Annotated in this window: 125 protein-coding genes and 5 tRNA genes; 40 read left to right on the top strand and 90 right to left on the bottom strand. The window is 31.9% G+C overall.

What is annotated here, in order from left to right:
* Nucleotides 1–340 precede the first annotated feature (340 nt).
* Nucleotides 341–1453, top strand: coding sequence for a KamA family radical SAM protein (locus XO08_RS05690; RefSeq protein ID WP_075666051.1), 1113 nt, complete (start codon nt 341–343; stop codon nt 1451–1453).
* A 95-nt stretch (nt 1454–1548) separates the two neighbouring features.
* Nucleotides 1549–3090, top strand: a complete 1542-nt coding sequence (locus XO08_RS05685; RefSeq protein ID WP_075666050.1) for an FGGY-family carbohydrate kinase — start codon at nt 1549–1551, stop codon at nt 3088–3090.
* A 41-nt stretch (nt 3091–3131) separates the two neighbouring features.
* Here XO08_RS05685 and XO08_RS05680 read toward each other — a convergent pair whose 3' ends face one another.
* Nucleotides 3132–4694 (bottom strand): DNA-binding protein, encoded by a 1563-nt coding sequence (locus XO08_RS05680; RefSeq protein ID WP_075666049.1) that lies wholly within the window; start codon nt 4692–4694, stop codon nt 3132–3134.
* A 66-nt stretch (nt 4695–4760) separates the two neighbouring features.
* On the opposite strand from XO08_RS05680, the gene XO08_RS05675 reads away from it, so the two are divergent.
* Genes XO08_RS05675 through amrA form a run of 5 tightly spaced genes read left to right on the top strand, consistent with a single transcriptional unit; the run spans nt 4761 to nt 8433 of the window.
* The gene (locus tag XO08_RS05675; RefSeq protein ID WP_075666048.1) at nt 4761–5954 is read left to right on the top strand and encodes a serine dehydratase subunit alpha family protein; all 1194 of its coding nucleotides are present in this window, start codon (nt 4761–4763) and stop codon (nt 5952–5954) included.
* A 13-nt stretch (nt 5955–5967) separates the two neighbouring features.
* Nucleotides 5968–6831 carry an ATP-binding protein gene (locus XO08_RS05670; protein WP_077287561.1) on the top strand — a complete coding sequence of 288 codons (864 nt, stop codon included), beginning with the start codon at nt 5968–5970 and terminating at the stop codon, nt 6829–6831.
* Nucleotides 6832–6836: 5 nt separating this feature from the next.
* Complete coding sequence (locus XO08_RS05665; protein WP_077287559.1) at nt 6837–7412, top strand: DUF4897 domain-containing protein; 576 nt, start codon at nt 6837–6839, stop codon at nt 7410–7412.
* Nucleotides 7409–7918 (top strand): DUF6115 domain-containing protein, encoded by a 510-nt coding sequence (locus XO08_RS05660; protein WP_077287557.1) that lies wholly within the window; start codon nt 7409–7411, stop codon nt 7916–7918. Before XO08_RS05665 ends, XO08_RS05660 begins: the two co-directional genes overlap by 4 nt.
* Nucleotides 7915–8433 (top strand): AmmeMemoRadiSam system protein A, encoded by a 519-nt coding sequence (gene amrA, locus XO08_RS05655; protein ID WP_077287555.1) that lies wholly within the window; start codon nt 7915–7917, stop codon nt 8431–8433. The genes XO08_RS05660 and amrA overlap by 4 nt, the downstream gene beginning before the upstream one ends.
* Here amrA and XO08_RS09400 read toward each other — a convergent pair.
* Genes XO08_RS09400 through XO08_RS05630 form a run of 5 tightly spaced genes read right to left on the bottom strand, consistent with a single transcriptional unit; the run spans nt 8427 to nt 15031 of the window.
* Nucleotides 8427–10109 carry an HD domain-containing phosphohydrolase gene (locus XO08_RS09400; protein WP_233120233.1) on the bottom strand — a complete coding sequence of 561 codons (1683 nt, stop codon included), beginning with the start codon at nt 10107–10109 and terminating at the stop codon, nt 8427–8429. The two genes, amrA and XO08_RS09400, sit on opposite strands and share 7 nt — an antisense overlap.
* The gene (gene mutS / locus XO08_RS05645) at nt 10106–12565 is read right to left on the bottom strand and encodes a DNA mismatch repair protein MutS (protein ID WP_077287609.1); all 2460 of its coding nucleotides are present in this window, start codon (nt 12563–12565) and stop codon (nt 10106–10108) included. The genes XO08_RS09400 and mutS overlap by 4 nt, the downstream gene beginning before the upstream one ends.
* The gene (gene tsaB, locus XO08_RS05640) at nt 12558–13199 is read right to left on the bottom strand and encodes a tRNA (adenosine(37)-N6)-threonylcarbamoyltransferase complex dimerization subunit type 1 TsaB (RefSeq protein ID WP_077198359.1); all 642 of its coding nucleotides are present in this window, start codon (nt 13197–13199) and stop codon (nt 12558–12560) included. The genes mutS and tsaB overlap by 8 nt, the downstream gene beginning before the upstream one ends.
* Before the next feature lie 48 nt (nt 13200–13247).
* Complete coding sequence (locus XO08_RS05635) at nt 13248–13730, bottom strand: DUF5317 family protein (RefSeq protein WP_077287553.1); 483 nt, start codon at nt 13728–13730, stop codon at nt 13248–13250.
* Nucleotides 13730–15031 (bottom strand): HD-GYP domain-containing protein, encoded by a 1302-nt coding sequence (locus XO08_RS05630; RefSeq protein WP_077287551.1) that lies wholly within the window; start codon nt 15029–15031, stop codon nt 13730–13732. The genes XO08_RS05635 and XO08_RS05630 overlap by 1 nt, the downstream gene beginning before the upstream one ends.
* A gap of 407 nt (nt 15032–15438) precedes the next feature.
* On the opposite strand from XO08_RS05630, the gene XO08_RS05625 reads away from it, so the two are divergent.
* Genes XO08_RS05625 through XO08_RS05595 form a run of 7 tightly spaced genes read left to right on the top strand, consistent with a single transcriptional unit; the run spans nt 15439 to nt 23813 of the window.
* Complete coding sequence (locus XO08_RS05625) at nt 15439–16635, top strand: hypothetical protein (protein ID WP_075666041.1); 1197 nt, start codon at nt 15439–15441, stop codon at nt 16633–16635.
* Nucleotides 16632–17489: a hypothetical protein gene (locus tag XO08_RS05620; RefSeq protein WP_075666040.1), complete on the top strand. Its 858-nt coding sequence runs from the start codon at nt 16632–16634 to the stop codon at nt 17487–17489. The genes XO08_RS05625 and XO08_RS05620 overlap by 4 nt, the downstream gene beginning before the upstream one ends.
* Before the next feature lies 1 nt (nt 17490).
* Nucleotides 17491–17883 (top strand): hypothetical protein, encoded by a 393-nt coding sequence (locus tag XO08_RS05615; protein WP_075666039.1) that lies wholly within the window; start codon nt 17491–17493, stop codon nt 17881–17883.
* Nucleotides 17876–19291, top strand: coding sequence for a GT4 family glycosyltransferase PelF (gene pelF, locus XO08_RS05610; RefSeq protein WP_077287549.1), 1416 nt, complete (start codon nt 17876–17878; stop codon nt 19289–19291). The genes XO08_RS05615 and pelF overlap by 8 nt, the downstream gene beginning before the upstream one ends.
* A 1-nt stretch (nt 19292) precedes the next feature.
* Nucleotides 19293–20684: an exopolysaccharide Pel transporter PelG gene (pelG, locus tag XO08_RS05605; protein WP_077287547.1), complete on the top strand. Its 1392-nt coding sequence runs from the start codon at nt 19293–19295 to the stop codon at nt 20682–20684.
* On the top strand, nt 20681–22936 hold the full coding sequence (locus XO08_RS05600) for a DUF2194 domain-containing protein (protein WP_077287545.1): 2256 nt from the start codon (nt 20681–20683) through the stop codon (nt 22934–22936). The genes pelG and XO08_RS05600 overlap by 4 nt, the downstream gene beginning before the upstream one ends.
* A 4-nt stretch (nt 22937–22940) precedes the next feature.
* A complete protein-coding gene (locus tag XO08_RS05595; RefSeq protein ID WP_075666036.1) occupies nt 22941–23813 on the top strand; it encodes an MJ1477/TM1410 family putative glycoside hydrolase in 873 nt (290 codons plus the stop codon).
* Nucleotides 23814–23817: 4 nt separating this feature from the next.
* Here XO08_RS05595 and XO08_RS05590 read toward each other — a convergent pair whose 3' ends face one another.
* The 45 genes from XO08_RS05590 to XO08_RS05370 form a co-directional block, all read right to left on the bottom strand.
* Nucleotides 23818–25137: a glutamine synthetase family protein gene (locus tag XO08_RS05590; RefSeq protein ID WP_077287543.1), complete on the bottom strand. Its 1320-nt coding sequence runs from the start codon at nt 25135–25137 to the stop codon at nt 23818–23820.
* Between the two features lie 97 nt (nt 25138–25234).
* Nucleotides 25235–26092, bottom strand: a complete 858-nt coding sequence (locus tag XO08_RS05585) for an RluA family pseudouridine synthase (RefSeq protein ID WP_233120236.1) — start codon at nt 26090–26092, stop codon at nt 25235–25237.
* Nucleotides 26022–26567, bottom strand: coding sequence for a signal peptidase II (lspA, locus tag XO08_RS09395; protein ID WP_075666721.1), 546 nt, complete (start codon nt 26565–26567; stop codon nt 26022–26024). The genes XO08_RS05585 and lspA overlap by 71 nt, the downstream gene beginning before the upstream one ends.
* A gap of 9 nt (nt 26568–26576) precedes the next feature.
* Complete coding sequence (locus XO08_RS05575; RefSeq protein WP_075666033.1) at nt 26577–27431, bottom strand: protein-glutamate O-methyltransferase CheR; 855 nt, start codon at nt 27429–27431, stop codon at nt 26577–26579.
* On the bottom strand, nt 27370–28092 hold the full coding sequence (locus XO08_RS05570; protein WP_075666032.1) for a hypothetical protein: 723 nt from the start codon (nt 28090–28092) through the stop codon (nt 27370–27372). The genes XO08_RS05575 and XO08_RS05570 overlap by 62 nt, the downstream gene beginning before the upstream one ends.
* A gap of 1 nt (nt 28093) precedes the next feature.
* On the bottom strand, nt 28094–28852 hold the full coding sequence (locus XO08_RS05565; protein ID WP_075666031.1) for a YebC/PmpR family DNA-binding transcriptional regulator: 759 nt from the start codon (nt 28850–28852) through the stop codon (nt 28094–28096).
* 48 nt (nt 28853–28900) lie between these two features.
* Nucleotides 28901–29479, bottom strand: a complete 579-nt coding sequence (gene clpP / locus XO08_RS05560) for an ATP-dependent Clp endopeptidase proteolytic subunit ClpP (protein WP_232218230.1) — start codon at nt 29477–29479, stop codon at nt 28901–28903.
* A 13-nt stretch (nt 29480–29492) separates the two neighbouring features.
* A complete protein-coding gene (locus XO08_RS05555; protein ID WP_075666029.1) occupies nt 29493–30800 on the bottom strand; it encodes a trigger factor in 1308 nt (435 codons plus the stop codon).
* Nucleotides 30801–30840: 40 nt separating this feature from the next.
* Nucleotides 30841–31224 carry a 50S ribosomal protein L17 gene (rplQ, locus tag XO08_RS05550; RefSeq protein WP_075666028.1) on the bottom strand — a complete coding sequence of 128 codons (384 nt, stop codon included), beginning with the start codon at nt 31222–31224 and terminating at the stop codon, nt 30841–30843.
* A gap of 1 nt (nt 31225) precedes the next feature.
* On the bottom strand, nt 31226–32212 hold the full coding sequence (locus XO08_RS05545; RefSeq protein WP_075666027.1) for a DNA-directed RNA polymerase subunit alpha: 987 nt from the start codon (nt 32210–32212) through the stop codon (nt 31226–31228).
* A gap of 6 nt (nt 32213–32218) precedes the next feature.
* Nucleotides 32219–32848: a 30S ribosomal protein S4 gene (gene rpsD, locus XO08_RS05540; RefSeq protein ID WP_075666026.1), complete on the bottom strand. Its 630-nt coding sequence runs from the start codon at nt 32846–32848 to the stop codon at nt 32219–32221.
* A 13-nt stretch (nt 32849–32861) separates the two neighbouring features.
* On the bottom strand, nt 32862–33251 hold the full coding sequence (rpsK, locus tag XO08_RS05535) for a 30S ribosomal protein S11 (protein WP_075666025.1): 390 nt from the start codon (nt 33249–33251) through the stop codon (nt 32862–32864).
* Between the two features lie 12 nt (nt 33252–33263).
* Nucleotides 33264–33632: a 30S ribosomal protein S13 gene (gene rpsM, locus XO08_RS05530; protein ID WP_075666024.1), complete on the bottom strand. Its 369-nt coding sequence runs from the start codon at nt 33630–33632 to the stop codon at nt 33264–33266.
* Nucleotides 33633–33644: 12 nt separating this feature from the next.
* Nucleotides 33645–33761, bottom strand: a complete 117-nt coding sequence (rpmJ, locus tag XO08_RS05525) for a 50S ribosomal protein L36 (RefSeq protein WP_012057198.1) — start codon at nt 33759–33761, stop codon at nt 33645–33647.
* A gap of 18 nt (nt 33762–33779) precedes the next feature.
* On the bottom strand, nt 33780–34004 hold the full coding sequence (gene infA, locus XO08_RS05520; RefSeq protein WP_075666023.1) for a translation initiation factor IF-1: 225 nt from the start codon (nt 34002–34004) through the stop codon (nt 33780–33782).
* A 5-nt stretch (nt 34005–34009) separates the two neighbouring features.
* Nucleotides 34010–34762 carry a type I methionyl aminopeptidase gene (gene map / locus XO08_RS05515; RefSeq protein WP_075666022.1) on the bottom strand — a complete coding sequence of 251 codons (753 nt, stop codon included), beginning with the start codon at nt 34760–34762 and terminating at the stop codon, nt 34010–34012.
* Between the two features lie 5 nt (nt 34763–34767).
* Nucleotides 34768–35412, bottom strand: a complete 645-nt coding sequence (locus XO08_RS05510) for an adenylate kinase (protein WP_075666021.1) — start codon at nt 35410–35412, stop codon at nt 34768–34770.
* A gap of 4 nt (nt 35413–35416) precedes the next feature.
* Nucleotides 35417–36703, bottom strand: coding sequence for a preprotein translocase subunit SecY (secY, locus tag XO08_RS05505; protein WP_075666020.1), 1287 nt, complete (start codon nt 36701–36703; stop codon nt 35417–35419).
* Between the two features lie 2 nt (nt 36704–36705).
* Nucleotides 36706–37149, bottom strand: coding sequence for a 50S ribosomal protein L15 (gene rplO, locus XO08_RS05500; protein ID WP_075666019.1), 444 nt, complete (start codon nt 37147–37149; stop codon nt 36706–36708).
* 15 nt (nt 37150–37164) lie between these two features.
* On the bottom strand, nt 37165–37350 hold the full coding sequence (rpmD, locus tag XO08_RS05495; RefSeq protein WP_075666018.1) for a 50S ribosomal protein L30: 186 nt from the start codon (nt 37348–37350) through the stop codon (nt 37165–37167).
* A gap of 1 nt (nt 37351) precedes the next feature.
* On the bottom strand, nt 37352–37882 hold the full coding sequence (rpsE, locus tag XO08_RS05490; RefSeq protein ID WP_075666017.1) for a 30S ribosomal protein S5: 531 nt from the start codon (nt 37880–37882) through the stop codon (nt 37352–37354).
* 14 nt (nt 37883–37896) lie between these two features.
* Nucleotides 37897–38265: a 50S ribosomal protein L18 gene (gene rplR, locus XO08_RS05485; protein WP_075666016.1), complete on the bottom strand. Its 369-nt coding sequence runs from the start codon at nt 38263–38265 to the stop codon at nt 37897–37899.
* A gap of 15 nt (nt 38266–38280) precedes the next feature.
* On the bottom strand, nt 38281–38835 hold the full coding sequence (rplF, locus tag XO08_RS05480) for a 50S ribosomal protein L6 (protein WP_075666015.1): 555 nt from the start codon (nt 38833–38835) through the stop codon (nt 38281–38283).
* A gap of 13 nt (nt 38836–38848) precedes the next feature.
* The gene (gene rpsH, locus XO08_RS05475; RefSeq protein ID WP_075666014.1) at nt 38849–39253 is read right to left on the bottom strand and encodes a 30S ribosomal protein S8; all 405 of its coding nucleotides are present in this window, start codon (nt 39251–39253) and stop codon (nt 38849–38851) included.
* A gap of 15 nt (nt 39254–39268) precedes the next feature.
* Nucleotides 39269–39454, bottom strand: a complete 186-nt coding sequence (locus XO08_RS05470) for a type Z 30S ribosomal protein S14 (RefSeq protein ID WP_075666013.1) — start codon at nt 39452–39454, stop codon at nt 39269–39271.
* Nucleotides 39455–39466: 12 nt separating this feature from the next.
* Nucleotides 39467–40015 carry a 50S ribosomal protein L5 gene (rplE, locus tag XO08_RS05465; RefSeq protein WP_075666012.1) on the bottom strand — a complete coding sequence of 183 codons (549 nt, stop codon included), beginning with the start codon at nt 40013–40015 and terminating at the stop codon, nt 39467–39469.
* A gap of 13 nt (nt 40016–40028) precedes the next feature.
* Nucleotides 40029–40349 (bottom strand): 50S ribosomal protein L24, encoded by a 321-nt coding sequence (gene rplX / locus XO08_RS05460; protein ID WP_075666011.1) that lies wholly within the window; start codon nt 40347–40349, stop codon nt 40029–40031.
* 13 nt (nt 40350–40362) lie between these two features.
* Entirely contained in the window at nt 40363–40731 is a 369-nt protein-coding gene (rplN, locus tag XO08_RS05455; protein WP_075666010.1) for a 50S ribosomal protein L14, read from the bottom strand.
* Entirely contained in the window at nt 40718–41014 is a 297-nt protein-coding gene (rpsQ, locus tag XO08_RS05450) for a 30S ribosomal protein S17 (RefSeq protein ID WP_075666009.1), read from the bottom strand. Before rpsQ ends, rplN begins: the two co-directional genes overlap by 14 nt.
* 5 nt (nt 41015–41019) lie before the next feature.
* Nucleotides 41020–41220, bottom strand: a complete 201-nt coding sequence (rpmC, locus tag XO08_RS05445; protein WP_075666008.1) for a 50S ribosomal protein L29 — start codon at nt 41218–41220, stop codon at nt 41020–41022.
* Nucleotides 41217–41645 (bottom strand): 50S ribosomal protein L16, encoded by a 429-nt coding sequence (rplP, locus tag XO08_RS05440; RefSeq protein WP_075666007.1) that lies wholly within the window; start codon nt 41643–41645, stop codon nt 41217–41219. Before rplP ends, rpmC begins: the two co-directional genes overlap by 4 nt.
* 22 nt (nt 41646–41667) lie before the next feature.
* Complete coding sequence (rpsC, locus tag XO08_RS05435; RefSeq protein WP_075666006.1) at nt 41668–42297, bottom strand: 30S ribosomal protein S3; 630 nt, start codon at nt 42295–42297, stop codon at nt 41668–41670.
* Nucleotides 42298–42314: 17 nt separating this feature from the next.
* Nucleotides 42315–42764, bottom strand: coding sequence for a 50S ribosomal protein L22 (rplV, locus tag XO08_RS05430; RefSeq protein WP_077198344.1), 450 nt, complete (start codon nt 42762–42764; stop codon nt 42315–42317).
* Between the two features lie 14 nt (nt 42765–42778).
* The gene (gene rpsS, locus XO08_RS05425; protein ID WP_077287541.1) at nt 42779–43066 is read right to left on the bottom strand and encodes a 30S ribosomal protein S19; all 288 of its coding nucleotides are present in this window, start codon (nt 43064–43066) and stop codon (nt 42779–42781) included.
* A 15-nt stretch (nt 43067–43081) separates the two neighbouring features.
* Complete coding sequence (gene rplB, locus XO08_RS05420; RefSeq protein ID WP_077198410.1) at nt 43082–43906, bottom strand: 50S ribosomal protein L2; 825 nt, start codon at nt 43904–43906, stop codon at nt 43082–43084.
* Between the two features lie 15 nt (nt 43907–43921).
* The gene (rplW, locus tag XO08_RS05415; RefSeq protein ID WP_075666004.1) at nt 43922–44227 is read right to left on the bottom strand and encodes a 50S ribosomal protein L23; all 306 of its coding nucleotides are present in this window, start codon (nt 44225–44227) and stop codon (nt 43922–43924) included.
* Nucleotides 44227–44892: a 50S ribosomal protein L4 gene (rplD, locus tag XO08_RS05410; RefSeq protein ID WP_077287539.1), complete on the bottom strand. Its 666-nt coding sequence runs from the start codon at nt 44890–44892 to the stop codon at nt 44227–44229. Before rplD ends, rplW begins: the two co-directional genes overlap by 1 nt.
* A gap of 37 nt (nt 44893–44929) precedes the next feature.
* On the bottom strand, nt 44930–45547 hold the full coding sequence (gene rplC / locus XO08_RS05405; protein ID WP_075666002.1) for a 50S ribosomal protein L3: 618 nt from the start codon (nt 45545–45547) through the stop codon (nt 44930–44932).
* A 22-nt stretch (nt 45548–45569) separates the two neighbouring features.
* Complete coding sequence (gene rpsJ, locus XO08_RS05400; protein WP_012057174.1) at nt 45570–45878, bottom strand: 30S ribosomal protein S10; 309 nt, start codon at nt 45876–45878, stop codon at nt 45570–45572.
* A gap of 64 nt (nt 45879–45942) precedes the next feature.
* Nucleotides 45943–47145 (bottom strand): elongation factor Tu, encoded by a 1203-nt coding sequence (gene tuf, locus XO08_RS05395; protein ID WP_075666001.1) that lies wholly within the window; start codon nt 47143–47145, stop codon nt 45943–45945.
* Nucleotides 47146–47176: 31 nt separating this feature from the next.
* Complete coding sequence (gene fusA, locus XO08_RS05390) at nt 47177–49252, bottom strand: elongation factor G (protein ID WP_077287537.1); 2076 nt, start codon at nt 49250–49252, stop codon at nt 47177–47179.
* 13 nt (nt 49253–49265) lie between these two features.
* Complete coding sequence (gene rpsG / locus XO08_RS05385; protein ID WP_075665999.1) at nt 49266–49733, bottom strand: 30S ribosomal protein S7; 468 nt, start codon at nt 49731–49733, stop codon at nt 49266–49268.
* 18 nt (nt 49734–49751) lie between these two features.
* Entirely contained in the window at nt 49752–50126 is a 375-nt protein-coding gene (gene rpsL, locus XO08_RS05380) for a 30S ribosomal protein S12 (protein ID WP_075665998.1), read from the bottom strand.
* 182 nt (nt 50127–50308) lie between these two features.
* A tRNA-Gln gene (locus XO08_RS05375) sits at nt 50309–50383 on the bottom strand.
* A gap of 16 nt (nt 50384–50399) precedes the next feature.
* Nucleotides 50400–50474: transfer RNA gene (locus XO08_RS05370), tRNA-Val, on the bottom strand.
* 119 nt (nt 50475–50593) lie between these two features.
* Here XO08_RS05370 and XO08_RS05365 point away from each other — a divergent pair.
* The 12 genes from XO08_RS05365 to tmk all read left to right on the top strand — a co-directional run bounded on the left by XO08_RS05365 (nt 50594) and on the right by tmk (nt 58343).
* Nucleotides 50594–51475: an RluA family pseudouridine synthase gene (locus XO08_RS05365; RefSeq protein WP_077287535.1), complete on the top strand. Its 882-nt coding sequence runs from the start codon at nt 50594–50596 to the stop codon at nt 51473–51475.
* A gap of 1 nt (nt 51476) precedes the next feature.
* Nucleotides 51477–52694 (top strand): hypothetical protein, encoded by a 1218-nt coding sequence (locus XO08_RS05360; protein WP_077287534.1) that lies wholly within the window; start codon nt 51477–51479, stop codon nt 52692–52694.
* Complete coding sequence (locus XO08_RS05355; RefSeq protein WP_075665995.1) at nt 52657–53919, top strand: DUF5693 family protein; 1263 nt, start codon at nt 52657–52659, stop codon at nt 53917–53919. The genes XO08_RS05360 and XO08_RS05355 overlap by 38 nt, the downstream gene beginning before the upstream one ends.
* Nucleotides 53876–55288 (top strand): pyruvate kinase, encoded by a 1413-nt coding sequence (gene pyk / locus XO08_RS05350; protein WP_075665994.1) that lies wholly within the window; start codon nt 53876–53878, stop codon nt 55286–55288. Before XO08_RS05355 ends, pyk begins: the two co-directional genes overlap by 44 nt.
* 65 nt (nt 55289–55353) lie before the next feature.
* Nucleotides 55354–55428, top strand: a tRNA-Glu gene (locus XO08_RS05345).
* 3 nt (nt 55429–55431) lie between these two features.
* Nucleotides 55432–55506, top strand: a tRNA-Arg gene (locus XO08_RS05340).
* 8 nt (nt 55507–55514) lie between these two features.
* Nucleotides 55515–55590 (top strand) — tRNA-Lys (locus tag XO08_RS05335).
* A 160-nt stretch (nt 55591–55750) separates the two neighbouring features.
* Complete coding sequence (infC, locus tag XO08_RS05330; RefSeq protein WP_352039431.1) at nt 55751–56245, top strand: translation initiation factor IF-3; 495 nt, start codon at nt 55751–55753, stop codon at nt 56243–56245.
* A gap of 11 nt (nt 56246–56256) precedes the next feature.
* The gene (gene rpmI, locus XO08_RS05325; protein WP_075665992.1) at nt 56257–56460 is read left to right on the top strand and encodes a 50S ribosomal protein L35; all 204 of its coding nucleotides are present in this window, start codon (nt 56257–56259) and stop codon (nt 56458–56460) included.
* Nucleotides 56461–56484: 24 nt separating this feature from the next.
* The gene (rplT, locus tag XO08_RS05320; RefSeq protein ID WP_075665991.1) at nt 56485–56841 is read left to right on the top strand and encodes a 50S ribosomal protein L20; all 357 of its coding nucleotides are present in this window, start codon (nt 56485–56487) and stop codon (nt 56839–56841) included.
* Nucleotides 56842–56937: 96 nt separating this feature from the next.
* Entirely contained in the window at nt 56938–57711 is a 774-nt protein-coding gene (rpsB, locus tag XO08_RS05315) for a 30S ribosomal protein S2 (RefSeq protein WP_077198336.1), read from the top strand.
* Nucleotides 57712–57749: 38 nt separating this feature from the next.
* The gene (tmk, locus tag XO08_RS05310; RefSeq protein ID WP_075665989.1) at nt 57750–58343 is read left to right on the top strand and encodes a dTMP kinase; all 594 of its coding nucleotides are present in this window, start codon (nt 57750–57752) and stop codon (nt 58341–58343) included.
* Here tmk and fliQ read toward each other — a convergent pair.
* The 32 genes from fliQ to XO08_RS05150 all read right to left on the bottom strand — a co-directional run bounded on the left by fliQ (nt 58332) and on the right by XO08_RS05150 (nt 89852).
* Nucleotides 58332–58598: a flagellar biosynthesis protein FliQ gene (gene fliQ, locus XO08_RS05305; RefSeq protein ID WP_075665988.1), complete on the bottom strand. Its 267-nt coding sequence runs from the start codon at nt 58596–58598 to the stop codon at nt 58332–58334. The two genes, tmk and fliQ, sit on opposite strands and share 12 nt — an antisense overlap.
* Nucleotides 58599–58600: 2 nt before the next feature.
* Entirely contained in the window at nt 58601–59356 is a 756-nt protein-coding gene (gene fliP, locus XO08_RS05300) for a flagellar type III secretion system pore protein FliP (protein WP_075665987.1), read from the bottom strand.
* Nucleotides 59353–59556, bottom strand: a complete 204-nt coding sequence (locus XO08_RS05295; RefSeq protein ID WP_231450344.1) for a flagellar biosynthetic protein FliO — start codon at nt 59554–59556, stop codon at nt 59353–59355. Before XO08_RS05295 ends, fliP begins: the two co-directional genes overlap by 4 nt.
* A gap of 126 nt (nt 59557–59682) precedes the next feature.
* A complete protein-coding gene (cheY, locus tag XO08_RS05290; protein ID WP_075665985.1) occupies nt 59683–60045 on the bottom strand; it encodes a chemotaxis protein CheY in 363 nt (120 codons plus the stop codon).
* A gap of 4 nt (nt 60046–60049) precedes the next feature.
* On the bottom strand, nt 60050–60505 hold the full coding sequence (locus XO08_RS05285; RefSeq protein ID WP_075666719.1) for a chemotaxis protein CheW: 456 nt from the start codon (nt 60503–60505) through the stop codon (nt 60050–60052).
* A 10-nt stretch (nt 60506–60515) separates the two neighbouring features.
* Nucleotides 60516–62564 (bottom strand): chemotaxis protein CheA, encoded by a 2049-nt coding sequence (locus tag XO08_RS05280; protein WP_077287528.1) that lies wholly within the window; start codon nt 62562–62564, stop codon nt 60516–60518.
* 12 nt (nt 62565–62576) lie between these two features.
* Nucleotides 62577–63974, bottom strand: a complete 1398-nt coding sequence (locus tag XO08_RS05275; RefSeq protein ID WP_077287526.1) for a hypothetical protein — start codon at nt 63972–63974, stop codon at nt 62577–62579.
* Entirely contained in the window at nt 63971–64750 is a 780-nt protein-coding gene (locus XO08_RS05270) for a TlyA family RNA methyltransferase (RefSeq protein WP_143609934.1), read from the bottom strand. The genes XO08_RS05275 and XO08_RS05270 overlap by 4 nt, the downstream gene beginning before the upstream one ends.
* The gene (locus XO08_RS05265) at nt 64747–66075 is read right to left on the bottom strand and encodes a hypothetical protein (RefSeq protein WP_143609932.1); all 1329 of its coding nucleotides are present in this window, start codon (nt 66073–66075) and stop codon (nt 64747–64749) included. Before XO08_RS05265 ends, XO08_RS05270 begins: the two co-directional genes overlap by 4 nt.
* Complete coding sequence (truA, locus tag XO08_RS05260; RefSeq protein WP_075665980.1) at nt 65970–66704, bottom strand: tRNA pseudouridine(38-40) synthase TruA; 735 nt, start codon at nt 66702–66704, stop codon at nt 65970–65972. The genes XO08_RS05265 and truA overlap by 106 nt, the downstream gene beginning before the upstream one ends.
* On the bottom strand, nt 66701–68260 hold the full coding sequence (locus XO08_RS05255; protein WP_233120232.1) for a diguanylate cyclase domain-containing protein: 1560 nt from the start codon (nt 68258–68260) through the stop codon (nt 66701–66703). The genes truA and XO08_RS05255 overlap by 4 nt, the downstream gene beginning before the upstream one ends.
* Before the next feature lie 251 nt (nt 68261–68511).
* Entirely contained in the window at nt 68512–68721 is a 210-nt protein-coding gene (locus XO08_RS05250) for a hypothetical protein (RefSeq protein WP_077287518.1), read from the bottom strand.
* Between the two features lie 34 nt (nt 68722–68755).
* Nucleotides 68756–69844: an FtsW/RodA/SpoVE family cell cycle protein gene (locus XO08_RS05245; protein WP_077287516.1), complete on the bottom strand. Its 1089-nt coding sequence runs from the start codon at nt 69842–69844 to the stop codon at nt 68756–68758.
* Nucleotides 69834–70961, bottom strand: a complete 1128-nt coding sequence (gene hemW / locus XO08_RS05240) for a radical SAM family heme chaperone HemW (protein WP_077287603.1) — start codon at nt 70959–70961, stop codon at nt 69834–69836. Before hemW ends, XO08_RS05245 begins: the two co-directional genes overlap by 11 nt.
* A complete protein-coding gene (locus XO08_RS05235) occupies nt 70930–71703 on the bottom strand; it encodes a hypothetical protein (RefSeq protein WP_077198323.1) in 774 nt (257 codons plus the stop codon). Before XO08_RS05235 ends, hemW begins: the two co-directional genes overlap by 32 nt.
* Before the next feature lie 4 nt (nt 71704–71707).
* Nucleotides 71708–73138, bottom strand: coding sequence for an Asp-tRNA(Asn)/Glu-tRNA(Gln) amidotransferase subunit GatB (gatB, locus tag XO08_RS05230; RefSeq protein WP_077287513.1), 1431 nt, complete (start codon nt 73136–73138; stop codon nt 71708–71710).
* Nucleotides 73135–74505 (bottom strand): Asp-tRNA(Asn)/Glu-tRNA(Gln) amidotransferase subunit GatA, encoded by a 1371-nt coding sequence (gatA, locus tag XO08_RS05225; RefSeq protein WP_077287511.1) that lies wholly within the window; start codon nt 74503–74505, stop codon nt 73135–73137. Before gatA ends, gatB begins: the two co-directional genes overlap by 4 nt.
* Nucleotides 74506–74603: 98 nt before the next feature.
* Nucleotides 74604–75806, bottom strand: coding sequence for a hypothetical protein (locus tag XO08_RS05220; protein WP_077287509.1), 1203 nt, complete (start codon nt 75804–75806; stop codon nt 74604–74606).
* Complete coding sequence (locus XO08_RS05215) at nt 75803–76894, bottom strand: alanyl-tRNA editing protein (protein ID WP_077287507.1); 1092 nt, start codon at nt 76892–76894, stop codon at nt 75803–75805. The genes XO08_RS05220 and XO08_RS05215 overlap by 4 nt, the downstream gene beginning before the upstream one ends.
* Before the next feature lie 14 nt (nt 76895–76908).
* Entirely contained in the window at nt 76909–79065 is a 2157-nt protein-coding gene (locus tag XO08_RS05210; RefSeq protein WP_075665971.1) for an outer membrane protein assembly factor, read from the bottom strand.
* Nucleotides 79066–79067: 2 nt separating this feature from the next.
* Nucleotides 79068–79598 (bottom strand): ATP-binding protein, encoded by a 531-nt coding sequence (locus XO08_RS05205; protein WP_075665970.1) that lies wholly within the window; start codon nt 79596–79598, stop codon nt 79068–79070.
* Entirely contained in the window at nt 79586–80284 is a 699-nt protein-coding gene (locus XO08_RS05200; RefSeq protein WP_088368914.1) for a PHP-associated domain-containing protein, read from the bottom strand. Before XO08_RS05200 ends, XO08_RS05205 begins: the two co-directional genes overlap by 13 nt.
* On the bottom strand, nt 80281–80610 hold the full coding sequence (locus XO08_RS05195) for a DRTGG domain-containing protein (protein WP_075665969.1): 330 nt from the start codon (nt 80608–80610) through the stop codon (nt 80281–80283). Before XO08_RS05195 ends, XO08_RS05200 begins: the two co-directional genes overlap by 4 nt.
* Nucleotides 80611–80622: 12 nt before the next feature.
* Entirely contained in the window at nt 80623–81102 is a 480-nt protein-coding gene (locus XO08_RS05190) for a hypothetical protein (RefSeq protein ID WP_075665968.1), read from the bottom strand.
* 4 nt (nt 81103–81106) lie between these two features.
* Entirely contained in the window at nt 81107–81676 is a 570-nt protein-coding gene (ruvA, locus tag XO08_RS05185) for a Holliday junction branch migration protein RuvA (protein WP_075665967.1), read from the bottom strand.
* Nucleotides 81673–82425 carry a TatD family hydrolase gene (locus tag XO08_RS05180; protein WP_075665966.1) on the bottom strand — a complete coding sequence of 251 codons (753 nt, stop codon included), beginning with the start codon at nt 82423–82425 and terminating at the stop codon, nt 81673–81675. Before XO08_RS05180 ends, ruvA begins: the two co-directional genes overlap by 4 nt.
* A 64-nt stretch (nt 82426–82489) precedes the next feature.
* Nucleotides 82490–84685 carry a D-ornithine 4,5-aminomutase subunit OraE gene (oraE, locus tag XO08_RS05175; RefSeq protein WP_233120231.1) on the bottom strand — a complete coding sequence of 732 codons (2196 nt, stop codon included), beginning with the start codon at nt 84683–84685 and terminating at the stop codon, nt 82490–82492.
* Nucleotides 84675–85058 carry an ornithine aminomutase subunit alpha gene (locus XO08_RS05170; protein WP_231450338.1) on the bottom strand — a complete coding sequence of 128 codons (384 nt, stop codon included), beginning with the start codon at nt 85056–85058 and terminating at the stop codon, nt 84675–84677. The genes oraE and XO08_RS05170 overlap by 11 nt, the downstream gene beginning before the upstream one ends.
* On the bottom strand, nt 85051–86469 hold the full coding sequence (ortB, locus tag XO08_RS05165; protein WP_075665964.1) for a 2-amino-4-oxopentanoate thiolase subunit OrtB: 1419 nt from the start codon (nt 86467–86469) through the stop codon (nt 85051–85053). Before ortB ends, XO08_RS05170 begins: the two co-directional genes overlap by 8 nt.
* The gene (gene ortA, locus XO08_RS05160) at nt 86462–86770 is read right to left on the bottom strand and encodes a 2-amino-4-oxopentanoate thiolase subunit OrtA (RefSeq protein ID WP_075665963.1); all 309 of its coding nucleotides are present in this window, start codon (nt 86768–86770) and stop codon (nt 86462–86464) included. Before ortA ends, ortB begins: the two co-directional genes overlap by 8 nt.
* A gap of 10 nt (nt 86771–86780) precedes the next feature.
* On the bottom strand, nt 86781–87782 hold the full coding sequence (ord, locus tag XO08_RS05155) for a 2,4-diaminopentanoate dehydrogenase (protein WP_075665962.1): 1002 nt from the start codon (nt 87780–87782) through the stop codon (nt 86781–86783).
* A gap of 177 nt (nt 87783–87959) precedes the next feature.
* Complete coding sequence (locus tag XO08_RS05150; protein WP_075665961.1) at nt 87960–89852, bottom strand: metallophosphoesterase; 1893 nt, start codon at nt 89850–89852, stop codon at nt 87960–87962.
* Nucleotides 89853–89933: 81 nt separating this feature from the next.
* Here XO08_RS05150 and XO08_RS05145 point away from each other — a divergent pair, with 81 nt between their 5' ends.
* Together XO08_RS05145 and XO08_RS05140 are read left to right on the top strand one after the other, a co-directional pair.
* On the top strand, nt 89934–91865 hold the full coding sequence (locus XO08_RS05145; protein WP_075665960.1) for an IGHMBP2 family helicase: 1932 nt from the start codon (nt 89934–89936) through the stop codon (nt 91863–91865).
* A complete protein-coding gene (locus XO08_RS05140) occupies nt 91838–92428 on the top strand; it encodes an HAD family phosphatase (RefSeq protein ID WP_077287505.1) in 591 nt (196 codons plus the stop codon). The genes XO08_RS05145 and XO08_RS05140 overlap by 28 nt, the downstream gene beginning before the upstream one ends.
* Here the strand turns inward: XO08_RS05140 and XO08_RS05135 are convergent.
* The 7 genes from XO08_RS05135 to XO08_RS05105 are packed head-to-tail and all read right to left on the bottom strand — an operon-like array spanning nt 92425 to nt 99616.
* The gene (locus XO08_RS05135) at nt 92425–92862 is read right to left on the bottom strand and encodes a hypothetical protein (RefSeq protein WP_077287503.1); all 438 of its coding nucleotides are present in this window, start codon (nt 92860–92862) and stop codon (nt 92425–92427) included. The genes XO08_RS05140 and XO08_RS05135 overlap by 4 nt on opposite strands.
* Nucleotides 92863–92871: 9 nt before the next feature.
* Entirely contained in the window at nt 92872–93885 is a 1014-nt protein-coding gene (locus tag XO08_RS05130; RefSeq protein ID WP_077198308.1) for a type II secretion system protein, read from the bottom strand.
* Between the two features lie 4 nt (nt 93886–93889).
* Nucleotides 93890–94375 (bottom strand): prepilin-type N-terminal cleavage/methylation domain-containing protein, encoded by a 486-nt coding sequence (locus tag XO08_RS05125; protein ID WP_077198307.1) that lies wholly within the window; start codon nt 94373–94375, stop codon nt 93890–93892.
* Nucleotides 94369–94752, bottom strand: coding sequence for a hypothetical protein (locus XO08_RS05120; RefSeq protein WP_077287501.1), 384 nt, complete (start codon nt 94750–94752; stop codon nt 94369–94371). The genes XO08_RS05125 and XO08_RS05120 overlap by 7 nt, the downstream gene beginning before the upstream one ends.
* A 1-nt stretch (nt 94753) precedes the next feature.
* Nucleotides 94754–96460 (bottom strand): VCBS repeat-containing protein, encoded by a 1707-nt coding sequence (locus tag XO08_RS05115; protein WP_077287601.1) that lies wholly within the window; start codon nt 96458–96460, stop codon nt 94754–94756.
* An 11-nt stretch (nt 96461–96471) separates the two neighbouring features.
* The gene (locus XO08_RS05110; protein WP_077287499.1) at nt 96472–98895 is read right to left on the bottom strand and encodes a hypothetical protein; all 2424 of its coding nucleotides are present in this window, start codon (nt 98893–98895) and stop codon (nt 96472–96474) included.
* Nucleotides 98896–98908: 13 nt separating this feature from the next.
* Nucleotides 98909–99616 carry a SagB/ThcOx family dehydrogenase gene (locus tag XO08_RS05105; RefSeq protein ID WP_075665953.1) on the bottom strand — a complete coding sequence of 236 codons (708 nt, stop codon included), beginning with the start codon at nt 99614–99616 and terminating at the stop codon, nt 98909–98911.
* Nucleotides 99617–99746: 130 nt separating this feature from the next.
* On the opposite strand from XO08_RS05105, the gene XO08_RS05100 reads away from it, so the two are divergent.
* The 12 genes from XO08_RS05100 (at nt 99747) to XO08_RS05045 (ending at nt 115290) form a co-directional block, all read left to right on the top strand.
* The gene (locus XO08_RS05100; protein WP_077287497.1) at nt 99747–100703 is read left to right on the top strand and encodes a D-glycerate dehydrogenase; all 957 of its coding nucleotides are present in this window, start codon (nt 99747–99749) and stop codon (nt 100701–100703) included.
* Nucleotides 100696–101700, top strand: coding sequence for an undecaprenyldiphospho-muramoylpentapeptide beta-N-acetylglucosaminyltransferase (murG, locus tag XO08_RS05095; protein ID WP_077287495.1), 1005 nt, complete (start codon nt 100696–100698; stop codon nt 101698–101700). The genes XO08_RS05100 and murG overlap by 8 nt, the downstream gene beginning before the upstream one ends.
* Nucleotides 101697–102995, top strand: a complete 1299-nt coding sequence (gene murC / locus XO08_RS05090) for a UDP-N-acetylmuramate--L-alanine ligase (RefSeq protein ID WP_077287493.1) — start codon at nt 101697–101699, stop codon at nt 102993–102995. Before murG ends, murC begins: the two co-directional genes overlap by 4 nt.
* Nucleotides 102992–106456 carry a chromosome segregation protein SMC gene (smc, locus tag XO08_RS05085; RefSeq protein ID WP_077287490.1) on the top strand — a complete coding sequence of 1155 codons (3465 nt, stop codon included), beginning with the start codon at nt 102992–102994 and terminating at the stop codon, nt 106454–106456. The genes murC and smc overlap by 4 nt, the downstream gene beginning before the upstream one ends.
* Nucleotides 106453–107688, top strand: a complete 1236-nt coding sequence (locus XO08_RS05080; protein WP_077287488.1) for a PAS domain-containing protein — start codon at nt 106453–106455, stop codon at nt 107686–107688. Before smc ends, XO08_RS05080 begins: the two co-directional genes overlap by 4 nt.
* Nucleotides 107678–108109 (top strand): flagellar export protein FliJ, encoded by a 432-nt coding sequence (fliJ, locus tag XO08_RS05075; protein ID WP_075665948.1) that lies wholly within the window; start codon nt 107678–107680, stop codon nt 108107–108109. Before XO08_RS05080 ends, fliJ begins: the two co-directional genes overlap by 11 nt.
* Nucleotides 108106–108816 carry a YdcF family protein gene (locus tag XO08_RS05070; protein WP_075665947.1) on the top strand — a complete coding sequence of 237 codons (711 nt, stop codon included), beginning with the start codon at nt 108106–108108 and terminating at the stop codon, nt 108814–108816. Before fliJ ends, XO08_RS05070 begins: the two co-directional genes overlap by 4 nt.
* Before the next feature lie 123 nt (nt 108817–108939).
* The gene (locus XO08_RS05065) at nt 108940–109635 is read left to right on the top strand and encodes a rhomboid family intramembrane serine protease (RefSeq protein ID WP_077287486.1); all 696 of its coding nucleotides are present in this window, start codon (nt 108940–108942) and stop codon (nt 109633–109635) included.
* Nucleotides 109632–110636: an asparaginase gene (locus XO08_RS05060; protein WP_077287484.1), complete on the top strand. Its 1005-nt coding sequence runs from the start codon at nt 109632–109634 to the stop codon at nt 110634–110636. Before XO08_RS05065 ends, XO08_RS05060 begins: the two co-directional genes overlap by 4 nt.
* The gene (locus XO08_RS05055; RefSeq protein ID WP_077287482.1) at nt 110626–111630 is read left to right on the top strand and encodes an AI-2E family transporter; all 1005 of its coding nucleotides are present in this window, start codon (nt 110626–110628) and stop codon (nt 111628–111630) included. The genes XO08_RS05060 and XO08_RS05055 overlap by 11 nt, the downstream gene beginning before the upstream one ends.
* Before the next feature lie 19 nt (nt 111631–111649).
* A complete protein-coding gene (locus XO08_RS05050) occupies nt 111650–114121 on the top strand; it encodes a hypothetical protein (protein ID WP_077287480.1) in 2472 nt (823 codons plus the stop codon).
* Between the two features lie 2 nt (nt 114122–114123).
* On the top strand, nt 114124–115290 hold the full coding sequence (locus XO08_RS05045) for a hypothetical protein (protein WP_077287478.1): 1167 nt from the start codon (nt 114124–114126) through the stop codon (nt 115288–115290).
* Nucleotides 115291–115343: the final 53 nt, after the last annotated feature.

Genomic DNA, 115343 nt, shown 5'->3' with positions numbered 1-115343 from the left:
TGCATAATATAATCTACCACTTATTTGTTACAATAAACACACAAAAAATGTTAAAATTATGCGATGCATAAAAATAAATCAACCCATATTCTAAAGTTATTTTATTTAATTAATATTTAATATAAAATACATTTTTTCTAATTACGTAATAAATTCAATTAACAATTGATCTGCATAAACTTATACAACACTTTTAATATATAATATACGTAAATGCAATTATATATTTACTTACTAACAATATTAAATTAACTTATATTTGTTAAAATTAAAATGAGACCAACCAAACTATTCCTTTCTTTCCTGAAAACATACCAATTTTTTACAAAGGAGGGATATTATGCCTGTAAAGTATATTATTGACATTTCAAAAGTCGACCAGCTTACAGATAAAGAAAAAAAAGAATTGAAAAGAGTAACGGAAAAATACAAATTCCGAACTAATGATTATTATTTAAATCTCATAAATTGGGAAGATCCAAATGATCCTATAAGAAAACTTATAATTCCTCAAATAGGAGAACTTGAAGAATGGGGAAGACTAGATGCTTCAAACGAAAAAAGCTATACAATAAGCAAAGGACTACAACACAAATACAGAGACACCGCTCTTTTGTTGGTAAACGATGTATGTGGGGGTTTTTGTAGATTTTGCTTTAGAAAAAGATTATTTATCAACATCGGCGAAGAAGTCGCAAGAGATGTAACAAAAGATTTAGAATATATAAAATCACATAAAGAAATTACAAACGTACTTCTTACTGGAGGAGATCCTCTATTACTTTCTACCAAAAAATTAGAAAAAATAATTTCTCGAATTAGAGAAATAGAACACGTAAAAATCATAAGGATAGGTTCTAAAATGGTTGCTTTCAATCCGTATAGGATAATAGAAGATCCTGAATTAATTGAGCTTATCAAAAAATATTCAACTGATGAAAAGAAAATATACATAATGACACAATTCAACCATCCAAGGGAATTAACAGAACCAGCTATTAAAGCCGTTAATATGCTTTTAAAAGCTGGTGCAATTCTTGCAAACCAAACACCTTTAATCAAAGGGGTAAATGCTAATTGGAAAACCTTAATGGAACTATTCCAAAAATTATCATTTATCGGAATACCACCATATTACGTTTTCCAAGGAAGACCGGTATCCGGTAATAAACCTTTTGCGGTACCAGTTGAAGAAGGATATCAAATATTCTTAAAAGCAATAATGAACGTATCTGGGCTTGCAAAAAGAGCAAGATTTGTTATGTCACATGAAACCGGAAAGATAGAAGTTTCAGCACTTACAGATGAACATATAATATTCAGATATCAAAGAGCTCACAATCCAAAGGATGCTGGGAAAATTATGGTTTTCAAAAGAAATCCAAATGCATACTGGTTTGATGATTACAAAGAACTTGTAACTGAATATATTGTTGAAAATCCCATATATTAAAACAAGCAACCTTTAAAGGTTGCTTGTTTTTTTATATATACCATTTGGAGATATAATATTATATAGAAAAAATTAAAAATTTGGAGTGTGCAAAAATGAACTATGCAATAAGTATTGATTGCGGCACTCAAAGTTTGAGAGCACTTTTATTTGATGAAAACGGAAAACTCCATGATATCGAAAAAATAACATACGTCCCATATTTTTCTACAAAACCGGGGTTAGCGGAACAAGATGTAGAAATTTATTGGAATGCTCTTTCAAGTTCTGTAAAAAGGTTAAAAGAGCGAAATAAAGGAAAATTCTCAAAAGTTCTAGGTGTAAGCATAACAACCCAAAGGGATACTATTGTTTTTGTAGATAAAGAAGGAAAGCCCCTTAGACCAGCAATTATATGGCTTGATCAAAGAAAAGCATCGCAGAAAAATGTGCTAAATTTTATTGAAAATATAGGATTTTCAATTATACGCATGAAAAAAACAGCATTGAGAATTTATAGAAGAAGTAGACCAAATTGGGTAATGGAAAATGAACCAGATGTTTGGAAAAAAACTCATAAAATTCTACTATTATCAGGATATCTCTTGTACAAACTAACGGGAAAATTTATCGATTCAAAAGCATCTCAAATTGGACATATACCATTTGACTATAAAAAACAAGATTGGCCTAAAAGTGACAAAAATTGGCGTTGGCGGTTGTTTGGATTCACAAGAGAACAACTTCCAAAATTAGTTGACCCATGTATCTCCATTGGAAAAATATCAAAAAAAGTTTCACAAGAAATAGGTCTTCCAGAAGGAATAGATATAATAACCTCTGGTTCAGATAAAGGCTGTGAAACTTTGGGAACAGGTTGTATAACCGAAAATTGTGCAAGTCTAAGCTTTGGGACAACTGCAACGGTTCAAGTCACATCTAAAAAATACTTTGAACCTATACCATTTATTCCTCCGTATCCGGCAGTTATCCCAAACATGTACAACCCAGAAATAGAAATATTCAGGGGATATTGGCTAATAAAGTGGTTTATAAGAGAATTTGGAGAAAAAGAAATATCACTCGCAGAAAAATTACAAGTAGCCCCCGAAGTAATATTAAACAAATTTCTCGATAATATTCCCCCAGGATCACACGGACTTATTCTATATCCCATGTGGACTCCAGGACTTGATATGCCAAATGCAAAGGGAGCAATAATTGGTTTTGGAGATATACATACAAAAGGACATATTTATAGAGCGATAATAGAGGGAATAAATTATGCGCTCCGTGATGGATTAGAAAGAATTGAAAAGAAGGGGAAAATTAAAATAAATAGATTAACAGTTTCAGGTGGTGGTGCACAAAGTAATCGCATCTGTCAAATAACCGCAAATATGTTCAACCTTCCCGTATATAAAACAGAAACACATGAAACCTCTGGCCTTGGAGCAGCAATATGTGTATTTGCCGCGTTTTCAGATATAAAAACTGTAGTAAAAAAAATGGTACATTACTCAAATATATTTCAACCCAACGAAAGAGAAGTAGAAATATACGAAAAACTGTATAATAAAGCGTATAAAAAGGTATATTCTTCCCTTAAAAACGTATACAAAGATATTAAGAAAATAACAAACTATCCTGAAGACTAAATAAACAATTGGGAGAAGTACTTCTCCCAATTGTAAAAATTTTACTTTATATTATCATTCTTCAAGTAATTAACTATATTAATAGCAAGTTTTGCATCATCTCCATAATCCCAACCATTGTGTAAAATATCATTTCTATCACCGGTACCATCATCAAAAGGTGAGCTATCACCAATTGCCACTACTTTTCCTTTTCCAAAAGTTGAAACAACTAAAAACGGCTTTTTAAATCTATCTGCTATTAAAACCTTTACCTTATCTGATAAAATTTTTATCGTACTTCCTGCCCATACACCTACTTTTTCTACACCACTTGTTATATAATGTTCATATATATATCTTAAAGGTTCTTCTTGGATATTATCTTCCGAAAATACAAAACCAAACTTTTTAACAAATTGATTAAATATTTTTGGAGAATCCCACCCGTTATGGTTTCTATCTGATCCACCATGGTCAGCTATAAGGAATAACCCTCCACCATTTTCCACAAATTTTACAATTGCCTGTACTTCTGTCTTATCAAATGGTTTGTTAGGTTCTGGAATTACAAGTACCTTGTATAAGCTTAAAAGTTCAAAGGAAAGTTTTTCCTTTGTACCTTTTACATACCCATCTATAGAGTTTGCAAATTTAGAATATGCCCCATTAATTACCCAATCGGCATTCCCCGCTTGTTGACCATGTCCTTCATCGAATAAAACTCTATTTTCAAAAATATCTTTTTTTGGATCAATCGATAATATTTTTGACCCCATTTTATTTCCATTAATATCTCTTATAAATCTTATCATTATCTTTTCAGGTTTTTCAACACCAGCATCCAAAATTATTACTCTGTTGTTAAAGAACATTTCATGTCCTTTAATTTCAACATTTGAAATTCTAACAGTTTTATTATCATTCACACTTGTTGGATCTACAGGTTCATTAAAAACCACATAAACTTTGTTATTCTTCAAAAACACGGATCCTACCTCTGGTGGAAAAACATCTCCAGCTTCTATATCTTCCATTCCCCTTGGCCAAAGCTCAAAAAATGCTTGATATCTTCCAAGTACACCTTTTACCTTCATTTTCATTCCAACTCTAAAATACGAAGTCAATATTCCTGTGTTTTCCCTTATAAAGACCATACCCTTTCCACTACCATCATCAATGTATATCTTTCGCGTATCCCCTTTTTCAATACTCACAACTTTTCCTTCAACTTCAACGAATAGCCCTTGAAGTGATTCATCGTTAATATCAACAGTTTTTATTTTTAATGGCTCTGGCAATTCATTATCACTTGAAATCACCTTAACGCCATTTTTACTCACTACTATCTCCCGATTTAATCTATGTGTCCACAAATAACCTTTAACCTCAACTAAATCCCCACGCTTAACTTTCTCAAAATACCCACCTTTAAGATACACATTAATACCCGCACTCTCATCTTGAACAAATATGATATTAACATCAAATGGGCCTGGTTCTACTGTTACAATTCCCCTAATCAAAACATCTGTCCCATCTGGTAATTTCTTTGCATCTGAAATACTCATGGAAATAGAAATTAAAGAAATTATCAAAAACATCCACACTATAGACTTTTTCATGTTTTCACCTCCTAATTATCATATTATTCTACCATATGGTATAATTCTTTTGAAAGGGGGATTTTTATGCTAAAAGAAATTTTTTTTGACCAAGTTAAACCTGCATATGGTTGCACAGAACCTATAGCAATCGCACTTTCGACAGCAGTTGGAAAAGAGCATTCAACAGGTGAATTAAAAGCAATAGAAATATCTTTGGATAAGAATACGTATAAAAATGGTTTGGTAGTAAATATACCAGGCACAGATATATTTGGGCTTGAACTTGCAGCATCTTTGGGATACATATGTGGAGATGCAAAAAAAGGTTTAGAAGTTTTAAAAAATATAAATCCAAAATGTTTGGAAAGTGCTATGAAAATAAAAAATTTAGTAAAAATCTCTCTTAACGAAAAAAATTACCTTTTTGTGGATACAACTATAATCTCAGATAACAATGTACAGATACTTATTGAGGGAAAACATGATAACATTGCAAAAATAGTGATTGATGGCAAAGTAATTAAAAATGAAAAATTCAATCCTAAAAAAACAAGCATAGAAAAAATTAAAAACTTTTCCATAGATAAGATTTTAGATTACATAGAAAATCCAGATACAGATATCTTAGACTTCGTTGAAAAAGCCATTGAAATGAATCTGGAAATTGCAAAATTTGGAATAAACACAGAAGGAAACTTCTCAAATGCCGCAATAAATGAGTATGTAAAGTATGTAAGTGCAGGTGTAGATGCAAGAATGAGTGGTGCTTTGAAACCTGTAATGACGGTGGCTGGAAGTGGAAATCAAGGTTTGTCCTGTATACTACCACTTGCTTTATATAAAGACAAAGTTTCAAAAGACAAATTATTAAAAGCCACACTATTAAGTATACTAGTTACAATATATATAAAGGCATACACAGGACTTTTAACCCCCATCTGCGGTGCTGGAACCATTTCAGCAGCAGGGGCTGCAGCAGGATTAACTTATATAAACAATGGGAATAAAAAACAAATAAAAAATGCAATAAATGATACTTTAGGTACACTCTTTGGATTAACGTGTGATGGTGCCAAAAGAGGATGTGCACTTAAAGCTATAACTGGTACTCTTACTGCTCTACAAGTAAGCAACTTAGCTTTACACAATATAGACGTTCCATGTGGAAATGGAATAGTTGCAGAAGATGTGGAAGAGACAATAAGAAGAGTGGGAAAACTTACAAATTCTGTTAAACAATTTGACCGTGATGTATTAGATTTCATTGGAAAATGCTAAAGGGAGGTACTTTATGAAATGTCAACATTGTAAGAAAAAAGCTATTTTCAAATCACCAAGACTTTGCGAAGACCATTTTGTGGAATACTTTGAAAGAAAAATAGGAAAATTTTTGAATAAATACAAAATCAAAAATAAAAAATTACTTGTTGCAATTTCAGGTGGAAAGGATTCTGTAGCAGTAAGCTACATTCTTTCAAAATTAAAAGAAAAATTCAATTTAAAAATAGAATACTTTTTTATACGACTTGGAATCCCCGTATTTACCGAAAAATCCGAAGAAATAGCACTAAAAATCACACAGATGACAAATGAAAAGTTAACTATATACGATTTAGAAAAAGAAGAAGGGTTTACAATAATGGATATAAAATATAAACCTTGCTCATACTGTGGAATGATAAGAAGATATATATTAAACAAATACGCATTCGAAAATGATTTTGATTATGTGGTTTTAGGTCATAATTTAGATGATGAGGTCTTTTTCATATTCAACAACATGTTCAACAAAAACATAACACAACTTCAAAGAACAGGTCCCTTAACACCTACAATAAAAGAAAAAAAACTAGTTGGAAGGATTAAACCATTGTACTTTTTAACAGAAGAAGAAATTTTAACATACACAAAACTAAAATCTCTTCCATATATCGGTTGTGCTTGCCCAAACTCTCTAAAAAGCACACAAAAAAAATTCAAAACAAACATAGAGTTTTCTAGGGATCAAAAATTAAACATCGTATACAGCATTTTAGAGATGAAAAAATTCTTACCTGAAGAAAAAATAGAAATAAAATTTTGCGAAAAATGTGGATATCCAACGACTAGTAACATATGTAAATTTTGTAGAACTAAAGAAAGGATAAGGAGGTAATTTTTTTGCAAAACAAAACTTTGTTTTACATATTACTTTTCATGATAGTAGCATTTTTAATATTTGATTTTTTCACAATATTTAATCGAAAACCAAAATTCGATATCACATATTATCAAACTATTATTGAAACTGATTATTCAAACGCTGCAACTATAACAACCATTGCAGGGCTTTCTTTTAACGATCCAAAGGAAATGGAAAACTACAAAGTAAGCTATACACAAAATTCATCTGCTACCTTTCTTGATTATTTTAAAAAGATATCAGAGGAAATCGGAAAAAACATGAGTGTAAAAATGTACAAAAACTCTGCCTCAGAAAGGGCAGGAATCTTAGAAATACAAGAAGTTGCCGTAATAGAAAACCTAGTCACAATAGGCAACAACAAATACACATTAAGTTTAGGTAATATACAAATAAATCCAAATGAAAATTCTTCATTTATAGTATATATCCCAAAAGAAAGTGTTCTGATATCTGCTCAACCTACCCCAACTAGTATAATTAAAAACAAACTCTATTGGTCTGGAAATACACTTAAAAATTTTCCAACGGTAATCTATGGAGGGAAAAAATGAGTTTTGTTGAATGGCTAGTGCTATTATCAACTATCTTTAGTGTTTCATTTGCATGGGGTACATACCTTGTGCATCTGTATTCTACCAAAAATCAACCTGAAAAATTGAAAGAAGATGAAGAACGTCTCATCCAGTTAATGGGGCGGGTAAAAACTTTTGTTGATTCAAAGTTGGAAATATTAGAACAAAAAATGAAAGAAGTCAACGATTTAATTTCTGAAATTAATGACCTTTATTCAAAGGTACTTTTGGATATGTCTCAATTAAAAGAAAAAAATATACAAAAAACACAGGAAAATATAATCAAAGAAGAAAAAATAATTCTAGAAGAAAAAAATGAAATAAAAAAAGAACCAAAAACAGAAAAAACAATGGAAGAAAAAATAATCGAACTTTACAACAACGGTACCAGTGAAGCAGAAATTGCTAAAAAATTTGGTATAGGTATCGGCGAAGTTAGACTTATAATAGATTTATTTCTCCGCTCGAAAGGAGGACAACTATGATTGGAGAACATCCATATGTAAAATGGGCAATAAAGGTAATAGAAAATTATGTTTTATATTCAAAAATAATAAATCCGGACAACTCATTGCCAAAAGAATTATTCGAAAAAAAAGCGGGCTGTTTTGTAACTCTACATACTACAGATGGAAATTTAAGGGGGTGTATAGGAACGTTTAAACCTACTCAAGAAAATCTTGCACTAGAAATAAGAAATAATGCAATCGCTGCTGCAACACAAGACCCAAGGTTTTTACCACTTTCAAAAAAAGAACTTGGTTCAATTATTGTATCTGTAGATGTGCTAAGTGAAATAGAGAAAGTAAACTCAATTAAAGAACTTGATCCAAAAAAATATGGAATAATAGTAAAACAAGGGAACAGAAGAGGGCTTCTACTTCCAGATATAGAAGGTGTTAATTCAACAGATGAACAAATAAGAATTGCAAAACTAAAAGCAGGTATATATTCAGAAAATTTTGAAATATATAAATTCACAGTACAAAGATATCACTGATAAATCTTTTTCCAAAGTTTCTTAATTGTCTTTTCGCACCTTACAAAAACCTCCAACACTTTTGGAGAGAAGTGTTGTGGTTTTGTCCTTTTGTCGCCTTCCATTATTATTTTCATAGCTTCTTCATGCGTAAATGCCCTCTTATACGGCCTTTCCGATCTAAGTGCATCGTAAACATCTACAAGATGAACTATAGCAGCCTCAATAGGAATTTCCTCTCCCTTTAAGCCGTATGGATATCCACTTCCATCCCAGTTTTCGTGATGATATAGTGCTATATTCCTTGCAACTTCAAAATGTGGTTTATCACCAATTAAACGTGCACCGTATATCGTATGTTTTTTCATCTCTTCCCATTCCTCTTCTGTCAATCTTCCATTTTTCGTTAAAATATTTCTATCAACAAAAATCTTGCCAATATCATGCAATGGTGCATAATGTCTTATTTTATAAACCATTTCCCTTGAAAACCCCATCTTTCCTGCTATAAACGCCGACAAAATTCCCACTCTATCTATATGATTCCCTGTATTTTCATCGTATCCTTCTGCAACTTTTGAAAGTTTTATACTAAAATCCAAATATGCCGATTCTAACTCATCATTTACACGTTCTATTTCTTTGTAACTATTTTCTAATTCTTCATTCATGGCAGTTAGTTCTTGAAATGTTGCAGACATTTCTTCTATCATGTATTCATATTCACGTATTAATTCATTAACCTCATCTATTTCACAATCTTCAAAATTATCCACATCAAATATTTTTGTCTTTCTATACTCTCTCATATTGGAAATCAATTTTTCAAAATAACTAGATAATCTTCTAGAAATCTTCTTTGAAAGCTTTATAGAAAACAAAATACCTATTAAAACTGCACCACCAATTATTAACGACATATAAAAAAGGACTTTATATATATACGAAAAGTCAAATGACACACTTAAAAGTAAAGGTCCAAAAACTTCTTTTTCACTTTCAAATTTCCATGGATAATATATTGTATAAATTCCTCTTTGTTTTTTTATATGCAAAATACTATCACTAAAAACTCTTTTTAAGTCCTTTTCACTTAAATCTGTTTTAAGAAATCTTTTTGAAATGGGCATTCCAGAAGAATCACAAACGTTAACTGAAGATATAAATTTAAAATTTTTACTCATATCATTTATCTCACTAAAAGTATCCTTTAGAAACTCAAGTGGCAAACTCATTCTCAAAACATATACCTTATCATTTATCCTAATATACAGATTATTTTTGAAAATTCCATTAACGATATTTTTTTTAATATAATAATCTACAGATTTACTGAGTTTTCCTCTCAACTTTTTATCTAAATCATTAAAATCTAAAATATCCATATATGCATGTTTAAAATAGAAAGGGGCCTTTGAAAATAGTAAAGTTAAAACTCTTTCTCCTTCATCTGGATTCATTTCCAAATATGAAATAGATGATTCTAACTCTTTATCCAAATACCAATTAAAACTCTTTAAAGTTCTTTCAAAAATCTCCATGGTATTTTTGACAAAGGATACGGACATATCTTCAATCTGTTTATTTATACGAAAATTTACAAAAAGATAAAATAAAGAAAGTACTAAAAACAAAATAATCAATCCAAAAACAATGATTTTTATATAACTTTTAAAAAGGAGGTCCTTTAACTTCAACCATTAACACCTCCCTCAAATAGTGAAAGTTGTCCATTTGGTATTTTTTTCTTACTTTTTATTTTCTTTAGTTGTCCTTGTTTTAACACACTTACTTTTTTTTCCAATTCACTTTTCTTTGAAATTACATCTAATATTTCACGTGCTCTCTCTACAACACCTGCAGGAATACCTGCAATTTGTGCTACCTCTATACCGTAACTTCTATCTGCAACTCCTTCAATAACCTTATGTAAAAATATCACACCATTGTTTGTTTCTTTTACTGCTATTGTTAAATTTTTTATTCCTTCATACACATCTGAAAGCTCCGTTAATTCGGTAAAATGTGTTGCAAATATTGTCTTACACCCAATTTCGTTATATATGTATTCACTCATCGCCCAGGCAATACTTATTCCATCAAATGTACTTGTACCTCTCCCCACTTCATCCAAAAGCACTAAACTCTCTCTTGTCGCTTTATCCAAAATCAAAGCTACCTCACTCATTTCAACTAAAAAAGTGCTTTTGCCAGTTGAGATGTCATCTCTTGCACCCATTCTCGTAAATACTCTATCAAAAATGGGAAGTTTAACATTTTCTCCTGGTACAAAACATCCAATTTGAGCCATTATGGCAATTAATCCAACTTGCCTTATATAAGTGCTCTTACCACTCATATTTGGTCCCGTAATAATATACATTCTTCTTTTTTTATCCATGTAAATATCATTGGGAATAAAATCTGAAATGTATCTCTCAACTACAGCATGCCTTGCATTTTTTACACTAAATTCACTATCTGTAAATTCTGGCTTTGTATAACCATACAGTCTAGACACCATTGCGAAATTGCTTACAACATCTAGCTGTGCAAGTTTTTGTGCAAGTACTCTTAAATTTTCCACATAATCTAAAAGTTTCACACGTATTTCTTCAAATAAACTTTTTTCTATAAGCTCTACTTTCTCGCGTGCAGACATTATTTTTTCCTCAAATTCTTTTAATTCCTGCGTTATGTATCTTTCTGAATTTACCAACGTTTGCTTTCTTATATAATCTTCTGGAACGTTCTTTATCTGTCCTTTTGGTACTTCAATATAATATCCAAACACTTGATTAAATCCTACTTTCAACTTTTGAATACCAGTTCTTTGCCTTTCTAATTCTTGAAATTTTTTCAGTCTTTCTTCAGAATGAAACAATAAATTCCTGTAATCATCTAACTCAACAGAATATCCCTCTTTAATTACATTTCCATCACCAGGTGAGTTTGATGGTTCGTCATATAATGCTCTTTCAAGAAACACCACCACTTCCCTAAATTCATCTAAGTTACTTGCAAAATCTTCCAATTTTTTATTTGTGCTCAAAGCTTCTTTAATATGTGGAATCAACAAAAGACTGTTTTTCAAAGATATCAAATCTTTTGGTGAAACCTTTCCATAGCTAAGCCTTGTTAAAATTCTTTCAATATCATAAACTCCGCTTAAATACTCCCTTATCTCATTTAAAAGTAATTGATCATTATAAAAAGCCTCTACTAACCCCTGTCTTTCTAATATTTCATTTTTATCTTTTAAAGGTTGTAAAATCCATTTTTTTAATAATCTTGCACCCATTGAAGTTTTTGTCTGATTCAACACATCAAAAAGATTCTTCCCTTTTTCCCCGGGAATAAGAGATAAATTATCCACTGTTTTTGAATCAAGGACCATATACTTTGTTTTTTCTAATTTCTTGGGTTTTTGTGGTACCTTGCTATCCATTAAAGTGTACTCTAAGTACTTTAAAAGTCCTCCCAAAACCTTCTTTTCAGATTCTAATAATTCAAAATGATCAACAGATGCCAATTTATACGCCTCTTTTATTTTTTCATCATACCCTTGAAAATACCATTCATCCAATTTCTCAACAAAAATATCTGGTAATTCTCTTTTTAAATCTTCATACAACTTTTCATCACAGATTATTTGAGAAATATTTGAAATTTTCACATAATCAATTAATTCATCTAATTTTTCAAAAATTTTTAAAAATAACTCACCTGTAGATACATCAATGAAGGCTGAAACATAATTTTCTTCAAAAATAACCGACATCAAATAATTGTTATCACTTGAGAGAAGTTCGGCCTCAATTATTGTTCCAGGGGTAATAACACGGGTGACTTCTCTTTTAACAATTCCTTTTGCTTGAGATGCATCTTCCATTTGCTCGCAAATAGCCACTTTGTAACCACTTTCCACCAACTTTTTCAAGTAATTTTCAAGTGCATGGTATGGTATTCCCGCCATTGGAGCACTTTGTCTTTTTGTCAACACTATATTTAAAACTTTAGAAATTACCTCAGCGTCCTCAAAAAACGCTTCATAGAAATCTCCAAGTCTAAATAACAATATTGCGTCTTTATACTTTGATTTAATTCCCATATACTGTTTCATCATGGGCGTTAACTTTTCCAAGTCAACCATCCTTTCTGTGTCTTTTCTCAAAATTAATCTCCGCAATAGATTTTTGTATGTAAAGCGGATCAACTTTATCTACAAAATTCCCATTTTCTATTTCTTTTTCCACAAGCATTCCCAATCTCTCAGGTTGGGGATAGTCAAAAAATTCAGGAAATTTTTTCCCGAAAAATTCTGCAGCATCACCTATAACGCTAAAATCTCCATTTAACCTCTCTTTAAATTTTTCAATTTCTTCGACAAACGGAGAAACTTTTACGGATAATTTATCATCGTATATTGCACCATATATATATCCACTTCTTGCCTTACGTACAACTACAATATCTTTACCACAATACAACAGATTTGCCGCTATTATCTTTGTCGATGGAACTGTAACTATCTTTTTATCTATAGAAAGTCCTAAGGCAAATGATATACCAATTCTTAACCCCGTTAAACTTCCCGGACCAATTCCTATACCAACTACATCTAATCCATCAAAATCTATTTCAAATTCTTTGAGTATTTCCATCAAAATACTCAAATTTTTCGTATGTTTATCTTTTGCCATTAAAGTTTGAGTAATAATCCTATTTTCATCTCTATAATACACTACAAGTTGTGGTGTTGATGTATCAATTGCAAAAACTTTCATCAATTATACCTCCTTTTTTTTAATTTTATCATAAAAAAAGCAGGATATTTATCTATCCTGCTTCTTTATCTTTAACAAAAACAAAAAAACACCAATATATACGAAAATATCACCCACACTTATTATATAATATTCTTTCCACGGCAAAATAACAGGTATCCAATCACCGAGAAATATTTTCCAACTAAACGTGTCAACAACCACATGCCTCATACCTATAGGAAGCGCAAATTTTTTTACAAGACTTTTTAAAACTGGCATTTTCCAACCATTTATCATCATAACAAATGAATTTAAAACTGTTCCAATTGTTATCAAAGAAAACCCCGGAATATGTTTGTTTAATAACAAGAGCACTATTAATATAGAAAAAGAAAGTGGCATTAAAATCTCCCTATAATACGGTATAACCTGAAGAACGAAAGGTATTGGAAACAAATAAAAATACCTATACCTTCTCCCTACTACAAATTTTATTCTTTTAGTTAATATAGAAATAAAAAAAGAGATTAAAAAGACATATACTATCATTAATACTCACTCCTTACCAAACTTAAAAATATTTTAACGATTTTCGGATCAAAAATCACTCCCGAATTTTCCTCTATAAATAATATTGCCCTTTCTTTCTCCCATGCCTTTCGATATGGCCTGTCACTTGTAAGTGCATCAAAAACATCACATATAGTTAATATTCTAGAAACAACTGGAATATCTTCTTTTGACAACCCATCTGGGTAACCTTTTCCATCCCATCTTTCGTGATGATGCAACACCCATTTTGCTATAGTATCTTTATACTCTGTTATATTTTTTAATATTTCATATCCCTTTTTAGAATGTTCTTTCATTATTTCGTACTCCTCAAAAGACAACTTATCTGTTTTCAAAAGAATTATATCTGGAATTCCTATTTTTCCCACATCGTGTAATATTCCCGCAATCTCAATTAACTTTAAATCTTTATCGGGAACCCCTAGCTCTTTTGCTACTTTTACGGCAAGTTTTGAAACATTTTCTCCATGTCCAAAAGTATAACTATCCTTTTCTTCTAAACTTTTGGTAAGTACCGTTAAAAAATCAACCTTTGCATTTCTGTATTTTGTAGCATAATAATTTCCAAGCTGTACACTAACAATTGTAAAAAATGTAATAGGAATCGCGGAAACCCCAACCAACCTGTACAAAAAATAAACCACAAAGATATTCAAAGATGTAAAAATACTATTAAAAAACCTTCCTTCACCAAATACTTGTCTTACACAAGCCTTAAATGAACCATTGTAGAAAAAATATAAAAACAAAAATACAAAAGAAAAATTAAAAAAAGTATAAAAAATAGAAAGAACAACAACATAAAGAGAAGATAAAAGGATATTTTTCATGATAAAAGAACCCCAATGAAATAACTTGGATGCAATAAAAATCAAAAGACCAATCATTGAAGTATTAAAAACAAAAAAATGATAATTCTTAGAAAACAAAACCTTTGGTTTTAAAAAAAGAAAAGAAATCAAAGGTAAAAGCATTGCATTTGAAATATTGAGAATACCAGCAGAAATAATAGAAATAATCATTCCAGCACTCAATATCAAATCAAACTTTTTTTCTTTTTCTTCAAATTTTTTCTCAATAAACGTCTGAAGGTTTACAAGCACAAGTTCAAATGCAATATAAAAAGCAATCATTAGGTAAAAATTTATGTCAAAAAGGTCAAAGCCATTTTTTCTTATAGAAAGAAAAAGAAGGAGCGCATATAATGCTCCTAAAAAATATACATATATAAATAACCTATTCTTTTTCAAATCTAAATTCTTCAAAAAATTCCCCATCGTATCACCTGCTTTTTCTCTCTAACTTACTTTCCTCCTTTTGATGGCCAAAGAGTAAGGTTTCCCACAGTAGCAATTACAAATGGCAAAGCAATAAGTGCGAAAACAATAATTTTCTTCCACATCTTCTTCATACCTTCTCCCCTCCTCCTAAATCATTAGATTCAAAACTCAATATTATCATAATATTAAACATTTCTATATTAATTTAAAAAAATTCACATAATCGTCAATAAACTAATGGATTTTTCCAACTATTCCTTTATTTTTGTCGTAATTATTTTAAAATATTTTCTCGAAAAAACATAATCAAATTTGTAATAAAATTAATAGTAAATTCAATCTAAAAAACCGTTTATAACAAACTCTTAAAATTTGTTATAATATAGTAAGGATGGTGAAAAAGGATGAAAAAATACTCCAACTATATAGAAATTATTCTCCTTAATTCTCTTCTTTTTACATTTGATATTATTTTCAAATACTACGGATACGTTTTATCTTATCCAAATCCATATTGCATATTAAACATATATATATCTATAAGACATGGCTTAGACATGTTTTTTTTCTCATCCACATTTAGTTTATTTTTCTATTTTTTATCTTTATACATCCACTACAATATAAATATTTTTACCGTTATCTTTACTTGGCCCGTTCTAAGATTTCCGATAGTACTTCTATCTATGGGGTTCATAACCGGATTTTTTAGAGATAGCTATGTACAAAAAATAAATGAACAAAAAACACAAATTAATCTTTTAAATGAAAAAATAAAAGCACTTGAAAAAACTATAGAAAAATATAAACTTTTGACTAATGACCTTCAAAACAAGCTACTCCTTGAAAATAAAGGAGTTTCTTTGTTTGTGGATAGATTAAAAGAAATAGAATTTAATAATCCTGAAGACATATTTAATGAAGCAGTGGAACTAATATACGACTTTGTAAGCGCCATAACTGTTTCCATATATACTCTAAGTAAGAACAACTTTTTACGATTAAAAGTTAGAAAAGGTCCACAAATCCTTCCAAATTCATTTCCAATAGAAAAATCAAAGATAATTTCAATGGCCAATGATTTAGGATTTGCATCTGTAAGTGTTTTGTACATTTCAGATGAAAATGTAGACTTTTCTATGGAACCTATAATGGCTACAAAAATTTCTCAAAGAAATAAAACAATAGGTTTTGTCCTAATTGAAAACATGGACCCTGAGAAAATAAACAAAAATACGGAAACATATCTTAAACTTTTATCAGATTGGCTATCAAACCTTCTATATGTTTCAATTGAACTTGAAAAGCAGACTATAACTACAGATATAGAAAAATTTAAAGCCGTATTTGAAAAGATAGATGAAAGATTTAAAAGGTTTAAAATTCCATACTCACTTATCGAAGCTTCTATTACTAAAGATTTTGATATTAGCAAGATAAGAAAATATATCAGAGAAACTGATTTTGTTTTTTACAATCCGTTACAAAACAAGCTAAGTATTCTCTTAACTTCTTGCAATTCCCAAGGACTAAATCGCGTGTTAAACAAAATTAAAACCGAAAGGAAACTAAACATACTGGAGGCTTATACAAAAGAATGAAAAAAATAATTATATTTGTATCACTTATTTTTGGAATTCTTTCTTTAATAAAATTAAATATATTCTTCTTCTTTCTATATCTAATACTAAACTTAATAGATCTAAAAGTATCAGATCTTATTGGATCTATTATATTTTTCCCGTATTATCCAATAATAAAAACATTATTAATAACCCAAAAAAAACCAAAATATATCCCTATAGAATTTAAAGAAAAAAACATTGAAACATTCAACCCAAACTTTAAAAGTGTTGATCTTGCACCATTTAACATAATCATAAAACACGGAAGTGTTTCACAAAAAAAGGAAGCTATACGTTTGTTATTCGAACTACTAAAAAAAGAACAAATAGACTTTTTGGAAGGTCTTCGTCTACTTTATTTAGTCATAAAAGTAGAAACAAACCAAGATGTAATTTTATACACAACTGAAGCAATAAACAATATTGAAAATTTACTTTTAGAAAAACTTTCAAAAATCAATAATAAAGTAGAATACGCAAGGTATTCATTCTATTATGCACTTTCTCCATTTCTTACCGAAAATCAAAAAACAGATATACTTATCTCTACAAAAAAAACACTTCTACAATTCTTAGAAAAATATCCTCTTAATATAGAAGCAATCCTTTTGTTATTAGATGTATTACAAGAATTAGGAGAAAATACCTTGATTGAAAAAATATTAGATGAAAAACTAAAAAAACTAAAATTTCAACCTCTATTTGAAAAAGCAATGTTATATTATCTAAAACAACGTAATATCAAAGAGGTAAAAGAACTATTAAACGTTTTCTACTCTTATAACTTTTCATTTAAAAACGAAGCACTAAAAATACTCTTGGAGGGATAACATGGATAAAATCCTTTTTATTATAACTTTCATTTTAATAATTTTAATAATTGTAATAAACTACAATCAAGCGGTGATTGAATCACCGTATGAACTAAAAAAACTGCCTTGGAATAAAAGAAGTTTATACATAAAAATGAACGAAACATTTAACGAATTGTACCATAAAAAAGAACTTGGTATTGAAGACTTATCTAAAGTAGAATACCTCATCTTAATTTCTTCAACACTAAAGGATTTTAACAAATACAAATTTGCCGAAAGTTTAAAATTTAATTTACTAATCAAAGAACTTGAAAAATTAAATTTATCATATACACAAAAAATAGGGCTTTATATAATTAAAAACAATCCATCGGAAAAAAAACTAAAAAAAATCTTGGAAGGTGATTAATCTGAAAGTAGGTCTACTTTTTGAAGGTACTTATCCTTACGTGGTGGGAGGCGTATCAAACTGGGGACATTCTTTAATAAAAAACATGAAAGATATTGAATTTTGCGTTATTCATGTGGGTGATACTCCAAGAGAAAGAAAGCAAAAATACGTGTTTCCCGAAAACGTAACAGATTATTTTGAATTCTACCTCTTTGCAAAATACAAATTTAAAAATAAAAGAAAAGTAACAAAAAAATTTACCAATTCTCTAGGAAAAATTATAACCTATCCATTTAATGAAAATAAAATGGGAAAGGATTTATATTATCTATTTAAGAAAAATCTCAATTTCGACTTTACAAGTTTCCTAAAATCTGAGTTCTATTGGAGTTCAATACTAAAATTCTATGAAAAATACTTGCCTTTTGAGAATTTTCCAAATTACTACTGGACATTATATTCTATGATGATACCCTTTTTAAATTCTATGGCTATTGATCTTCCAAAATGCGATATATACCATACAATCACCACAGGATATGCAGGAATTTCAGCTATTTTAAATGGGTTAAAATACAACAAACCCGTGATTCTTACTGAACATGGTATATATCACAGAGAAAGACAACTTGAAATACTACGTTCGGATTGGATTAAAGAAGAATTCAAAACAGGGTGGATAAAACTTTTTAACACAATAAGCTCAATTGTATACAAAGGTGCAAAGAAAATAACAACATTATTTGAAGACAACCAAAAATTTGAAAAAGAACTCTGCAGTGAACACTCAAAAATGCTTGTAATACCAAATGGTATTGATGTAGAAAGATTCAAAGACATACAATACAGAAAAGAAAAACAACCATTTACCATTGGAATTGTAGGACGAGTTGTAGAAATAAAAGATATAAAGACAGCAATAAAAGCTGCAAGAATAGCAAAAGATGAAATAAAATCTTTCAAGTTATACATAATTGGTCCTACCGATGAGGAACCTGATTACTTTAAAGAATGTTACGAAATGGTAGAAATATTCAACTTAAAAGACACGGTTGAATTTACTGGAATGGTTGACGTAAAAGAATATTACGATAAATTAAATATCCTTCTAATTTCAAGTGTAAGTGAAGGTCAACCACTAGTTATACTTGAAGCATTATCAATAGGTATTCCAGTAGTTGCAACAAACGTTGGGGCATGTAGAGAATTAATATACGGTAGTAAAGAAGACATTATAGGTCCTGCTGGCATTGTCGTAAAGCCCAAAGATTTTAAAGCCATGGCAAATGCAATTATCACTTTGTACAAAGACGATTCTTTTAGAAAAAGAGCATCAGAAATAGGAAAAAAAAGGGTAATGTTAAGATATAGGTTAGATCAAATGGTGGGAAACTACAAAAAACTATACTATTCGGTGGTGGAATAACTTGGCGGGAGTCGGATTTAAATTAAATAAATTATTCTTTCAAAATAGAGTTTCGACAGATGCACTTGCCATACTTTATTCTATATTGACCGCTTCAGGTCCATGGATTATTACCACTTTATCTTTGTGGATAATACTTAACTATTTAAATATATTTAACATTTACTTTAATACTGCGATCATATATGGATTTATTTTTTCTATAATAATATCAGGGATTTTTTCTATGTTTCTTTCAAGGAGAATTTCAGATATTATGTATTTAAAAGAATATGAAAAAATTCTCCCTGAAACATTGGGAATAATTGTAGCAAATGCAACTTTATTAATTATCTTTCTTGTTTTATTTTTTCTATTTAATCCCCAACCATTTAAATTTATTATTTCATTTACCTATCTTACACTCTCATTACTTGTCTTATGGTTAATTTCAATTGCGGCAATTTCCACTGACGAAATTAATTGGTACATTACATCATATGTATTAATGGGTATATCTTCTATTGTTTTTTCCAAATTATTTTCCTACTACAACCTTTCGGAAATATATGGTTATGCATTAGGTATAACTGTGGGTATAATAACAAATTTTATAACAGTATATAACACATTTGGAAATAATAATCAAAAAATTTCCTTCGAATGGGTAAAAGAAATAAAAAAATATTGGCAACTTATGTTAATAGGGTTTTCGTATTATCTTGCTATATGGGTTGATGATTTTATAGTGTGGAATAATCCAAACTTTGGAGAGGAATTAATAGACGGATTTAAATTTTCATTTATATACGATAGTCCCATGTTTTTTTGTTATCTAACTATAATTCCCACAATTACCATGTTTATATTGGTACTTGAAACAAGGTTTTATAAAAAATATAAACATTTTTACACTTCACTAAAGGAAGGATACGTATATTCCGAGATATTAACTATAAAAGATGAAATGGAAAAAGAACTTTTACAAAGTATTTCACTTACCATAAAGATTCAAATATTAATTACCACGTTATTTTTTATACTAAATGAATTAAAACTTCTCCCTATATCAAATGAACTTTCAAAACCTATTTTAAGACTGGGACTAATAGGGGCAATGCTCAACGGTTTTTACCTCATGGTAATATTATTAATTTTATACTTCGATTTTAGAAATTTGGCGTTTAGTTTGAATATAGCAGTATTATTTTTGAATATTTTCTTAAGCTACATTTTAGTCTCAAAGATAGGTTATGCATCCCTTGGTGCAGGATATGCCCTTTCATTTTTAATAGGAACTATGGTTTCATATACATTACTTAAAAAGAAAATAAAAGATATAATTAAAATCGAATTTTTCAGACAAAATCCTTCTCTTCCAGAAGGAAAATTAATTAGAGGAGTGAAAAGATGAAAAAAATATTATTAACAATTTTTCTAATCTTAAGCATCCTATCATTTTCTCAAAAAAAGATCTTACTTCTCTACAAAGGCTCTGAAGAATACGGAGAATACATGCTAAAAGATCACGTAATTCCCCTCCTTGAAAAAAATAACCTAAATTTTGATTTAGCAGACATTGAAAAATTTAATTACTACAACATCTCATCAAAACACTATACTGGGATAATCTCATGGTATTACTCAACAAAACTAAACACTCCCGAAGTATACTTAAGACAACTTTCTAAATTTGTTGAAGAAGGCGGTATATTTTTCTTTTTTAACAATTTAGGAGTTTCAACTGAACAAAGGGAAATCAACAACCTATTGAACAAGATAGGTATACATTATATGTATGGATACAAAGTCTTAAAAAATTTTGAAATTACATATGATAAGGATTTTTTTACAGCAACACCAAGTACATTACCACAACCTGTTGAAAAATACAAAATCTTTGCAAAAGATATAAAAATTATTTTAGATCTAAAATCAAAAGATACAAAATATCCATTAATATTTATCTCTCCAAGAGGTGGATGTGCAATTTTCAATAGCTTTTTAAACAACGAAAAGGTTGTACTCAACATTGAAAAGCTAATAGACGTATTTTTGACAAAACAAGTTGGAATGAAAAACAAAATACTAATCGTAAAAGATACATATGATTCAAACTTTTACACAAAGATTCAATATGACCTAAAAAAAACTTTAGAATACGCAAAAATAAATTTTGATATAACAATAATAGATGACTTTTATAACAAATCATTTATAGATCTTTTACCATATAAATATATAATTTGGTGTACAAATTCAAAGTTCATTTCTTCTGAAAATACAGAGATGTTTCTAAATAACGGAGGTACAATTTTATACATAACAAATATTTATAATACTCCCTGGAAAAACAACATAAAAACTGAAGAACATATCGTCAAAAAAATTTTCTTTAAAAAAGAAATATTTCCTTTAAAAAACACCAAAAACGGCATTGAAATTGAAAGAAGTTTTGAAATTTCTTTCAATGTGGATTTACATAATGAAAAAATTCTATCTTATCTTGTAAGTGATAAAAACATTCCAGTAATTTGGTATAAAAAAGAAAAAAATGGATACCTTGGATACATTTATCCACCAATTATAATAAAAGAAACAAGGGGATTAATTTTACAATGCATCCTTGATATGCAGGATTTTAACATAATGGGATTTTTAAATTCTTTTATATTTTATATAGACGATTTTCCAATTCCGTCGTATGAAATTGTTAAAAAGGGAATAAATGATACAAACTTTTACTATAACATATGGTGGAAAGACATGAAAGATTTTTCAAAAAGCTACAATATAAAATACACAATAGTCACACCTTTAAGTTACAATGGTGCAAGTAATCCACCTTTTGATTTTTCCGAATTTTTAATTTCAGATAAACCCTCAAATGCATTAGTTGAAATCGATAACTCCGAACATGAACTTGGATTACACGGATATAATCATCTTTCACTTTTAAAAAGAAATTGGGAAAATGAAAAAAACCTACAAAAAGGTCTTAAATCGGCCAAAAAGTTTATCCAATTAATTTTAGGACATCCTATTTTTATAAATAGTTATGTAGCTCCAAATAATATAATAGATAAATTTGGTATAAAAAATTTACTAAAGGCACTTCCAGAAATAAAAACAATAGGTACCACTTACACATCTAATGATGATTTTTCAGAATACAAAATTATCGGCAACTTTGCAATTGTAATACCACGATCCACATATGGTTATTATCCACTTAAGAAAATCCTTTTAAATTCCATAAACACCCTTGCAAATTTTGGTTCTTTCCAACACTTTATACACCCAGATGACTTCTTTTCAAATGACAGAAATCCTAAAAACAAAACATGGGAAGAGCTATTGTCTTATTTAAGTACATTCTACTACAAAGTTAAGATAACTTTTCCATGGTTAGAAAATCAAACTGCTTCAGAGGCATATCCTTATTTTTTTGATTTTTTAACACAAAAATACGAATACAATGTCAAAAAAGATAAAATGGAAATAATTATTTCACCATCTGCTTTAAAACCAAAATATTTTCTTTTACGCACAAAAATTCCCATAAGAAGCATACTGGGAGGTGACATAGTGGCATTTTATCCTGAAAACGATATATACATATTAAAAACCACTTCATCAAAAGTAGTTATAACTTTTCTAAGGTGATAATATGAAATATATAACTTTATTCCTGATATTTATGATTTTAATATATACTCTAAGTATTGAAAAGATAAATGTACCGTTTATATATCAACTTCAAAATATAGATTTACAAAAAATCTATACCTTTTATACTCCAAAATTTCTGGTTATAGATGTTTTCTACTTAAATGATAAAGACAAAGTTTATCTAAAAAAACTCCAAAAAGACGGCACAAAAATCCTTGCATACTTAAGCATCGGCGAGGCAGAAAGCTATAGAGATTATTGGAAAGATGCTTGGAAAAAAAATCCACCAAAATGGCTTGGAAAAGAAAACAAATATTGGAAGGGAAATTACAAAGTAAAATATTGGTATAGCGAATGGAAAAATATAGTTTTCAAAACAATAGATAAAATTTTGTCATACAATATAGACGGTCTTTACCTCGATTTAATAGACTCTTATAAATATTGGTCAGAAAATGGCTATGAGATAATATTTACAGCAAATGAAATGATAAGATTTTTAAGCGAAATAAAAGAAAAAGTAAATAACCTTTTAATTGTACCTCAAAATGGAGAAGATATTATAGACTTTGATTTCAATAATTTGTACATAAAATCAATAGATGGAATAGGAATTGAAACTCTATTTTTTTACAAAAATAGAAAACTAAAAAGTGAAAAAAGACTTACGTACATACTCAAAATACAAAACTCTGAAAAATTTGTTCTTGTTACAGATTATATATACCCACCAAATAATGAAAATATCTTAAAAGAATTTATTAATTTATGCGAAAAATATCATTTTTATGGATATCCCGCAAATAAAAATCAACGTTTAAAAGATATATCACTTGGTTTGAAATACTACAAAAAATATGAGGGCAATTAAGCCCTCATATTATTTCATATTTTCTTCTTTCCCATTCACTTACAAATGTGGAATATTCTCTCCATTCTTTTCTTTTCATTTTTATAAATTTGGAAAATATATGCTCACCAAGTGCTTCTTTTATTATTTCGCAACCTTCCATTTCATTTATAGCTTCACTAAGATTTTCCGGCAACAACTTTATCCCAAAAATTCCTTTTTCTTCTTCTTTCATATGATAAATATTTTCCTCAACTGGCATTGGTGGTTCTATTTTTTCCTTTATACCAATAAGCCCCGCTTTAATTAAAACAGTAAAAGCTAAATACGGATTACATGAAGGATCAGGTGCTCTATATTCTAATCTTGTCCCCATTTTTCTTGCCATTGGTACTCTAATAAGTGCAGATCTATTTGCAAGAGACCAAGCGACATTTACAGGCGCTTCATATCCTGGAACTAACCTTTTATAACTATTTACAGTTGGGTTTGTAATCGCCGTTATAGGCCTTGCAAACTTTATTAAACCTCCTATAAAATACTTCATTATATCGGAAATATCATCTTTTTCCTCATCGTAAAACGCATTTTCACTTAAATCACTTGTTAACAAACTCATATGCACATGCATCCCACTACCATTAATTCCAAAAAATGGCTTAGGCATAAATGTCGCATATAAATTATTCTTTACCGCTAACGTCTTTATAACTAACTTTACAGTTTGAACGGCATCAGCAGATGAAAGAGCATTACTATATCTAAAATCTACTTCATGTTGTGATGGAGCAACTTCATGATGCGTAGCTTCAACATCTATCCCCATCTCTTCTAACATTACAGCAACTTCACTTCTTAAGTGTTCTGCAATATCTACAGGCAAAAGATCGAAATATCCACCTTCATCTAAAAATTCAAATACAGGTTTATTATCTTTTCTTGGCAACAAGAAAAATTCAACTTCAGGACCTGTGTGAGGGACAAATCCTAATTCCTTTGCCTCTTCCATAACTTTTCTCAATCTAAACCTAGGATCCCCTTCAAAAGGTGTACCATCATATTTGTAAACATCACAAATTATTCTTGCACTCTTTTGACCTTCAAGTGTCCATGGAAGAATTGCAAAAGTCGCTGGATCTGGCTTTAAATACATATCCGATTCATTAATCCTAACAAACCCTTCAATTGAAGAACCATCAAACATTATCCCCCTTTCAAACGCCCTTTTTAAATCATTCGAAGGAATTTCGACATTTTTTAATATCCCGTTAATGTCGGTAAACTGCAACCTTATAAATTTTATCTTTTCCCTCTCAATAACCTCAAAAATCTCATCTATCCCCATAACAAAACACCCCCTAAAAAGAAATAATAAGGCACATAAGCCTTATTTGTTTTGATTATATCATTTATTTAGCAAAAATCAACTCTTACAAGCTTTTTTATGAAATTTCCGAAAGATTCTTTATCACCCGTTTAAAATCAGAAGGAAGGGGGGCAACAAAAATCATCTTTTTTCCAGTTGTAGGATGAAAAATCGAAAGTCTTAAAGCGTGCAGCATTTGTCGCTTAACTCCAAATATTTCATCCTTTTTTCCTTTTCCATATAGTTCATCTCCAAGGAGAGGATGGCCTATGTATTTCATATGTACTCTTATCTGATGGGTTCTTCCCGTTTTTGGAAAGGCAAGAACAAGTGTAGCAACTTTAAATCTTTTTAAAACTTTATAGTATGTTAAAGCACTTTTTCCCCATTCCAAAGGGGCCATTTTTGTCCTCACAACTGGGTTTCTTCCAAGTGGTACATCAATTGTTCCATAATCTTTTTTTATAACTCCAGAAGTAATTGCAATATAAGTCTTTTCTGTGAGTCTTTCCTTAAATTGACTAGATAAGCTTTGATGAGCTTTATCATTTTTTGCAACAACTATAACTCCACTTGTGTCCTTATCTAATCTATGTACTATCCCGGGTCTTAATTCACCACTTATCCCCTGAAAATCTTTACAATGGTACATCAAAGCGTTAACCAACGTACCAGAAATAAAGGAAGGTGTGGGATGAGTCACCACACCTGGAGCTTTATTTATAACAATTATATCTCTATCTTCATAAATTACATCTATAGGTATATTCTCTGGTACAATTTCCACTTTTTTGGGTTCTTCTGGCAACTCAAAAAAAACCACATCACCTTTTTTTAATTTATAGCTTGGTTTCTTTATCTCATTATTTACTATTATCTCCCCACTCTTGATTGCTTTTTGTATGTACGTCCTTGATATCCAACTTGGAGCTATCTCTTGAACAAACTTGTCCAATCTCCATCCTTTTTCCCGCGCTGTTACTTGAATTTCCAATATCTCTCCTCCACAATGATAATATTGCAATTCCAATACCACCCAAAAGTATAAAGAAATCCGCCAAATTGTATATAGTTGGCCAATAAGGCATAGTTATAAAATCAACTACATATCCAAATCTAATTCTATCCACTATATTTCCCAATGCACCACCAATGATAAATCCTAAAAACATATTCGTTAAAAAATCCAAATTTTTGATCAAAGGTATCAAAGACAAAAAGATGGTAATTGCAAGTGTTAAATAAACAACTATTTCTTTTGAATTTGAAAAAAGACCAAATGCCACACCTTTATTAGTCGCATATGTGAAATAAAATATCCATACCTTAGTTGGATTAAACCTCCAATAATTTGTAGCAATATATTTAGTAATTTGGTCGATAACAAATGCTAACGTTATCCAAAACAAAAAATCACCTCACAACTTTCTGTAAATAAACGGTGATGCAACTTCAAATCCCAACTGCCTGTAATTAAATATTCTCTCAGTGTTCCCTATAAATAACAAACCACCTGGTCTTAAGGACTTTGCAAATTTTTCGTACAACTCCATTTTCGTTTCCAATTCAAAATAAATTACCACGTTTCTACACAAAATCAAATCATATCCTGTTTCAAAACGATCTTGTAATAAATTATGTCTTTTGAATAAAATTCTTTTTTTTACTATATCCTTCACTTTATAAGTCCCTTTGCTTGTTAAATCAAAGTATTTTTTTAAATATTGTGGAGGAGTACTAACAAAGGATCTTTCTTCATACTCACCCATTCTTGCCTTTGTTAAAACACCTATATCTATATCCGTTGCATGAATTTTTGCTGTACTTGGTGCTCTTAATTCTTCAAGTAAAATCGCAAGAGAATACGGTTCTTCTCCTGTAGAACATCCCGCACTCCATGCTTTAAACTTTGTACCACTTTCCTTTAAAAGTTGAGGTAAAAATTTATCCCTTAGTTCCCACCACTTCTCTGGATTTCTAAAGAATTCCGTAACATTTATAGTCATTCTATCAAAAAATTCTTCCTTCTTCTTTTCATCTTTCAAAATCAAATTGTAATAATCTTTATAAGATTTAAGTCTATATTTTTTAATCAACATCTCTATTCTTCTTTTAACTCTATGTGGTTTATAACCTGTCAAATCAAAATTAAATTGCTTTTTTACTTGCTCTAAAAACCATTGAAATTCCTCCATAGAAAATTCTTGTGTATCACCAAATTTTGAACCCGAAAGCAAACTTTCTCTTCTCTTTTTGAAATCTTCCAAAGACATTAATCTCACCCCACTTTACATTCATGTACATTTCTTCTTGCGTTATAAATAAATAATTATTTTTGCTGAAAATAGCCATTCCTAGCAAATTATTTACAGGATTAAAATACAGTCCAAAATACTCGTCTTGAAAATACAACGCCGCTTCTAGCCCGTATTCATCGTAAAAAAAGATCAAATCATCTATTTGAATCCCAAAGATATTCTTTTCTAAAAATTTTTCATAAAAAATTCTGAAATCTTTGTATTTTAGTCCAACATTAATTAAGCCTTCTTTAAAGGATACATCCAAAAAATTTCCAGAAAAATAACAATAATCATTATAAAAACCTGTAAAACCATATCTTACATTCAAACCCATTTCATATGGATTTACAAATACAGAAAATGGAACTTTTCTGTGAAAAAAACCATACTCAACGGAATAGATCTTTGCATTTAAATCAAAAAAAATTTCTGGAACATTTGCTTCAAATACAGGAAAGCCCTGCTCCCAATTAACATTAATATCATATCGAAGCAGGGCTTTAACCTTCCAAAATTCGATGTCTTGAGTAATAGAAAAACCGTACGTATCGAAAAAAGGATCTACCCAAAAATCCAATATTTGGGCAAAGCTTAGAATTTGCAAAAACAAAAACAAAAAAACTATTTTTTTCATTTTATCCTTCAAGTTTGGCCATTATTTCTTCCATTTCTTTGTCATCTATATCAAAATTTGCATAAACTTCTTGCACATCATCATTATCTTCCAAAATACTTATCAATTTCAATACTTTTTCTGCATCTGCACCCGTTACTTTAACGGTATTTTTTGGGATAAAGGTTACCTTTGCTTCTCCCTCAAAACCGTTTTCTGCCAACTTATCTTTTACCTCAGTCATATTTTCTGGAGCTGTAATAACCTGTATAGGATCATCTTCAACAATATCATCTGCTCCTGCATCAATTGCTACCATTGCAAATTCCTCAAAGTCTGCAACTTTTTCTTTCGGAATTTCAATAATTCCTTTCCTTTCAAACAACCACGCAACAGAACCACTCTCTGCAAGAGAACCTCCATGTTTACTCAGAAGATGCCTTAATTCTTGAGCTGTTCTATTTTTATTATCTGTCATAGCATAAATGTACAATGCAACTCCAGCAGGAGCATATGCCTCGTATATTATTTCCTGGTAATCTACACCTTCCAGTTCACCTGTACCCTTTTTTATGGATTTTTCAATTGTATCTTTTGGCATATTTGCCGCTCTTGCTCTTTCTATAACTGCTCTTAATCTTGGATTTGTTTCTGGATCTCCCCCGCCTTCTCTTGCAGCAACTATAATCTCTCTAATCAATTTTGTAAATATTTTAGATCTTTTTGCATCTTGGGCCGCTTTCCTATGTTTAATATTTGCCCATTTGTTGTGACCCGACATTCTTTTACCTCCTTCAAATTATCCTTAACACATTAATTATACCATAAATCATTTTTTCCTATCTTCCGGTTTAATAACCTTGTCTATTAAACCGTATTCAAGCGCTTCTTCAGGTGTCATGAAAAAGTCTCTATCCGTATCTTTTTCCAGCCTCTCAATTGGCTGACCCGTGTGAAAACTTAATATTTCGTTAATCTTATTCTTTATTCTCAAAAGTTCACGCGTCATAATTTCAACATCTTTTGCAGGACCTTCCGCGCCACCTAATGGTTGATGAATCATGATTCTGCTATTAGGCAGCGAAAACCTCTTCCCCTTTGCACCTCCAGCAAGCAAAACAGCACCCATAGATGCTGCTTGCCCTATACATATTGTGACAACATCACATTTAACATATTGCATAGTATCGTATATGGCAAGCCCAGCACTTACAGATCCACCCGGAGAATTTATATACAATTGTATATCTTTATCTGGATCTTCTGCTTCTAAAAAAAGAAGCTGTGCTACTATTAAATTTGCAACATGATCATCTATGGCGCTGCCCAAAAAGATTATTCTATCCTTTAATAATCTGGAATAAATATCATAAGCCCTTTCATATTTTCCGGTATTTTCAACTACCATTGGGACATATTGATCAATTATTTTCTTCACTCTCTTCACCTTCTTTATTCACATCGACAATTTCTCTTTGAACTTTTTCTGCAGCTTTATCAATAACTTTATCCACAAAAATCATATTCTCTATTTCTTCTCTTATCTCTGGTTTTTCTTTCGCTAAAACCTTTGCCCTTTCAACACTAATACCCCAATAAGGTGCCAAAATTTCGGCGTATTTTTCCAATTCTTCATCAGATACTTTTCTTTCAATGTTATACTCTTTTGCAAGCTTTTCAATTGCAGACTCTTTCTTTAATTCAGTTACATAGTAATCTTTTAAAGATTCTAAAGCCTTTTCTTCAGTTTCGTATTTTTTCACGTAATCTTCATATTTATTTTCTTCTTTCATATTGTTGACTATAAGCCTTACAGCATAATCTATAGTTTTCTCAGAAATAAACAATTCAGTCACATCTGGAAGTTGTGCCAAGATCTGTTCCCTTATTGAATGCTTAATTTCATCATCGTAAATTTTTGTACCTTCTTCTCTTATTTTATTCTTAAGTTCTTCCAAAGTTTCTAGATGTAGTTCGGATAAATTATTTTTTACAAATTCATCGGTTAATTCAGGCAAATTTCTTTTATAAACTTCTAGGATTTCCAATTTATAGTGATAAGTAACACTTTCCCCTTCTTTTCCTGCAAATTCTCTATCAAATTCTACTACATCCCCTTTTTTATGTCCTACTACATTTTTAACGGTTGGTCTTTCATCCTCTTTATACAACACGTATTCATCTTCTTTTCCATCTATTAAAACTTTTCCCGTCTCTTTATTAACCACAAAAACTCTAACTCTAACTAGATCATCAAATTCTGCAGGTCCCTCTTTTGGTTCTAAAACAGCATGTTCTTCCTTTAAAGAATTCAATCTCAAATCAAGGTAATTATCTAGTACTTGTTCCTTATTTGCAATTCTAACCTTAATTTTTTCAACTTCAACTTTTGCAACAGGCTTTTTATGGAAATTTACAACTACTCTTCCATTTTCAGAATTTATTTCCTTTTCCACAATTTCTGGAATTAACAAGAGGTTAGTCTCTTCTTTAAAAGATTTATAAACCTCTTCCAACAATTGCTCAAAGACAAAATAGTCATAAAAATCTTTTCCAAATCTCATTTTAAAAACACTAAGAGGGACTTTTCCTTTTCTAAACCCCTCCACAGTATATTTTCTATTCAATTCGTTTAAAGTCCTTCTTTCAGCAGTTTTAATATCTGTACCATCAAATATATATTCCTTAGTCACAATGTTTTTATCAACACCTAGCTCTTTTATTTCCATACTACACCTCCTCAAAGAGTAAAAAAGGGGGACTTCCCCCTTACTCTTCTATTACAAGTTTTATCAATGACATCTCTGCACCATCGCCTCTTCTTGGACCTATTTTATAAATAGCCGTGTATCCACCTGGTCTATCAAGATACTTTGGTGCAATTTCATCAACGAGTTTATTAACTAATTTTCTATCACCTAATGCTTTGAAAATTTCCCTTCTTAAAGCTACTTCTCTTTCTTTTTTATCTGCCTTTTTCGCCTTTATTGCCTTTGTCATTAATTTTTCAAAAAATTCTTGTGCCGCTTTTGCCTTTTTGGTGGTAGTAATTATACTACTATGTTCTATAATTTCCCTTGATAAATTTCTTAGCAAGGATCTTCTATGGCTTCCATATCTTCCAATTCTATGTTTTTTCATTCTGTGTCTCATTTCATTCTTCCTCCCTTCCAAAGCTTATTCCAAACTTTTCCTTCAGCTTTTCTTTTACCTCATCTAGGGATTTTTGTCCGAAGTTTTTAATTTTTAACAATTCATCTTCTCCTCTTTCAAGCAAATCTCCTATTGTCTCTATTTTATCCCTCTTTAAACAATTTAATGCTCTCATGGACAGATCTAGCTCATCTATCTTTCTACTTAAAACATCATCTTCATCTACCATCTCTTCAATCACTTCTGTGTTTGTAGTTTCGATTACAATTGCATTATCTTCCATATCACCAAAACTTTCTTCAATTAACTTAAAGTGATCATTTATTATCTTAACAGATTGTTTTAATGCTTCTATAGGTTTTATATTTTTCTTAGTCCAGATTTCTAAAATCAATTTATCATAGTCAGTCTTTTTACCAACCCTAACATTCTCAACTTTCCAATTAACCTTAAGAACAGGGTTGTATACTCCATCCAAAACAATCCATCCTATATCTGGTTTTTCATTTCTTTCTGCAGCTGGCACAAAACCTTTACCTATCGTTGCATACATCTTTATTTCAATATCCGCATCTTCATTTGCAGTTGCAATGTGCAGATTTGGATTTGCGACTGTTACCCCCGCAGGCACAATAATATCCCCAGCTTTAATTTCTCCTTCTCCTTTGTGCTGAATACTCAACTCTACTGGACTTTCTATGTAACTTTCCATCTTTAGTTGTACTTTCTTTAAATTTAAAAGTATCTCTATTATATCTTCTTTTATCCCTTCTATAGTGTCAAATTCATGGTATTTTTCTGGTCTTACAAACTTTACATCCGTTATCACAAGTGATGGGATGGAAGAAAGCAAAACCCTTCTTAATGTATTCCCTATAGTTGTAGCGTATCCTTTTTCCAGCGGAAAAAGAACAAACCGGGCATAATAATGTTCATCCGCTTCCGAATGATCTTCCATTTTAAGACCTTTAGGCATAATAAAATCCATAATTTATCACCTCGAGTACAATTCGATAATTGCTTGTACGTCAACTGGAAGATCAATAACTTCTTCTAGTTTTGGATGTCTTTCATAAACCCCTTTATAATTATCAAAATCTACTGAAACCCATGGCATTCTATTTTTATCTTTATTCAATTCTATTGCATTTTTAATTGGCAAAATATCCCTACTTTTTTCCCTTACTTCAATCACATCTCCCGGTCTAACTTGATAAGATGGAATCGTTACTTTTCTTCCATTAACCATAAAATGTCCGTGATTTACAAGCTGCCTTGCAGTTGTTCTATTAACTGCAAATCCCAACCTATACACTACGTTATCGAGTCTTCTTTCCACCTGTATAACAAGATTTTCACGGGTATCCCCCGTTTTTTTAGCAGCAGTCTCATAATATCTTCTAAATTGTGCCTCAAGTACCCCATATATCCTTTTCATAGTTTGCTTTGCCCTTAATTGTATACCATATTGCGTTAACTTCTTCTTGTCTCTTCCATGATCACCTGGAGCAAAAGGTCTCCTATCAAATGCACATTTATCAGTAAAGCACCTTTCGCCTTTCAGGTACAACTTCATTCCTTCGCGCCTGCAAAGTTTACATTGTGGACCTGTATATCTAGCCATTTATTTCCCTCCCTTAAACTCTTTTCTTCTTTGGCCTACAGCCATTAAATGGAATAGGTGTAACGTCTTTAATAATCCCAATTTCAAGTCCCGCTGCTTGGAAAGTCCTAATTGCAGCTTCTCTTCCTGAACCTGGTCCTTTAACCAAAATATCAACTTTTTTCATACCAAGTTTTACCGCTTCTTTGGCAACTTGATCTGCTGCAAGTTGTGCTGCATAAGGCGTTCCCTTTCTTGTTCCTTGGAATCCTGCAGTTCCTCCACTTCCCCAGGTGATTACTTTTCCATCTGGATCGGTTAAGGTAATAATAGTGTTGTTGTATGTTGACTTAATATGTACAACGCCACGATCAACAGATATTTTCTTTTTCCTTTTAACAACCCTACGCGTTTTTTTTGCCATTTATGTCCCTCCTTATTTTTTCTTCTTGATTCTACTTGGTCTTGGACCTTTTCTCGTTCTTGCATTAGATTTTGTCTTTTGACCTCTTACTGGTAACCCCAATTTATGCCTTAATCCTCTATAGCATCCTATATCGATTAACCTCTTTATATTTTGCATTACTTCTGATCTTAATTCACCTTCAACTTTAAAGTTCTGTTGAATAAATGTGGCTATTTTACTAATTTCTTCATCATTTAATTCTCTTACTCTTTTATTTGGATCCACATTTGTCGCTTCACATACTAATTTCGCTCTAGTCCTACCAATACCATATATATAAGTAAGAGCAATTTCTACCTTCTTATCATTTGGTATTTCAACACCAACAATACGAGCCATCTATCTCCCTCCTCAACCTTGCTTCTGATTGTGCTTTGGATTCACCTTACAAATAACGTAAACTCTACCTTTTCTTTTTATTATTTTACAATGCTCACATCTTTTCTTCACAGATGATTGTACTTTCATGGCACTCTCTCCTTTCTTCTATGACTTTTTCCTGTAAACTATTCTTCCCTTGGTTAAATCATAAATTGTTAACTCAACTACTACTTTATCTCCTGGCACTAATCTTATAAAATTTCTTCTCATCTTTCCACTAATATGTGCCAAAATCTTATGACCGTTCTCTAATTCTACTCTGAACATAGCATTTGGCAAAGCTTCAACAATGGTACCCTCCATCTTTATAATATCTTCCTTATTTGACAATCTTATCACCCCACCTGGGTTAAAACTTCACATCCGTCTTTTTTTACTAACAAAGTATGTTCAAAATGAGCTGCTCTTTTTCCATCAACTGTAACCACAGTCCATCCATCTTCTAAAACCGCTACGTGCCAGCCGCCTTCAGTAACCATAGGTTCTATTGCAATAGTCATACCCTCTCTTAATATTACACCCGTTCCTTTTTTTCCATAATTTGGAATCTGTGGATCTTCATGGAGCTTCCTTCCAACCCCGTGACCTACAAAATCCCTTACCACATTGAACCCATTAGATTCCACATATTTTTGTATTTCATGAGAAATATCTCCTAGTTTTATACCCGCTCTTAATATTTCAACTGCTATATTCAATGCTTCTCTTGTTGTCTCAACTAACTTTTTCCCAACTTCATCGGTATCACCTATTATATACGTGTATGCACCATCACCATAATACCCATCGTATATTGCACCTACATCTAACGAAACTATATCACCTTTTTTAAATACCTTCTTCTTCAATGGAAATCCATGTATAACTTCATCATTTACAGAAACAGTAGTAATATATGGATAACCGTGATAACCTTTAAACGCTGGAGTACATTTTAACTCTTTCAAAATCTTTTCGGCCAAAACCTCTAAATCCCATGCCGTCGCACCAACTTTTGCAACTTTTTCTGCTTCTTTCAATATTGTAGCCACCGCTTGTGAAGCTACTTTTATCTTTTCAATTTCTTCTTTGTTTTTAATGTAAATCAATTCTTTCACCTTCTGATAATATTTAATACTTCTTTTATTACTGAATCAACATCCATACTACCATCCACTGTAAAAAGTTTGTTAGATTTTCGATAATATTCTATTACAGGAAACGTGTTTTCCATATAAACTTTATATCTTTTTCTTACAACTTCTTCTCTGTCATCTTCTCTTTGATATAACTCCCCACCACAAACATCACACTTTCCATTAACCTTAGGAGGAAGAGTTATTAAGTTATAAATCTTGCCACAATTTTTACAAATTCTTCTATTGCTAATTCTCTCAACAACAACCTCTTCACTTGCTTCAAAATATATTGCATACCCAAGTTCCCTTCCAAGTTTTTTCAATATTTCATCTAAAGCTTTAGCCTGAGCAACTGTTCTTGGAAATCCGTCTAATATAAATCCTTTTTTACAATCGTATTTTGAAAGCCTTTCTTTTACAATTGTATTTGTCAAATCATCTGGTACAAGTTCTCCACGTTTTAATATTTCTTCTACTTTTTTACCTAGATCACTTTTAGAAGCTATCTCTTCTCTAAATATATCTCCAGTTGATATATGCGGAATATTTAATATATTTGCCAATTTTTTTGCATAAGTTCCTTTACCAGCCCCAGGAGGCCCCAGGAAGACAATATTCATATTCTCATCTCCTTCCTGGGAGTTTTCCTTTTTTAACAAATCCTTCGTAATTTCTCATAATAAGGTGCGCTTCCATTTGTTGAGCTATGTCAAGTGCCACACCAACAGCAATCAATGCACTCGTACCACCAAGCCATATGCTAACTCCCGTAACACCTTGAACCAAGTAAGGAACAAGTGCAATTGCAACTAAGAATAATGCCCCAACAAAAGTTATCCTATTCAAAACCCTTGTAATATATTGCTCAGTTGGTTTTCCCGGTCTAATACCTGGTATGTATCCACCATAACTCTTTATATTTTGTGCTATATCTTTTGGATCAAATACAACAACACTGTAGAAATACGTAAAGAAGAAAATCAAAACAGCATAAATAGTTATCACAAGTGGACTAGTCATTGAAAATAATGATTTTAAAGTTTCAGAACTTGTAAATTGTGCTATACCAACTGGTATAGAAACTATTGCCCAACCAAATATAATTGGAATAACTCCACTGTGATTCACCTTGATTGGAATGTGAGTTGAAGTCCCACCATATATTCTTCTTCCAACCATTCTGGATGCGTATTGTACTACTATTCTTCTTTCGGCTTGTTGTACATATATAATACCAATAACCATTAAGAACATTACTCCAAGCAAGAAAATCCATTCAAATATGTTTAATCCGCCAAGTACCGCTGTTCTAAAATATGCTGGATATCTTGCAACAATTCCCGCAAAGATCAAAACACTAATACCATTTCCTATACCTTTTTCCGTTATCCTATCACCAATCCACAATAAGAACATAGTACCAGCTAGCAATGTCATAGTAGATAAAAGTGTAAATGTCCATAAAGGAATAACTAACACATTCTCAAAACTTCTTGCAAGACCAAATGAAACCACAAATCCCTGCAACGCACCAAGTATAACGGTCAAATTTCTAGTAATTCTTTGAAATTTCTTTCTTCCCTCTTCACCTTCTTTTAACAACTCTTTTAAAGAAGGAATAACTGAAGATAGAAGTTGCAAAATAATCGATGCGTTTATATATGGTGTAACACTCATTGCAAATATTGAAAACCTTCTAAATGCTCCACCTGTAAAGACATCATAAAAACTCATCAAACCTCCAGCAGCACCCGTTCCCATTTGAGAAAACGCAACCCCCCATGCCTTCAAGTTCACCCCAGGAACCGGAATGTAAATTCCGAGCCTAAAGACTATAAGCATTAGTAACGTGAAAATTATTCTATCTCTAAGTTCAGGTATTTTAAAAGCGTTTTTTAATGCCTTCCACATTGTTAAATCACCTCTGCCTTGCCGCCAACGGCTTCTATCTTCCTCCTGGCACTTGAACTAAAGGCATGGGCAATTACCGTTAATGGTTTTGTTATTTCACCATTTCCTAGTATTTTTACTCCATCATTAATTTTCTTAATTAAACCTCTTTCCATTAATTTATCAGGTGTTACTTCTTCTCCTGATTCAAAATACTTCTCAAGTTGCTCAACATTTATTACTGTGTAAACCTTTTTGGCAAAGTTTTTAAATCCAAATTTTGGTAATCTTCTGTGCAAAGGTGTCTGACCACCCTCAAACCAAATATGAACTTTTCCTCTTCCCCTTGCTTTTTGACCTTTGTGTCCCTTTCCAGAAGTTTTTCCTTTTCCAGAACCTATTCCTCTACCTACTCTTGTTCTTTTTTTCATAGAACCAGGAGTCGGTTTTATATCGGATAATCTCATATTATATTACCTCCCTTATTCCTCTATTTCTTCAACTTTAACCAAATGTCTTACCTTTCTAATCATACCTCTAATTTGAGGAATATCTTCTTTAATCACCGTCGAATTTAACTTTCTCAACCCAAGTCTTTTAACTGTATCTTTTTGATCATATTTGTATCCAATAGGACTTTTAACCAAGGTTATTTTTAACTTTTTCATATTAACCCTCCTTCTTTACACCATAAATAACTTCTTTTGGAGTTATATCTCTTAATTCAGCTATTTTCTCCAAGGATAGGAGGTTTTTCAAACCATTAACCGTTGCCTGAGCCAAAACAACCGGATTGGTTGAACCACTTGATTTTGTCAATATATTGTGAATACCGGCCAATTCAACAATAGCACGTACTGTTCCATTTGAGATGATACCTGTACCTGGTGCAGCTGGTTTTAACAAAACTTTCGCCGCATCCTGTCTTCCAACAATTTCATGAGGAATCGTGCCATTGTGGATTGATACTTTAAATACGTTTCTTCTTGCAGCTGATAAAGCTTTTCTTATAGCATCTGGTACTTCTCTTGCTTTTCCAACGCCAACTCCTACTTTTCCATTTCTATTTCCAACAACGGCTAACACCCTAAAGGAAAGATTTTTCCCACCCTTTGTAACTTTTGTAGTCCTTCTAATTTCCACTATTCTTTCTTCGAAATCTTCACCCGTTGCCTTTATTTTCTGTGCAATATCTGCCATTCAGTGCACCTCCCTTAAAATTCCAAGCCTGCTTCTCTAGCACCTTCAGCAAGTTCTGCAATTCTTCCGTGGTATCTGTATCCACCTCTATCAAAAACCACTTTCTTGATACCCTTTTCGATTGCTCTCTTACCAATTAACTTCCCAACTTCACGTGCCGCCTCTTTATTCCAAGTCTTTTTCAAAGCTTCTCTCAATTCCTTATCTAAAGTTGATGCCGCTACCAATGTATGCCCTTTATCATCATCTATAACCTGTGCATATATGTGTTTTTCACTTTTATATACACACAACCTTGGCCTTTCAGCTGTACCATGAATTTTTTTCCTTATACTTAAGTGTCTCTTTTTCCTTCTCCAATTTCTATTTTCTCTTTTTATCATCTCAGTGTACCCCCTTTATGCTTTCTTTCCTTCTTTCAATCTTACTACTTCTCCTACGTATCTAATACCCTTTCCTGAATATACGTTAGGTTCTCTCCACCTTCTTATATCCGCTGCCACTTGCCCTACTCTTTGTTTATCAATTCCGCTCACTATAATTTTATTTGGACTTGGGACTTCCACTGTAACATCAGATGGTATTTCCATTTCAACGGGATGCGCATATCCGAGATTCATAACCAATTTTTTCCCTTGCAACTGTGCTCTGTAACCTATTCCAACAATTTCTAATTCCTTTTTAAATCCTTGTGTAACACCAATAATCATGTTATTAAACAATCTCCAGTATGTACCTGTAAACATTTTCATTTTCTTTAAGTCTGACTTTCTTTTCATAAATTCAACGTTTGGTTTTACATTAATTTCATTTTCATTAATCTCGACTTTAACATAAGGTAAAAATTCTTGCGACAACTCACCTTTTGGACCTTTAACCTTAAAAATATTTCCTTCAACCTTAACTTCTACGCCATTTGGTATTACTATAGGTTTATTTGCTATACGGGACATTGAGTACACCTCCTTACCAGATATAGGCGATTACTTCTCCGCCAACTCCAATTTCTCTTGCCATTTTGTCAGTCATAACGCCTTTAGAAGTTGTTAAAATTGCTATTCCTAATCCATTTTTAACCTTTGGAAGATGATCTTTATCCACATAAATCCTTCTTCCTGGCTTTGAAATTCTAACAATTCCGTGAATTACTCTTTCTCTATTTCTCCTTGTACCTTTGTATTTCATTTGAATTCTGATGATTCCTTGTTTCCCATCCTCAATATATGTGTAATCTTTAATAAATCCTTCTGTTTTCAAAATTTCAGCTATTGCTTTCTTTAAATTTGATGCTGGAACATCTACTTGTTCTTTTAATGCAACGTTAGCATTTCTTATTCGAGTGAGCATGTCAGCTATTGGATCGCTCCACATTGTATTCCCCTCCTTTTACCATGTTGCCTTCCTAACTCCCGGGAGTTTTCCCTCGTTGGCCATTTTTCTAAAACAAACCCTACATACACCAAATTCTCTATAAACAGAATGTGCACGTCCACATATCTTACATCTTGTATACTCTCTTGTTTTAAATTTTTTGGGTTTCTTCCATCTTTCTACAAGACCTTTTCTTGCCATATTTAAACCTCCTTATTGTCTTTTAAAAGGAAATCCAAAGAGTTCAAGTAACTTCCTAGCTTCCTCATCGGTTTTTGCTGTTGTGACAATTACAATATCCATACCTTGCACTCTTCTTACCTGATCAGGAGAAATCTCTGGAAATACCAATTGTTCTGTCAAACCGAATGAGTAGTTTCCCCTTCCATCAAAACCATTTGGATTCAATCCCCTAAAGTCTCTAACTTTTGGCAGTACAAGATTAATGAGCTTATACAAAAAGTTGTACATATTGATTCCTCTTAAAGTAACTTTCAATCCTATTGGCATACCTTTTCTTATTTTAAAATTAGATATACTCTTTTTTGCTCTTGTTACCACAGGTTTTTGACCTGCAATTAAAGCTAATTCCTTTGCGTGGATATCTATAACATCTTTATTTCTTGAACCTTCACCAATTCCCATATTTATAACTATCTTTTCCAATCTTGGAACTTGGTGAATGTTTTTATAGCCAAATTCTTTCATCATTGCATTTCTAATTTCTTTTTCATATTTTTCCTTTAATGGTATGTACTGCATGCTCTATGCCTCCTTACTTATCTATGACTTCTCCGCATTTCTTACAGTACCTTACTTTTTTACCGTCTTCTAAGAATTTAAATCCAACTCTTGTAGCATTTCCACAACTTGGACACACTAATGCAACCTTTGAAACATATATAGGAGCCTCTTTCTCAATTATTCCTCCTTGCCTCATCTGTGCATTTGGTCTTTGATGTCTTTTTACAATATTTACCCCTCTGACTATAACCTTATCCTCTTTTGGAATCACTGTAATTACTTCACCTGTTTTTCCCTTGTCCTTTCCAGATAGTACCTTTACCGTATCTCCTTTTCTTATTTTTCTTGCCACTGCACATCACCCCTTAAAATACTTCCGGCGCTAAGGAGACTATTTTCATAAAACCTTTTTCTCTTAATTCCTTTGCCACTGGTCCAAAAACACGTGTCCCCTTAGGCTCGTTATATTTATCAATCACAACAGCAGCATTATCATCAAAACGAATATATGAACCATCAGGTCTTCTTATTTCTTTTTTCGTTCTAACAATAACCGCTTTAACTACATCACCTTTTTTCAAATCTCCATTTGGAACTGCATCTCTTACACTGCAGACAACAATATCTCCAACCGTTCCCCATTTTCTTCTGGAACCACCCATTACCCTAATTACCCTTAAAAGTTTTGCACCTGAGTTATCAGCCACGTTGAGGTAGCTTTCATTGATTATCATTGTTACTACCTCCTTCCGCATCTTCTACTTCTTCTGTAAATACAGACCTTTCAATTATTCTCAACACTTTCCATCTTTTGAGCTTACTCAAAGGTCTTGACTCAATAATTTCAACGGTATCTCCTACTCTGCATTCGTTATTTTCATCATGCGCATAATATTTTTTTGTCCTCTTTATATATTTACCCACTCTCGGGTGTTTTACCAACGTACTAACGGAAACAACAACCGTCTTATCCATCTTATCGCTTACAACTTCACCTACAAGTCTTTTCTTTGGCATGTCAATTACCTCCTTACACCCAATTCTCTTTCCCTGAGAATTGTTTTGATTCTTGCTATATCTTTCCTAGTCTTTGATATCTGACTATAATCGTTTAGTTGACCTAGTACATTCTGGAACCTCAAGTTCATGAGAGTTCTTTTCTTTTCCTCTAACAAATTCATTAATTCTTCATTTGTAAGATTTCTAAGTTCAGCAGCCTTCATACTGCTTCACCACCTATCTCATGTCTTTTTACTATTTTTGTTCTAATTGGAAGTTTTGTTGCAGCGTATTCAAGTGCTTCTCTTGCTAATTCTTCACTTACTCCACCAATCTCAAACATTATCCTTCCAGGTTTCACTACTGCTACCCATCCTTCAACGTTACCTTTTCCCTTTCCAAGCTTACTCTCTGCCGGGTGTTTTGTATACGATTTATCTGGAAAAATCCTAATCCATAACTTTCCTGATTTTTTCAAAGTCCTTGTAATAGCAATTCTACATGCTTCAATCTGTTGTGCAGTAATCCAATGAGGTTCAAGCGCTTTTAAACCATATTCACCAAATGCAACTAATGCTCCACCTTTTGCCTTACCCTTCATTCTTCCCCTATGCTGTTTTCTGTACTTTACTCTCTTTGGCATCAACATGTCGTACTACCTCCTTTAGACGTCAGATATCGGCGTCGCCTTTATAAATCCATACCTTTATACCTATCGTACCGTATTTTGTTTCTGCTCTCGCAGTCCCATAATCTATTATAGATCTAATCGTTTGAAGTGGTAATCTTCCTTTCAAATACCATTCTGTTCTTGCAATTTCAGCACCTGCTAATCTTCCAGAAACCATTATTTTTATACCTTTTGCACCTTTTCTCATTGCGTTAAATATTGCCCTTTTCATAACGACTTTATATGAAGCACGTTTTTCAATCCTATTTGCGATATTTTCCGCAACAAGTTGTGCATCCACTTCAGGTAATTTTATTTCTTCAACATTTACAATAAATCTCCTATTGAATCTTGTCTCCAACTCTTTCCTTAATTCAGTGATTTCTGCACCTTTTTTACCTATTATTATACCAGGTCTTGCCGTCTTTATAATCGCAATAACTCTCTCTGAATCTGGTCTTTCAATTACTATTTCGCTGATTCCTGCGTGAGAGTATTTTGATTTTATTACCTTTCTTATTTCTTCATCTTCTAACAAATATTCTTTGTAATTTTTTTCGTTGAACCAAGTTGCTTGCCAATCAGTTGTTATCCCGAGCCTAAAGCCACGTGGATGAACTTTTTGACCCACCTTACCACCTCACCTTTCTATTTCTTTTCATCAATTGCAGCCTTCTCGGCTTCCCTATCTCTAACTATTACTGTTATATGAGACATCCTCTTTTGTATTATGTCCGCGCTTCCTCTTCCCCTTGGCCAAAGTCTTTTCATTCTAGGACCATCGTTTACATAACAGGTGTAAACGTACAAATTTTCTTCATTTAATCCGTGATTATTAACTGCATTCGCTACTGCTGATTTTAACACATTTTTTATTATTCGTGCAGCTTTTTTAGGAGAAAATTCAAGAATTGTAAACGCTTCTGAAACATTTTTCCCTTTTATTGAATTTGCAACACTTCTAGCTTTTCTAGGTGAAATTCTTATATACTTTGCAACAGCCTTTGCTTCATAGACGGGCATCGATGCTAATTTTTCTTTCCTTGCTCTATGAAATTTAGAACGTTTCATTCCATTTCTCTTTATGAGAACTTGCATTGCTTCCACCCTCCTCACTTTTTAACCTGACCCTTATTTGCTGACTTATCTGCGTGCCCTCCAAATCTTCTGGTAAAGGAAAATTCTCCCAATCTGTGTCCTACCATATTTTCCGTAATATAAACCGGGATATGTTTTAATCCATTGTAAACTGCTATTGTATGCCCAACCATTTCTGGTACTATCATACTTGCCCTACTCCATGTTTTTACTATCTTTTTTTCTCCTGCTTCGTTTAACTGTCTTATTTTCTTTAATAATTTGGGATCTACATAAGGTCCCTTTTTCGTGGACCTACCCATTATTGCACCTCCTCATCAACCATTTCTTCTTCTAACAATCAATTTATCTGATGCTTTTTTACCTCTTCTTGTTTTGTATCCTTTTGCCAATTGACCCCATGGACTTTGTGGATGGTGGCCTTTTCCTCTACCTTCACCTCCACCATGTGGGTGATCAACTGGATTCATTGCAACCCCTCTTACATGTGGCTTTCTACCTTTCCATCTAACCCTACCTGCTTTACCATCTACTTCATTCTTGTGTTCTTCATTGCCAACAACACCAATAGTTGCATAACATTTTACTGGAACTTTTCTTAATTCCCCTGAAGGCATCTTTAACAACGCATATTTACCTTCTTTTGCCATTAATTGACACGATGTTCCTGCCGAACGTGCAATTTGTCCACCTTTTCCAGGTATAAATTCCACATTGTGAATAACCGTACCAACGGGAATATTTTCAAGTGGCAAAGCATTTCCAGGTTTAATTTCTGCATCCGGACCATTCATAATTGTATCGCCAACATTCAACCCTTGTGGAGCCAATATATATCTTTTTTCACCATCAGCATATACAAGTAAAGCTATTCTAGCTGTTCTGTTTGGATCATATTCTATTGATACTACTCTCGCAGGCACACCAACTTTATTTCTTTTAAAATCTATTATCCTATATCTTCTCTTATGGCCGCCACCTCTAAACCTAACAGTAATTCTACCATAATTGTTTCTTCCACCCGTTTTTTTAAGTGGAACAACCAATGATCTTTCTGGTTCTTTTTTTGTTATTTCAGAAAAATCTGGTATTATCATCTGTCTACGAGCAGGGCTTGTTGGTTTAAATCTTTTAAGACCCATCATTTTTCACCCCTTTTAATGTTCTCCTTCTAATTCTTTAATTGTATAACCTTCTTTAAGTGTCACTATAGCTTTTTTCCATGATCTAGTATAACCTTCCCTAGCCATTGCTCCTCTTCTTAAATCTCTCTTTGGTTTTGGTTTAACATTAACAACATTGACTTTTTTTACCTTCACATTAAACAACTTTTCAATTGCCTCTTTTATTTGTGGTTTATTGGCATCCTTTGCAACCTCAAAAACATACTTCCTATCTTCTCTTGCATAATATGCCTTTTCACTTACAATTGGTCTAATGATTATATCTGCATAATTTTTCATTATCCCAGCACCTCCTCAATCTTCTGGACAGTACTTTGGAGGAGCACAAGCTTATCATGATTTAAAATATCGTATACATTCAACCCATCGATATTAACTCTATCGACTCCTGGATTGTCCGCAATTAATACCTTAATCCCAGGAATATTTCGTCCAGAAATTTTTACATTCTCGTATTTATTCTCTTTTTTAGGAAGAACAATTAAAACTTTTTGATTTTCAAGTCCCAAATTCTTCAAAACTTCCGTCAAGTCTTTTGTTCTAGGCTTTTCAAACTTAATATCATCAACTACAACTAGATTATTCTCTTTTAATCTCAAGGACAAAGCTGATTTTAAAGCAAGCTTTTTCATTTTCTTATTTAACCTTTTAAAATAAACTTTGGGCTTTGGACCATGTGCAACTCCACCGTGTCTCCAATGAGGTGCTCTTATAGAACCTTGTCTTGCCCTTCCCGTGTGCTTTTGAATCCATGGTTTTCTTCCTCCACCGGAAACCTCTCCACGAGTCTTCGTTGACGCAGTCCCCGCTCTTGCGTTTGTAAGTTGCATGTCAATATAACGCCACATAACATCTTGGTTTGGTTCAATTGAAAAAACCTCATCTTTTAATTCAATTGTACCAATGTTTTCACCTTTGATATTAAACAAATCAACTTTTGCCATCCCCAATGCCTCCTTTTTTCATTTTCGAGGCCTGCTCTTATCCTCTCTTTGCAGATCTAATGAGGACAAGGCCGCCTCTCGCTCCTGGGACGCCACCTTTAACCGCTATTAAATTGTTCTCAACATCTATTTTAACAACTTCTGAATTCAAAATTGTTACGCGTTCGTTACCATATTGTCCCGGCATCTTTTTACCTTTGAAAATTCTTGCAGGCTCTGAGTGTTGACCAACTGAACCTAACTCTCTATGGAATTTCGCGCCGTGAGACTTTGGACCTCCTCTAAAGCCCCATCTTTTCATAGCACCAGCAAATCCTCTACCTTTTGACCATCCTGTAATATCTATCTTATCACCTTCTGAAAAAATATCAACCTTTATTTCTTGACCCAAATCAAAATTTTCGGGATTATCTACTCTGAATTCTTTCAAGACTTTTAATGGTTTTACTCCTGCTTTTTTGAAAACACCTTCCATAGGTTTATTTACCTTCTTTGCTTCTTCAAATCCCAATTGTATAGCATTGTAACCATCTGTTTCAACGGTTTTCTTTTGCACTACAAAACATGGTCCAGCTTTAATCACAGTAACAGGAACAACCTTATCACCTACGAAAACTCGTGTCATTCCCAATTTTCTTCCAATAATCATTTTCATAACTAGCACCTCCAAGTTTGAATCACAAGTTGATTTCAACGTCAACTCCAGCAGGAAGATTTATTTTCATAAGCGCATCAATAGTTTTTGGTGATGGTTCTAATATATCAATCATTCTCTTGTGTACTCTTTTTTCAAATTGTTCCCTTGAATCTTTATGTTTCAAAGGAGATCTTAAGACAACATATAAAGTTCTTTCCGTTGGCAAAGGTACTGGTCCAGAAACCTTTGCATTTGTTTGTTTTACAACTTCCACTATTTTTTTTGCAGATTCATCAAGAAGTTTATGATCATATGCCTTCAACCTAATTCTTATCTTCTGTCCTGGCATCTTGTTCCCTCCCTTTTTATTTCAGGAAGAAAGGGGGTTACCCCCCTCTCCAAAATATTTATAATTACTCAACAATTGCTGTTACAACACCTGCACCGACTGTTCTTCCACCTTCACGGATAGCAAATCTCATTCCTTCTTCAATAGCAACAGGGTAGATAAGTTTAATTGTCATTTCTACGTTATCTCCAGGCATAACCATTTCTACACCTGCAGGGAAATCAATTAATTCACCTGTTACGTCAGCTGTTCTGATAAAGAATTGTGGTTTGTATCCTTTTTGGAATGGTGTATGTCTTCCGCCTTCTTCTTTCTTTAGAACGTAAACTTGTGCTTTAAATGTTGTATGTGGTGTTATTGATCCTGGTTTTGCAAGAACTTGTCCTCTTTCTACTTCATCTTTGTCAACACCTCTTAACAAACATCCAACGTTGTCACCTGCAAGACCTTCATCAAGGATCTTTCTAAACATTTCAACACTTGTAACAACTGTTTTATTTACTTCGTAACTCATTCCTACGATTTCTACTTCATCACCGGGTTTGATAACACCACGTTCGATTCTTCCAGTAACAACCGTACCTCTTCCTGTAATAGAAAATACGTCTTCAACTGGCATCAAGAATGGTTTATCTGTTTCCCTTTGTGGTTCTGGGAAGTATTCGTCCATAGTATCAAGAAGCTCTTTAATTGGTGCATATGCAGCATCATTAGGATCATTAGATGCCTCAACTGCTTTAAGAGCAGAACCTCTTATTACTGGAAGATCGTCACCTGGAAATTCGTATTTATTAAGAAGTTCCCTTACTTCCATTTCAACAAGATCAATCAATTCTTCATCATCAACCATATCCGTTTTGTTAATGAAAACAATCATTGCAGGAACATTAACCTGTCTTGCGAGAAGAACGTGTTCTCTTGTTTGTGGCATTGGTCCATCAGTTGCTGCAACAACAAGAATAGCACCATCCATTTGAGCTGCACCAGTAATCATGTTTTTAATATAGTCAGCGTGACCTGGACAGTCAATGTGTGCGTAGTGTCTGTTGTCTGTTTCGTATTCAATGTGTGCAATGTTAATTGTAATTCCTCTTTCTTTTTCTTCTGGAGCTTTATCGATTTGTTCATATGGTGTATAATCTGCTCTTCCAAACAAAGACAAGTACTTTGTTATAGCTGCTGTTAATGTTGTTTTTCCGTGGTCAATATGTCCAATCGTACCAACATTAAGGTGTGGTTTACTTCTCACAAACTTTTCTTTTGCCATAATTCACCCTCCTTTATCCTTTGTGGATAAGTTATTTTGAAATTATTTTTTCAGCAATCTTATCAGGAACTTTTGCATATCTTTCAAGTACCATCGTATAAGTTGCCCTACCTTGCGATAACGACCTCAAATCAGTTGCATAACCAAACATCTCGGAAAGCGGCACCAAAGCCTTTATGATTCTTAAATGTCCTCTTGATTCCAATGTTTCCACATGTGCACGTCTTGAATTAAGGTCTGCTATTATATTTCCCATATACTCTTCTGGAGTAGTAATTTCAACTTTCATTATAGGTTCAAGTAAAATTGGTTTTGCCTTTTTCACAGCCTCTTTAAATGCCATGCTTGCTGCAATCTTAAATGCCATCTCGGACGAATCAACTTCGTGGTATGAACCATCGAGTAATATCGCCTTTATTCCTACCATTGGATATCCACCAATATATCCACTTTGAGCTGCTTCTTTTACACCTTCTTCAACTGCAGGAATATATTCCTTTGGTATAACTCCGCCGACAATCTTATCTTCAAATTCAAAAGTCTTACTCAAATCAATAGGTTCAAATCTCATTACAACATGTCCGTATTGCCCTCTTCCGCCGCTTTGTCTTATATATTTTCCTTCAGCTTCAGCGGGAACTTGAATAGTTTCCCTGTAGGCAACTTGCGGCTGACCTACTCTCACATTCGTGTTAAATTCACGTTTTAATCTATCTACAATTATTTCAAGGTGCAACTCACCCATACCTGAAATAATAGTTTCACCTGTTTCAGGCTCAACATATGCTCTAAATGAAGGATCTTCATCACTTAACAATGTTAAAGCCCTTGATAACTTATCCTGATCTTTTTTCGTTTCCGGTTCTACCGCTATAGAAATAACAGGCTCTGGGAATTCCATCTTTTCCAAAATAACAGGTCTCTTCTCATCGCATAATGTATCTCCTGTTTTTGTATCTTTTAAACCAATTGCTGCTACGATATCACCCGCTCTTACATACTCTACATCTTCTCTTTTATCGGCATGCATAAATATTAATCTTGAAATTCTTTCTTTTTTTCCTTTTGTTGAATTATACACATAGCTACCCTTTTCAAGCCTTCCACTGTAAACTCTAAAAAATGTTAATTTACCTACATATGGATCTGCTTGTATTTTAAAAGCAAGTGCTGTAAATGGTTCGTTTTCATTTGGAACTATGTCTATTGTTTCTCCATTTTGATCCCATCCTTTAACAGGTGGCACATCAAGTGGCGATGGCAAATATTCCAAAACTCCATCTAATAAAGGTTGAACGCCTCTGTTCATTTTTGCAGAGCCACAAAATACAGGTGTAGCTTTATTTTCAATTGTAGCCTTTCTCAATGCCTTCTTTATTAAATCATTTGAAATCTCCTCGCCCTCTAAATACATGACCATTATATCATCATCAAGCTCTGCCACTTTTTCAAGTAATTCCTCTCTCATTTCTTCAGCTTTAGCCAAATATTTTTCGGGAATCTCTTCATAAACCATTTCTGTACCCTTTTCATCAAGCCATCTTATGGCTTTCATTTCAATTAGATCTATTATCCCTTCAAACGAATCCTCTTCTCCCATAGGCATTTGAACAGGAATTGGATTTGCCCTAAGTCTTTTTACCATACTTTCAACGGACATTTCAAAATCCGCACCTAATTTATCCATCTTATTCATAAACGCAATACGTGGCACATTGTATTTATCTGCTTGCCTCCAAACAGTTTCTGACTGCGGTTCAACACCTGCAGCAGCATCAAAAACGGCAACAGCTCCGTCAAGTACCCTTAACGCCCTTTCTACTTCAATGGTAAAGTCAACGTGTCCCGGAGTATCAATTATGTTAATACGATAGCCCTTCCACATACATGTTGTTGCAGCCGAAACAATGGTAATACCCCTTTCCTTTTCTTGAACCATCCAATCCATTGTTGCAGTACCATCATCCACACTACCAATATTATGCTTTCTACCTGTATAGAAAAGGATCCTTTCTGTAGTCGTTGTCTTACCTGCATCGATATGGGCCATAATACCTATGTTTCTTAATTTTTTCAAGTCAACGTATATCGCCTGTATCTCCTTCATACTCTCCTCCTACTTACCATCTAAAGTGTGCAAATGCCCTGTTTGCCTCTGCCATCCTGTGAACATCTTCTTTCTTCTTAATAGCCGTTCCCGTGTTGTTAAAAGCATTGACTAATTCTTCACCTAATTTTTCAGCCATTGGCTTTCCTTTTCTAGCTCTTGCCGCTTCAACAATCCATCTTAATGCTAGTGATGTCTTCCTTGGTTCTTCGACTTCAATTGGCACTTGATATGTAGCACCCCCAACCCTTCTTGGTCTTACTTCAACAATAGGTCTGACATTTTCTACTGCTTGATGCAAAGCATCAAGTGGATCTTTCTTCGTCTTCTCCGCTAAAATTTCCATAGCTTTGTAAACTATCTTTTGAGCTATTGATTTTTTTCCATCCCACATAACTCTATTTATAAGTTTTGAAACCAAAACATCATTATAAATTGGATCAGGTGGAACTTTTCTAATTTCCGCTCTTCTTCTTCTCATTTATATTTCCCTCCCAATTTATTTCTTAGGTCTCTTTGCACCATACTTACTTCTTGATTGTTTTCTGTTCTCAACACCTGCTGCATCCAATGCGCCCCTTATGATTTTATACCTAATACCTGGCAAGTCTTTTACCCTTCCACCTCTAACCAACACAACTGAGTGTTCTTGCAAGTTATGTCCTATACCCGGAATATATGCAGTTACTTCTATCCCATTGCTCAATCTAACCCTTGCAATTTTTCTAAGAGCTGAATTTGGCTTTTTTGGAGTCATTGTCGATACCCTTACACAAACTCCTCTTTTTTGTGGGTGCCCTTGTAACGCTGGAGATTTTGATTTTTCCTTAATTACTTTTCTTCCATACCTTACCAACTGATTAATTGTAGGCATCTAAACCCTCCCTTCAAAAACTATAAAATTTTTCCATTTCAGCCACGCCGCAATATTTTACAAATTCTATTATAAACCCTTATAGCAAAATTCTCTTGAAAAATAAGTGAACATTTTGTTTCGTCCACTTTTTCGTGCGTTTTATGAATGGTACTTAGAAAAAAAGAGGGCATCAAGCCCTCTGGCTGGGGCGGTAGGACTCGAACCTACACTGCTGGAGCCAAAGTCCAGTGTCCTGCCAGTTAGACGACGCCCCAACTAGAAAAAAACAACTGGTGGGTGCGGCAGGGATTGAACCTGCGGCCTCTTCCGCGTCAAGGAAGCGCTCTCCCACTGAGCTACGCACCCAGGCCGACTTTTATTTTATCACACAAAAAAAACTTGTCAAGATGTTAAAATAAATTTACCTTCTTTGATTTAAACACAACCATAGAGTATAATAAAATAAGAAAGCGAGGGAGAAAGACATGATAGTAACAGAAAAAAATTATTATTCCAGATTGGACAAATTTCTAAGAAAAGAACTTAAAAATTTACCCTTGAGCGCCATTTACAAATTAATAAGAAAAGGAAAGATAATAGTTAACGGAAAAAAAATTAAAGATCCATCTTACAAACTTGAAGTTGGAGATGAGATAAACATTAACGAAGATACTTCTAAATACAATAGAGAAAAAAACAATCAAATCATTCCAATAAAAATGGAATTTGATATCATATACGAAGATGAAAGTATTTTAATAATAAACAAACCCGCTGGTATACCAATCCATCCAGGAAAAGGTACACATATTGCTACGCTAATTGAGGGATTAATGTATTTAGGCAAAAAGAAAGATTTTACACCTTACCTCGTCCATAGATTAGATAAACACACATCAGGAGTTTTCATTGTGGCAAAAAACGTTAATAGTGCAAGAGAAATTAGTGATATAATTTCTTCAAGAAATATAAAGAAAAAATATGTTACACTCTGTATAGGTAACCCTAAAAGTACCGAAAAAATAGAAATACCACTTGATAGTAAATATGCAAAAACCATATACAACAAGAAAAAAACATTCAAAACTGATCTTGGCTATTTCTCGCTATTGGATGTGGAAATTAAAACCGGAAGAAAACACCAAATCAGAAAACACTTGAGTTTAATAGGTTATCCAGTTGTAGGTGATAACCTTTATGGTAACAAAAAATTAAATAGAGAATTTAAAAGAAAATATGGACTAAAGCGATATTTTTTACACTGTAGTGAAATGACATTTGTCTATAAAAATAAAAAAATCAGGGCAATAGCCCCTCTTGCAAAAGACCTACAAGAAACTTTAAAAGCCTTAAAAATGGAGGAATAAATTGAAAAAAATATTTTTTTTATTAATACTCCATATCTCATTGTCTTTCTTTTCTATTAACATTTATTTCAATACATATGATAACACCATTATAATGAATGGTGAAATTTACCCGTTTTTTGGAAAACCAAACAAATTTAGGGGAAAGATTATATCTTATTTCAAAAGTCCTAATGTAGAAAACTTCGAATTTCCAGACAATCTATTAGTACTAGAAGATGGACAAACCATTGGAAAAGACGGGACAATAAAGGTTTCAAAAGATGTATTTCAATCTATATTAAAATTATACAAAATATCAAAAATTACCCAAGTTGTTATAGATGAATTTCCAATAGAACTATACGATGAAAAGATAATAGTAAAAAAAATAACCCCAAAAGATAAATTAAAAGAATATCTTGATTTATTCCTAAAAGAATATGAAATACCAAATTTAAAATTCTATTTTGGAGAATATAAAATAACACCTAAACCACCTAAAATAGATATTACAACATTTTCATTTCCAGAGTATGGTTTTTACAAAATACGCATAAATGACTATGGGAAGACACAGACTAAAGTTTATATAAATAATACTATTTCACCAACTGCTGGTGCGCTTTTACCTGGAACATATACAATTTTTGTGTACGCAAAAGACGAATTAGGAAACGAATCAAGTCTCACCAAAAACTTATTCGTTCCCAAATCAACAATAAACTTTCAAGAAAAAGAATACGAATTTTTCTCCCACACAAAGTACGGCACCCTAACTTTTATAGGCACCAAAAACTTTTACGAAATTTCATCATCTAATTCTACAATTACAACAATCACTGTAAAAGATACCACTCCGCCCAAAGTACTGTTAGAAAAAAAACATCTATTCGACAACTATTATGAAATAAAAGTCATTTCACAAGACTTTAACAAAACAAAAACTCTTTTAAAAATAAACAATCAAGAAAAAAAAGGAGAAATTTTCAAACTCAAGTGTGGAAAAAATATAATTGCCGTTTATTGTGAAGATACTTTTAAAAACAACACTTTAAAACTCGAAACAATATATATTAACGAAAAAAATTCAAACTCTCTTCAATTTTTTGACCAAAAAAGATGGTTCAATATAGGAGGTATAATGATAAAATCCCCATTTATAAAAACATGGATCAATCCTAAAAGACAAAGGAGGCATTATGAAGATAAAAATTTTGTCATACACATCGCTAAATAAGGTATTATTTATCTTTACAATAATTGCCTTACTTTCGTCTTTGATAAGAATAATTTCAGATATAGAAAACATGAAAACAAAAATAGTTTTTGAAGACTCAAATGAAGTCTTTTTCTCAGATGGAAAAACCATTCCTACAAAATTTTCCAAGTATGTTGTGTTAAAAGACGCAACAACTGTAAATATTGATATAAAAGATAAAGTATTTGGAATACTCGAATTTAATTCCTCATTCAAACTTTCTCAAAATTATGCAAAAAAATTAACTAATGTAATAAACGTCCATTATATAAAACCTGAGGAACTAACAAAATACAACGAAAAAACTCTTTTCAAAAGACTTTGGCGTGCAGTGGTAGAAAGAAGTATAGATCTTATAGTTCTACCAAGAACAAAATTAACCGAAACTGTTGCAAAAAAATTCAACAACTATTTTCCAACTTCAGAACCTTCTCCTTATATAGTCAAAGCAAAAAATATAAAGTATGTTTTTCTTGTAATACTTGTACTTTTCGTATTCAGTCTTTTTCCATTTATTGCTTTTTTCATTCCCATTCTATACTTTTCATATGATTATTTTGTGTCAATTGTAAGTATTATTGGAACCATATTCGTATTTAAAAAGGTAAACAACAATATTCTGAAATTTTTTTCATATTTTTCATTAGGAATATTTACCAATCTTTCCTTATACGATTTTTACCATGTAAACAATATTGAAACTTTCAAATTAGTAAAACTTTCTCTAATCCTCCTTCCAGTGATTTTATTGATTGAACTAATAAACACTCAAAATAAAGAGTTTAAAAAATATATGAAGATATTATTACCTATATTCACTATTTTTGGGATATATTATATAATTAGAAGTGGGAATTACGGATTCGTTTCAGACTTTGAAAGAAATTTAAGAGAATTTATAGAAGACATATTTATAATTCGTCCAAGAACCAAAGAACTAATATTTTATCCTCTTTTATTCTTAGCACCATATACTAAAAATATTTTCTTCAGAAAATTCTTTCAAATATTTGGAAGCATTGCCTTATTATCTACATTTAATACTTTCTGTCATATTAGAGCACCTTTGTTTATCAATGTCTATAGAGAATTGATTACACTATTCATTTCAATTATTATTTTTTCAATAATTAATTTATTCTTTGAAAGGAGTGTTTTATATGAGAAAAACAAGAATAGTATCCACAATAGGTCCCGCCACTGAATTAGAAGAAATGCTTGAAAAACTTATCAAAACCGGAGTTAACGTATTTAGACTAAATTCTTCCCACGATACGTTAGAAGTCCATAAAGAAAGAATTAAAAGATTAAAAAAACTACGAGAAAAGTTAAACGCAGTTTTTGCAATTTTAATAGACTTATCTGGTCCAAAGATTAGAACTGGAAAACTTAAAGAAGAATACATAACACTAAAAGAAAATAGCATAGTTGATATAACAACAGACGATGTGCTTGGCGATGAAAAGTTACTTTCAGTTAATTACGTTAGATTTCCATTTGAAGTAAAAAAAGGAGATAAAGTTTTGATAAACGATGGTGCAATAGAACTTGAAGTGCTTGAAACAAATAATAATATTGTAAAAACAAAAGTAATTAGAGGAGGAAGAATAACACATCATAGAGGTGTCAACCTTCCAGGGGTAGATCTCTCAATTTCGGCAATTACAGAGAAAGATAAGGAATTCATAAAACTTGCAATTGAGGAAAATATAGATTTCATAGCACTTTCATTTGTTAGAAAACCCGAGGATGTAAAACTTGCTAAATCACTTAGTAACGGAATACCTGTAATTGCAAAAATAGAAACTGCACAGGCATTAGATTATCTTGACGAAATAATCCATGAAGCAGATGGGGTAATGGTTGCAAGAGGAGATCTAGGTGTTGAAATTCCTCTTTCAAAAGTCCCCATTGTTCAAAAACAAATCATAGAAACCGCTAATAGGTATGCTAAACCTGTCATCACTGCAACACAAATGTTAGAAAGCATGATTAAAAATTCAACACCTACAAGAGCAGAAGTTTCAGATATAGCCAACGCAATTCTTGATGGAACAGATGCTATAATGCTTTCAGCTGAAACATCAATAGGCGATTACCCCATAGAAGCGGTTAAGGTTATGAACGAAGTTGCAATAAATACTGAAAAGTTTCTTCTCAACTATGAATCAATTGAATTAGAATGGATAAGAAGTTATTACATATCAGAAGATCCAGAAACAGCTATTTCCCATGCAGTCTATAATCTTTCAAAGGATATAAACGCAAAATTGATAATAACAGCAACCGGTACAGGAAGAACAGCAATTAACGTAGCAAGATTGAGACCGAACGTACCAATAATGGCTGCTACTCCAAATATTTCTACACTGTATAAGTTAAGCCTAGTATGGGGTGTTATTCCTGTATTGATAAATCAAACACTCTCCACAGATGAAATGATAAATGAAGTTATGAAAAAAGCAAAAGAATTAGGATTTGCAAAAAAAGGAGACAAAGTTATAATTACCGCAGGTATTCCATGGGGGAAACCCGGAACAACAAATACACTTCAAATACAGGAAATAATTTAAAATCATGAACTAGACTACCTAAAAGTATTGACAATCACATCTTTTATGTTATTATATTTAAGTGTGGCCCCATAGGATAACGGCTAGTCCATCGGATTCTCAGTCCGAAGGTCGGGGTTCGATTCCCCGTGGGGCTGCCAGAGGCCCCAGTAGTTCAACGGATAGAACGGCGGATTCCTAATCCGCAAATGGGGGTTCGATTCCTCCCTGGGGCACCACAAAGTATGGGCCGTTAGCTCAACAGGTAGAGCACCTGACTCTTAATCAGGGGGCTGTGGGTTCGAGTCCCACACGGCCCACCAGGTTGTAGTAAAGAGGAAGCGCCCGCTTCCCACCCCAAGCGGAAAGCAAAGGGGTATGTCGTTATAATATAAAGTCACAAAGTTTCTAGTTTATAATAATTATCGGCGGGCGTTATGCTCGTCGATATTTTTTTAGGAGGGATGTATTATCGACAAAATTATTAAAAATGAGGAAATTCGGGCTTCAGAGGTTAGGGTAGTAGGCCAAGATGGAAAACAACTTGGGATAATGTCAACTGATAAAGCTCTAGAACTTGCTTATTCTCAAAAAATGGATCTCATTTTAGTTGCTCCAAATGCCAAACCACCAGTAGCTAAAATAATGGATTATGGAAAATACAAATATGAGCTTGCAAAAAAAGAAAAAAAAGCAAAGAAAAATCAAAAAATTATAGAAGTAAAGCAGATGAAATTCAGAATTAAAATTGATGAACACGATTATCAAACAAAAGTAAAACACATCAAAAGGTTTATTGAATCGGGAAATAAAGTAAGAGTGGTAATAATGTTCAGGGGAAGAGAGTTAGCATTTGCAGAAAAAGGCAAGGAAATCCTAGACAGAATCAAAGAAGATATAAAAGATATTGCAGTTGTAGAAAAACAACCCAAATTAGAGGGAAGGGACATGTGGATGATGTTAAAACCTAAAAATTGAGGAGGGAAAATATGGCAAAAAATAAGATGAAAACACAAAAATCTGCCGCTAAAAGATTTCGAGTAACTAAAAACGGCAAAATCATCAGAAGACGCGCATATGCGTGGCATAAAACTGGAAAGAAAAGAAGATCTACTTTAAGAAAATTAAAGTTGGAAGCAGAGGTAGCTGCATGTGAAAAGAATAGAGTATTGAGAATGCTCGGAAAAAAATAAGAAGACTTGGAAGGAGGATAAAATATGCGTGTAAAAAATGCAGTTAATGCAAAGAAAAAAAGAAAAAAGATAATGAAGGCCGTAAAAGGATATCGCGGAGCTTTAAGTAGAAGATATAGATTAGCCAAACAAGCGTATATTAAAGCAAAACAACATGCATATGTAGGCAGGAAACTCAAAAAAAGAAATTACAGAAAATTGTGGATTACAAGGATTAATATAGCAGCAAGAAATGAAGGCCTAAAGTACAACGAGCTCATTCATGGATTAAAATTAGCAGGAGTAAACATTAACAGAAAGATGCTCTCTGAACTTGCAGTGAATGACCCTGAATCCTTTAAGGAATATGTGAATATAGCAAAGCAAGCTATTGGCAAATAAAAATACTCACCCTTCTGGATTCCCTCCTCGGTGCCTAAAATTGGTCGGATGGGAGTTGAAAGAAGGGGTGGGAAAACCAAATAGGAGGTGGAGTTTGTGGCGGTTGTTACGATGAAACAGTTGTTAGAAGCAGGTGTTCATTTTGGTCATAGAACACAAAGATGGAACCCAAAGATGAAAGAATATATTTTTGGTGCTAGAAAAGGTATATATATTATCGACCTTCAAAAAACATCAAAACTTCTTGAAGAGGCATACAATCTTGTTAGAGACAAAGCAGCAGAAGGTGGAACAATATTATTCGTTGGAACGAAAAAGCAAGCACAACAAGTAATCAAACAAGAAGCGGAAAGATGTGGTGCTTTCTATGTAAATCACAGATGGCTTGGTGGTTTATTAACAAATTTTCAAACTATAAGAAAAAGAATTGATAAATTAATTGAACTTGAAGAAATGGAAGCAAACGGTGAATTTGATAATCTTCCCAAAAAAGAACAGAGCAGACTTAGAAGAATTTTGGAAAAACTTAGAAAAAATCTCGGTGGTTTAAAGGAAATGGATAGAATCCCAGATATTATTTATATAGTTGATCCAAGAAAAGAAAGAAATGCAGTTTACGAAGCAAACCTTTTAAAAATACCAACTGTTGCAATAGTAGACACGAATTGTGATCCAGACGAAATTGATTACATTATTCCTGGTAATGACGATGCAATTAGGGCTATACAACTCATAACTTCAAAAATAGCAGATGCCTACCTTGAAGGTAGGGAAGGCGTTTCGTACCAAGAAGAATCACAAGGACAAAAGAAAGAGGAAAACACAGAAGAAATTTTTGAAATTGAAGAAACCGAGGATGAAGAAATATAAAGCCCCCAAATTAGGGGGCTTTTTTGGAGGTTGTAAAAATGTTCATAACATTTGAAGGTATAGATGGCTCTGGCAAAAGTACTCAGTTAGATCTTTTGGCAAATTATTTGGAACAAAAAAATAAAAAAGTTATAAAAGTAAGGGAACCTGGTGGAACTATTTTAGGAGAAAAAATAAGGGATTTACTTTTAAATTTTCCCATGAACAGTCGCAGCGAATTACTTTTATTTCTCGCATCAAGGGCTCAGCTTGTAGATGAAATAATAAAACCCTCTCTTAAAAAAGGATATTTCGTACTAGCAGATAGATTTACAGATTCAAGTATTGCCTATCAAGGCGGAGCGAGAAATTTAGGAATCGATTTGGTTGAGTATTTGAATTCATTTGCAACAGACAATATTTTACCCAATATAGTTTTTTTCATAGATGTCCCAGTAAATATTGCAATCACGAGGATTTTAAAAAAAGATAGAATTGAAAGAGAAGGAAAAAACTTCTTAGAAAAGGTAAGAGACACATACCTTAAAATCTCGATGAAAAAGGATAACTTTTACGTAATTGATGGAAATCAAGACGTAGAAGGGGTATTTCTTCAAATAAAAAATATAGTCGATTCTTATTTAGATCATTGATATATACTTTTCAAGTATATTTCTTGCCAAATCAATCAAAGATTGCATCATCCACCCACCTAAAAACAACAAAGTCAAAAACAACACAATAATCCTGGGGGCAAACGTTAAAGTTTGCTCATTTATTTGTGTAGCAGCTTGAAAAATGCTTATTATAAGTCCAACCAGAAGACTAATCAAAAGAGGCGGTAATATAACAGTTAAAAGTGTCTTTATCCCTAAGCCAAATACATCTAAAAAAACCTCTATTGTCAAAATTATCCACCTCCGAAACTTTTTATTAAGCTTCCTATTAACATATCCCAACCATTCACTAAGACAAAGAGCAAAATCTTAAAGGGTAGTGACACCAATACAGGTGGTATCATTATCATTCCCAAGGATAATAAAATACTGGCAACCACCATATCCATAACTATAAAAGGAACGTATAATAAAATTCCCATTTTAAAACCAATCTCAAGTTCTCCAATTATAAATGCGGGAATTAATATCGAATTTGGAGTTTTTTCTATGTCACTGATATTTTGCCCAACGTTTTCCGCTAACATAAAGATATTATCTTCGTTGTGGTGCACCTTTATTTCAGTCAGCATAAACGTTCTAAACCTATCCATAGTTCTTGAAAACATCTCTTCGTAACCTATCTCAGAGTTCAAATATGGAGTAATGGCGTTGTTATATACATCATTCCATACAGGCTGCATTATAAAAAATGTCAAAAACAAAGCAAGCCCTATCAAAACTTGATTTGGTGGAGTTTGCCTTGTACCTAAGGCATTCCTTACAAAAGAAAATACAATTATAATACGCGTAAAAGAAGTAAACAAAATTAAAATACTCGGTGCCAATGAAAGGATTGTTAATAAAAGTAAAATTTCAAGAGTATTCACAAGTTCCCTTGGCTGTTGAGTTGGGGTTATCTGCAAAGAAATTCCAGGAAGTGGCATTTCATTTTGTGCAAAAACAAAAAACGAAAGCAATAGCAGCAAAATTACTACTGTTTTTTTCACTTTTTTCCACCTTTTTTTACAACGTTTTTGAAAAATTCAAACTTAAAATCACTCTTTTCAAGCTCACCAGATTCTATTGAATCAAATTTTTTTATAACTCTTCCACCGTTTTCGGTAATCAACAAAGCATAATATTCATCTAAAATCCTAACAATTGCTATGTAAGAATTTCTCGTAATAAACTTTCTTTCAATTACCACAATAAAACGTCCCCCTACACTCCGGGGGACTTTATTCTTAATTAAAAAATAGGTAACAAGCATGACTATGGAAAAAATAAGAATAGAAACTACAAATCCAACTAACGTGGAAATAACACTCTCCCCCTAACCTGATACTTTCTGAATTGCCTCAATTACCCTTGCTGCTTGGAAGGGTTTAACTATAAAATCTTTTGCTCCCGCCTGAATTGCTTCTATAACCATTGCCTGTTGTCCCATAGCACTACATACAATAATTGTTGCATTTGGATCTATCTTTTTAATCTCTTTAATAGCCTCTATACCATTCATTTCCGGCATTGTAATATCCATAGTCACGATATCTGGTTTTAATTCTTTGTATTTTTCCACAGCTTCTTTACCATTTGCTGCTTCTCCCACTACTTCATGACCAGCTTTAGCAATAATATCTTTCAACATCATCCTCATAAATGCAGCATCATCCACGATCAAAATCCTCTTCCCCATTCTCTTATACCTCCTCCACACCAATTATTTCATCCAATATCTCCTCAATATCTAAGTATACCACAAGTCTTTCACCTTTTTTTATTAATCCCTTTGCTTTTTTACCGTAAGTATCCACATCTCTAAATGCTTTATCAATTTCTTCTTGAGATGTCCTTAAAACTCCCTTAACATTTTCTACCAAAAAACCTACTTCAATATCTCTTATTTTCGTAATAATTATCTTTTTAAACTCTTCGTTTTCTATGTTGTGGCATATTCCACCAAGAATTTTTTTCAAATTAACAACTGGTATAATCCTACCTCTTAAATTAATCACACCATCTATTACCTCCTTTGATTTAGGCACAGGGGTAACTTCATCCTTATCAATAACTATTTCCACATAATCTACATCAAAACTCATTTCTTGATTACAAACATTAAAACTCAAAACTTCAAATTCCGTTTCTACACTCATTCTATCCACCTCACTCCACCAAATTTAAGGTGTCAATTATCAAAGCAATACTTCCGTCACCAAGTGTTGCACCACCACTAAATTCTTTTACATCTGAGAACAATTTCCCCAAAGATTTAATAACAATATCCTCTTGCCCAATCAAACTATCCACAGCTATACCGTATTTTCTATTTGCAACTTTAACAACAACAACATTTAATTCTTCGAACTCTTTACCATGTTCTATTCCAAGTATATCCCAAAGTTTGATTATTGGAATAACTTCTCCTCTCTTAACAATTACTTCTTTATTTTGAACCATCTGTATTTCTTCTGGAGCTACAATTAAAGTACTGTCTATTACGGAAATAGGAATTGCATAAATATAATACTTTACTTTCACAAGCAATGCTTGAATAATTGCAAGTGTTAATGGTAATTTTATAATAACCTTTGTACCTACACCTTTTTGAGATTCTATCTGCACGGTTCCATTTAAAGATTCTACTGTATTCTTTACCACATCCATTCCTACACCTCTACCAGAAAGTTCACTTACTTGATCCTTCGTTGAAAATCCAGGCATAAACAAGAATTCATATATTTTTTCATCTGGTAAAGTAGATGCTTTTAATTCATCAACCAACCCCTTTTCAATAGCTTTTTTCAAAATCTTCTCTCTATCCAAGCCCCTTCCATCGTCTTCAACTTCTATAACAACATTATTACCTTCATGTCTTGCAGATAAAATCAAAGTACCAACAGGGGATTTTCCCTTTGCAATTCTTTCTTCTTTTGTCTCTATACCATGATCGATTGCATTTCTTATCAAATGAACGAGGGGATCTCCTATTTCCTCAACAAAAGTTCTATCTAATTCCGTATCCTCACCTTTCATTACAAAATTTATCTCTTTTCCCAAATTCTTTGAAATATCCCTAACCATTCTTGGAAATCTGTTAAACACATAAGAAATAGGCACCATTCTTACCTTCATAACTATATTTTGCAAATCAAGTGTGATTCTACTAAGTTGTGCCAAAGATTCATCTACTTCTTTTATATTATATTTCTTCAAAATCTCAATTATCCTACTTCTTGCTATAACCAATTCACCCATTAAATTCATTAGTGTATCCAATTTTTCTATATCAACCCTTACCGTTTGAGTTATTTTAACCTTTTTCTTTTTAGTTTCTTTATCATCTTTTTCACTTTCTTTTTTAGTTTTTTCTCTTTTTACTTCTTCTTTTTTTTGCTTAATTTCAACCTTTTTAACTATAACTTTCTCAACTTCGGATACAGAAGATAATTTTTCTTGCAATTTCAAAGGTTCTACCTTTATAAGCACATATAACTCAACTTCTCTATCAAATTTTTCATTTTCTATATCTTCCACACTTGGTATACTCTTTATAACTTCACCACCCAATTCTTCAATTCCATGGAAAACCATGTACATTCTTGCAGATTTTAATTGAACATTTTCTGCTAAGATAACCTTTGTATAAATAAGATTATATCCTTTTTTCTTAGCCTCGTCTACCACATGAATTAGTGCCTCATCAGTTTCATATATATATTCCTCCGCAGAATCTTCGGAAGTTTCTTCAACTTCCTCTTCTTTAACTTCTTCTTCTCTCTGTACATTGCCTTTGGATTCTTCTTTTTTTGCATTAGCATTAACAACTTGTCCTTCTGCTAGTTTTTCAAATACTTCAACCAATCCACTTACATCTTCGTCTATTTCCTCTGTTCCTTCTTTTGCAATTTTATCTAACATTTTATCAATTAAATCTAAACCATTAAACAAATAATCTAATTTATCAGAATCAATCCCAACCTTTCCAGATCTAACTGCATCGAGAAAATTTTCCATTCTATGACAAAGTTTTGCCATATTTTCAAATCCCATTGTTCCAGCCATACCCTTTAAAGTATGTAAAGCTCTAAATGCAATATTTATATACTCCATATCTTCTGGATTTTTTTCCAAATCTAAGAGTGCATCATTTAATTGCTGAATATACTCTCTTCCCTCATCAATAAACACACTTAGATATTCTTCAAATGACATATATGTCACCTCCTACATTATATCCAAAAAATAATTTATAAAATATCCCGATTTTTCCTGCCAAAAAATCACTTTTGAATTTATCCTAATTCCAAGAAATTTGTATACCAAATCTCCTATATCTAAAAACACTTTTACATCATAACTTCTTTTTCTATCCAAAAAGTTATAAGCGGCTATATCCATTAACTTCTTTACCCTGGCTTTTTTTGCATAATAACTTTTCTCAATATTACTTACTACAAAAAATTGTTCATATTCGTAAAAATACAATTTAAATTCCTTTGATATATTTATTACCCACTCATCTTTTATTTTATCATATTTTGCCAAATATTTTTCAAAAATTTTTTTAATATTTTCATAACCATCGGATAATTTAAACAAAAACGCCACAGAAACACTTGTTGAATCATCCACATCACCTACAACGTAAAAAGTTGAAGTGGAATTTTCTATTAAACTCTCTGCAAGGTTATAAAACTTTGTTAAATCCGTGCTTTCAATGGTAAAAACCCATGGCTCAATGATTTTCAAAGCTTCTTTTGAATCTTCAACTGTTATACCAGCAAAATAATTTCCCAAAACAGGTATATTTTCCATTAAATCATCAACCAAGGCATTTCTTTTGTAATAATTATTCGTTTTTTGATGAATTTGTATCCTTAAGACTCCATCTTCAACTTTTCCCTTGAAAAATAAGTATTCAGTCTTTACATTTCCGTCTTCCACGGTAAAAGGTAAATTAATCTTTAAAGCACTTCCTTTTGAATATCCACAAATCCAAGTATCTTTCTCTAAAATGCTAGAAATAGATTTCTCCACATTTGAAAATTGTAGCTCTGGATTTTTATATACGGAAATTAAATACTCTAAAGTTGTTTTACTACCGGAAATAATATAATAATCTTTGAATTGCTTAGCATACAAAAAATCACCAATAAAAAACACACCATCATCTACTTTCACTTTTTCATCAAGAAGTTCACCAAAATAACTTGAAATTTCCGTTGCATTGTCCGTTTCAAATATCAAAGCAGAATCTTTTGAGAGATTTTTCAATATATCAAAATAATAATTTATATCAAACGATAAGGTATCATCTAATACCACTTCTCCACCCTTGGATAAAAACAGAACATTTTTCGAGAAAATTCTAAGGAATTTCTCTTTGTCTATTCCCTCTTTATAGCCCATGTTTTCAATGTAGTTTATGAAGTAATTTTCAAAAGAAAGCCCTTCATCAGACAGGACAAAATTTACAAATGGCACTTTTTTTAAATCGCTATAGATCTTTCCAGTATTCTGAAATTGGATAAATAAACTATAATCCAAAGGAACAAAGTTTAGAATACTTGAAAAGGCAAAAACAACGATAAGTAAAAAAACAGCTATCAAAATTTTTTTCATCTCAACTCCTCCCAGGCTCTTTTTACAATGCTTTCAATATCTATTTCTTTTTCTTTCCCTTCTATTTTCAAATACAAAAAGTATTCAATATTACCACCTGTACCTTTAATCTTTGAAAAATCAATTCCTACAGGCTTTAAACCTTCATCTAAAGCAACTCTAATAACTTTTTCCAGCACTTCTTTATGAACTATTGGTTCCCTAACAATTCCACCTTTTCCTACTTTACCTTTACCCGCTTCAAATTGTGGTTTTACCAAAACAACAGCTTTTCCCGATTCTTTTAATATCTTCTTTATAATAGGAAAAATCTTTGTTACTGAAATAAAAGAAACATCACAAACTACAAGATCCACTTTTTCAGGTAATTGTAAATTTCTTGCATTTGTTTTTTCTAAAACTATTGTTCTTTCATCACTTCTAATCTTCCAATGTAATTGTCCATATCCCACATCTACACAATACACCCTTTTCACACCATTTTGAAGCAAAAAATCTGTAAATCCACCTGTAGAAGCACCTATATCACATGCAACTTTATCCTTTATCTCAAATGAAAAAGAGTTAAAAGCACCTTCTAATTTATAACCACCACGACTTACATACTTTTCCTTTTGTTTTATCCTTATATTTGAGTTGATATCAACCATTTTTCCTGCTTTATCAACACGCTCATTATTAACAATTACATTTCCCGCCATTATAAGTCTTTTGGCCTTTTCCCTACTTTCAACTAAACCTTTTTTTACAAGAAGTATATCTAATCTTTCCTTCATCTTTTTATCCTCCATGTTCCATCCAAAGTTATTATAAAATACTCTTTTTCATCGTACAATAAGTTTAAATAGTTCTTAAATTTAATATCCTTAAAGTGGTAAAACTCTCCATCAAACCACACCATTTTATATCTAGGACGTATAACTATACCTCTAACAAATTTTACCTTCCCATCCTCGATTAAAAAATCATCACTTATTTCAGATATATCCTCTTTCTTTCTTGACCAGATATCTATTCTAAAAAGTTTTTTATCTGCATTTACATACAAATACTTGCCGTAACCCACACCGTAAAGTTTTTTAAATTTCTCCTTATATAGAACTCTCCTTTTACTCAAATCAAATACAACAACATCACCATTTACAAAAGCCAAAACAAGTAGATTACCGCTTACAAACCAATCAAATGGGACATCTGAAAACTTATATTTCCATGTTCTTTCCAAATCACTTAAACTACCATCAGAATAAAGCACAAAATTATTAAATACATCTAAAACAGATACTTTATTTTTTTCTAATATTTTTTCATACCAATAATGCTGGGAAATTATTCTTTTTTCACTCGCAAAAATAGGTAGTTCTGGAAAATCAACGCTCTTTTTTCCCAAAATTAACTTTCTACCATCATAAACAAAACTTCCGAACAAAAATACCCCACTTACAAAACTTTGTACATTTTCTATCTTCGTATCCTTTCCTATGTATACCACATTTCCATAAAAATCATAAAAACCCTCCTTGATGTATCTTATTTCGCTACCCACTTTAACTTTGTACATATTCTCCATATGCTTAATAACAAATGGCTTAAAGACATTTTCTACTATATAAAAATTCTCTTTGATGGGATCAAAAGCTATTGATTTTTTTGGTATATTCTTTTTTTCAAAGACTTTATCCAAACTTTGAAATAAATCATCCAGAGAGTACGATAAAGATAAAAAGTTATCTTTTTCTATATCTTTGTACCTAAATTTCCAGGCTATTGCATCATTTTTTCTTTTTAAAAAAATATACACAGGCTCTCCTATACCTATCAAATATCCCCTTTTGTAAAAATAATTTTCAACGTAAAACTTTAAATCATCAGGTCCTTCGTACAAAAGAGTTATAACAGGTTGTTTTAACCATTCTTGTATAATTTGACTTGCCTGATTGGTAATTTCATCTCCCATAAAAAATATCACACCACTTGCTTCAAATGTAACACCCATCAAAATAATACTTTGTACAAGTACAATCCATGTGGTGGTGCTGTACCAGCGGCCTCTTGTCTGGAACGTGCTTGCAAAATTTCTTCTATCTTTTCCGGTGTCCATTGACCTAATCCCACCCTTACCAAACTTCCAACTATATTTCTCACCATACTTCTTAAAAAAGATCTACCTTCTACCCTAATTAATATCAAACCGTTTGTTATCTCCAAAACCCTTATTTTATATATTGTTCTAACGGGATTTTTCTTATCATTTCCCTTTTTAAAAGATGAGAAATCATGTTCTCCCTCCAAAAAACTGCTAGCTTTCCTCATTGCATTAACATCCAAATTGTATCTAAAATGCCATACGTAATTTCTCTTAAAAACATCTTTTTCTCTCATGCTAATAAAATAGTGATATATCCTTTTTTTTGCGGCAAATCTTGGATTAAATTTTTTGTCAACTTCCCAAGATTTTTTTACATATATATCCTCTGGAAGATTAGCATTCAAAGCATTTTTTATATCTTTATCAGTTAATCTATCAATCGGACAATTAAAAGCTGCAACTTGACCATTTGCATGAACACCTGCATCGGTTCTTCCCGCTCCCTGAGTATATATCCGTTCTTTAAATATCCTTTCCAGTGCATTTTCCAACTCACCTTGAACAGTTCTAACATTTGGTTGCCCTTGATATCCGAAAAAATTTGTTCCATCGTATGAAAATTCTATTGCAAAACGCTTCATAAAGCCATGATCCTCCCACCACCAGATTTTTTTGCAACTTTTAAAGCTTCTCTTGCTTTGCTTAACAAATCAAAATAAGAATTCTCACCTTCATCATGTGCTAAACCTATACTGACCGTAACATTGAATTTTTCTAAAAGTTTTTCGTTAAACTTTCCAAAATACATTAAAGACTTTAATTTTGTACTATTTGGAAACAAAAACACAAAGTTTTCTCCACTCAACCTATAAAAATAAACGTCTTTTCTTTCATTAAAATAATCTTCTATATATTCGGAAATCATTTCTGCATATTCCGGTCCTTTTTCGAAATTAATACTATCAAAATTATCAACATCCAAAACTCCCAATACAACTTCTTCGCTATTACTTATTACAGATTCACAAAACCTCACAAATTCCGGATAAGATAAATACTTTAAATCTTTTGAAATCCAATATCTTGCATATGGCGTTCTCTTTAAAAACTGATATACAAACCATGATAACGTTTTTAAAAGCTTCAAATCGTTAACCGATGGTCTCATACCGGTAACTGGTTTATCAAAACTTATATAGCCTATCATATTAGATTGATCATCTAAAATTGGAACAAGTAGTAAATCTTTTGGTTTCCAACTATTTTCATATTCAAAAGACATGTAATTTTCAAAGACATAAGAAACTTCTTCCTCCAAAGACACGGCATCTTCTGGAACAAAATAACAACCTTCTCTTTCAAATCGTTTTGAAAAATATTTCATAGTTGAGTCTATTGATATAACCGAACTCCTTAATTTAAAAAAAACATCATCGGTTATACCCGCTTTTGCAATCCTTAAAATCTTTTTATCTTTCCTATCAAATAAACTTAACAAAGCCGCTTCATAACTTGATATTTTACATATTATTTCTAATATATTATCTAATCTTTCCTCAAAATTTTCAACATTTTCATCGTAAATAAGTTCTATTAAATCCATTAGATTTTCATTTTCTTGCTCCAATTTTTTTCTTTCTATTTTCTCAACAAGCATAATATTGTATGATTTAATATAAAAAACTACAACAAAAAGATACACTACATACACAAAGGCCAAAAACAAAAATGGAAAAATCTTTACTTCAGAAAATAGATAAACAACGGAAATTATAAAAGACCCAAAAAATATCAATAAATAACTATTTAAAAGAGGATTTATTAATTCTTTTATTAACTCTAGAGAATAAATAGACATCCAAATAAAATTTGCAAGTAGTGCACCTAATATAAAAAGTGGTATCCTTAAAAATTCTTCACCTGCCAAGTAATATAAATAAGTACCAGCAGAACACATCAAAAAAGATAATAAAGCTCTTAACAACCTATTTCTCTTGGATGTCAAAAACCAAATAATCGGCAAAATAACGGTAACAGTTTCAGGAGTAATAAACAATAAATACGGAAGTGCTATCAAAAGTTCAAGTGAAAATTTGTACTTTGAAACATTAAGATCCAAAAACCTTGAAATAAATACAGATAAGGCAAAACTCACTACAAAAAACCAAGAAGTAGAAAATACAAATTTATCCGTCAAAACTAAAAGGAAAATACCAATAAATAGGGAAAAAATCACCAAATATAAATTTTTCTTTATAACAATCCCCCCTTGTACTTCTTATTTTAACATTTTTTATCAAAATTTTGATAATTTTCCAGAATGAAAAATAAGGATTGGTTAACAAAATATTAACCATTTCAAAAAATAAAAATGAACTTTTTATTAAATTTATATTTGAAATAGTTTTTCCCTAGTTAAATTAAAGAAAGCAGCCTAAGGCTGCTTTCTCAAACTAGTTGATCAATCCTTTTCCCGCTATATAGTGCACTTGCAACACGTACCAACTTCAAATTCATGTTATTTTGTTGATAAGTCATAAAACTCAATAGTTGTGCCATCTGCTCCTTAGACATAACCGTATTCTTCTGAACTGAAGTCTCAACTGCTTTACTCATATGTGGTGTATATGTTATATTTCCTACTCCGGCTATTCTCAAATTATCACCTCCCTATATTACTTATCGGAAAAACTCACTCTTGGTTATAGATCCCCGCAAAAATAATACCAAGCCCTATGGAAAAAGATAAAATAGAGCTTCCGCCATAACTTACAAATGGTAGTGGAATGCCCGTAACGGGAAAAATACGGCTTACCACACCCATATTAATAACCACCTGAAACAACATCAAAACAGCATATCCCCATATAAAGTATCTGACAACATCATCTTTCACTTCATCGGCTATCTTTATCAAGTTACTTACAATAAACAAATAACTGATTACTATTAATAAAATTCCAAAATATCCAAAATTTTCCCCTATTGTTGCTATAATAAAATCTGATTCAGATTGTGGAACAAAAAAATAATACTTTCCCAGCGCAAGCCCTGTACCAAAAAATCCTCCATTTCCAATTGCATCGTATGCTTTTTTCACTTGCCATTGCATTTCATTTGACAAAAAAGCCTTCAGCCTATCCAATTGATAATCGTGTATAAATCCTATTTCTTTTAAAACAAACGCAATTAACACTAAAACTAAAATTAGAAAAATTACTTGAACTAATCTTGCACCTGAAAAATAAAGCAAAGTAATTGCAACCAACAAAATTAAAAGAGTGGTACTCAAGTCTGGCTCTATAAAAATTAAAAACAACAATGGGCTTATCAATAACAAGGGTTTTAACAGTCCAAACCAAATGTGCTTTATCTTTTCTTTGTTATCTTTTATATATATCGCCAAGAAATAGATCACAAATATCTTGGCAAGTTCTGAAGGCTGAAATGTCACAGAAAAACCTGGAACTTTTATCCATCTGTTTGCTCCATTTACTTTGTATGAAAATGGTCCAAAAAGAGGTAACAAAAGAAATCCAACAACTATTAAATAAAAAATCCACATTAATGCTTTATTTTCAAAAAAATCTTTCTTCAAATAAAATGTCAGAAATGTAGAAACTAGTATACCAAATAATATATAAAACACATATTTTTTAAAGAAAAAATTCATTCCAAAATCATAAAAATCCCTTGCAAAATCTATTGTATACAAAGCTACTGAAGCGACTATAAACAACGCAAAAAGCGCCGTTATCAAGATCAAAATACTATATCTCATAAAATTCCTCCCAAAGCATTAACAGCTCGGACAGGAACATAGACGAAAAATCCATACCTTTTTCACTCAATCTCACACCGTCAAAAAAAGAAAATTTCCTTTTTAGAGTATTTAAAATTGCTTCCATATTTAAATCCAAATGTACCAACTTCCTATCAATTCCCCATTTTGTCCTAAGCATCATAAATATAGTTTCCAATACTTCTCTGATATTATTATTCTCGGAATTGTATCCATATGGATATTCTCCTAAACGCAATTTTGAAAAATAACTTTTAAAGTCAGAAACATTGTTATACCTAAATTTTTTTAAATGACCACCTGCAGCTAATCCTAAACCTATGTAATCACCGTTAGCCCAATAAACTAAATTGTGTTTTCCATACTTTTCATTTAACGCAAAGTTTGATATTTCGTATCTCTCATATCCTTCTTTTTTAAAAAAATCCAACAAGGCATCGTATCTTTCAAAAGACTCTTCAGATATTCTCTTTATAATCTTTGAAATAAAAGTTCCTTCGTGAATTTCTAACAAGTACAAAGATAAATGAACGGGATACTCAAGTCTTACAAATTCCACTATTTTTTCAACGCTTCTCCAATTCTCCCCTGGTAAACCTACTATAAAATCTACGCTTACATTGTCAAAAATTTCGCTGGCAATTTTATACGCCTTATATGCCTGATAACTATCGTGAGATCTTCCTGCCTTTTTTAATACCTCATCGTCAAAAGACTGGATTCCCAAACTAATCCTATTCACACCTAAAGATTTGTAAAAAAGCGCCTTTTGCCTATCAAAAGAATCAGGATTAATTTCTATAGTAAATTCTTCTAAAAATAAATATCTATCTATGTGGAATAAAATCTTCTCAATATAATGCTCATTTATATAACTCGGGGTTCCACCACCAATATATAGGGTTTTTATCCCTTTTTTCAAAAAACTTTCATACAAACTTATTTCTTTTATCAACGCTTCTATATAATTTTCCACACTACCTTCTGTATAACTAACAAAATCACAATAATAACATTTCTTTTTACAAAAAGGTATGTGAATATAAAGTGATACTTTATCTAAATCACCAATTAAATCTGATAGAGATTTTTCCATCCCAAACAACAAATTCTCCTTTCAAAGGTTGTATTACGTAAAATCCTGTAAAATAGTTAAAATTAAATATATCATTTGTAGGAGAATAAACGTACGCATATCCAAATCCCCTTATCTTACCAAGATCAAAAAATTTTCTAATTCCTACATCCAAATAAATCTCTTTAAAATTACTACCAAGTCCCCCTAATATTCCTTGTTCTAAAGAATTATCCAAAGGATATAAATAACCCAAAAAATATTTTCCAGCTAAATTTAAAAAATAACCGGAATAATCCTTATATTTGAAAAAATACCTATTCATAGAATAACCAAAATCAAATCCCTTTTTTAAAAACAAACTCCTCGTGTTTAAAGAAATAGGACCTATTGCGTAAAAAGACTTTGAAAGAGAAGAATAAAATGCGTAATCTTTTGAAACAAAAAATTCCAAATTTTGAAAACTATTGGGAATTTGCAAAACTTCATTTTCAACATAAAGGTAAATTCCAAAATTACTCCCCACAAAAAAAGCACCTGAAAATGCCTCTTTACTTTGTGGAATTTTGACTTTCAAAAACCCTACATCCTTTACCGTATAATATCTTGTTTCAGTAGAATAGGAAAATCCCACTCCAAAACTATCGCCCAGTTGCATAAAAAAAGGCGGAGAGTTTAATATAATTGAATTATCAAAAATCAAAAATTCTCCTGAAAATATGGCTATTGAAAACACTAAAAAAAGCAACACAAATTTTTTCATTTTATCAATCTCCCAACAGTTTCTTTGCTATTTCATTTACCTTCCTTGCATCTGCTTTTCCTTTTGTTTGTTTCATTACCTGCCCCACAAAAAATCCCATCAATCCTTTTTTACCATTCTTGTATGCCTCTACCTTATCTTTGTTTTCATCCATAATCTTTTTCAACATCTCTTCAATTAACGTTTCATCACCTATTACCTCTATTCCCTTTTCTTCCACTATTTTACTTGGACTTCTCCCCGTTTCAAAAACTTCTTTAAAGATTTCCTTTGCAATATTTCTTGTAATCTTTCCATCAACAATCAACTCAAACAACTCTTTAAAATGATGAGGTTTTATTTTCAAAGTATCAAAATCATCTTCAGACGATGTGTATTTTAGAAGCTCTGTTAAAAACCAATTTGATGTCTCTTTTGGATTCTTTGTTTCAAATACACATCTTTCAAAGAAATCCGCAAGTTTAACGGAAGAAGTTAAAATTTTTGCTTCATAATCTGTCAACGTATATTCTTTCTTAAATCTATTTAATTTTTCATCTGGAAGTTCAGGCATCTTTTCCACAATTTTCTTGATTTCTTCCCTTGAAATTACAACAGGAGGTATATCTGGTTCTGGAAAATATCTGTAATCATTTGCTTCTTCTTTGCTCCTCATAGAAATAGTTGTTTTTGTTGATAAATCCCAACCTCGTGTTTCCTTTAAAACATTTTCTCCCCTCTCAAGATGCGACTTTATCCTTTCAAATTCGTATTCTAATGCCTTTTCCACAAATTTAAAAGAATTCATATTTTTTACTTCTACTTTATTGCTCTGGACATTGTTTTCCAAGTCAATTACGGAAATATTGGCATCACATCTCAGCGCACCTTTTTCCATATCACCTGTACTTACACCTAAATATCTTAATATCTGCCTCAATTTTTCTAAAAATTTCTTTGCTTCTTCTGGTGATTCTATATCAGGTTCAGTTACTATTTCTGCAAGAGGTACACCACACCTATTCATATCAACAAAAGAACTTTCAGCCTGGGTAATAGTCTCAGAAGAGTGAATTAATTTTCCCGCATCTTCTTCCAAATGAATTCTGTTTATTCTTATCTTTTTACCATCTAATTCCAAAAAACCTTCAGTGGCAAGTGGATAAAAATATTGTGTTATTTGATATCCCTTTGGAAGATCCGGATAAAAATAATTTTTTCTGTCAAATTTTGTATATTCATGTATTTTACAATTCAACGCAGCGGCTAATAATATACCAAATTCATACATCTGCTTAGATGGCACAGGCAACGCTCCTGGTTGCCCTGTACACACTGGACAAATTGCAGTATTTGGTTCTAATTCAAATACATCCGCGCTACAAGAACAAAACGCCTTTGTCTCAGTATTCAACTGGACGTGTATTTCAAGACCAATTACTGGTTTAAATCTCATTTTTTCGCCTCCCATGGAAAAACAACAGGAACATCTCTTTCAATGAAATTTGCAAATCCCAATACTTTTGGATCATCAAACCTTTTACCCATTATTTGCATTCCCACTGGCAAATTGCCTGAAAAACCAAATGGAATACTTATGGCAGGTAATCCTGCAAGATTAGCTGGAATGGTAAAGATATCCATCATATAATAGACCAAAGGATCCCTTACTTCTCCTATTTTAAAAGCGGTAATTGGAGAAGTAGGTGTTATTATAAAATCGTACTTTTCCAAAAAACTGTTTAATTTATTTGAAATCAACCTTCTGACCTTCTGTGCTTTTTCAAAATACGCATCATAATACGCAGCGCTTAAAGTAAAAGTTCCCAACATTATCCTTCTTATAACCTCTACTCCAAGTTGCTTTCTACTTTTTAAATAAGTTTCAAGCAGACCTTTTTCCTCCACTCTGGTTCCAAACCTAATTCCATCAAATCTGGATAAATTAGAACTTACCTCAGCAGGTGCTATTATGTAATACGTTGCTACAGAGTATTTCAACTCGGGAAAAGAAATCTTTTCAACCTTTACACCTTTCTTTTCCAAAAATTTTATAAATTCTTCAAATTGTTTTTTTACTCCTTCTTCAACACCTTCACCAAAGACTTCCTCTGGATATGCTACAACAGCTTTTGAAAAATCCTTTTCTAATAATACTTCAAAATCAATTTTTTTATCAACCGTTGTTGCATCTCTTTCGTCTTTTCCGTAAATTACATTCATCAAATAAGCGGCATCTTTTGTGGTTTTAGTTATAGGACCAATCTGATCTAAAGAAGACGCAAACGCCACAAGTCCATATCTTGAAACCAAACCATATGTAGGCTTAAAACCTATAACACCACAAAATGCGGCAGGCTGCCGTATCGAGCCACCTGTATCACTTCCAAGAGCAGCAACCACCTCTCCACTAGCGACAGCTGCCGCAGATCCCCCACTACTCCCCCCTGCAACTCTCTCTTTATCCCAAGGATTTTTTGTAACAAAAAACGAAGAATACTCCGTTCCCGTCCCCATGGCAAATTCATCTAAATTTGTCTTACCAACTATTGCAAAATTATTCTTTTTTAACTTTTCTACAACTGTTGCATCAAATGGCGGAATAAAATCTCTTAAAATCTTAGAGGCACAAGTGGTCCTTATACTCTTTGTTACAATATTGTCTTTAACAGCAATGGGAATCTTACCACTTGACTGTTCTACAACTGTAATAAATGCGTTAATATCTCCATCTTCTTTTCTTATAACCTTTAAAGATTCTCCTACATAATCTTCTTCTCCTTTAAGTACATCCTCTATAGTTAGTTTCTTGAATTTGTTCAACGGGATCACCTCATCACTTTAATTTAATTCAACTATATATTATATCACATAAAAAAATCCAGGTAACAGTGATTACCTGGATTTCAATTAATCTTTTTTCACTTTAAAACGGATTTTGCAAATATTTTTCCATCTTTTGCGTAAACTTGTATCTTCAAATAGGCCTCTGTGTCTACACCTATGAAATTAAATATAGTAGGACTTAAATTTAATAACACTCCAAAGAAATAATCATCACTGTAATTTTGTTCAATAAATGTTCTATCACCTGGTGTATATTGATCAGGGCTTATCCCATATAATGTCATCTTGTCACTTTCCAAATTCACATACACAACAGGTGTACCCTCTTCGGTAACTTCAACCCCATATTTTTTACCATTTATTACTTCAAATTTGCTTATTCCTTCTAAATCATCCCAATTCAATCCACTATAATATACCACACCATAGAAAGGTACAGTTGATTGCTGCATACCAGAAAGAGCGTTTAATATAAAATCGGATATGTTAGCAGATATGTAAGCCGTACCACTAAAATCTTCCAAAAATTTGTTTAAATCAACATTCATCTCTTCTGTAACGTTTGTTAAAAGCTTCAACAAAGATTTTGGAATCTTTCTGTTCAAAAATATAAACAAATCTCCTCCTATTTTATTATCACTTAAAATATCCTTTCCTTGTTGTTTTTCCAAATCTAAAATAAAATCTTTAGTTTCTTGGTCTTTGGGAACAATTTCATTGTAAAGTCTAAATGTATTTCCCTCTAATCTTGCATAACCATACCCTTCTACTTTTAAATCCTCATTAGTATTTACATAACTTACTGCCAAATAGCCTTTTTCTATATTTTCTTTAACCTTGTTAGGTAGCTTTCCGCCAAACGGTAAATTTGAAAATACAAAATAACCATCCTTAACCAAGACCTCAGACGGAAATTGCATTCCTGAAAATGCTTCAAAAATTTCCTTTATTTTTTGTGGGTTTTTAGAAGGTCCAATAGCTATAACTGCACTCCCATCGACAGTTGAGGCAACTAACAATTCCTTAAATAAATCCAAATCATCTAAGGTGTAATTTTGCATCATTAGCTGCTGTTCCAAAATACCCAAAACCATCTGTTCAAGACCTATTTGATTTATAAATACATCTCCAGTATTTGTCTTTTTTAAAGCATCGTAAAATTGTGTTAAATCTGGTACATAAAACAACGAATCAAATTTTTCAGGTAAAAATTGGAAAATATTCGAAAAAGCTAAAAATACAAACAATACCACAACTAAAACCAAAATTTTTTTCATTCTATCACCTCCAACAATCTATTAAAACCTATATTGCTAATATAATTCCCTTTACTTCTTCCTCCGCCTCCTGTACCACCATATATTTCTTTTAATTTCATTATAATTTCACCGACGTTGTACTTTCCAGTTGATGTAAAACTATAACTTTTACCATCAAATAGAATTAAAAGAGCATCTTTCTTGTCAAAAAATTTTGGAATATATCTTAATATTTCTTTTTCACCTTCTAAATAGTACACATCACCAACATTCTTAATTTCTCTTATCTTATACTTTGCCAATTCTTGAGAAAGTCTTTCAACTTTAGATACATACATTTTTAAATCTTCCAACGTTTTTGAAACTTTTTCCTCAAGTTCAAATACAGAACTAGTTAAACTCTTTGAAATCCCACCTAAAATCCTATTATACTTTTGAAAGTAACTTAAAGCTAAACTAGAAGCAACAAAATAAACCCTTGTGAGGTTTCCCTTAACCTTTTCTTTTCTCAATATCTTTATTATTCCAATCTCTCCTGTATTCTTCACATGAAAACCGCCACATGGTGAATAATCAAAATCTTCAATCTTTATTATCCTTATATCACCTTTCACTTTATCACTAACAGCCCTTCTAAGATTAAATTTATCAAGTTCAAATCTTTTAACCCAAATTTCCTCTACATTATAACATTTTCTCACGATTTCATTTGACAGTATTTCGGCCTCTTGTAATACATTATCTTCAATAAAGGGTACATCTAAATCTATAGTGGTATACTCAAATCCCATTCTAAATCCCACCGTATTTATATCTGCAATTTCATGGAGTGAAGCAGATAAAATATGTTGTGCTGTATGGTGTGCCCTTACAAATCCCCTATGTTTTTCATCTATAAAAACCTCCAAGATTCCTTGTTTTATCTCTTTATCTATTCTATGATATATCTTCCTATCTTTTTCAAACACACCTAAAACCTTGGCATCACCTATGTACCCTCTATCCCCAAGTTGTCCTCCCTTAAAATCCACATAAAACGGACTATTTGAAGAAACAGCGTATATTTTTTCTCCATCCTTTACAATACTTTCAACAACAATTTCCAATTAAATCCTCTCCTTTAAAATGTTTTTCCCATTAAAAAGAAGAAATTCCACTTATCGTTATAATACGCTTCACCTACTCTTATTAACCCCAACATTGGAACATTTAAACCAAGTTCTACTCCTATAGACCAATCTATCCTATCAAATGTGTAAGTATCACCCACATACGCCACATCACCAAATAACGAAAAGTAAAATGGATAATTACTCTTTTTATCTACATATCTTAAATCATTGTTTAAGAGAAATGCCATATTCCCTTCAAGTGTTGCTCCTCTAAGACTGTTTAATCCAGACAAATAATTGTATATTTTGTTGCCTTCTTCCTGTAAAAGTTGAGAAGCATATAAACGAGAGGCTATCGAAAACTTTCCAAATGGTATATGAATAGATGCTTCCTCTTGAAATTTATACGCAACAGGTGCATTTCCCATAACCTTAAAGTATTTTTGCCCTGTAAAGTTTAGATAAATTCCTTCCGTTGGAATTATTAAATCATCGAGTGTTTCAAATATATATCCACCTAATACGTTTCCTCCCAAATATTCTTCACTAACTTGAGTAGAAACAGTAGTCTTGTAATCTACACCAGCCCCAAAGATATATGAATTGTTGTTTATCTTCAAAGTACTGAGAGATATACTAAATCCCACGTTATTAGTTATAGTTGCATCATCAGTTGAATAAGAATAATTTAATTTCGTACCAAAAATTAACGGTCTTCCAAATGGCTTTCTTATTGAATACTCAAGCCCCACTACTTTATTTTCCAATCCCAAAGAAAGATTCAAACCAATATTTTGTCCAAATCCAAACGGATTAATAGTCTTTAATTGAACTTGCGCTGCAAATCCTTCATACCACGGTTTTCCATCACCAGGAGGTCCCCATGCCCCTCCTCCTATAAAGTTAAATCTTTTTGTTTTCTCTTCTAATTTCAACTTTACATCTAAAACATCAGTTGAAACAGGTGTAATATCAAAATCTATATTATCAAAAAATTGTGTTTTATAAATCTCAACATATGTTTTTCTAAGTTCATCTTTATTTGCAAAATCTCCAGGTACAATGGAAATTAAATCATCAAAAGTGTATTTCTTTGTTCTTGTTAGACCTTCAATCTTCACATCTCCAAATTTGTATTCAGTTACACTAACAATAAATTTGTTATCCTTTATTTTTGGTTGAACATTTACTATGTATTCATTTTTCTCATACCAATCTTTTACTTCTTGTAAAATATCTAACAAATCATTATTCGTCAGTGTGCCAGACGCAGTTATTTCTGGAAAATCATATAAGGTATTTCCTTCTACTTCCACACTCTCAAAAAATAACGAATTTTTTATAAGTCTATTCTGCACAACGATAATTTTCAACTTTTTTGATGGTTTTTCACTTTCCACATTTAAAATTTGTATTTTTGAGTATGGTGAAAAATACACATACTTTCCAAACTCTTGAAATATTCTTTGCAAATCAGACATCTTTGGATAATAAGATTTTTCATCGTCAAATAAACGTAAAAACCAATTTTTTGATAAATAACTTTTATATTCTTTTAATTTTGAATTTTCCTTTATTTTGGTCAAAATATCTTCTATATTTTCCGTTTCACCGGAAAATTCCACTTCATATAATGCATATTCAGTTACTTTAAAAGTCACACTTGTTGCGTTAACACTTCCAGAAACATAAATAAAAGCCTGCTCTTTATTTTTTGAAAAAACATTCGAAACAACATAACCTTCATCTTCGTACTTTTTTGAGATATTTAAAATACTTTCCCTAAATTTTACAAAACTAAATGGCTTATCTTCCTTTAAAGTAATAGACGCAGCCAAAGTTTCTTTAGAAATTAATCCAACTCCTTCTACCGATAAATCTATTTTTTCCACCTTTTTATTTTCTACCACATCTATGACTAATTCTAAACCTTTTCCTTCAATTTTCGACCATTCAACACTTGAAAAATAACCCGTGGATTTTAAGGATTTTACAATATCTAAAATTGCATAATCGTTAATATCTTTTCCCAAATATTGAGAATATGCAAACTCCAAATCTTTCTCATTGAGTAGGTTCAACCCATTAATAGTTACCTTCTCAAGTACAGTTGCAAATGAAAATAAAAAGATTCCCAAAAAGAAAAGGACAAAAAACTTTCGCATGCTTATTCCTCCTTGTATTCTAATTCTTTGATCATTTCCTTTAAAATATTTATTTTAATTGGAGAATCTAGTTCTCCTAAGTACTTTTTTACAACTTCTGAACTTATTTCATAACACTCTTCATTTCTGCATCTTTTGATTCGGAAATTTACATTTTTGTTCATTAAAAGTGATAAAAATACGGAAATTAAATCTCCTACAGGTTGACAGTCTATATGTTTCTTCATAAAAGTAGCCCTTACTTTTGTACCTACACCTATTTTTGTCTGTACATCTAAAGTTCCCCCTGTCATTTCAACCGCTTGTTTTAAAAATGGAAGTCCCAGACCAAACCTTCTTATTTTTTTATCCCTCGATGTGTAAAAAGGATCAAAAACTCTATCTAAATCTTTAATACCAGGTCCATCGTCTCTTACCTCAAAGGTAAATTCCCTATCCGTTTCAAATATTTCTAACACTATATTTTTTGAACCTGCTTTCACAGAATTTTCGGCTATATCCAAAACATGATCCGCTATAGTCAAAAGTCCCATATCGTTTTCACCTTGCCTTCAACAATAGAAAGTAATACAGATTTTACCGTTTTTATTTCACAATCTATTATACTATATCTTTCACCAATCTGCTCTAAAAAATGGGCATCAGAAGAAGATATGGCTACAAACCCATTCTTACGTGCTATATCCAGTTCTTCTTTATTTGTAACTTCACAAATATTCACCGATAAACGTGGAAATACACCCAATTGGTGCAGAATTCCAAATTTTCTTCCTATATGCGCATATACGGGTATTCCTTCAAACTTTAAAATAAGGGAAACTACTTTTTCTAAAGACAAATCGGTAGGAAAACCCAATGGTGTTTCTTCAACGCCTGTAAACTCATCCTTTTCATTGACATATAACTGATATCCAAAGCGTTCCGGATCATAATTAACTTTTGGCAGATGTTTTTTTACTATCAAAGAAAAGGTTTCTAAAGAAGAAATGTCAAAAAAATAACCTAAAATGTGTACATCCTCTATCGTCTGGACCTCAATTCCAGGTACAACTAACTTACCACATCTTTGAAAAACACTTCTAAAACTTTTCACATTTCCCCCAATGTTATGATCACAAATAGCCACAACATCTGGTGCCCTTTTTAATACCTCACCTGGAACCATTGTAATATCCGCACAGGGAGATAAACACGTATGAATGTGTAAATCACACTTCATCTTATCCCCAATGCATATACCTTTCCCGAAACAACAAATGCATTATCAGACACCTTTAAAAGACATACATTTTCTTCTTTTGCTTTTTCTATGACTTCATCTGAAAAGTCTAAATTCTCACAAAGCACTATTGCTTTGATTCCAGTCATAGCCGCTACAGCAATTATATTCAAATGATTTTGAACGGTAATCCATATAGAACTACTCTCTGCATTTTTCATGACCATGCTCAGTAAGTCCCCTGTATATGCGTGAAGGATTTCACAATCATCTCTCAAAAAAACCTCTCTAGCACCTATTTTCTCAATTATTTCGGAAAGTCTCATAAAAAGCCCCCTTTAAGCAGTTTGATCAAACAAAATCCCTAACAAATACTTTGGAACAGACATCCCAAATGCCAAAGCATTTTTGGCAATTTCCAATAACAAAATTTGTCTTTTTAATTCCTCTCTTTTTACAGGGTCTTGCTCAAGTTTCAATTTCATCTCAATTTGCCTTATTTTATCACTTATGTGTTTTGTATCAACTGGTGTACTTTTCTCTTCACTTTTACGACCTGGAATGTACATCCAAACCTTTGTCTTTCCCGCAACTGCAGCTAAAAAAGAACCACGTTTTCTAATGTCAAGATAAATTCCTCCAGAAATTATGTACCCGCCTTCTTTTTCGGCTTTTCTCTTAAAAGCAAAATAATTACTCAGCTCCTGATTTAAAACCCTTAATACACTTCTACTTGCAGGCGCACCATGTGAAAGTCCTGGTTCTCCTAAGTCAAGTTTGTAACCCAACATAGGGTTTGAGATCGCCGAAACTTTCATTTTTTCACCTGCTTAAAAATTTAAGCGCTTTTTTTATTACATCATCTAAAGTATCATCCTTTTCTAAAACTCTATTAACAGCCTTTTTAGATTGAATTCTACTAAATCCCAAGGTAACCAACGCTTCTATCGCCTCAATCACCTTTTTATCTTTTTTACTCATTGTTAAATCAAATTCCTTCATTGAATCCTTCAATTCCAAAATAATTCTTTCTGCAGTCTTTGGCCCTATCCCTGGAAGCATGGACAATGCTTTTACATCTTCATTGACAATTGCACTTACAATGTATGATACATCATTAGAAGTTATTATCTTTAACGCCGTCTTAGGTCCAAGCTTATTAACTAACAATAGCTTTTCAAACAATTTCAATTTCAAAACATCTAAAAATCCATATAAATTTATTCCATCATCATTTACTATCATCTTGGTAAAAACTTTAATTTTTTGACTTAAATATTCTTCAAAGACTCCAGGATCCCCTACAATAACTTCGTAGACTAAATCGTTTACATTTAAATAAATCTTTCCGTTTTCTATCTTTTCTAAAACCCCGAATATTGCATGTATCACAATTTCACCTCAAATAATTCTGCCGCATTTTTCACAAGAGTTTCTGAAACATCTTCCCCCAAAACCCTGTTAATTTCCTCCACAACAAATCTTACATACCCCGGTTCATTTCTCTTTCCCCTAAACGGCTGTGGTGGAAGGTATGGACAATCAGTTTCTGAAACAATATTTTCTTCTCCCACAAATCTGATCACATCTCTTAAATTTTCGTTCTTTTTATACGTTACAGGTCCCCCTATTCCCAAAAAAAATCCCAATTTTACAAACTTCAACGCATATTCCTTATCACCACTAAATGCATGTATTACCCCATTAAAATGTCCTATCATTTCAATTATATTATACGCATCCTTATATGCATCCCTAATATGCACAACAACTGGTAAATTTAACTCCTTTGCCAAAATAAGTTGCTCAGTAAAAACTTTTTGTTGAATCTCAAAAGGTGAAATATTTCTATAATAATCCAATCCTATTTCTCCGATGGCTACTACCTTTTCGTCCTTTGCTAACTTTTCCAAAACCCCAAGATAATCTTTACTCACATCTTTACTATCATGTGGATGAACACCTACTGTAGCGTAAATTTTTTCATAGTTTTTTGCAAGAGATAAAGATAAATAGCTATCTTCAATATTAGTGGCAACATTAACCAAAAACGGAAAATCATTTAACTTTTCTATTATTTCTTTTCTATCTTTATCAAAGTGTTTCATATGTAAATGCGCATGCGTATCTACAAATCTCATATATTATCACCTCAAAAATATTATACCACTTTCAAAAGAAAAAAGTCCCGGAAAACCGGGACTTTTATTTAGATTCTTTCTCCTTTAATTTTTTTACTATAAATGAAGCAACATGTATTCCTTTTGTTCCCCGACCAAATCCTGCATCCATACCATTTTCAATTGCCAAATCATTGTTAATTTGTGTCCCACCTGCAATAATTATAACCTTATTCCTTATACCTTTTTCAATAGCTAATTCGTGGATTTTCTTCATATTTTGTACGTGCACATCATTGTGGGTTATAATCATAGATGCAAGTATTGCCTTTGCTCCAGTCTCAATAGCTGCATCTATGAGCTTTTCGGGTGGAACACTTGTCCCAAGATACGTATATTTTATACCATACTTTTCAATTCCTCCATGTTTAATATCCAATATTTCCCTTAATCCAACAGAATGCTCATCATTCCCCACTGTACCGGCAACTACGTGTATAGGATTGTTCTTTACATATTCGAATATCTCTTCTTCAGGCAAAGTTTCAGGTTTTTTTGGAAGTTCCAATTTATCAATTTCAATTTCAAATGGCACCTTTGCTTTCACTTCAATATATGTTCCTTCAGATGGATGTAATATTGTCTTATGAATAATCGTTGGTTCCTCAAGCCCTAATTTTTCACACAACGCTATAGCAGCAGCTTCTGCAAGTTCTTTAGGTAGTGCAAATGTCATATCCATTTGGATCCAACCATCTGAAAACCACTCAACCTCAGGTTTAATAACCTTTCTTTTCCTCATATCCCTTATCTTCTCAAGTCTAACATTAACATTATCACTTTCATCTAATTCGTCTATAAATTGTATTTTATCTGGATTATGTAAAGTACATCCACCAATTAAATCACATGGCTTTTCTATATCTTTTGGTAAATTGTTGTAACCAAAATGCTCGCAAACTGGCGCCATGTAATCTGCTTCTCTTGGTACTACTGTACCTGCAGCTATCTCGCCATCTTTCTTCCTTGCAATTCCATCTCCTATTCTCTCTGGATAATATCCATTATCAACAAACATCCCTGCTTCTAACGCTTCGAAATATCCTCCCATATCCAATATTTCTTCAAGCATTAAAATTGCACGCATTTTAAGTTCTCTGACCCTTTCCCTAATTTTCTTTTCGTCTATTTTCACATACTGCTTCATTCCATCTAATGCTACTAAGGTGTGCTTTGCCGTTTCTACTCCACGTATTGAGTTTACATGCCACGGCACATTTCTACCTTCATCTGGAGTAATAGTTGATTGTAGATCAGCAGAGGTTAGTCTTGAAATCAATGTATTAAGCACATGTATCCTTGTCGCATCAAATAAATCGGATTCTATATATCTTGTATTCATTTGAGCTCTAAATTTAAATCCATCAAATAATTCTCTTAAAGCCACTGCATAAGGAAGGTTATACCTAAACTCGGGCATTGGTGCTACAACAGGTGGTACTGTAGAAAGTGCAATATATTCTTTCTTCATTCCTGCTTTTAAAGAATACATACAATTAATTCCATGCTGTACTAAAAGTTCAGGCATAACTGTCCATGCAAGCTTTGCAGAGGCATTGGCATTGTGTGCACCGTCAATCTGTAACATGTTAACAGAAGCCATAATTTTCTTTGCAACGGCAGCATCTACAAATGAACGAATAGGGTTAATTCCCCTATACAAAACATTATATTGAGGATCCTGGTGCGCTCCATTTACCCCTTCTTCTGCAAACAAAACGGCAATTTCAGGTCCAGCAACCCCCGACACATAACTGTGAAAGTTTATAGGTCTTCCTACCTCTTCTTCTATCAAATCTAAGGCTTTTCTTGTAGCTCTAAGTTGTTTTCTTGTAATGGGAATACCACCTATACCTTCTGGTGTACCTTCAATAAGTCCATCGTAATGCGATTGTCCCAAAGTCCTTATAACCATAATATGGTCTGCTCCATGCCAAGCGGCCATTCTCATTCTTCTGATATCATCTTCAAACCTTCCAGAGGCAATTTCCGAAGTAATTACAACCTCAGGTTGTGGATCTATACTTCCAAAATAGTGTGCAGCGGGAAGAGGAATAGAATTTTTCAAGTCTTCGCTAACTTGGTAGTACTTGTAATCTCCTATTTTCGTACCTTCAGGAAGTCTTTTTCTCCACACCCACCCTTTTCTCTTTGGCCTATATTTATCCAAATCTTTCAATATTTCATCTATATCTATAGGTTTTTTTGGATCAAGCATCATTATTCACCCCTTTAAATATCCTATCCACATCTTCCCAATACTTCCCTTCTATAAGTGCCCTTCCTGCATCTAAAATATCCATATTTTTCTCTTTAGCTATTCTCCAAACAATGTGACCTGCGCCCTTTCCCAACAAATTTCTCTGAAAAACTAAATCTACAATTTTTGAAGCTTCCAAACTATTAAATCCCATTCTAAGAAGTACTGATCTTTCCACAGAAGGAGAAGTATGTGTTTCTGCAAGCTCTATTAGAGGATCAACAACTTTTTCAACAAGATGCCAAAAGTACTGATTAAGTTCTTCTTCGGTCATCTTTTGTAAATGTTTACTTCTTTCTTTAAAATCATCTTTTCTAGGCTTCAACTTATTCACCTCCAAGTAAATCTTTAACAATTTGCATTATTTTTTCTTCTGTAGTCTTTGTATCCTCAGCCATAAATTTGATTTCCTCATCACTAAACTTTCTTTTGTTATACCTTTTCATCACTTCTTTTACATAACTTTTTCTTACATTATCCATGTTAAGCTCGATATATCCTATCTGCGAAGGATGCTCTGGAATAACTATTCTTTTCCCAGGCAAGTCCTCATTAATTGGATCTCCTCTTTTTATTTCCATTCCCATCTTTTTTGCAAAAGTAAGCTGAGCAGATGGAAGTTTTCCAGCACCCGTATATTCCGTTTCATTAACCACAATTACTTTATCCTCATCCATTTCAAGTGCAAGTGCAAATGCCGCAGCAAGCGAAGTGTTACCAGCAGGTCCTCTTTGCATACCTTCAAGTTGCGCAAGCATTTCTGTTATATAAAAAACCTCTCCTTGGGAAACAAGTAAGTATTTATCCATATATCTTAAAGCACGTGCTGCATTTTTTGGTACATCTGATCTATCGGGGAAGGTAGCAAAAGGTAATCCAAAACCCGTATGACCCGTAGTAAAATACTTTTTATTAAAATCGTTATCACTTGCCATGTGAAGTCCTTTCAAATTAACACTCGCTGCAACCACTTGTGTTTCTACAGCTCCTGCTTTTTTCAATCCTCTTGCAGTTCCAGTTAAAATTCCTCCACCTGCATGGGTAATCACCACGGCATCCGGATATTTTCCTACAAGCTCTTTTGTTTGCTTGGCTATCTCATAGCCTAAGGTTTCAACTCCTGCTATTGCATATGGTGTGTACAAAGAAGCGTTAAAAAATCCCGTTTTTTCAAGTAAAACTAATGTATAATAAAAAAGTTCTGGACCTACTGTTAATTGGACTACTTCTGCTCCATATGCTTCACATGCCCTGGCTTTTTCTAAAATTTCTGGTTGTCCAATCCATTTACTGTCATAACATTCTTGTACAATTATACATTTTAAACCACGTTTTGCTGCTTGTGATGCAACTGCCGCTCCATAATTTCCACTAGTTGCGGCAATTACTCCTTTATATCCATGTTTTTGTGCATGATATACACTCACAGACGCCCTTCTATCCTTGTAACTTCCAGAAGGATTTGTAGCTTCATCTTTTATAAAAATCCGTGCACCTTTACCCTTTGGAGCAATCTTTTTTATAAGCCTATTAATTTGTTTTAACTCTACTAATGGTGTGTTCCCAACCCCTGTTTCTTGTTGAATCTCCCTGACTTTTTCTAAACTATATCCTACCTCCTGCATCATTTTTTCATAGTCAAAAACAATATCTGATATTATAAATTTTTCGTAATCTATACCTACCGCTCTTTTCATAATCTCATTTTTTCTAGACATAACTGCATTGTACGATAAATCAGACATTATTATCACCTTCTAAAATCTTTCTAAGTTCCAATCCTACTGTGATAAGTTCTGGAACAGGTTCTCCAAAATCATGTTCATATTTTGGATTAATTGCAACTAGTTTCCCCTTTACAAGTCTTCCCGTTAATGTCTTTATCTCAACTTCCTGTCCAATTTCTGCAGTTTCATTAATCAAAAACCCTTTTATCCTCATCATTAAGGGAACCTTTTGGGTATCTTCTGGCAGTGGTGCGGTTCTTTCCTCTGGTTTTAAAAGTATCTGTTGAATTTGAACCCAATCACCTTTTTTTGCATGCATAAAAATCACCTCATTTTGTTGAAAGGATAGACCTTGGTACAGGTAAATCCGCCATAGTCTTTAACCCAGGTGTTGCATCAATTACTATAGGAATCATATTCGTTGCTATTGCTATTGTAGCCTTACCACCTGGTATTTCCGGCTTTATAGCAAGTTTTATGTCTGGATCTCCGTATATTTCTATATAATCTCCTGTTTCCACCCCTTCAAGATGTGGATGTATCTGTTGAGGGTGTTGCATTTCAATAACTACCCTATCACCTATATAAGCCTTTGCAGAGTGATTACAACCTGCCACCATACCAGGTTCCACCTTTACAACAGGAGTTTCTCTATGAACATTTGAAATTATCGGCTTTCTCTCTTCTTCGATCTTTGTTATATTCCATCCCAACGCCCTTGCTATCATCATAATACTTTGTGGAAATCCAATGTGTCCAACTATTTTTCCCGTCTTTAATCCTTCTTCAAATTCCTCTGGCGTAGTTCCAACACCTTGTGTTTCCATAACTGTTTTTCCAAAAGGAGAAAGATCATTTATTCTTCTTGCAATAATTTTATCCACCCTATTACAAACACCTGTTAAGGAAAGTATCAAAGTATCAAGTACAAAACCGGGATTTACCCCTGTACCTAAGATGGAAACCCCATATCTTTTTGCAAGACTATCCATGTATAACGATTCCTCCGGGTGTGAATCAAATGGAAAAGCCATCTCCTCTGCTATTGTAATAACATTACAGTGGTTTTTCACTGCATATTCTATTTGCGGAAGTACATCTTTGACAAAAGAAGATGTGGCAATAACAACTAAATCAGGATTTGTCCTTTCTATAATCTCTTTCTCTTTTGAAATCTCAACACCTAACTTTTCCATATTTAAGACTTCTCCAACATCTTTTCCCGCATGGTTAAAATCTATTGCTCCTACCAAGTTCATAAAATCACTTTCAACTATGTTTTTTGCTACTCCACTTCCCATAGCACCTAATCCCCAACAAACTATTCTCATACTAGAACCTCCTTTTTTTAAGACTTTTCATTCTAATGTTATCATGTGTTTTATTTTTTTTCTATCTTGTATAAATTCAATTAATTTTACGTAAAAATAATAAAGCGTAAAAAATAACATTATACACATTTTTATATAGCAATGCTCAAAAAAATAGGTCCCCGTACGGGGACCTAATCAATTTTCTAAATCTCTGGGATAAATATCAAACTCATCGAGAATTTCATATACTTTTGAAAGTTTGTGATTTTCTTCCCTTCCAACCGCTTTTACAACAAAATGGATACTACCATCTTTTACACTACCTACAACATAATGTAAATAACCTGCTGCAGCGGCTTTGGAAAATGGTAAATAAGAGACATCACTGGAATATAATCCATATCCAAAAGGAGCTCCACCTCCGCCAGTTGTTACATACATTACACCATCCTTGAAAAAACGCTCATAATGGTGGATATGTCCGTTAAAAACCGCAGAAACTTTATACTTCACAAAAAGTTCATGCCATTTCTCTCTAAACTCTTGACCCCTTCCTTTTACATTTGAAAAGAAAGGATGGTGAAATAATACAATTACATAAGCTTTTTTCGTCTTTTTTAAATCTTTCTCTAACCATTGAGTTTGATAAAAACCCAAAGTAGTATTCTCTTGAACATCACTATCAAGCACAATATAGTGCACATCCCCCATGTCAAAAGAATACCACTGTTTAAGAAAATCTCCTCCTCCCATTTTTGGTGGCATAAAAGCCTGATAATAGTATACGGCATTATGCTCGTGATTTCCTATTACAGGCATAATAGGGGTTGTTGAAAAAAGAGAATGTCCCGTATTAAAAAACAATCCCCACTCGAATAATTGAGGACCACTTTCTACAAGATCTCCTGTATGAAGCACAAAAAGGGCATTTTCTTTCGACATCTCATTGCAAATAATCTCATGCCAATCTGTATTTGTCCTAGTATCGCCATAAACTAAAAATTTGTATTTTTTGTCTCCTGCCGTCTTAAAGGATATTTTCTCCTTTAAACGACCTACAACAACTTCACCTTCATAATTAGTTGATAAACTTAAATCATCTATCTTAACCATATGAAATGTATCATAAAGATTGTCTTCTATTTTTTTACCGTTTATAAACAATACCGCCGTGCTAGGTCTATTAACTTTGAATGTCACATACACATTATCCGTTGAAAGTCCAGTAAGATACGGTTGCCATAAAAATCTAATCTTTTTTGGCAAATTGAGTACTATCTTACCATTTGAAAAAATCTTTATTTTTAAATCCTCGTTTAACAATTTAAAATTATCTCCAACACCGGAAAAATAAATTTCCCCTTTAAAATTACTGGTTGAAACATCTACTGGTTTATCCCCCTTTAACAATACCACCGTTACATTTCCAACAGGTTTATTTTCCGTATCCAAAACCACATACTTATCTTGATATTCTAATAATCCAAATTTTTCCCTTAAACTATGTACATCCCAATCAACAACAATATCAAATTCAAATTTTGAATAATTACCTACAAACACTGGTTTTCTTGACATAAACATCAAAGCACCTATTCTGTACATAGATAACGCATTTGGAAAAATCACACCATATGCTACATGCCTACACTGAATAAAAGTATAATTTTTTTCCTTAAAAAAGATAGGATCCAAGTCACTTTCTTTGAAAAACATTCTTAACTCTTTTGCTTCTTCTGAAAAGACACTAACGTGTAATCCATTTTGAGTTAACACATACTCAACACGTACATCTTTTGTACCGTTTGTTCCATATGCCACTATCTTTTCATTACTTACCACTTCTATTTTTTTAAAAGATACTTTAGATTTATCGAGTGTAAAATACATGTTGTATATTGCATCAAACATTGTTTCCTTTAATGCCAAATTTTCAAGAAGCCCATCATTTCCAATAGATGCCACCACATTTTCATTCGATAATACAAATTTCTCATTTTCCACAAATGGCGTCATTCCCTTAAAATTAACAAATGAAAATACCATAGCGGAAAATATTAATAAAAAAGTAATAATCTTCGATCTCATTGCTTAAATACCTCCTTCACATATTATTAGTATATTATATCACTAAAAAACAATGATATAATCTATTTGAGGTGATTTAAATTGGATAAATACATCAAAAGATTAATACAACTTGTTGAATTCGAAAGAAATGAAGAAGTAAAAATAATGGAATGGGAAATGAAAAATCTAACTGGACCACAAAGAGAAAAAAAAGGGCGTGCCGTTTTAGACCTCACCCCAAAAATAATTGGAGAAGAACTAGGTATGTACCTTATAAAATTCGGTAGAAAAAAAGTCATAGACACAGAAATATCCGTTGGAGACGAGGTAATAATAAGTAAAAATGATCCAACAAAAAGTGACATAAAGGGTATAGTCGTGGAAAAAGGCACAAGGTTTATAACTATATCAACAAATAACTTGCTTCCAAAAAGTTTTAAAAAGGTAAGACTTGATTTATACGCAAGTGACATAACATACAAAAGACAAATCGAAAATTTGGAAAATTTAAACAAGAACGGAAAAAAAGTATTGACATACATACTAGAAACTAGAATACTTTCCGATAATGGCATAGAAAAATTCAAAGAAGTAGATAAAAAATTAAACAAATTTCAAAAACTTACAATTTCAAAAGCTTTAAGAAGCAAGGATTTTTTCTTAATCCATGGACCTTTTGGCACAGGAAAAACAAGAACCTTAGTTGAATATATCATACAAGAAGTAAAAAGAGGAAAAAAAGTATTGGTAACTGCGGATAGTAATCTGGCAGTGGATAATTTAATAGAAAGATTGGAAAATAAGGTTTCACATGTAAGACTGGGACATCCTTCAAGAATTTCCAAAAATTTAAAGAAATCATCTCTAATCTTTCAAATTCAAACACACGAAAGATATAAAAATATAGAAAAATTAAAATATGAATTTGAAAAGCTACTTGAAAAAAGAGAAACATTTCAAAAACCCATACCAAAATGGAAAAGGGGACTAAATGATAATCAAATATTAAAACTTGCAAAAAACAACAAAACACAGCGGGGAATACCTCTAAAAGTAATTAAAGACATGGCGGAATGGATAAAGCTAAACAACAAAATAGAAGAAATCAAAGAAAAAATTTCAAAAGTAGAGGAGGAAATAGCAAATGAAATAATCGAAAACTCTCAAGTTGTTTTTTCCACAAACTCCTCTTCTTACATATTGGACAAATACAATTTTGATGTGGTTGTAGTTGATGAAGCTACACAATCTACAATTCCAAGTATATTGATTCCCCTATCCAAAGGTGAAAAATTTATACTTGCTGGAGACCACAAACAACTTCCACCAACTATTCTCTCAAATAAGGCAAAAGAACTTTCTATAACACTCTTTGAGAAATTGATTGAAAAATATCCAAAAAGAAGTGAGGTACTAAAAATCCAATATAGAATGAACGAAAAATTAATGGAATTTCCAAACAGAGAGTTTTACAACAACATTTTAATTTCACATGTAAAAAATATAACACTAAAAGATCTTGCTTTTAGCGGAAAAGATATAATAACAAATCCTAGTAGCATTTTAATATTCATAGACACTTCAAATGTTGAACATTTTGAAAAACAAAAAAAAGATTCTTCTTCATACTTCAACGAATTTGAAGCACAAATTGTTAAACATATTGTAGAAAAATTTCTAAAAGAAGGGGCAGATAAAAATTGGATTGGTATTATTTCTCCTTACGATGACCAAGTAGAATTAATTAGAAGTTACAACTTAGATATCGATATCAACACAGTTGATGGTTTTCAAGGACGCGAAAAAGAAGTCATAATAATTTCTTTTGTGCGCTCAAACAAAAGAAAAGAAATAGGATTTTTAAGTGATCTTAGAAGATTAAACGTAGCACTTACAAGGGCAAAGAGAAAACTTATATTAATTGGAAATTCAAGTACTCTTGAAATTAATCCAACGTATAAAAGGTTAATAGAGTTTATTAAAGAAAATGATGGAGGGATAAAATGGTTGAAAGCATCATCTTTGATTTAGGCAGAGTATTAATAAACTGGGAACCTAAAAAATATATGGAAAAAGTGTTTGATATGCGAACAACAAAGTTTTTATTGGAAAATGTCTTTAATACGGAAGATTGGAACCTAATGGACAAAGGGATAATAGATGAAAACGCACTTTGGGAAAAGAAGTTAAAAATGTTTCCAAAATACAAAAATGAGATATTACATATGAAAAATAAAGTATTTGAATTACTTACCCCAATAACTGAAAACGTAGAAATTCTTTATAAATTGAAAGAAAATTACAGACTTTACATACTTTCAAATTTCAGTCAAAACGCATTTAAATACATATACGAAAAATATGATTTTTTCAAACTTTTTGATGGACTTGTAATTTCAAGTCATGTAAAATCTATTAAACCAGAGGAAAAAATCTACCAAATACTAATCAAAACGTACAACCTAAACCCTTCAAAATGTTTGTATATAGATGATAAGCTGGAAAACATAAATACGGGAAAAAGATTAAGTTTTAAAGTTATCCATTTAAAAAAACCAAAACTATTAAAAAGTGAAATAAAAAAATATCTTTAAATGCCAGGCCAGCCAAAGTCAAAAGATATACCTTGATCTATTATTTTTCCATCTTTTTTCAACTCAAAAATTACATTAATATATTTATCTACGTACACATACGTTGTAGTGGTGGAAACAAGCGTATAAACAACCTCTCTAGTTGAATTTAAATTATACTTAAAATTAGTATTAAAAACAAGACTTGTGTTTTTGTAAGGATCAGATTCTTTTTGAATATAATCCCAAAATGCCGCATTCTCCGTCAAAAACTTTTTCCAAATATTTGCCCCAGAAACATACATTATCTTTGTGTACGTATTATCAATACTTTCAAGTACTTTTTCTTGTACATGTATTGCATCTCTCGATAAGTAAGATAACAAAAGTGCTGAAACTGCTGAAAAAAATATCAAAACTATACCTACCGAAATATTTAGAAATCCCTTTTTCATATTTTCCCCTCACAAATTTGGAATAAGTAAAATCACTCTTGTTTTTGTAATTTCAAAATTTTTGCTGCCAAATTTCCATGGAGAAGACCACGTCACCAAAAATTTTAATGCGTATATAGAGCTTAAATCAAAACTTTGATTTTTTATTTCAGAAAGTCTTTTTTCTCCATTAGGGTAATACAAGGCATACACTTCAAAACTCTTTACATTTTCCAGTATATCCTGTCTGTAAACTTTTTTTGTTAAATCAAGTATAGGGAAAAATTTTTCTATATAGATTTTTCCAGTGTTTTTTTCAAACACAACTTTAATTTGCCTAAAAAGATTCTTTGAAAATTCTACAGAAGTAAGTGTATTTCTAGACAACGGATAGATATACTTATCCTCGTCACCTAGCATAACCTTTTCCGTTTGATCAGCAAGATTTATCTCTTCAATTTTAAACGTATCCTCAGGACCCACAATTCCAGGAAATTCATCTGGACCCGATATTTTTTCAACATCTAGCTTTACAAATCTTGTAAAATAACCTTCTGTAGAGGGCGATAATTTATTTTTTATTATCGCCCACCTAAAATCTCCAACATACCCCTTAAACAACGGAGAATACGTACCGTCTGCATTTCTTACGAAAAAATTCTTGTATGTTACAACATAAGTTACGTAAAATTCCAGTTTATTTGTATCTTCTTTTACATCTATAGAGTTTGCAAGCCATATGTGATCCGTTATTTCCGAATATTTTTCTCCTTTTTGAATATAACTAGAAACATTCCCTAAAACATAACTAGGTTTATACAAATTTTTTAAAAGTTCTCCACCGCTTCCTGCATATTTTAGTTCATTTTCCAAAATATCGTACAAAAGTGAGACATAACTTTCAGCGTATAAATTCTGCATATTTACTTTTGAAATCTTGTACGATTCCATTATGTTAAAAACTACCGAAAATACTATTTGAAAAGTTAATGTGAGTATAATTAGCGACACAAGTAATTCAACAAAGGTAAAACCTTTTCTCATATTATCACTCCGCCATTTTTGGTAAAGAATTCTCAATTATTATCTTCTTTGATCTTTCCAATTTTATCTCAATTTCCAAATTTGAATAATCTGTATTTAAATATCCACCTATATTTTTCAAAAAAAATCCATCGTATGTGTAAATCAAGAAATTATCCACTTTGTTACCATTTAGATAAACTTCCATAGAATCTTCAAGAGAAAATTCAGATTTTTTACCATCATCTGATATTCCATCCAAATCTTCATCAACAAAGCTTGAAAATTTTCCATTTTCAAACTTTATACAATGAATTCTATTCTTAATAACAGCACCTCTTCTTGCATCTACAAGCAAATAAAATAAATTTTGCGTAATACCAGAAAGCTTAGAATTTGTCGTCGTATTTTTGTATACAACCTCAAATCCCACATATCCAATTCCCATCAAAACTGAAATGATGGTAATAACAATCAAAACTTCTATTAAACTAAATCCTTTTCTCACCATTGTTGAGGCACCACCTGTGCTTCAATATACTTCCCATCTTTTTCTACACGTATAGTAACAACAGTTATTATAGGATAAATAATTTCACTATAATTTGAATAAACGTTGAAATTGCTTTCTAAATGCTTCTTTAAAATCGTTATTTTATATACTTCTCCATTATACTCTTCGGTGAATGTACCAGCTACTATATTCGAAACACTAAAGTAAGTATACTCTTCGCATTTGTTCAATAAAATTTCAGACATTTTTATAAGCTCTGAATTTTCCTTTGTTTTCTTTAAAAGGTTCCACGAAGGTAAAAATGCTATTCCAAAGGCAAAAGTTATAATGATTAACGTTACAAGTGCTTCAACTAGCAAAGAGCCTTTTTTCATACTATTTATCCCCTTTTATCCAATTAAATCCCTTAATTATAACCTGTGATGGTTGCGTTTCAATTTCGTATTCCAAATAAGTAATATGAGGTGCGGAAAATGGTCCAGCAGGTCTTGTGATTATTATTATCTGTGGATCAGGTACAGGTTTGTCAAATTCTATCTCTGTTGTAAAACTTCCAACTATTTTACCGCTTGCCCCTGGCATTAAGGGATAACTCTCTGGATCGATAAGCTGTGGGTCTTTTATTCCACTTTTTACATATCTAATTTCAAATGTACCATCTCCAAGTGACAAATCGAACTTAATAGTTACTTTTATCCTCTTTACAAAGTTATTTGGTAAATCTTTTGGTAAAATTCCAACAAGATTTGGTAGATAATCACTTATTATATAACCAGCTTCATCTGTTTCATACTCTTTTTGCGTCTGTGTGATTATCTTGTAAAAATTACCGGAATGATTACCATCTGCCGCCACAAAATCTGGTACACCATCATTATCCAAATCTGCAACTGTACCCGCATCAAAATCATACGGTGGATTATCCTCCCAACTATAACTACCGTGTACCAATTCCAAACTCACAAATTCCGGTTTATTATCTGAAGTAATGTTAAACCCTTTAAACAAGTACACACTTCCCCCAAAATCTTTATTTTGCCTCCACGCATCTGTTCCTACAAAGATATCTTTGTATCCATCTCTATCCACATCAGTTATCTTAATTATTGTAGGTCCAAAACTTGGTAAATCTTCCGGTGATTTTGAATTTGAATACCTTGAATCAACTTTTACGTGTTCTCCCAATTTTCCATCTCTTGTTATCACAAACTTATTTTCCACATCAAACTCTAATTGATTATTCACAATTTTTCCAAAATACACGTATATATCTTTTTTATCGGTATGTCCCGCTATTAAATCTATTATTCCATCGTTGTTCAAATCTCCTATATCTAAAACGGCACCACCACCATTTGAAGACAAATCCTTATCACGAAAAAGTTTAATAATATTATTTTTGTTAAAAAACCTCTCTCTACCTTTAGAATTATCATTTATCCATACCCAAAATCTTCCCTTATAATCCACGTAAAATATGTCCTTGTACCCATCTCCGTTGTAATCATAACTCGCCATAGCAGAAACCGTCCACTCTGTTACAAAATTCTTATCTTTTGAAATTTTCTTGTAAGTAGATTCATTTTTATTTAAAACATCATCCACATATTGTGCATATTGCCAACTGTTGAAGGAAAATAAATCTAACTTTCCATCATTATCAAAATCATCTACAATCATCGTTCCATCACCATTTTTTACCAAAAGTCTAAAATATCTTTCATCTTCAAAACTTAATTCACCAGTCTCCTTCATCTTATTTTTCTTAATAACTACCCATCCATCATACGTTAATGAAATTATATCCGCATATCCGTCGTTATTAAAATCAACGGAAAATGTTTGTGAAACTTGAGTAAATGGACCATATCCAGGCACAGCAGAAATATCATTTATCTTGTAGACATTTACTGCCACTATTTTATCTTCAACAACCCTTGTAGATATATTTTTTACATAAATTGCACCCCAAGCTTTTTCAGGATATTGCTGACTCCAATTAGAAATAGGAAAAGTTGCTGTATATGTTTCTGCAAAAGAAAAAAATGATATTAATAACATAATTAAAACAAACTTTTTCATATTTTTACCTCCTATAAAATATCTTTTGCAAAAGTAATCATGTGTGGTTTTATTCCAAATCCTATAAATAATCCCCATTTTCCTTCAGAAAATTTTAAACCTCCTTGCAAATACAGCATATTGTTATCTGGCATTCCCAAATAAATATAACCTAGAAAACTTGGAATATCATTCTTTCCAATTGCCCCAACACCAATACCGGACTGTTTGTAAAAAGGAAAAATATTTGAAATTAAAATCACACTATACCTTATGTTATTTAAATCGTAATTCACATCTATATAACTATACGTTTTTTGGTTAAAAATATCCAAAAAGTATCCACCTATCAAAAAATAAGAAATATTTTTCGTTGCACTTAAGGTAAAATAACCTCCATAATTCTTATCGACAGCATTTATCCCTATATTAGGAGTCAGATTTACAAATACCCCATTAATATCATAATATGCCTCTACTGAAGCTTGTATATAAAAAGTTTTATCATACGAAACCTTTCTTACAAATGGAATCCAGTTAAAAGACGAATACCCAAGGATATTTGGCTCTTTTTCCTTTATAACTCCAAAATTAGCAAAATTCACCCTATCATTTTCAAAACTATATGCAAACCCCAGACCATATTCCTTAAATATCCATTCATATCTTTGTAGTTCCAAAGTATATTTTAAATCCGTATAAAATGGCACAAAAACCAAATCGGAATCTACCGATGGTTTAAAATCAAAAATGGCACCAACTCCCCAACCTTCCAACGTATCATTGGGAACAAAATAAGTTGTAAACGCAAAAGGTGCAAAAACTGATGGTGTAATACTATAGAGTTTATCCTCCCAAAAACTCGATTTTTTGTACTTTGCTTTAAACATATTTTCTTTCCTTGCCTTTTTAAATACCACATCTCTTCTTAAAATTTCTTTTTCTTCTTTGTAAATATTCATTCCCGCTTGGGAATAACCTACGTAAACTATTCCATCATCTTCCACTAAAGCATCAAATGCAAATAAACCTTTTGTTACCCTTTTTTTCTCATCTATATCGACTAAATCCATATAGCCTTTTTGTTTCATAATCACATAGACTTTTTCTCCTTGTTTTTTTAAAAATGCCCCTTTTAGATAATAATCATCTAGCAACTTATCACCTTTCCAAAGTTTATTTCCCACAAGATAATAAAGATTTTTCCCGTTATATACTAAGTTCCTTACAAATCCTTTTACCTCAAAAACTTTTTCTAAACCAAAAATTTTTGATGAATCGTATTTATCATCGTAGACAGCGTATATTATATTTCCATTTTCCACATCAAAAGCGGAAATAAATCCTTCAAATAACTTTTTATTATCTGTTACATTCCAAATTTCCATCTTATCACTATTTACAAGCGCGTATATTTTCCCATTGTCCACCCTAAAATCCACTGCAGATACGTTATATTCCTCTACCTTTTTTTTGCCTGCAAGAACTATTATTTTATTCAAAGGATAACCTAGATATCCAGAGACACTTCCAAAACTACTTTTCAAAATATAAAGTTTATCTTTTTCCCTTTCCACCTTGTAAATTCTTTCATTTTCGCCAATATAAATTTGTTTACTTCCTTTTCTTAAAACATAATTTGACAACCAATTTGAAACTTCCTCATCATATGTACTACCAAAATGCTTTTTAAACAAATCTTCCAAAAAGGTTGGCACCCTAAAAAGAAAAACATATGGAATGGAAAAACCAAGCATTAATTCAGGATAAGTGTACGATCTTTTCAGTGCATCTTTTAAATATGCGTTAACCTTATCCATGCCGTATTTTTCCTTTAAATATTCAAAAAAACCACCATTTGCGTTGTAAAATACCTGACCAACTCTAAAATCGTTGGGTATCTTATCTTCTGGTAATTCACCATTAAAAGTATCAAAGAGTGCTTCTGACACCAAAGGATTTCTCAATCTACCAGAATTTTCTGAAAATTGAGACTCAGAAAAAACAGTAGGAGCTTCAACCGAAAAGACCCCCAAATCTGGATAATACGGTATTGACAACTGGGAAAGAATTTTTAAATAACCCTCATCAGACTTTAAAGTAACTATATGCGTGAACTCGTGAATCAAAAGATACCTATACCAATCATCAAATGGCAAATAATTGTATAGATATCCCGTTGGATGCCAAGTATATATAACAATTGTATTTTTCTGGACAGGGTTAGCATACCCATTTGTGATTGTAGTCTTTGTTTTAATAAATATATTTACCCTGCCTGGATCATTTTTAAATAAATTTATCACATATTTTCTAATATTTTCAAATTCCATACCAACTCTTTTAGCAAGTTCGTCATATCCTGCAGGATAATAAATTGTTGCATGTTCAAAATACAAACTTTGAGAAAAAAACTGTAAAGAAATTATCAAAAAAACAAACACAAACTTTTTCATTCCGATTCCCCCTTCATATTTTTCCAACTGGCGCAAGATAAATTACAAACTCGTCTTCTCCATCTACACCCACCAATTTATCCATTTTATCTTGGTCATACGCAGCAACTGCACAGGTTCCACAATCTATAGCAGTTGCGGCAAGGTAAAGATTTTGACAGACATGCCCTGCATCAATGGCAATAGTTTTATACGATTCTTCTTTATACTTCCACTCTGTTCTATATGGTACTGCCACCCAAACAAATACCACAGCACTTTCTCCAACAAATCTTTGTCCCAAAGTAGCTTCAATAACATCAGTCTCAAAGCTACCTTTTTTTATCTCACACAAACCATGATTTAAACCGGAATATCTGTAAATCCCTTTTTCAACTTTATCGATGTTAAAAACAATAAGATAGGTATCAAATGGATGTGTAGAACCCGCCGATGGGACTGTTCTAAAAATTACCTTCTTTTTCTCTATATACTTTCTTACTCCCTGAGTTGCCCAAAGTAAAAAAGAAAGTTCCTCTAAAGTTAACGGTTCTTTAGAATATTTTCTTATACTTAGCCTTTCTTTGACTACCTGATAGAAAGGTTTTCTCCCCATATTAAAGCTTGGAAGTGCTATCAGATTTCCACAATCTCTTTCCACATCTGGCTTTTCAATTCCTTTCTCTCTATCCGTATCTTTAATCGCCATCCAATTTGACTTTAAAAACTCCCTATTCTTCATATTTTCAATTTTCCTCCAATCATTTTAATCTTTATTGTATTATATCAAATAAATATTTAAAATCACAGAGCAGAAATTGTAAATTCAAAAATTTGAAAATAATGATATAATTTACCAGGAGGTGCGTAAAATGAAGGTTTTCATAACTTATAAAATTCCAGAAAAGGGAATTAAACTATTAAAAGAAAAATTTCATGTAGATGTTTACGAAGGTAAAAACTTTTTGACAAAAGAAGAAATGCTAGAAAGGGTAAAATATGCCGACGCCGTAATTACGCAACTAAGAGATCCAATAGATAGAGAATTTATAGACGCAGGAAAAAAACTAAAAATTATAGCAAATTACGCAGTTGGATACAACAATATTGACGTGGAATACGCAAAAGAAAAAGGTATCTTTGTTACAAATACCCCTGATGTATTGACAGAGGCAACAGCTGATATAGCATGGGCTTTAATACTAGCAGTTGCAAGAAAAATAATACCAGCTGATAAATTTGTAAGAGAAGGAAAATTTGAAGGTTGGAAACCACATCTTTTCTTGGGATATGAAATATATGGAAAAACACTTGGAATAATAGGAATGGGAAGAATAGGAAAAGCCGTTGCCAGAAGAGCTTTGGGCTTTGGAATGAATGTGATTTACCATAACAGAAAAAAGGTAGAAGATGATTATAAATACAACGCAAAATACGTGGATCTTGAAACACTTTTAAAAGAAAGTGATTTTATATCTATAAATGCTCCTTTAACCAAAGAAACATATCATCTCCTTGATAGTGAAAAACTTTCACTCCTAAAGCCTACAGCAATAATAGTTAATACGGCACGAGGCCCTATTGTAGATGAAAAAGTGTTATATGACCTATTAAAAGATGGGAAAATAGCAGGTGCAGGTTTCGATGTTTATGAAAACGAACCAAAAATCACAAAAGGGCTTGAAAAACTCAACAACGTTGTACTTTTACCACATATTGGTTCTGCCACATTCCAGACAAGGGAAAAAATGGCTATAATGGTTGCGGAAAATGTAATAGATGCACTTGAGGGAAGAATACCAAAGAATTTGGTGTGGAAAAATGATTAGAATAGCAGTAGCAGGTGGGGTAACAGGAGGACACCTTTATCCAGCTCTTGCTGTACTCTCTGAACTTCAAAAAATTACAACCATTGACGTATTGTACTTCACCGTTAAAGGGAAGTTGGAGGAAAAAGTACTAAAAAAATACACTTATAAAACTGTATCGTTGGATGTAAAAGGCCTTGTAAGACCAATTTATTCTCTTGCAAATATATCAAGGATATTAAAAATAATAAATGCACAAAAAACAGTAAAAAAAACTCTAAAAGATTTCAAACCAGATATAGTTTTTGTTACAGGTGGATACGTCAGTTATCCCGTTGGAATTATCGCAAAAAAATTGAGAATTCCATTATTCATACACGAGCAAAACGTAATACCAGGACTTACAAATTTAAGACTTTCAAAAGTTGCAGATAAAGTATTTGTGTCATTTAAAAGTTCCAAAAAGTATTTTAAAAGAAAAGTCATCGTAAGTGGAAACCCCATATTTATAAATGAAAATAAAAAGATCAGACTCGATAAAAAAACCATATTAGTTGTTGGCGGAAGTGGTGGAAGTGAATTTTTAAATAAACTCACATGCGATCTTTCAAAAAAAATGAAAGATTTTCACTTTATACTATCTTCCGGAGGAAAAGAACTTTACTGTAGTGAGGAAAACATAGAAATTAAAAAATATATAGAAAATATGGCAGATTACTACAAAGCGGTAAATTGTGCAATTACAAGGGCGGGTGCCACAACAATTAGTGAACTTTTGTATTTTCAAGTTCCATCAATTGTTATTCCGTGGGAAGGTGCCACTGAATCTCATCAATTAGAAAATGCAAAAGAAATTGAAAAAAATAACTTGGGATTTGTAATAAGGGAAAAAAATTTGGATTTAGAAGATGTAATAAATAAACTAATTGTACTTTCAAACAAAACAAGAAACTTCAAAAAGCTTGAAAATCCTGCAAAAATTATTGCAAAAGAAATAGTAAAAGAGGTGTTAAAATGAAAATTCACTTTTTAGGTATCGGTGGAATTGGTATGAGCGCCCAAGCAATACACGAACACCTTTTGGGAAATGATGTTTCTGGAACAGATCCCTATTCTACAGAAAGAACCAAATATCTGGAAAATGTAGGAATAAGAGTTTTTAAAAAACACCTTCCCGAAAATGTAGATAATGCCGACTTAATAGTTAGAACTCCTGCAGTCCCAGACACAAATCCAGAAATTAATAAAGCGAGGGAAAAAAATATTCCCATACTCTCAAGGTTAGAACACCATATCAAAATATTAAAACCCTATGAAAAGATAGGTATAACAGGTACAGACGGAAAAACCACAACTACCTCAATGATGGCACATGTTCTTCTAAAACTAGGGGAAAACCCTACAGTATTTTTAGGTTCTACCCATCCTATGCTTGAATATAAAAACTATAGGAAAGGTGGAAATATTTCCGTATTTGAGATGGACGAAAGTCAACCTGGATTTGAAAATTATAGCCCGGACTTCTTGATTATAACCAATATAAGATATGATCACATAGAAAATTTTAGAAATTTGCAACATTATAACAACTGTTTTGAAAAATCATGTAAAAATGCTAAAATATGTATATCAAACTCTGAAAATAATTTAATTAGAAATGCAAAAACATTTGGCCTTGAGAATGCAGATTACAAAATTTTGTCCATAGAAAAAATGGGGTTTAGACAAAAAATCGAGATCTCAACTCCACACAAAACCAAAAAATTCGTTTTAAACGTTCCAGGTGTGCACAATGCGTTAAACGCATTATCTGTAATTGCTTTGTGTTTTGAAATGGGATATGAAAAAGATGCGGTATTAGACACATTCAAAGATTTCGTATTACCTGGAAGAAGGTTTCAAATTTCATTTAACAACGAAAAGATAACTGTCGTGGATGACTATTCACATACACCTATTGAAATAAAAAGTCTAATATTGACGGCAAAAGAAGTATTTAAAGGGAAAAAAATTAACATAATTTTTCAACCACATAGATTTTCGCGCCTAAAAAGAGACTGGAAAGAATTTGCAAAAGCACTTTCTATAGCGGATAGGACATACATAACAGAAGTATACAGTGCATTTGAACACGATAAAAAAATAAGCGCAAAGGTTATTGCAGAAGAGATTGGAGCAACCTTTGTACAAAATAAAGAAGATATATTAAATATTGAAATTGAACCAAACAACGTGTATATTTTTGCTGGTGCTGGTGATATTATTAAAGTTTCTCAAAAATTCAGAAAAAAAATAGGAGGGCTCAAAGTTTGAGCATTGTTTTGAAGGAGATTTTTCTAAAAGGTTTCAAATCCTTTGGGAAACCTACAAAAATTCCCATATCTCCAAGCATTACGGCCATAGTTGGACCAAATGGTTCTGGAAAATCAAATATTGTTGAGGCTATCCAATGGGTTTTAGGAGAACATTCTTTGAAAAACTTGCGGGCTTCAGAAAAATTTGATGTTATATTTAAAGGTAGTAAAAAATATTCCGCATCCAAAAGCGCATATGTTGAACTAACCTTTGATTTTAACGACGTGGAATATAAGATAGCAAGAGAACTAAACACATCAGGCGAAAATACATATTTTATAAACGGCGAGAAAGCAAGACTTAAAGACATTACAAATTTGTTTGGGGCAAACGGCATGGTATCCATAATAGGTCAGGGCAAAATAGATAAAATAGCCATGTCCAGTCCTGATGAGCTTAAAAAATTATTTGAAGATGCCGCTGGAACAACCATATACATAGAAAAAAAGAAAGAAGCGCTCTCCAAACTTGCCGGTACTGAGGCAAACATCGAAAGGCTAAAAGACGTCATATATGAAATAGAAAAAAACAAAAAAGGACTATATATAAAAGTAAAAAAAGCAGAAAAATACAGAGAATACTCACAAAAATTAGAACAGTTGAAAGAAAGGTATTTTGGTGGAATTTATTACTTTGAAAAACTCAAACTAAATTCTTTAACAAGTCAGCACGTGAAATACAAAGATTTGTTAAAAGAAAAAATTAAAAACCTCGCAGAAATTGAAAGTAAATGGAATATTTTAAGAGAAGAATTCAATGACTTAAACAAAAAAATGGAAGATTTTACATCATTGCTTGAAACTCAAAAAAACCGCCAAAATCAGTTACTTGAATTGAAAAATGCTTATACAAATAGACTAAACGATTTAAAAAGCTCGTATGTGGAAAAAATGTCAAAAATAGATTCACTAAAGGAAGAATTACAAAGAATTAAAGACAGAGAGCAAGAAATTACGCTTATTTTTGATTCTCTAAAAGGTGAAATATCTGAAAAAGAGAAAAAACTTTCAAAAATAGAAGAAGAAAGAAATTCACTCCTTTCAAAATATTCGGCAAAAGAGATGGAATATCTGAAAAAAAAGAATGAATACGACGAGATGGAAAAACATATCAACAAATTGGAAAATGAACAAAAATCACTCCTTTCATCTTCAAAAGAATTAAAAGAGAGAATTTCCATGATAAAAGAGCAACTTGAAATAAAATACGAAAGAAAAAAAGATTTGGATGCTGAAATACAAGAATTAACTGAAAATGCCGAAAAATATGATTCAAAAACTCAACAACTCCTAGAAGAAATAAATGAAATTAGAAAAAAAAGAACATCCATTTCCCAAGAAAGGGAACTTTTAAAGGAAAATCTAGAAAAACTAATAAGAAGAAAAAAAGAATTACAATCGGAAATTTTAATTATAAAAAGACAACTTTCAGAGTACCAAGGATATTCACATGCTATAAAACGAATATTTGAAAATAAAAATCAATTTCCCGGAATTATAGATGTCGTTGCAAATATTATAGAAGTCGACAAAAAATACGTTGAAGCAATCGAAGCACTATTAGGGGGAAGATTACAACACATAGTGGTCAAAGATTCCGAGGTCGCAAAAAAAATTCTTCAATTTGCTAAAAAAGAAAAAATAGGTAGAATTACAATAATTCCACTTGACCTTATAAAAGTACATACAAAAACTACTACTCTGCCGAAAAAAGCTATAAATTTTGCAAAAAATATTGTAAAACTTAAAATCAACAAAGAGGAAAAACTCTTAAATTTTCTATTTGGTAACGATATAATCGTTAACAACATAGACACGGCTGTAGAAATAAAGAAAAAATTTGATTTCAGAATTGCAACCTTAGATGGTGAATTAATAAGCAATTCCGGAACTATGACCGGCGGGAAATCAGAACATATTTCACCACTTCTACGAAAAAAATTACTTGAAGATTTAAAAGAAGAATTAGACAACATATTGAAAATAGAAGAAAAGACAAGCAAACAAATTTCCCACTTAAAAGAAGAAATAAATGAACTAAACAAGTACAATGAAGTGATTAATTCGGAGTTTCTAGAAATAAACAGCAAAAGTTCTTCTGCAAAACGAATGCTACAAGAACTGGTAAAATCTCAAAATGAATTGAATAAAGAGATAACAAATCTGGAAAAATTACTTAAAGATTCCACTTTAAGATTAACTGGAATTAATGAAAGATTAAAAATAATAAGTATAGAAATGGAAAATTCAAAAGACGTAACTAAACAATTAAAAGTAGATATAGATAACTCAAATAAAGAAATGTACAGTGATAAAGAAAAAATCGAAGAAATCAATGAAAAGTATATGGAACTACAATCTGATTTAATGGGTCTAAGAGAGAGAAAAATACAATACGATGGTGAACTTAAAAGACTTTTAAAAAGAAAAGATGAAATTGAAATAGAGACTTCATCAATATTAAACGAAACACATTCCTTTAAAGAAAAAATGGAAAAACTAAAACTATCAATTAAAGAAATAGATGAAGAATTAAAAACATTAAAAGAAGAAACGGAAACACTCTTTAAAAACATGAGCAAAGACAAAAGTGGAAAAAAAGACAAATTAAAAGAACTTGAAAATTTGGAAGACACAATGGAAAAAGAAAGAAACGAAATAGAAAAACTAAGGGAAACAATCCATTCAACAGAACTTGAAATTCAAAAGATAAAGATGAAAATAGAAAACATAGATGAAAAGTACAAAAAAAGTGTGAAAATTTCAAAAGAAGAATTAGAAACCTTAAAAAATGAAATGGAAGATATTGAGACTAAACTAAAATACATCGGACCTGTAGACTTTGAGGCAGAAGAAGAATACATTGAAGTTTCAAAAAAACTTGAATCTCTTGAAAAACAGAAAAAAGATTTGGAAGATGCAAGAAAAAAAATAATAGAATTAATAGAAACAACAGATAAAGAGGCAACGCAAATATTTATGAATACCTTCAACACCATAAAGAAAACTTTTAAAAATTACATTAAAGAACTATTCTTTAGCGGAAAAGGTGATATAAGACTCCTTGATAAAGATAATGTTCTGGAAAGCGGTATAGAAATTGTTATTTCAAAGGGAGATGGCCGCGCTCAAAAATTACAACTTTTGTCTGGAGGGGAAAAAGCTCTTGTAGGTCTTGCACTACTTATGTCATTACTACAAGCCCAACCAAGTGCTTTCTACGTCCTTGATGAGCCAGATGCACCACTTGACGAATTTAACGCAGAAAGATTTAAGTTACTGCTTAAAAATTCTAATGCACAGATAATAATAATAACTCATAAAAAAATTGTTATGGAGGCGGCTGATATAATGGTGGGAATTACAAAAGCAGATGATATCTCAACAGTAGTACCTGTGAGAATGGAGGAGGTAGTATGAGACATCTATTTTACCTACAACAATTTTTCGAAAGATTACCATCCCCAGCTTTTATAAAAGACAACAAACACAAATATATTTGGATAAACAGAGAATGGAAAAAAACATATGGTTTGGACGATAGGAAAGTGGTTGGAAAAACCGACGAAAAAATCTTTAATGATTCACTAACTCTAAAAATTGAAGAATCTGTTATGAAAACCAAGAAAAAACAGGAGTACGAAAAAGAATACAACGGTAAATACTTCAAGGTAACTGTAATACCCATTAGATTAGGCGATGGTACTTATGGTGTCGCAGGCATTGAATTTGATGAAACACAGAAATATTTTAACGATTTAATACTTGCTACAAACTTAAAAATATCGGAAATAATAAGGGAATTATTACTATCAAATTTAGATAGTAAAGACTTTTTTATTGAATTATTTTCGGAAAAACTATACGAAAGAATTAAAATAGGTGATTATGCCCTATTAAAAGGAAATGAAATACTAAAAACTTATCTTCCAGAAAAAGTTTGTCTTAAAGCTATGCAAAAAGAAGGTATAAAAGAATTCAGCGTAAGTGGTGAAAAATACATAGTCATTCCTTTATTTGAATACAAGTTAGTAATTAGAAGCTTGCCAAATTACTTTAAATTTGTAAACTACATTGTTCCTCTTGTTTTACCAAAAATCGAAAATGTGCTGGAAAAAATCGAAAATGAATCAAAGAAGAAAAGATATTATTTTACACTTGAAAAGATGGTCGATGCAGTAGTTTCATGGAAAAAAATCGAAATTAATTCATTTCTTAAAAAAGTATTAAAAGATATAGTAGAAATCATTCCAGAGGCGGAAAAAGGAACAATTTGGCTGATCAAAGACAACAAGTACAAATGCGTTGCGGAAGTTGGATATGAAAATGCAGAAATGCTTGAATTTCCACCTGAAAAAACCGCTTATGGACAAAAGATAGAAGAAAATATAGAAAAAGGCTATACCGTATTTGAAATAGATGACGCAAAAAGCCTTGTAAAAACAAGCCCACTAGCAGAAACGTTTAAAAAGTATGGCATGTTTGATGAAAAATTTAGACCATTGTTAGGTGTCTTTAAGATAGGGGGAAAAGTTGTTGGCAGTATATCCATCGATAATTTTTCCGGAATAAACTTTTCAGACGAAAGCAGAAAAATACTGGAGTTATACGTAAAAATCCTTACAAATTTCTTAGAAGACTATGAAATTTAGACTACAAAAACTCCTCGATATTGCAAAAAAAGAAGAGGAATTAAAAAAACAACAGTTATTTAAGATAAGAAAAGATATTGACAATTTAAAAGAAGAAATAGAGAAAAATAAAAAATATATTTCACAATTAAATGACGAAATTTTAGGAAAAAAAATTCAAGGTACCTACCTTCAAATGATCCTAGAGATCAAAAAAAATGGAGAAAGACATTTAAAAGCATTGTACCAAAAATTGGAACAATTAAAAGGCATTGAAGAAAAAATCCTTATGGAATACCTTGAAAAAAGGAAGGAAAAAATGTCATTTGAAAAATTAAAAGAAAGATTTGAATTAAAAAACAAATTGGAGCAGCAACGAAAGGAAAACAAAAATATGGATGAAATAGCAGAAAGAAAATTCTTTTTCGGAGGAAAAAGATGATTTATTTGTATAAAATGATCGGCAGTTTTGTACAATTTCCAGGAATTTTAATATTATTTTTTGTGCTCTTTTCTTTATATTTTCTTTTTAAAAGACGCCAAATGTGGCGATTTTTTATTATTCTTTCAATATTTCTCTATATCATTTCAACTTCAGCCTTTAATTATATTGTTTCTAAGCTCTTCTACGTTAAAGAAGTTCCCATTCCAAAAACTGGAACCATTGTAATCTTAGGAGGTGGAATAACAAATTACTCAAACCACGTAGAATTGGGATCGCATACACAAAAAAGATTATTTAAGGGGTTTGAAGTTTACAAAAATTTACACAAAAAAATAATACTAACAGGCGGGGTTATAGGTAAAGGAACAACAGAAGCAGACCTTATGAAAAAATTTCTAATTACATTGGGGGTCCCAGAAAATGATATCTTAGTTGAAAACAAATCAAGAACGACAAAAGAAAATGCCAAAAATGTGGCTAAAATTGTAAAAGAAGAAAATATAATACTTGTAACATCGTATATTCATATGAAAAGGGCCAAAATGTTGTTTGAAAAATACACAAAAAAAAATATAATCCCAGTTGTATGCGACTATCCAATAGATTTTAGAAATAATTTCTTAGATTATCTTCCATCCCCTCAAGCACTTTATACCTTTTCGCAAATTACACACGAGTTTTTTGGCATACTTAAGGGGGGATAATTTGAAAAGGGGAAATTTAGCTTTAATTGTACTTTTAGTTTTTCTTTTTTGTAGTTTTATCCTTGCAAAAATTTGGCAACTTCTATACATAAGGTTAAATGGCATTCCATAAGGAGGGAGAGTATGTTTCCACTTTACGATACTATACCAAGTAAAAAAAAGCCAATAATAACTTATTCCATTATTTTCATCAATGTTTTGATATTTATATACGAATTAACACTAAATAACTTTCAGCTCCAGGAATTTTTTTTCAACTACGGTATAGTTCCACTCAGATACACCTGGAAGTTCAATTACAAATATTCCATAATTTGGAAAGAGATATTTCCCGTTATTTACTCCAATCCGCTTGTTCCCTTTCTTTCACATATGTTTATTCATGGTGGTTGGTCTCACATATTGGGGAATATGTGGTTTTTGTGGATCTTTGGTGATAACGTAGAAGATAAAATGGGACATTTTAATTTTCTTTTTTTCTACATATTTGGTGGTCTTTTTGCTTTGTTCTTTCACTGGATGTTTAACTTTTTCTCCCCATACCCATTAGTAGGTGCCTCTGGTGCAATTTCTGCTGTAATGGGGGCTTATTTTGTACAATTTTGGTATTCAAGAATTGTAACATTAATTATCTGGTTCATACCATTTTTAGTTGAAATTCCAGCTGTAATATACCTCTTCATATGGTTCGTATTACAAATACTAAACGGAACAATATCCAATATAACTGGATCAGGAGTAGCGTATTGGGCACATGCGGGGGGATTTATCTTTGGAATGATTGTTGGAAACAGAGTAAAAAGGAGGTATTATCTATGAAAAGAATCGTAATAATTACCACTGGTGGTACTATTGCTATGGTAAAAGGAGATCAAGGGGTAATTCCATACGAAAAGGGGAATTTATTAATAAGTGAGATACCATTACTTAAAAAAGTTGGAATAAAAATAGATTTAATAGAATTTTCAAATATTCCAAGTCCTCATATGAAACCCTCAGATATGTGGGCTTTATCACAAAAAATAGACGAAATACTTAAAGATGACAACGTTATTGGTGTAGTTGTAACGCATGGCACAGACACCCTAGAAGAAACCTCATATTTACTAGATCTTACATTAAAAAGTGAAAAACCCGTTGTTTGTACAGCTGCTATGCGAAATATAGGAGAACTGGGCACTGATGGACCAAGAAATGTCTATTCATCAGTATTAACTGTTCTATCTCCACAGGCTTCCGAAATGGGCGTAATGGTTTGTTTAAACGATGAAATACACGCAGCAAGAGAAGTAACAAAAACGTATACAAGTAATGTTGCAACTTTTGACTCACCTGGATATGGTCCACTTGGAATTGTTGATGAAGATAATGTTATTTTTTTCAGAAAATCACTCACAAGAGAAAAGATATTAGTCGATAAAATAGAAGAAAGAGTCGCATTAATAAAAACATTTACAGGAGATGATGGAAAATTACTAAAATACGCAAAAGAAATAGGGTACAAAGGAATAGTACTAGAAGGCTTTGGAAGGGGAAATGTTCCCCCCTCTGTTGCAGATGTTGTAGAGGAAATTGTAGAAGAAGGAATCCCAGTGGTTATTACTTCTAGGTGTTTTAAAGGAAGAATATATCCAGTATACGCATACCACGGTGGAGGTGCTGATCTTAGAAAAAAAGGTGCAATAATGAGTGAACATCCAATAGGTCAAAAAGCAAAAATAAAATTAATGGTGGTAATGGGAAAAACAAGAAAACTAGATGAAATTAGACGTTATTTTGAACCAAATATATCAAGGAGGCCAATCCTATATGAGGGATAAAAGAAACTTAGCTGCAATTTATGTAAGTGCATATGCACTACTTTTTCTAATCATATGTATAATATTCAACACAGTTTTAAATGTTTTTGTTTTCACGTTAATTTCCGTTTTAATTGTAAATTTAATAACAAAATTATTGAAGTTTTTAAAGTTAAAAACAAAATCTGCTATAATTGTAGGACTTGTTATTTACTTTTTTTTGATAATTTATGGTATAATATTAATAATCCCAGCTGCCACTGAACAATTTGGAAGTTTCGTCTCAACTATCAATTATGTCTTTGAAAATCAATCATGGAAAGCTTATCTTGAAAAAAATCCGGAATTGCTATCTGGTGTGAATAATTTGATGAAGTGGTTACAACCTAAATTAAATGATCTCACAAATTATCTGCTTGACAACATTGCAAAAGGTACTCCTTCGTTTTTTGTAACCATATTCTATTCTATTCTCTTAACAATTTACACACTTTTGTATTCTTCTTGGCTAAAAAAATCACTGCCAAATTTATTCCCCAAAAAAATAAGACCACAAATTGAAAAGTTCTTTGAAAAAGTATACAGTGCTTTGTCTAGTTTTGTGGATGTTGTAATAATAAACGCAGTTATTACAGCAGTTGCTTTTTATCTATTATCAAGTTTTTATTTCAAAGACACTGCAGTTATTCTCTCTTTTTGGGCGGGAATAACAAATTTGATACCCATCGTTGGAGTTTTCTTTGAATACATTCCCGTTTTTCTATTTTCTTTAACATTAGGATTAAAAGGATTTATCATAGTAAATATCTTCGTTATCGCTATACACTTGGGATTATTCGTAATATTTGTAAACGTTATGAAAATGCATTTAAACCTAAACCCTGTACTTATGATCATATCAATAATAATAGTAAACCAGATATTTGGATTAGTAGGCACATTTTTTGCAGTACCACTTTTGATATTCATAGTTGCTTACTGGGATGAATTTGTAAAACCCAAATTTGAAACTTAACCTTTTGGAGGTGAAATACATGAAAAAGATAATTTTTATAGCCATTATAGCCTTATTATTTGTTTTTTGGTCGTGCGGAATAGTTCCCAAAAAATTACCAAACACCCTATCTATTAAATTAACAAAACATGTGGAATTTCCAATAACCACAATGAACTTCTCTATTCCAAAATTAATAGATCCACTACTTGACAAGCTTAATGAAACAGGATTTTATATATCAAAGGAAAACCCAATAACACTCACTTATGCAACATCTATCGAATTTTCTCCCGGAAAGATGATTGATGAAATAAGTCAAAATATAACAAAATCTTTATCCGATGTTGCAACTTCTCTTAGCTTTTCCTTTTCCATAGATAATATAGCAGCACTAAATACTCAACAAGAAATTCAACTTCCCACAATACAAGATTCTTCAGACAATTTTAATCTCACTTCAATAAATATAGGGGACATTACTCTGTTTTCTACATCAATCTACGTGGACCCTGCTTATCCAAACGCCACAGTAGAAATTTCTTTTTCTACGGATAAATTTAGCTCTATAAACATATATGAAAGTATCCTTTCTATTAATAAAACATCATCTGAAGTAGATCCGTCAAAAGTAGAATTGGAAATTATAATAAATGGCACAAAGTACACAAATAACGACATTATATCAAATCTAACAGTTAGAAACGGAGATAAAATAACACTAGTTGCAACATACACAGGCACAAATTCTGGAAATGTAAATATTAACACTAAACTATTATCAGTAAAAATAAACAAAGGTACTGGATTAAATATTGAAAACGTAAATATTAATCCAAGTCTCTCTCCAATCATCATTGATGATCAAAATTCGTGGATGTTAAAACTTTCTGGAACTTTAGATACATCTTTTTCATTTGACGCAACCAACTTAAATATAGACAAAGAAATAGTAGTAAAATCTGGTTCCACCATAGTTGCTCAAGGAAATCCTCTCACATTTGATAACACAAAAATAATTGATGCAAAAACTCCATTAAACATTGATGCAACACTTACACTATATGGAAATAACGTAGATATTGACTTAACACAACCTATTAGCTACAACGTGATTCCAAACATCGCAATAGAGAGTATATACAACTACCCTGTCAATCTTGAACAATATATCTCTTTGCCATCCGAAATATTGGAAAGTGAAATTGGCACGGGAACACTTTATATAGAATTCTTGGGGCTTTCATCAGTTGATGCAACAGGTTTGATAACCGATGGTACTAGCACCCACAATATAACAAGTATTAATAATTCCCTTGCTATTGACCTTTCAAATATTTGCTTGCCGGCAACATTCAATTTAAATTACATCTCAGGAAATGTTGATAACAACGTTATTAACATTAAGACTTCGCTCTCAGATGATTTTGAAATAAGAAAAGCAAAGATTTCAAATTCACTTTTAACTTCTGCTTACAAAGAAATATCATATGAAATCCCACAACAGCTTAAAGATTATCTAAATACCGTTGATGCCACGATTTTAATCCAATTTGATTACAATGCAACTAATGTATCAGACTTAATGCTAAAAATACAATCTAACTTCTTTGAAAATAAAGATATATACATCTCAAACAGCGGTACTACAACTATTTCCAATACCACCCAAACAATTGATTTCTCAACGCTTAACAATATTTCTATAACGGTGGATGCAACAGGTAATCCCATAATCACAAACATAAAGAAAAATGAAAGTTATGGTATAGATATTTCCGTAAGTATACCAAAATTTGAACTGGATAATTTCAGTATTAAAAATCAAGAAATAGAAGTACTACCCGAAACCACTCTTTTAGACTTCTCGACAAATAAAGAATTAGAACTTATTAAAAACCTTGAATCAGACATATCAATGCCCATTGAATTTAAAGCAACTGACACAACTATTGATGCTACCGTATCATTGCTAGTCTCTGGAAATTTAGTAAAATTGCAACTTGGCGAAATGGTTAATATAGGTCCTATTTTAAGTAATTTAATCAAAAATGCTTCACCAATTACTATATCTGCATCGCTTACTACAGATAATGGTATTTTAAACCAAAACTCCGTTTTTGGATTTGATGCAATAATGAATTTACCATTATCCGGTACCCCATTAGTAGACACACCAATATTAGAGGAAAATTTTGACATATCCGATCTTAGAGATTTAGTTGATATTCTAGATACAGCAACACTTACATTTAACCAATGGAAAAATACAACGGGATTGACTGCAAAGTTAAAAATACTCAATAAAGAAATTACAATAGGAGAAAGTACACCTGTTATCTCCTTTACCCACGAAGATTTCGTTAATTTACTGGAACCATCTACAATTTCCATACTACTTCCAAAAGATGAGTACATACAAATAAACAAAAAAGGAATTATCGATATATCCCCATATATAATCATTGATTTAACTGTTGCTACTAAAGTATCTTTTGAAGGGAGGGAATAATAATGAGGAAAATAGTCTTATTTATACTTTTATTAAGTTTAATTTCATTTTCAAATCCATTAACTCCCTTTGGGCTTTACACAAACCAAGGGTTAGTATTAAATGAAGGATTTTTCTTCTTAGGTGTTAATTTTTCAGGAGATTTTCTCTTAAACCAGGACATATTTTCTGCAGAGGATTTAAATGATTTCCTTGAAACTGGTACGATTAATTTAAATAACATAAACAAATTATCTTTAAATACGATATTGAATGCCTCCGGTTTTGGAACAATAAAACTCGGAAATTTTGCAATAAGTCCATATATTTATCTTAATGGAAATATTGATTTAAAAATATCAGATCAAATAAAGGACTTTTTAATAGATCCAATTACAATAGGTACTGAGTATAACATATCAGAGAAATTTATAGTCACAAATGTATTTTTCGATGCAGGTGTTGTATTAAATTTGGGTAAATTTTTCATTACCCCTTGTGTATTCCTGCCAATTTTATACTCTGGTGAAAACCAATATTTGGAATTTACCTATACTTCTTCTGCATCACCTGCAATGGCTAATCTACACTTATCGGAAAAGGCAGATATTTACTCTTCTTTCCTATTAGATAACGATTCTTATGAAATAAAAGGAGAAAATTTTGGAATGGCTTTCTCTTTTGGAATTTCAACAGATAGTTTTGGAATTGCAATAAACAACATCCAAATTAAACCATCTGTTGCAACGTACAAATCTACACTTAATTTAGGATTTGATTTTTCATATAGTGCGCAAGCAACAGACATTACAGCAGATGTAAGCGGTCCTAATGCAACACTTACAAATTTCCAAGAAGACTATATGGAAGTTTCAAAAACACCTGAAATAACCGCATATTACAAAACTTCTATTTTCTTCTTAAAATTAGGTGCAAGAGGAAAATATACAATAGGCAAAAAAGATAATTGGGACATAGGAGTTTTTGGATATACAAATCTTCTATTTTTCACACCATACTATTCTTTAGATTATTTAAATTCAAATGGATTATTCGTTCACAACTTTGGTTTCAAAACAGATCTACGCGTATTCTACACAAATATAAATGTAAAATCCATTTCACACACTTTTTCTCCGTTTGACGATGCATCTTTTGGAATAAGTGTAAACTTTGGCTTTGGAATTTAAGTACTATACAAAAATGGCAAATATGGTATACTTGTCTTAGTTAATCTTATAAA

This window comes from Thermosipho sp. 1074 (genome assembly GCF_001999655.1).
Classification (GTDB): Bacteria; Thermotogota; Thermotogae; order Thermotogales; family Fervidobacteriaceae; genus Thermosipho; species Thermosipho affectus.
The sequence above is the reverse complement of the archived record's forward strand: the minus strand, read 5'-3'. Positions and strand labels throughout refer to the sequence as shown.

What these genes read in the sequence shown, in the direction of transcription:
- XO08_RS05690 (WP_075666051.1), top strand. Translation starts at nt 341, where the DNA reads ATGCCTGTAAAGTATATTATTGACATTTCAAAAGTCGACCAGCTTACA.
- XO08_RS05685 (WP_075666050.1), top strand. Translation starts at nt 1,549, where the DNA reads ATGAACTATGCAATAAGTATTGATTGCGGCACTCAAAGTTTGAGAGCA.
- XO08_RS05680 (WP_075666049.1), bottom strand. Translation starts at nt 4,694, where the DNA reads ATGAAAAAGTCTATAGTGTGGATGTTTTTGATAATTTCTTTAATTTCT.
- XO08_RS05675 (WP_075666048.1), top strand. Translation starts at nt 4,761, where the DNA reads ATGCTAAAAGAAATTTTTTTTGACCAAGTTAAACCTGCATATGGTTGC.
- XO08_RS05670 (WP_077287561.1), top strand. Translation starts at nt 5,968, where the DNA reads ATGAAATGTCAACATTGTAAGAAAAAAGCTATTTTCAAATCACCAAGA.
- XO08_RS05660 (WP_077287557.1), top strand. Translation starts at nt 7,409, where the DNA reads ATGAGTTTTGTTGAATGGCTAGTGCTATTATCAACTATCTTTAGTGTT.
- amrA (WP_077287555.1), top strand. Translation starts at nt 7,915, where the DNA reads ATGATTGGAGAACATCCATATGTAAAATGGGCAATAAAGGTAATAGAA.
- mutS (WP_077287609.1), bottom strand. Translation starts at nt 12,565, where the DNA reads ATGGTTGACTTGGAAAAGTTAACGCCCATGATGAAACAGTATATGGGA.
- tsaB (WP_077198359.1), bottom strand. Translation starts at nt 13,199, where the DNA reads ATGAAAGTTTTTGCAATTGATACATCAACACCACAACTTGTAGTGTAT.
- XO08_RS05635 (WP_077287553.1), bottom strand. Translation starts at nt 13,730, where the DNA reads ATGATAGTATATGTCTTTTTAATCTCTTTTTTTATTTCTATATTAACT.
- XO08_RS05630 (WP_077287551.1), bottom strand. Translation starts at nt 15,031, where the DNA reads ATGGGGAATTTTTTGAAGAATTTAGATTTGAAAAAGAATAGGTTATTT.
- XO08_RS05625 (WP_075666041.1), top strand. Translation starts at nt 15,439, where the DNA reads ATGAAAAAATACTCCAACTATATAGAAATTATTCTCCTTAATTCTCTT.
- XO08_RS05620 (WP_075666040.1), top strand. Translation starts at nt 16,632, where the DNA reads ATGAAAAAAATAATTATATTTGTATCACTTATTTTTGGAATTCTTTCT.
- XO08_RS05615 (WP_075666039.1), top strand. Translation starts at nt 17,491, where the DNA reads ATGGATAAAATCCTTTTTATTATAACTTTCATTTTAATAATTTTAATA.
- XO08_RS05600 (WP_077287545.1), top strand. Translation starts at nt 20,681, where the DNA reads ATGAAAAAAATATTATTAACAATTTTTCTAATCTTAAGCATCCTATCA.
- XO08_RS05595 (WP_075666036.1), top strand. Translation starts at nt 22,941, where the DNA reads ATGAAATATATAACTTTATTCCTGATATTTATGATTTTAATATATACT.
- XO08_RS05590 (WP_077287543.1), bottom strand. Translation starts at nt 25,137, where the DNA reads ATGGGGATAGATGAGATTTTTGAGGTTATTGAGAGGGAAAAGATAAAA.
- XO08_RS05575 (WP_075666033.1), bottom strand. Translation starts at nt 27,431, where the DNA reads ATGTCTTTGGAAGATTTCAAAAAGAGAAGAGAAAGTTTGCTTTCGGGT.
- XO08_RS05570 (WP_075666032.1), bottom strand. Translation starts at nt 28,092, where the DNA reads ATGAAAAAAATAGTTTTTTTGTTTTTGTTTTTGCAAATTCTAAGCTTT.
- XO08_RS05565 (WP_075666031.1), bottom strand. Translation starts at nt 28,852, where the DNA reads ATGTCGGGTCACAACAAATGGGCAAATATTAAACATAGGAAAGCGGCC.
- clpP (WP_232218230.1), bottom strand. Translation starts at nt 29,479, where the DNA reads ATGGTAGTTGAAAATACCGGAAAATATGAAAGGGCTTATGATATTTAT.
- XO08_RS05555 (WP_075666029.1), bottom strand. Translation starts at nt 30,800, where the DNA reads ATGGAAATAAAAGAGCTAGGTGTTGATAAAAACATTGTGACTAAGGAA.
- rplQ (WP_075666028.1), bottom strand. Translation starts at nt 31,224, where the DNA reads ATGAGACACAGAATGAAAAAACATAGAATTGGAAGATATGGAAGCCAT.
- XO08_RS05545 (WP_075666027.1), bottom strand. Translation starts at nt 32,212, where the DNA reads ATGGATTTTATTATGCCTAAAGGTCTTAAAATGGAAGATCATTCGGAA.
- rpsD (WP_075666026.1), bottom strand. Translation starts at nt 32,848, where the DNA reads ATGGCTAGATATACAGGTCCACAATGTAAACTTTGCAGGCGCGAAGGA.
- rpsK (WP_075666025.1), bottom strand. Translation starts at nt 33,251, where the DNA reads ATGGCAAAAAAAACGCGTAGGGTTGTTAAAAGGAAAAAGAAAATATCT.
- rpsM (WP_075666024.1), bottom strand. Translation starts at nt 33,632, where the DNA reads ATGGCTCGTATTGTTGGTGTTGAAATACCAAATGATAAGAAGGTAGAA.
- rpmJ (WP_012057198.1), bottom strand. Translation starts at nt 33,761, where the DNA reads ATGAAAGTACAATCATCTGTGAAGAAAAGATGTGAGCATTGTAAAATA.
- XO08_RS05510 (WP_075666021.1), bottom strand. Translation starts at nt 35,412, where the DNA reads ATGAATATTGTCTTCCTGGGGCCTCCTGGGGCTGGTAAAGGAACTTAT.
- secY (WP_075666020.1), bottom strand. Translation starts at nt 36,703, where the DNA reads ATGTGGAAGGCATTAAAAAACGCTTTTAAAATACCTGAACTTAGAGAT.
- rplO (WP_075666019.1), bottom strand. Translation starts at nt 37,149, where the DNA reads ATGAGATTATCCGATATAAAACCGACTCCTGGTTCTATGAAAAAAAGA.
- rpmD (WP_075666018.1), bottom strand. Translation starts at nt 37,350, where the DNA reads ATGAAAAAGTTAAAAATAACCTTGGTTAAAAGTCCTATTGGATACAAA.
- rpsE (WP_075666017.1), bottom strand. Translation starts at nt 37,882, where the DNA reads ATGGCAGATATTGCACAGAAAATAAAGGCAACGGGTGAAGATTTCGAA.
- rplR (WP_075666016.1), bottom strand. Translation starts at nt 38,265, where the DNA reads ATGATAAAAAGAGAAAATAGAAATTGGAGAAGGAAAAAGAGACACTTA.
- rplF (WP_075666015.1), bottom strand. Translation starts at nt 38,835, where the DNA reads ATGTCCCGTATAGCAAATAAACCTATAGTAATACCAAATGGCGTAGAA.
- rpsH (WP_075666014.1), bottom strand. Translation starts at nt 39,253, where the DNA reads ATGTGGAGCGATCCAATAGCTGACATGCTCACTCGAATAAGAAATGCT.
- XO08_RS05470 (WP_075666013.1), bottom strand. Translation starts at nt 39,454, where the DNA reads ATGGCAAGAAAAGGTCTTGTAGAAAGATGGAAGAAACCCAAAAAATTT.
- rplE (WP_075666012.1), bottom strand. Translation starts at nt 40,015, where the DNA reads ATGCAGTACATACCATTAAAGGAAAAATATGAAAAAGAAATTAGAAAT.
- rplN (WP_075666010.1), bottom strand. Translation starts at nt 40,731, where the DNA reads ATGATAATCAATGAAAGCTACCTCAACGTGGCTGATAACTCAGGTGCA.
- rpsQ (WP_075666009.1), bottom strand. Translation starts at nt 41,014, where the DNA reads ATGCCAAAGAAAAGACTTGTAGGTGAAGTTGTAAGCGATAAGATGGAT.
- rpmC (WP_075666008.1), bottom strand. Translation starts at nt 41,220, where the DNA reads ATGAAGGCTGCTGAACTTAGAAATCTTACAAATGAAGAATTAATGAAT.
- rplP (WP_075666007.1), bottom strand. Translation starts at nt 41,645, where the DNA reads ATGTTGATGCCAAAGAGAGTAAAGTACAGAAAACAGCATAGGGGAAGA.
- rplV (WP_077198344.1), bottom strand. Translation starts at nt 42,764, where the DNA reads ATGCAAGTTCTCATAAAGAGAAATGGAATGAAACGTTCTAAATTTCAT.
- rpsS (WP_077287541.1), bottom strand. Translation starts at nt 43,066, where the DNA reads ATGGGTAGGTCCACGAAAAAGGGACCTTATGTAGATCCCAAATTATTA.
- rplB (WP_077198410.1), bottom strand. Translation starts at nt 43,906, where the DNA reads ATGGGTCTTAAAAGATTTAAACCAACAAGCCCTGCTCGTAGACAGATG.
- rplW (WP_075666004.1), bottom strand. Translation starts at nt 44,227, where the DNA reads ATGAAAAATTATGCAGATATAATCATTAGACCAATTGTAAGTGAAAAG.
- rplD (WP_077287539.1), bottom strand. Translation starts at nt 44,892, where the DNA reads ATGGCAAAAGTTGATTTGTTTAATATCAAAGGTGAAAACATTGGTACA.
- rplC (WP_075666002.1), bottom strand. Translation starts at nt 45,547, where the DNA reads ATGAAAATGATTATTGGAAGAAAATTGGGAATGACACGAGTTTTCGTA.
- rpsJ (WP_012057174.1), bottom strand. Translation starts at nt 45,878, where the DNA reads ATGCCAGGACAGAAGATAAGAATTAGGTTGAAGGCATATGATCATAAA.
- tuf (WP_075666001.1), bottom strand. Translation starts at nt 47,145, where the DNA reads ATGGCAAAAGAAAAGTTTGTGAGAAGTAAACCACACCTTAATGTTGGT.
- fusA (WP_077287537.1), bottom strand. Translation starts at nt 49,252, where the DNA reads ATGAAGGAGATACAGGCGATATACGTTGACTTGAAAAAATTAAGAAAC.
- rpsG (WP_075665999.1), bottom strand. Translation starts at nt 49,733, where the DNA reads ATGAGAAGAAGAAGAGCGGAAATTAGAAAAGTTCCACCTGATCCAATT.
- rpsL (WP_075665998.1), bottom strand. Translation starts at nt 50,126, where the DNA reads ATGCCTACAATTAATCAGTTGGTAAGGTATGGAAGAAAAGTAATTAAG.
- XO08_RS05365 (WP_077287535.1), top strand. Translation starts at nt 50,594, where the DNA reads ATGATAGTAACAGAAAAAAATTATTATTCCAGATTGGACAAATTTCTA.
- XO08_RS05355 (WP_075665995.1), top strand. Translation starts at nt 52,657, where the DNA reads ATGAAGATAAAAATTTTGTCATACACATCGCTAAATAAGGTATTATTT.
- pyk (WP_075665994.1), top strand. Translation starts at nt 53,876, where the DNA reads ATGAGAAAAACAAGAATAGTATCCACAATAGGTCCCGCCACTGAATTA.
- rpmI (WP_075665992.1), top strand. Translation starts at nt 56,257, where the DNA reads ATGGCAAAAAATAAGATGAAAACACAAAAATCTGCCGCTAAAAGATTT.
- rplT (WP_075665991.1), top strand. Translation starts at nt 56,485, where the DNA reads ATGCGTGTAAAAAATGCAGTTAATGCAAAGAAAAAAAGAAAAAAGATA.
- tmk (WP_075665989.1), top strand. Translation starts at nt 57,750, where the DNA reads ATGTTCATAACATTTGAAGGTATAGATGGCTCTGGCAAAAGTACTCAG.
- cheY (WP_075665985.1), bottom strand. Translation starts at nt 60,045, where the DNA reads ATGGGGAAGAGGATTTTGATCGTGGATGATGCTGCATTTATGAGGATG.
- XO08_RS05285 (WP_075666719.1), bottom strand. Translation starts at nt 60,505, where the DNA reads ATGAGTGTAGAAACGGAATTTGAAGTTTTGAGTTTTAATGTTTGTAAT.
- XO08_RS05280 (WP_077287528.1), bottom strand. Translation starts at nt 62,564, where the DNA reads ATGTCATTTGAAGAATATCTAAGTGTGTTTATTGATGAGGGAAGAGAG.
- XO08_RS05275 (WP_077287526.1), bottom strand. Translation starts at nt 63,974, where the DNA reads ATGAAAAAAATTTTGATAGCTGTTTTTTTACTTATCGTTGTTTTTGCC.
- XO08_RS05270 (WP_143609934.1), bottom strand. Translation starts at nt 64,750, where the DNA reads ATGAAGGAAAGATTAGATATACTTCTTGTAAAAAAAGGTTTAGTTGAA.
- XO08_RS05265 (WP_143609932.1), bottom strand. Translation starts at nt 66,075, where the DNA reads ATGGACACCGGAAAAGATAGAAGAAATTTTGCAAGCACGTTCCAGACA.
- truA (WP_075665980.1), bottom strand. Translation starts at nt 66,704, where the DNA reads ATGAAGCGTTTTGCAATAGAATTTTCATACGATGGAACAAATTTTTTC.
- XO08_RS05245 (WP_077287516.1), bottom strand. Translation starts at nt 69,844, where the DNA reads ATGAGATATAGTATTTTGATCTTGATAACGGCGCTTTTTGCGTTGTTT.
- hemW (WP_077287603.1), bottom strand. Translation starts at nt 70,961, where the DNA reads ATGGAAAAATCTCTATCAGATTTAATTGGTGATTTAGATAAAGTATCA.
- XO08_RS05235 (WP_077198323.1), bottom strand. Translation starts at nt 71,703, where the DNA reads ATGAAAAAATTTGTGTTGCTTTTTTTAGTGTTTTCAATAGCCATATTT.
- gatB (WP_077287513.1), bottom strand. Translation starts at nt 73,138, where the DNA reads ATGAGATTTAAACCAGTAATTGGTCTTGAAATACACGTCCAGTTGAAT.
- XO08_RS05220 (WP_077287509.1), bottom strand. Translation starts at nt 75,806, where the DNA reads ATGAAAAAAATTTTGGTTTTAGTTGTGGTATTGTTTGTATTTTTAGCT.
- XO08_RS05210 (WP_075665971.1), bottom strand. Translation starts at nt 79,065, where the DNA reads ATGCGAAAGTTTTTTGTCCTTTTCTTTTTGGGAATCTTTTTATTTTCA.
- XO08_RS05205 (WP_075665970.1), bottom strand. Translation starts at nt 79,598, where the DNA reads ATGGGACTTTTGACTATAGCGGATCATGTTTTGGATATAGCCGAAAAT.
- XO08_RS05200 (WP_088368914.1), bottom strand. Translation starts at nt 80,284, where the DNA reads ATGAAGTGTGATTTACACATTCATACGTGTTTATCTCCCTGTGCGGAT.
- XO08_RS05195 (WP_075665969.1), bottom strand. Translation starts at nt 80,610, where the DNA reads ATGAGACTTTCCGAAATAATTGAGAAAATAGGTGCTAGAGAGGTTTTT.
- XO08_RS05190 (WP_075665968.1), bottom strand. Translation starts at nt 81,102, where the DNA reads ATGAAAGTTTCGGCGATCTCAAACCCTATGTTGGGTTACAAACTTGAC.
- XO08_RS05180 (WP_075665966.1), bottom strand. Translation starts at nt 82,425, where the DNA reads ATGAGATTTGTAGATACGCATGCGCATTTACATATGAAACACTTTGAT.
- oraE (WP_233120231.1), bottom strand. Translation starts at nt 84,685, where the DNA reads ATGATGCTTGATCCAAAAAAACCTATAGATATAGATGAAATATTGAAA.
- ortB (WP_075665964.1), bottom strand. Translation starts at nt 86,469, where the DNA reads ATGTCTGATTTATCGTACAATGCAGTTATGTCTAGAAAAAATGAGATT.
- ortA (WP_075665963.1), bottom strand. Translation starts at nt 86,770, where the DNA reads ATGCATGCAAAAAAAGGTGATTGGGTTCAAATTCAACAGATACTTTTA.
- ord (WP_075665962.1), bottom strand. Translation starts at nt 87,782, where the DNA reads ATGAGAATAGTTTGTTGGGGATTAGGTGCTATGGGAAGTGGAGTAGCA.
- XO08_RS05150 (WP_075665961.1), bottom strand. Translation starts at nt 89,852, where the DNA reads ATGAGATCGAAGATTATTACTTTTTTATTAATATTTTCCGCTATGGTA.
- XO08_RS05140 (WP_077287505.1), top strand. Translation starts at nt 91,838, where the DNA reads ATGGTTGAAAGCATCATCTTTGATTTAGGCAGAGTATTAATAAACTGG.
- XO08_RS05135 (WP_077287503.1), bottom strand. Translation starts at nt 92,862, where the DNA reads ATGAAAAAGGGATTTCTAAATATTTCGGTAGGTATAGTTTTGATATTT.
- XO08_RS05130 (WP_077198308.1), bottom strand. Translation starts at nt 93,885, where the DNA reads ATGAGAAAAGGTTTTACCTTTGTTGAATTACTTGTGTCGCTAATTATA.
- XO08_RS05125 (WP_077198307.1), bottom strand. Translation starts at nt 94,375, where the DNA reads ATGGTGAGAAAAGGATTTAGTTTAATAGAAGTTTTGATTGTTATTACC.
- XO08_RS05120 (WP_077287501.1), bottom strand. Translation starts at nt 94,752, where the DNA reads ATGAAAAAAGGCTCTTTGCTAGTTGAAGCACTTGTAACGTTAATCATT.
- XO08_RS05115 (WP_077287601.1), bottom strand. Translation starts at nt 96,460, where the DNA reads ATGAAAAAGTTTGTTTTAATTATGTTATTAATATCATTTTTTTCTTTT.
- XO08_RS05110 (WP_077287499.1), bottom strand. Translation starts at nt 98,895, where the DNA reads ATGAAAAAGTTTGTGTTTGTTTTTTTGATAATTTCTTTACAGTTTTTT.
- XO08_RS05105 (WP_075665953.1), bottom strand. Translation starts at nt 99,616, where the DNA reads ATGAAGAATAGGGAGTTTTTAAAGTCAAATTGGATGGCGATTAAAGAT.
- XO08_RS05100 (WP_077287497.1), top strand. Translation starts at nt 99,747, where the DNA reads ATGAAGGTTTTCATAACTTATAAAATTCCAGAAAAGGGAATTAAACTA.
- murG (WP_077287495.1), top strand. Translation starts at nt 100,696, where the DNA reads ATGATTAGAATAGCAGTAGCAGGTGGGGTAACAGGAGGACACCTTTAT.
- murC (WP_077287493.1), top strand. Translation starts at nt 101,697, where the DNA reads ATGAAAATTCACTTTTTAGGTATCGGTGGAATTGGTATGAGCGCCCAA.
- XO08_RS05080 (WP_077287488.1), top strand. Translation starts at nt 106,453, where the DNA reads ATGAGACATCTATTTTACCTACAACAATTTTTCGAAAGATTACCATCC.
- fliJ (WP_075665948.1), top strand. Translation starts at nt 107,678, where the DNA reads ATGAAATTTAGACTACAAAAACTCCTCGATATTGCAAAAAAAGAAGAG.
- XO08_RS05070 (WP_075665947.1), top strand. Translation starts at nt 108,106, where the DNA reads ATGATTTATTTGTATAAAATGATCGGCAGTTTTGTACAATTTCCAGGA.
- XO08_RS05065 (WP_077287486.1), top strand. Translation starts at nt 108,940, where the DNA reads ATGTTTCCACTTTACGATACTATACCAAGTAAAAAAAAGCCAATAATA.
- XO08_RS05060 (WP_077287484.1), top strand. Translation starts at nt 109,632, where the DNA reads ATGAAAAGAATCGTAATAATTACCACTGGTGGTACTATTGCTATGGTA.
- XO08_RS05055 (WP_077287482.1), top strand. Translation starts at nt 110,626, where the DNA reads ATGAGGGATAAAAGAAACTTAGCTGCAATTTATGTAAGTGCATATGCA.
- XO08_RS05050 (WP_077287480.1), top strand. Translation starts at nt 111,650, where the DNA reads ATGAAAAAGATAATTTTTATAGCCATTATAGCCTTATTATTTGTTTTT.
- XO08_RS05045 (WP_077287478.1), top strand. Translation starts at nt 114,124, where the DNA reads ATGAGGAAAATAGTCTTATTTATACTTTTATTAAGTTTAATTTCATTT.